The following is a 115343-nucleotide window of genomic DNA, read 5'->3' on the forward strand; positions in this document are numbered from 1 at the left end:
ATGCGGATAATAGCTTCGGAAGAGTTCGAGGATTTCATTCACCTTTAGACCCGGCATGACACTCACGTCCTGAAGCATCGCGCCCATCTTTTCCCTCACCTGTTGATCATTGGGTACGCGGTTAAATAGTTTGATATCTCCCTCGCTTGGTTTCAGCAATCCTAATATCATAGAGATAACGGTCGTCTTCCCTGCCCCATTCGGCCCGAGAATGGCTGCAATTTCTCCTTTTTCAATGCTGAAGCTGATGTTGTTTACAGCTGTTTTTTGCTGAAAATGTTTCGTCACATTGCTTACTGATACTGCCTCATTCATCACATGAGCACCTCCTGATTACTTACATTGATTGTAAAATGACGGAGAAGATGGCGTTAGTATAGGGTGTCATGATATCAAAGTGACATATGTCATATTCTTTCTTACCGCCGTGTTCTAGACAATCCATCCTCTCTCCATCTTTCAATTCAGCTAGCTTGCCTATGCCGCCTTTTTCTTTTAAACTAACTTTTATTGAAAAACACACTATTACAACCTATGAGTGGTATGATATACATATTGAACTTTATTTTCCGGCTGAAAGGAGCCAATCATGAACAAAGCGATTTTGTCTCGAAATCATGTGAAGGTGAGTGGTAACGGCAAAGCATCTATCATTTTCGCACCTGGTTTTGGGTGTGATCAAAGTGTGTGGAATGCCGTGGCACCAGCCTTCGAAGAAGAGTATCGGGTTATTTTATTTGATTATGTCGGTTCAGGGAATTCGGATTTACGCGCATATGACCCGAATCGTTACAGGACACTCGATGGCTATGCCCAAGATGTTCTTGATGTTTGTGAAGCTTTAGATCTGGAAAAGGCAGTGTTTGTGGGGCACTCTGTTGGGGCTGTCATTGGCATGCTGGCTTCCATCCGCCGCCCGGAGCTGTTCTCACATATCGTGATGGTGGGACCTTCTCCTTGCTATTTAAATGATCCGCCTGAGTATTACGGAGGATTTGAGGAGGAGCAGCTTCTTGGTTTGCTGGAGATGATGGAGAAAAATTATATAGGCTGGGCTACTGTATTTGCAGCTACCATTCTGAATCAGCCAGATCGGCCTGAAATCAAGGAAGAGCTTGAAAGCCGTTTTTGTTCCACTGATCCTGTAATTGCCCGCCAATTCGCGAAAGCCGCATTTTTTTCAGATCATCGGGAGGATCTTTCGAAGGTAGCAGTTCCCTCTTTTATTCTTCAATGCGCAGATGATATCATTGCTCCTGCAACAGTAGGTGAGTATATGCATAAACATCTGCCTGATAGCAGTCTGAAACAAATGGAAGCTCGCGGACATTGCCCTCACATGAGCCATCCTGAAGAAACAATACAACTGATCCACGATTATTTGAAAGTACACGTGTGATATAGAGGAACGAAAGGGATAGAGGTGACCCTCTAAATGGACAAACAATTGAATAATGCACCATGTGGTTTTCTCACTTTGTCAGAAGAGGGTTCGATAGTAGCAGTCAACCGTACCCTGCTCAACATCTTGAACTATGAGCATGAACAGGTTATCGGCCAGCATATAGATACAATTTTGACCGTGTCCGCACAGCTTTTCTACCAGCTTTATTTTGTTCCGCTTTTAAAGCTGGAGCACAGCATCGAAGAAATGTACATGTCCTTGAATACAAGAGACGGGGAAGAAATCCCAGTTCTTGTCAATGCCGTTGTGCGAGCTGATCACGGAGCAACTATGACCGAGTGTGTTCTGATTCCGATGCGGAAGCGAAATGAATATGAAAATGAGCTGCTGATGGCCAAAAATGCAGCCCAGGAAGCTTTGCTTGCCAAGCAGAAAGCCAATGCGGAGTTAGAAATTGCCTTGGGAACGCTGAAGGCCAAACAAGAAGAACTTCTTGAGACCAACAAACAAAATCAGCAATTTAAATTAAATACCAAAAGAGAGCTTGAGCTCGCCAGAAAGATCCAAGAAAACTCGTTGACTGAATCGATTGTAAACGATCAAATTCAGATTGACGCTTATTACAAAGCATCCAGTGAGTTATCGGGGGATTTATACGGATTCTATCAAATCGATGCCACTCGCTACGGCATTATTATCCTTGACGTAATGGGCCATGGGATTTCATCTGCTATGATTACGATGTCTCTTCATCCTTTGTTCCAGCGCCAGATCACGCAAGGTCTCAGTCCCGTCAAAGTCATGAAGGAATTAGACCGCCACATCCACAGCTTGTTTCAAAATGATGAGGAAGCTAGACATTATTGCACGGCCATTTATCTTGAGATTGATACAGCCCGGCAAAAAATTGATTATGTCAACGCAGGACATCCGCCGGCATTATGGCAGGGCGCCAGCGGAACCCAAAATCCGCTATACGCTACCGCGCCTCCGATCGGGATGTTTGAAGACACGGTGTTTCATTCTAGCAGCCTTCCATACACTGAGGGGGGAAGGCTCCTTTTGTATACGGATGGCGTGATGGACCCTACGGCTTCATGTTATTTATTTGATTTATTAAAGGATCATCCCGATTTGCCTATTACTGACCTGAAAGAGAAAATCCTTACATCACTGAATCATCATAAAGAAGCCCATCATAAAAGTGATGACGAATGTTTTATACTAGTTGATGTAAAATAAAATGATCCATGAGATAGGTACATCTCATGGATTTTTATGTTTCAGCGCTTCTTCGGGGGTATGGCCTGACTCCGCATAATGAAACACCTGCAAGGAAGGCAGCGGGTGTCCGTTAACATCAAACAAAGCTTGGTTATCCACAGCACTTCCCCCATACCACTTCCCGGCATCTTCAGGATCATATTCAGCAGCAAAGCTGGAGGCCCAGCCTGACCCGTATGTTTCCCACAGCACTTTGTTTTTCTCTACTTGTGTTTTTGGCCCGACTGGAATCCACGCCGGCTCCCAATAGAAAACGCCAAGTCCTGCCATGCCTGTATTCGCTACGGCCTGCATCACATCTCGTAGTGCATTCGCCTGCCCTTGAACGGAAATTGGATATGGCAGTGTTTGCCCGCTTTTTGGCGCTGTATTTTCATGCCCATCGCCATCCTCAGCGGTATAGGTGTATGATGTCTCCGCCACCATGACTTTTTTGCCGTATGTATCGGCGACTGCCTTCAGCACAGAGGTCAAATTCTGTAATGTGCCGTGCCAGAAAGGATAATACGAACTGGCAAACACATCATAATCCACTTTGTTTTTGCTGAGTGTTTCTGCAATAAATGAATACCTTCCTGCCGTTTCAGGATTGGTAAAATGCAGTGCGATGAAAATGCCTGGGTCTTTCTCTCTGACCGCTCGGCTTCCTTCATTAAACAATTGGCTCATTTTCGCCCAATCGGTTTCACCTGCAAATGCCCCTGTCGTTTCATTTCCGACTTGAACCATGCCGATGTCGACACCTTCCTTGATCATCTTTTGCAGGCTTTGTTTCGTATACTCATAGAGCTTTGTTTTTTTAGCTTCAAAGCTGAGAGTCGCCCAAGCTTTGGGTACCTTCTGTTTTGCAGGATCGGCCCAAAAATCAGAATAATGAAAGTCTGCCAGCACCTTCATTCCATTTGCTGTGGCTCTTTTTCCGATTTCGATGGCTTTTTGAACATCATTGTTTCCCCACCATACCCATTGCCATTTGAATCATACGGGTCATTCCAGATGCGGACGCGAACATAGTTGATGCCAGCATGTTTTAAGGTTGTAAAAATGTCCTGGCGTTTTCCGCTTGTATTGTAAAAGGTGACCCCGCTGTTTTCTAGAGCAATAACACTGGACACATCTGCCCCTTTGATAAAGCCCTTGTTCATGCCCTCTACTTTTTTAACGAAAAGATCATTTGTCCGAGGCTCTGGCACATGTTTCTCCCCCTCAATGGCAGCGGCATATCCCGTTGAATTGAATGCATCCCACACGATGGCAACCGCAAAGAATAATTTCACTCTGCTCCTCATGATTCCACCCCCACTCTAAAGTAAGCGCTTTTCTAAATATGCTAGAAAAAGAATCCGCCCATATCGAGCGGAGCATCAGCCTAATGTGTGTGTACGACGATTCTCACTTCATACTTTTCCATCGTCAGGTCGCCTGATAATATTTCTCCTGTCATCATATCCTTCACGCTCTGACCGAATGTGACGAGCTGCTTCTTTTCGGTAAAATTCATGACAAAAATATAATCATTGTTTTTGTCCTGCCTCGCTTGTACGGAGACACCTTTTCCATGCTGAACCGGGAAAACAGGAGAAAGGGACAGGTCTGAGATGAGTCCTTCATAAAAATCCCGGTGAAATTGATCCTCCAAACGCGCACCGATAAAATACGCCTTGCCCTGTTGATATTGATGGCTTGTCACCGCTGGCGTACGCGCGTAAAAATCTTCTTGATACACCGCTTCAGCTGATGCGGTCTTTACATCGATCACGGTTGCATAGTCCTTCATTTCATATGTTTGGCTGCGATAGCTTACAGCATTTCGATCCTTCGGATACAGCGTGTCGGTTTCAAGAGGCTCAATTCCGAAAATAGCTTGCAAATCCGGATGCCAACCGCCTGTGTACGTTAAATCATGCTCATTTACAATCCCGCTGATATATGTCATGACTAAGGTGCCGCCGTTAGCCGTAAACGTTTTTAAACGGGAAATGGTGTCTTCGCTGATTAAATATAGCATCGGGACGATCAACAGTTTATATGGTGAAAAATCTTGTTCTTTTGTAATGACGTCAACAGGGATATCGTGTTCCCAGAACGTGCTGTAATGCTGCTGAAGCGTTTGCGCATAACGTTTTGTCGCTTTCGCAAACCCCTGAGCATCCTCGAGCGCCCAATGATTTTCCCAGTCATATAAAATAGCCGTTTCAGCCGGCCTCTTCGTCCCGACAACTTCTGATAGCCGTTCCAATGTTTCACCAACTTCGGCCACTTCTTGAAAGACCCGGTTCTTTGGGCTATTGTCATGATCCACGATTGCCCCGTGTAATTTTTCTGATGAGCCGCGCGATTTGCGGTATTGGAAATAGAGAACGCTGTCCGAGCCGTGGGCAATCATCTGCATGGACGACAGCAGATTCATGCCAGGGCGCTTCGCCTTGTTAACGTTATGCCAATTGACCGCGCTTGGCGTACACTCCATTAGTAAGAAAGGCTGCTGCTTCAAGCTTCGGTACAGGTCATTGATAAAGCCGACCTTCATCGCCAAATCAGCTGTGCTTTCCCAGTCATTGTGCCAGACCGGATAAGCGTCCCAGCTGATGACATCGACATGCTTCGCAAATTTGCTGTAATCGAGGCCTTGATACGGAATCAAATCCGGTGTGTCAGCCATAAAGTTCGTTGTGATAGGAATAGCAGGTGTCAGTTCTTTCAGGGGAACGATTTCATTTTCATAAAACGAAATCGTTTGATCGGTGACGAACCGTCGCCAGTCTAAGTTCAGGCCGTGCAAGCCATTTTCACCGATCGGCGAAGGGCTTTCAATTTGTGACCAGTCATTGAATGTATGGCTCCAAAAAGGAGTCCACCAGGCGTGATTCAATGCCTTGAGGCTGTTGTCATATTTCGATTGCAGCCACTCCCTGAAAGCATGCTGGCATTGTTCACAATGGCACTCTCCACCGTATTCATTTGAAATATGCCACATTAATAGCGCAGGATGATTGCCATATCGTTCTGCTAGTAACCGATTGATGTGTCGCGTTTTTTCACGGTAGACTTTAGATGTGAGGCAGTGGTTGTGCCTTCCGCCGTGCAGCTGTTTGACGCGGGAGGCATTGACACGCAAAACCTCAGGATACGTTTGCGACAGCCAGGCAGGACGCGCCCCGCTTGGTGTTGCTAATATGACCCTCCCGCCTATACTGTGAATCCGTTCAAAAATATCATCAAGCCATTCAAATTGATACACGCCCTCCTCGGGCTCAAGCGCGCTCCATGCAAAAATGCCGACAGAAAACGTATTCGTATGAGAAAGCTTCATCAGCTTGATATCATCAGCTAAAATATCAGGACGATCCAGCCACTGATCAGGATTGTAGTCTCCTCCATGGAGCATAAATTTCGCCCCTGTTACGTGCGTTTTTTCAAGCTTTGACATCACATTCTCCTCCTTATTTTCTTAACCTTTTGTTCCCCCTGCGGTTAATCCGGACACAAAATTTTTCTGCAGCATGATAAAGATGACGGCAACAGGTATGCTGATAATCAGGGCTCCGGCTGCAAAGGTCGTATAGCTGGCCCCCATGACATCATTCACTAAATTGAATAGACCTACGGGCAATGTATATGATTCAGGCGTTCTCAATATCGTTGAGGACAGCACAAAATCTCCGAGCGGGCCGGTAAAGCCGTTCATAGCGACCACTGCCGCCATCGGTTTTGATAATGGCAGAATGATCTGGAAGAAAATTCTTGTGCTGCTGGCCCCGTCAATCTTGGCGCTTTCGTCTACATCCATCGGAATGGAATCCATGTACCCTTTCATCAAATACGTATTCATCGGGATCAGGTCTCCGATACAAAGCAAGTTTAATAACCAGTGGCTATTGATCATTCCCAGCCGGACCGTCCATACGCAAATCTTCAAACTGCTGAGCATACGGTTTTTCAACCACTTTGACTTTCACATCATGCTCTGTTTCAAACGCGGCAACGGCGTCTTTCATGCCGATGCTCTTTTCTTTATCCTCCCACACGACAAGCTCCGACCTCTTTTGAACTAGATACGGCGCTGCTGCTTTCCTTTAGGCCGCAAGCCACCAAGGATAAACTGACAGCCGCGCAGAGCAAGAGTGAGAAATACTTTTTCGCCATTTACACTTACTGTCACCCTTTCGCTAGGTATGAAAGCGCTTCAAAAATAATATAGCACGACTGGAAAAATGAGCAAACAAACTATTTACCTCTATAAATAAAATTTTTTACCTAAAAAAGACTTAGTCTCCTAAGCCATTCTTAATTCATACTCTTTCTGACGATGAATTCCGCGGCCACATATTATGTTTTTACCACTCTTCTTTTGTCCTGCATTTGTTCAAGCAGCATTTCAACAGCATATTTGCATAATTCATGATATCAATATGAAGCGTCGTCAGAGTTGGCGAGACATACTTTGTGAAGCTGATGTTACCGATACTCTTATGCCCTTTCCCGCTCAGGATATTTACTGTCTTCCTTGTCATTTGAGCTAAATCGGGCTTGACCGAGTCAAATTGATCGGGATCAGGAGCTGAATCGAAAATCGCTACCTGTGCGATATCTTTAATTGTCGCCATGGCATCAGCCTCCATTATTCAGCTCACTTTCATTTCACTACAATATTTCACTTTGTTTTTCACAAATGTTAAGTGCTGCTACAAGTAAAAAGACTGAACCATTTGCGGCTCAGTCTCGGTTGTTCGTCTCATGCTGCACTTGCGGAATTGCCCGGGAAATGAGTTGGTTATTGCACATTTTCCTCGAAATATCCCGAAAGAACATCTTCCACATTCGTTAGATGCGCCAGCATGGCGGCTTCTGCCTGCACTCCATCCCGTGATGCCACGGCCTCATATATCCGCTCATGCTCCTCATACAGCCGCTGAACTGAGGTCTTCTTAGAAAACAGCCAGATTTTCCGTGTTTCTCTCATCGTTTCCAGCAGCAATGATGACACATGGTTCATCAAGTGTTTAAGAAGTTCATTTTGAGAAGCATCAGCTAACGCGAGATGAAATGCGAAGTCTGCTTTTTCGCCCAGCTCCCCGTCCGTTTCAATGCTGCCCATTTCCTTTAACGCAGCATGTATTCTTTCGAGATCAGCTTCCGTCCTTTTTTCAGCAGCTAATGACGCCACACCGATTTCAAGCAGTTTTCTGACCTCAAGCAGCTGCTTGACGTCCTCTTTTTTCATGAGAAGGGCGGCTGAGAGCGGCTGTGAAATCTGATTGAGCTCAAATTCCTTCAGGTATGTGCCTTCTCCCTGTTTCATTTCGACAAGTCCCATCGCTTTGAGCGCTGATAGTGCTTCGCGAACTGCTGAGCGGCTGACTTGAAAGCTTTCGGAAAGCGCCTGAACAGAGTCTAATTTATCTCCTGGCTTCAATTCGCCGTTTTTGATCATATCTAATAGTGCATCCGCTACTTCTTCATATATTTTCTTTGTTTTAATCTGTTTGTATTTCAATGCAATTCACCCCGTAACTTGTAGACCTGGCTGGTTACGATCTATTATACTCTGTTTTCGGGGCCGCCAAAAGATTTAGACAATTTTGTCAAAAAGTCTTGTACTTTGATTTTTTTCAAAATATAATGCTAGGTAACTGGTCTTATTACCCAGTCATCAGATGATCATATCATCTTTAGAAACCGCTTACACATAACGCCAGTTTATGTTTTAAGGAGGGGTTTGGGATGCAATGGACACAGGCATATACGCCTATAGGGGGACATTTGCTTTTATCAGCGCTTGCTGCACTTGTACCGATTATTTTCTTTTTTTGGGCGCTCGCGATCAAACGGATGAAGGGGTATACAGCGGGTTTATCCACATTGGGAATCGCGCTCATCATTGCTGTATTGGTTTATCGGATGCCGGCGGAAAAAGCGCTGATGTCCGCGACACAAGGAGCCGTATACGGGATTTTGCCGATCGGCTGGATCATTGTGACGTCTGTTTTCTTGTATAAGATCACCGTGAAAACGGGACAGTTTGATATCATTCGCAGTTCTGTTCTCTCGATTACGGATGACCGCCGGCTTCAGGCGCTCCTGATCGCTTTCTCATTCGGGGCTTTTTTAGAAGGAGCTGCCGGCTTTGGAGCGCCGGTCGCCATTTCTGCTGCACTGCTGGTCGGCCTCGGCTTCAACCCTCTTTATGCAGCAGGAATCTGTTTGATCGCCAATACGGCGCCGGTCGCCTTTGGCGCGATTGGGATTCCGATTACAGCCGTTGAAGGGCCGACGGGGATTCCGGCGATGGAGATTTCGCAAATGGTTGGGCGGCAGCTGCCGTTTTTATCCGTATTTATTCCTCTTTATTTAATCATCATCATGAGCGGGTTCAGGAAAGCCTTGGAGGTCTGGCCGGCGATTCTCGTTTCCGGTGTTTCCTTTGCTGTTGTTCAATATCTCAGTTCCAATTTCTTAGGGCCTGAGCTGCCGGATGTTTTGTCGGCTCTTGTTTCGATGGCTGCGCTTGCTTTGTTTTTGAAATGGTGGAAACCGAAAACAACATTCCGGTTTGCCGGTGAACAGGAATCTGCCGCCGCGATTGAAACGGCGAAATCGAATCCGGCAGCACCTGCGTACAGCGGCGGACAGATTTTTAAAGCCTGGTCACCATTTCTGCTGCTGACGGTGATGATTTCTGTGTGGGGCATTCCAACTGTCAAATCCGCGCTAACCGGACATTATGAAGGCGCTGCTGTTTTCTTGAAGTGGCTGAACGCAGTTGGCGAAAAACTGACTTTTGCCCCTGGTGTGCCTTTGTTGAACAATCAAATTGTCAATGCCGATGGTGCGCCGATTGAAGCAGTTTACAAGCTAGAGGTACTTGGTTCAGCCGGCACCGCGATATTGATTGCCGCTGTGCTGTCAAAATTCATCACCGCCATTTCGTGGAAAGACTGGGGAGCTGTTTTTAAAGAAACGATCCAAGAGTTGAAGTTTCCGATTTTGACCATCGCTTTTGTCGTCGGTTTTGCCTATGTCACCAACTCCTCGGGAATGAGTACGACACTCGGAATGACACTCGCGCTGACGGGTTCGATGTTTACCTTCTTTTCGCCTGTTCTCGGCTGGCTCGGTGTCTTCATTACCGGTTCGGATACGTCTGCCAACCTGCTGTTCGGCAACCTGCAAAAAGTCACCGCGTTATCGGTCGGCATGGACCCTGTTCTCTCTGTCGCCGCCAACTCTTCGGGCGGTGTCACAGGAAAAATGATTTCTCCGCAGTCAATTGCGGTGGCGTGCGCCGCGGTAGGACTCGCCGGAAAGGAGTCAGATCTTTTCCGCTTTACCATTAAGCACAGCCTGTTTTTGCTGCTGCTCATTTGTATCATCACTTTTTTGCAGCATCATGTGTTCAGCTGGATGATTCCAGGAGGATGATGCTGTCTGATCAGTCAAGTTAATCGAGAAAGAATAATAAGAACTGGCAGAGTGTCAAGTCCGCCAGTTCTTATTTACTAGTATTTTTTTGATAAGATTACCCACGATGAGAAGGTCGTAATGATGGTTAAGGATACTAAAATCCTCATAATTTCAACCGCCGATAACGCCACTGTGCTGAATTGCATACTGAACATGATTATTACGCAGTATATCAATACAAAGTAAAGCGCGTACTGCATTCCTTTTTGCTTAATCAAGGTTGCTCTTTCATCTTTTTCTTTGAAATGCGGATAAATATAGCCCGCAGCAAAACTTAAATAAGACAGAGCTCCCCACATTAATAATTCAGTAAAGGAAACAGAATGTGTCGCGATTTGAAAAAAGGTTTTTGTAAGTAAAATCATTGTGAATAAAACGCCAATTATGAAGTAAACCTTTTGTAACTTCATGAATTTCACCTCTCATTCTCTTCTTCATAAAACATGTTCTCGACAATTGTATGAAACGTTTTCGCGATTGCGAATGCTAGTGGCAAAGAAGGATTATATTTACCTTTTTCAATTGATATAATCGTTTGTCTGCTGACATTTAGCAGTTCAGCTAATCTATCTTGTGAATATCCATATTTCTTTCTGTATTCTACCAACCTATTTTTCAAAGGAGTTACCTCTTTTTCCATTAATTGTACAATGAAATCATTTTAACGTAAAGCATGCTTTATAATTTGTGAAGTTAGCACTACAATAAAAAACCTCCTTTCAAGGGAGGTTTTCATTTATACCGTCTTCTCGCTGCGGACGACGGAATGTTCATTTGGTCGCGGTATTTAGCGACTGTGCGTCTCGAAATTTGGATGCCGTGCTGTTCATAGAGCACATCGGCAAGCTTTTGATCTGAGAGCGGTTTTGTTTTGTCCTCTTGATTGATCAGGTCTTCCAGATACGTTTTGACTGCATAGTTAGACGCATCTCCATCTCCTGAAGCCTCAGCTTTTGCTGAGAAAAAGAGCTTCATCTCAAACAGCCCGTACGGCGTTTGTATCGTTTTCCCTTTAATTGCCCGGCTCACAGTTGACTCATGGAGGCTTAGGCAGTCGGCTACCTCTCTGAGAGTCAGCGGCTTCATTGCGCTTCGCCCTTTCAAAAAGAATTCCTTTTGCCGTGTGATCAGCTCATTGACAATCCTCGTAATCGTCTGTTTTCGCTGTCGCAGCGCGCGGCTCAGCCAGCGCCATTCCTGGTATTTCTCAGATAAATAAGAGGCGGTATCCTGACAGGAGCCGGAAGATAAAAGCGGTCTGTACTGCGGATGCAGGTCGATCTCTGGAAATGAACGGGTATTCAGCTCCGCTGCGATATGCCCGTTTTTCACGGTAATAAAAATGTCAGGCTCGATATACACATCTTGCTCCGGCTGGGCAAACAGAAGGCCCGGTCTTGGATGGAGAGCTGCGATGTCATCAGAGATATCTTGAATGGTATGAAGCGGAATACCTGTTTCCTTTGAAAGCGCTTTCCAGTTCTTTTGCGCAAAAGCATCAAAATGAGCTGAAACAAGCATTTCCGCTTGTTCATTTCTGTTCGGCAGCCGCTGTAATTGGAGAAGAATACATTCCTGCAGAGATCTTGCGCCAACTCCAGCTGGCTCTAACGACTGAAGCTTTGCCAAAACTGCTTCCGCTTCCTTGGTCGAAACAGATAGTCGCCGTGCTGCCTCCTCCATATCATCTTCCAAGTACCCGTTTGAATCCAGCGAATGAATCAGATAATTGAAAATCTTTTTTTCAGAGTTTGTCAGATTCATATCGAGTGACTGCTGTTTTAACACATCCTGCAATGTTTTTTGCGGTTCACTTAATTGAAGGCCTGCTTCCTGTGGATTCATCCTGTTTTTATTTGTTTTATGGTAAGATAGTGGCGGTGTGTCTGTTTCCTTTCGTTCAATAAGAGGGTTTTCCAGCGAGAGCTCATCAATGTATTCGGCGAGTTCTGCCGAATGATAGCCAAGAAGCGTGATAGCCTGCCTGAGCTCCTGTGTCAGTTGAGGCTTTAATACTTGTACTTGCTGAAGTTTCATATCCATCTTGCTCACTCCCCTTTCTTCATTGTACATGATTGAGATCACACCGTATACATTTATGAAAAAGGAGCTGCCAAAGAAATGTCTGAACTTTTTTCCGTCCCTTATTTTATTGAGAATTTAAAACAGCATATTGAAATGAATCAGTCTGAGGATAAAATTCACGCGATGAACAGCTACTACCGTTCCGTCGTCTCAACGCTTGTGCAGGACCAGCTGACGAAGAACGCAGTCGTCTTGAAACGGATTCAGCATTTAGATGAAGCATACAACAAAGTCAAACGGGGAGAAACAAAATAAACCTTCCGCTCACATGTGAGCAGGAAGGTTTTCCTTCTTTGAGGCGTCGTGGATGAGTCGGGTCCTTGGCACTCCTTCCATCCAGGTTTGATAGTAATTGGCGTTTTTCCCGTAGGAATTATCAATAACCGTGTTTTCTTTTTGAAGAAGAGAGGACAGGATGTGGCCGTGCAGCCTCGATGTTTCCACCGATTCGTAACAGCTGAAAAACCGAATTGCTTTTTTGACGATATAATCCGAGTATTTTTCCCATATATACGCGATGGGCAGAGGATTGCCCGCTTTTTTATTCAGGACATTCAGCGTTTGCAGAAAAGCGATCGTCCGGCGGTCTGAAGCTGACAGCACTGTGCGCCAGTCGTGGCTTTCCGCTTTTGTGTGTTCCTGAAGCGCTTTGTTTGCTTCATGGTCTGTTCTGATAAATCTCAGCTTTTGATTGAACGGCTGCTGCATTGGAGCGACTGGAAACAGCTGATGGGCCATATCAGGCAGAAGCTTAATCTGATTGCTTGTAAAATAAGCCTGAGCCGTTGCGTAGGAGGTTTTTTCCCTTGTGATGATATGGAGATTCGCATGCTTAGAAAATATCTCCGCCGTCCGTTTGAGATTATCTTCGTTTTGGAAATAAATCGATTGCGGGAGGATCACGATTTTGTGGTTCGGATAGGTTTGGACGATTTTCTCTCTAAAGCCTTGATAATACGGATACAAATCCCCGAAGTTGCCGCCTCCCTGGCAGACGATGATGAGATTCGGATCCAGCTTTCGCCCAAGCGGAAAGTTGTCAGGATTCCAGCGTTTTCTGACCCGGATCCCATGTTCTTTGAAGAAGGCCTCTGTTCCCTTCATAATAAATAAATCCCCTACATTTCCATATAGAGGATAGTCGGCATATATGATTTCGGATTGTTTCGGAATGACGTCGAGCAGCCCGGACAGTTTCTGTTTCAGGCTGATCATCGAATGCTTGCTGTCCATTTCTTCACCTCGCCAGTTTGGAATAAGTGTGCTAGCACATCAATGACTCGGTCTTGCTCTTCTTCCGTCAGATTTGATCCTGAGGGGAGACAGATGCCTCGTTTGAAAAGGTCTTCGCATATGCTTCCTGTATTGTCATGAGGATAGAATAAAGACGGCTCAAACAGCGGCTGGGTATGGAGCGGCTTCCAAAGCGGCCGTGCTTCAATGTTTTCTTTCGCAAGGCGTTGAACCACGGCATATGGGCTCAGTCCGTTTTCTAGTGTGAGCGTGGTCAGCCAGCGATTGGATACACCTGCTGCATGCTCCGGCATAAAGCGGACACCGCTTATATGACCAAGCGCGTTTTTGTATCTTGTGAAAATGGCCCTCCTTTTCTCCACCCGCTCATCCAGCACCTCAAGCTGGGCAATACCTACGCCGGCGAGGATATTGCTCAGTCTGTAATTGTGTCCGACTTCGCTGTGCTGATAATGAACAGCCGGTTCTCGTGCCTGCGAAGCGAGAAATCGTGCTTTTTCAATGGCGGCTTCATCATCTGAAACGAGCATCCCGCCGCCTGATGTGGTGATAATTTTGTTTCCGTTAAATGAAAAGATCCCGAAGCGCCCGAATGTCCCGCTTTGCTTTCCTTTATAAACTGTGCCGAGAGATTCGGCTGCGTCCTCAATGACAGGAACTCCATATGCATCACACAGGCTTATGATGTCATCCATTTTCGCGCTCTGCCCATATAGATTGACGGCTATAACTGCTTTTGGCAGGGTTCCGTTTCTTTTCGCATCCTCCAGTGCTCTTTCAAGGGCTTTCGGCGACATATTCCACGTATCAGGCTCAGAATCAATAAAGACGGGCACCGCTTTTTCATACAAAATCGGGTTAGCGGTTGCTACAAATGTGAAGGACTGGCAAAACACAGTGTCTCCTTCTTTTACTTCAAGCAAACGCAGCGCCAGGTGAATCGCTGCCGTTCCAGAGCTGACCGCCGCTGCTGATTTTACGCCGACGCGTTCAGCCAGCTGTTCTTCAAATGAATTCACGAGCGGCCCAAGCGGCGCAATCCAGTTAGAGCGAAAGGCTTCTGAAATATAATGCTGCTCTCTTCCGCTCATATGAGGGGGAGATAAATAAATTCTTTTTTGCATATAATCATCCTTTGTTTGATGTTTGAATGGAAGAAATAATGCGCGCCGGGGCACCGGCAGCCGTTACCCTGTCCGGTATAGAACGGATCACCGCAGAACCGGCGCCGACAATGCTCCAAGATCCGATTGTAAGCTGCGGGATGACGGCCGCGCCGGTTCCCACGTGAGCGCCTTCCTGAACGGCAACCGCTCCTGACAGCGTGACACGCGGAGAGAGATGAACATAATCACTGATTTGATTGTCGTGCTCTGCCACTGCGCCCGTATTGATAATGCAGTGAGCACCGATACGCGCATCCGCCTGAATGATCGCGCCAGCCATAATTACGGTCCCTTCCCCGATGACAGCCGACTCGCTGACGATGGCTGACGGGTGAATCAATGTAATGAAATCTTCTTTTTTCAGTCCCAGCCGCTCCGCCAGCTGTTTTCTGACACTGTTGTTTCCGATAGCGATCAGAAACAACACATCGGGAAAAAGCCTGCGCAATTCAGCAACGGCTTCCGGCGGGCCTGTGTACCACTCTTTTCCGGCTTCAAATGTTCGGAATTTATCATCAAGCACCGCGGTTAAGCGTGTGTCTGACCGGGCGTTTATCAGCTCTCTGATCACCTTTCCATGTCCGCCGTCACCCACAATGGCCACTTTTCTCATGAGGACACATCTCCGCTTCCTGTAAACCGTTCCGCGGTCACGTGATTGGTTTGATGAACCCCTTCTGAAACAAGTACTTTTCGCACCGTCAAACATAAAATTTTCATATCGAGAAAAAATGATCGGTTGTAAACGTACCAAACATCTAATTCAAATTTTTTTTCCCAGGAAATCGTGTTTCTGCCGTTGATTTGTGCCCATCCTGTGATACCCGGCTTCACCTCATGACGCCGTGCCTGGTTTTCTGTATAAAGGGGCAGATAGTCCATCAAAAGCGGCCGCGGGCCGACTAGACTGAGATCTCCTTTTAGGACGTTCAGCAGCTGCGGAAGCTCATCGATGCTCAGCTTTCTGATCAACCTGCCCGTTTTCGTCAGCCGGACTTCATCAGGCAGCAGATTCCCTTCACTGTCCCGTTCATCCGTCATCGTTCGGAATTTATAAAGGGTGAACGGCTTGCCGTGCAGGCCCGGCCTTACTTGCTTAAAGAAGACAGGTGACCCTATTTTCAGCCTGACAACGGCTATGGTGAATAGAATAATGACACTCGTACAGCACAATAAAAAAATGGCGGCCGTCAGATCAAAAAGTCGTTTCAGGATCAAAGATTCACAGCTCCTTTCGTTTTTCGTAACTGTTTTAGTACCAGCTGTCTTTCCTCTTTCGTACAAACGAGCATAAAGGCGAAAACCGCGTAGCAGCAGCTGACTGTCATTCCCGCCGCTAGCAGTGATGTCCAGCCGTCAATCTTCACAGCGAACTGGATTGCCTCACAGACCGCCCAGGCAAACACAGCCGCTGAAAGAGGCCCGATTATGCCTTTAAAGAATACGTGCTTTTTGTAGCCGGTAATACGGGATACATAAAGCGGCGTAAAGATGGCATTTTTCAAAATAAGCGAAACTGCCCCGGCTAATGTAATGCCGTACAGACCGAGATGAGCCGGCCCGCTCAGCGTGACAGCCAGCACCACATTCACCGCGCCTAACAGCAGGGTCACGATCGCCGGTGTTTTTTGTTTATTAAAGGCGGTCCATATATAAAACAGCGGCATAAAGGCGAGGCTGACCACCAAGTATCCGGCATGAATATATAAAAGCGGTGCTATAGACGAAAAGGACGGTCCAAGCCAGATCGTCAGAAAAGGCCCCGCCAATCCGCCCAATAAGGCAGCAGGAAGCGCAAGCAAAAGACCGTTCAGCCTCACTGCCTTGTTGGCGTAATTCACCAATCCGTCCAGATCGCCCTTTGAATAATACGAAGTAATCAAAGGCGCAAACAGGGATGCGACCGTTCCAGCCAAGCTGCGCAGCAGCAGCGGAAACTGGATAATCGCCGCGTATTTCCCAGCTGCAGACGCCCCCAGCACCAAGTTGGCAGTTAATAAATCAATCTGCAAAAAAAGCAGGACGCCAATTTGATTGACGGAGCTCCATGCGCCCGCCTGAAACAGCTCCCTGCTTATGCGGAATGAAAGATCCTTCATCCGAAACGAAAACCACGGAATCAGTTTTTTGAAGAAATAGAAAGACAGCACAGACGCGATGACAGCACCAGTTAAAGCGGCAAGCTGGATCTGCCAGATTTTTGGCGCAAAACATGAAAACAAGAGCAGCACAGACAGCACGCGCACAAGCATTTGTACCGCCTGAATTGAACTGGTGATGTAAAGGCGGTTGGCATAAAATGGTGCAGCGCCGAAACCCGCCATCAGAAACGTTAAAATGAAGAGCAGACTGCCGATTAAAATTGACAGACGCACATCAGCCAAAAGCGCTGGCGGCACATTCATGACACGGTCAATAAAGAAAGCCGAACCCGCTAGAGGCAGCAAAAGAAGCAATGAAATCAGAACAGACGCTGCTAAATAATTGCTGATATACGCATTTGCTTTATCACGCTCTCCCCTGTGGGCGGCGACAGAAAAGAACCGCACGACAACCGAACTGAGCGCCACGGTGATAATCGAAAAATAGTTAATCACATTTTGTGTCAAATGAACAAAGCCGAACGCTTCCACACCAAGTGTTTTGACAATAAAAGGCGTCATCCAGACCGACAGGAAAACGGACAAGAGAAAAGCTGTGAGATTTGCGCTGAAGTTTATCGTGAATTTCATGCCTGCTTTGCACTGCCTTTCGTCGTTGCCCGCTGCTCAAAAAACAGCTTGATGAGAAATATGAGCCGTAATTTGCACAGCCCTAATACCAAGCGCTCGCCTCTTAATAATTTCTGATGCTGAACCGGTGTATGCCTGACAGCCTGCTGCACCATATCATAGGATAAAATGTGCCTAATCTGTTTTTTGATGTCTTTCGCCGGATTCGGAGAAGCACAGGCGTTTGCGAGAAGCATTGGAAGCTGGTGCTTGCAAATGTATACATTCAAATCTTCTTTGCATGCACCTGCTAAACCGTAATGCTGATAGAATGCAATTTTCGCCTGATATTGCTTTTGAATCTGTTCATCCATCGCCGGCTTATAAGGAATTTCTGTCAGGCTGTTCGGATTTTCACGATAGATGTACAAGCCTTCATCCAGCATTTTCACCCGCTCCGCTTCGCAAAAAGCAGACAAATTGAAGGGAGAATCTTCAGCAAAACGGATGTCTTCATCGAACATCAGATTGGCTCTCTCCAAAAGCTCACGGCGATAAACATAACGCCATACATACCAGATAAATCTCGTTTCATGTGCATGCTTGAGCCTTTCAGCCATTTCCGATTTTGTCATCACGCGGTTTATGTCAAGCTGCGGCGGCACATACACCCGCCTGTCCGCTAACTGCTTATAAAAACCGCACCCAGCGATGTCGAGCCGATTTTGCTCTGCTTCTTCAATCAGCCTCTGGAACATGGCGGAAGATACATAATCGTCTCCGTCAACAAATCCGATGTAAGTCCCCCGCGCGGCCTTTATTCCCGCATTTCGTGCTGAGCTCAGCCCGCCGTTTGCCTGATGAATAACCCGGATTCTCGAATCCCGTTTTGCATAGTCCTCTGCAATCTCGCCTGAACGATCCGGGCTCCCATCATTCACGAGAATGATTTCAATATCAGAAAGCGTTTGACGGCGCAGAGAGTCAATGCACTCTTTTATAAATGGCTCAACGTTGTACATCGGGACAATAATACTGACGAGCGGGATCATTGCGCTTCACCGCTGATTTTGTCTCGCAGCCCTTTAAAATACACGTCTCTCGGAAAGCCGGCACGGGGTGTCTCCCTTGTTAACAGCTCTTTTACTGCGGCTGTCACACGCTCCGGGTCTGGATATTCAATCAGCTTCATGGAAGGGATGTCTTTGATCCATTGATAGCCCTCCAACACCTTGTGGTCAAAGGAGCGGATGACGACACACGGCGTTCCTGTCAGCGCGCAAAAAATCATGCCATGAAGCCTGTCAGTAACAACAGCTTCTGCGCTTTGCAGCTTAGACCACAGCGCTTCAAGTTCTTGTTCCCGTGTATCGCGGCTGACCCGGCGCCCGATCGTTGTCGTAAAGGATTTTATGTCGCCGAATTCTTCAAATAGCGCAGCCTTTACCCGGTTTCTCTCATCCTCCTGAAGCACGCTTTCCTGATCCTCGCGCAAACACATATAAACCCCTTCACGTTCTGCGGGGGTCTTGCTTCTATCTAAATACAGCACCATGTCCGGCTGCTTCAAAATCGTTTTTTCTTGAAAATGCAGTTTCATAAACTGATACGTTGTTTCATCCCGAGCCATCAGCAATAAACCGGGATGCGCGTTATAAATTTTCTGTGCCCGTTTCAGCTCTTTGCGCCCTTTTTTCGTGTCAGAAAAATGAGCCGTGGCCGGCAGCTGGACCACTCGATAGTCGTGAAATGTTTTAATGATGAAGCGGCGCGTCCACTCCTCATAACGGTATAAATCACCCATATTTCCTCCGCCGATGATAAAGACCATATCCTCCGGATGGCGCGAGCGGAGCAGCGCTTTTGCTGATTTGTAAATGTCCTTCATATCAATCTCGATGATGTCAAAATCCGGGTATTCCTCTTCAAGAAATACCTTGCTGGCATAAGCGATCGCGTGATCTCCCAAATTGTCATGGGACGGCAGCAGGGTCAGTATGATTTTTTTCTGATGTGCTGCGGTCTTTACCGGCTGATTGGCCGTACCCAGCCAATATTGGGACGGGTATTTGACCTTAAGCAGCAGCCATTCTGCAAGATTGATTTTCAACGATTGTAACGACATGTCCTCACCCTCTGTTTCTCATTTTGTACTCGATCGCCCGCTGATACACGGCCGAGGCCATAGCGACGAACGGAATCATTCTGTATTTCGCCATCAGAAGCAGGCATGATCGTTTTGCGTCAAAGGACGCAGTACCCGTTTTTGAGAGGCTTTCCCGAAACACTGGGTCCGCGCAAATCACGCCGACATTTCTAAGCTTTTCGAGCAGCCTGCGGCTGCCGCTTGTTTTCCATTCATTCAGCATACAAATGCTGCTGTGAAGCACCATAAAAGTATCAAGCTCCTTTTGGTACTGCTCCAGTGTGTTGTTCTCCTGTAAAAACGCCGTATTTGCCTCATACAGTGCGAGCCCTGATTCAAACAGTTTTTTCTGATAGCTTTGCACAATGGAGGAAAGGTGAATGCGGTAATGATAGAGCGGCGCTTTCACATAGGATACCGAGCGGGCGAAAAAATGAGTCCGGAAACTGAAAAACTGATCCTCGACATGCTCCAGCTCGCCGCGGAGCGGGAACGATAGCCGTTGTGCTTCAACCATGCTTCTTCTGTACAGTTTGTTCCATGAAAACCCTCTGACCTTTCCTTCAAATAACGCCTTGATATACTGCTCCTTCGGCTGATTTTGGTAAGTTTCAGCAATGTCAGAGATCATGGTTTTTCCCGTGTCCTCAAACTCCGCGGCGTAATTGCAAATGACCAGATCCGTTTTATCGTCTGCTGTCTGGAGCATTCGCTCGCAATAATCAGGTTCGATCCAATCGTCTGAATCTATAAACGCGATAAACTCGCCGCGTGCCGCCTCGATACCTTTATTCCGAACCGCGCCGAGACCCTGGTTCTCCTGATGAATCACCCTGAATCTGTGATCCTTTTTGGCGTATTCCTCCGCGATATCCGGGCTGGCATCTGCTGAACCGTCATTGACGATGATGATTTCAATGTTGTCCACAGTCTGGTTCCGCAGTGATTCGAGACACGTTCTGATATATGTTTCTGTGTTATAAACAGCGACTAACAGACTAACCGCAGGTGTTTCCATTATGACCGGCTCCTCTTGCATAAATTACCGGGAAAAAATCGTTCTGTAAGGCAGAACGGACGAATCAACCGGCATAAGCAAATAACTATAAAGAAAATAACAAACAACAATAGCAATATAGATCAGGGCATTCGATTTTTCATCAAATATCCTGACGAAATAAGGGACTAGGATCATTTGATAAAGGCCGAAATAAATATTGAATCTGGCAAAGATCACGTCCTGTGTGGCCAAAAGCCCGAACAAAAAACCGAGCAGGCACAAATTAACGACGATATCAATTTGCGGCCACAGCTTCCGCAGACGCGCTCTGTAGCAAAAGGCGAGAAGCAGCGGCAGAACCAAGACAGCGATTTTGATCACATTCATTCCATTTGTGTTTGTCATGAGCCATTTTTCATAATGGCTGTATGAGCTGTTTTCAAGCACAACGACAAACACAGAAACAAATTTTTGATATAAAAACGTCATGCCGAGAAATAAAGCAGATAAGCCGAATATCGCCGGTGACCAGGCTTTTCTCCTAACAATAAAGTACACTGGAATCATAATCAGCGCCGAGGAATGAAAGAGCGAGCTGATGAGCACGATTAGAAAATATCGCTTCCAGTTCCCGCTGATCATATAGCGGATCGCCCAAAACAAAACGGCTGCCACCATGTATTGCCTGATGCCATTGAAAGACGCGTAATAATGAAAGGTTCCCAAAAATAAAAAGACACTCAGCTCAAACGGCCTTCCGTAGTCGGCAAGTGTCTTCATGATAAAGCTGTAGGTCACGGCCGCAACTGTTATATACATGATTTGCGGATCCTTCGTGATGAAATTCATAAGCCAAAGCAGTGCGGTAAAACCCGGATCTGTCGCCGTTTTCGCAGTACCGAAACCGAATATCTGCCATAGGTTTTGGTAATCGCCCGCCAATTCGTACAGCAGCGTGTACGTCTGAAAATCCGTACCGACTTTGTAGCGAAGACCCGACACCAGCACTAGTGACGTGAGCGGAATCCAGATCAGAAGCTTATTCGGCCGATACCCCGTGGCGAGTGAATCGTCACGGCCGCCGCACATTTTGGCAAACCAGGACCAAATATATACAATTCCCAAATTGACGGTATATACAATCATCGTTTATTGTCCTTTTCCGCTAGTCATGTTATATATATTCAGCAGCGCTCCTACGTTCTGCTGTGCATCGTAGCCACGTTTTGCGAGTGTACCTTTGATGATCTCCTGCTTCGGCCTGCCTGCGGCGGCCGCTCTTGCAATGGTTTCAGCCCAGATGCCGATTGGCTCAGAAAGACTTAATCTCGTCACAAGCCCAAGCCCGGCGTCGACTTTATCTGTAATGTTGTCTGAAATGATGCATGGGAGCCCCGACGCCTGCGCTTCCACAAGCACAACCGGCAAGCCCTCGTACAGAGACGGCATGACAAACACGTCAAATGTGCGCATCAGCTCATGAATGCGTTCTTCAGTGCCTAAAAATAGGACTTCTGAAAGCAGATTCTGCCGCCGCGCCTCCTCTTCCATTTTTTCGCGCAGCGGCCCGTCTCCTGCGAGAACGAGCTGAAAGCGAACCCCTCGTTCTTTGAGATGCGCGGCAAGCTTCAGCAGAAACGCGTGGTTTTTCACTTCATGAAACCGGGCCACGTGGCCAATGATGAGACGGTCAGCTGCAATGCCGCGTGCTCTTTTTTCTTCATCAGCCCTTTGCCCATTTGGAGCAAACAAATCAATATCAATTCCGTTCGGAAAGAGATGAACACGCTCCCTCTCCATGTTGGACTGCCCGAATAAAAACCTGCCCGCATCCTCTCCGCAGGCACACAGTGCTGTCGCATTCGCCAAAATAAGCTGCCTAAACACCATCAGCTGCAGGCGATCCTTCCAATTAAATTCAGTCTTCCACGACGTATTGTGGGAATGGCACACCCTGACCGGCACTCCGGCAAGCCTTGCCGCAAGGGCGATAAAGCCCGTTTGAAAATCTGTGTGTGCATGAACGGCGCTGAACGGCCCGTTTTCTTTTATTATATTTCTTACATTCCTCACAAATGAGAGGGGATTGCTTTGCCCAATGCTCGGGACATAAAAAAGCCGCCCGCCTAAAGATAAAATCTCGTCATCGTAAGCGCACGGATCATTTCGATACGTTAAAAAATCAAATTGTACTTTGCTTCTGTCCATTTTCCGATATAAATTCATTACCATGGTTTCCGCGCCGCCCCTGTTCATGCCGCTGAGAACATGAAGCACGCGTCTTTGGCTGCTACTCATGCTTGACAAGCCCTTCCTTTTGGTTCATTACTCTTTTTTTGTGGTACCGATTCATCACGGCTGGAGGCATAAAAGCGCGGATTAACGGTTTGGCAATATATATGTAATCAGATATAGGAAGCTTCAAGCGTCTGCATGCCTGATAGACAAGGATGGCATTGTCTACGGAATACGTAAATGACCTCCGCTTGAATGCATCGCTGTCTTCCCTTACTTTATACAAGGCTTCTTGGAGATTGTAGCCCCTGAAGCCCTCTTCAAAAAAGCGAAGCCACAAATCAATATCCTCCATCCGTCTCGTCCGCCGCACCGAACGATAGCCTTTCAGCGTACGGTAGGCACTGGCTCTCATCATAATTGTCCCATGGCAAAACGGCGTCCCTTTAGCCATAATGGCCGGCTCCGGAACAGACGGCAGGATGCGTGTGCCTCTTACGCCACATTCATCAAACACGAGCATGCCGGTGCCAACCACCTGATAGTGGCGGTGCTTTTCTAAAAACGCGACCTGCTTTTCCAGACGCTGCGGGAATGAAAGGTCGTCTCCATCCTGACGTGCGATATACTCGCCTGTCACATGCGAAAGACAATGATTTAATGAAGCGGCAAGCCGCTTGTTTGTTTTGTTTTGAATCAGCTTAATGCGGTCGCTGTAATGAGCGGCATACTGCTTCGCGATACGGAGCGTGCCGTCTGTTGACGCATCATCGCACATAATCAGCTCCCAATTTTTATAGGATTGGCTGAGTATGGATTCAATGCTTTCCGCCAAAGTGCGTTCACAATTATAAATGCCCATAATGACAGAAACTTTCGGTCCTGAGTTCATACGCTTTTCTCCTTTGTATCCATATCCATGTATGCGGAATAAATATCTGCCATTTCTTCCACCGTTCGCAACTCCGAAAAGCGCAAGGCTGTTTTTCGGCCTTCCTGTCCCAGCTTTCTGCAGAGTTCCGGCTTATGGTAAAGCTGTTCAATCCGGCAGGCAAAAGCGGCACTGTCACCGATTTTGATCAGAAAACCGTTTTCTCCGTCCCGGATGATTTCCCGATGTCCGCGGTTATCCGTGGCAATCGCCGGTTTTTCCGCTGCCATCCCCTCAAGCACATTCATGCCGAGGCCCTCTCTGATGCTTGATGCGACAGATACATCTGCAAGCTGAATCAGCTCATGAATGTCGCGGCAAAAGCCGTAAAAGCGGACATTGCCGGAAGCACCAAGCTTTTCAGCCAACGTTCGATACGCTTGTTCCATCGCCCCTTCTCCGGCAAAAACAAGGCGGAGCGACGGAATGTTTTCTTTCAGCAGGGCTGCGGCTTCAATTAAGAGCTTCTGATTTTTGTTGAGATTAAGCTCAGCCGGATAAACCAATATAAAATCGTCTTCACGGAATCCATGTTTTTCTCTGAGGCTTCGCTTCTCTTGCAAGCTGACAGGCCGAAACCGCTCTGTATTCACCCCGATGCCGTGAATTTTCTTCGTCATGCCGCCCGGTCGCTGCAGTCCTTTCGCCCGTATGTAATCCTCTTCATTGATCGTAATCAGGCAGTCTGTATAGGCCGAGAGCCATTTCTCAACCGGATAGTAAAGAAGCCAATTTTTTATTGGCGCTCCGCTGCAAAAGTGAAATCCGTGCGCGGTGTACAGCACCTTTGTTCCCTGCCGCCTCGCCTGCCTCGCTGCTAGCCTGGCAAGAACGCCGCCGACCGGCGTATGGCAATGGACAATGTCGTATTGATTGGTGTCGATCACTTCCTTGAGCTGTCTGTAAACGGCTAGATTCTGAGGATGAAAGGGTGACCTGCGAATCGGAATGGAGAGTTTTTCATCCACATACGGCAGTTTGGTTTGTCCGCTCGCCGCGACATGAACCTCCCACCCCATTCGTTTAAACCATTTAAAGTAGGGAAGATGAAAGGCCTTAAAATGATAATCAACAGTCGCACAAAACAAGATCTTTTTCGTCATCTTCACTCCCCCTAATGAACACTGGCAGCCGTCATTTTGTTTGATGTATTGATTGCCGCAAACAGCCTCGCTCTCAGGTCGGCTTCCGGCAGATCATGAAAATCCTCAATAAAACGCATCAGCACCTGCCAATCGCCGTCCACTGCTTTGCCGATATGAATTTTCGGAAAGATTTGTTCAGCGTGTATTTCATTTTGATTCAGCAATTCCTCATACATTTTTTCGCCGGGACGAATGCCTGTGAATTCGATTGGAATTTGCTCTGTTGTATAGCCGGACAGATGAATGAGATTTTTCGCAAGGTCCACAATCTTTACGGGTTCTCCCATATCGAGAACGAAAATCTGGCGCCCTTTCGCAAGTGCCCCTGCCTGGATGACAAGCCTTGAGGCCTCGGGTATCGTCATGAAATAACGGGTCATGGCTGGATGTGTTACCGTCACAGGTCCGCCTTTTTCAATCTGTTTTTTAAAAATCGGAATGACGCTCCCGCGGCTCCCGAGCACATTGCCGAAGCGGACAGCGACAAATTTGGTTCTGCTGATTTTTCCAAGATTCATAATAATCATCTCGGCAAATCGTTTTGTTGCCCCCATTACATTGGTCGGGTTCACCGCTTTGTCTGATGAAATCAGCACAAACGTCTCTGTCCCTGACATATCGGCAGCTTCCGCGACGTTTTTTGTTCCGATGATATTGTTTTTAACAGCCTCCTCAGGATTATGCTCCATTAAAGGCACATGCTTATGGGCAGCTGCATGGTAGACAACGTGCGGCTCGTACTTTTTCATCAAGTTAAACATTTTATCGCGGTCTTGCACATCCGCAATTTCTGTGTGGAACACAATGTGTTTGCCGAATCGTCCGTTCAGCTCTGTATAAATCGAATGAATGCTGTTTTCCCCATGGCCGAGCAGTATGATTTCCTTAGGCTGAAACGCGCTGATTTGCCGGCAGATTTCGGAGCCGATTGATCCGCCCGCTCCCGTGACGAGAACTGTTTTTCCTTTGATGCGGTTCGAAATTTCGCTTGTATCGAGGGTTACCGGCTTTCTGCCGAGCAAATCCTCAGCCTTTACATCTCTGATTTGTCCGGCAGTTCGTGTGCCGAGTAGCATCTCATCAAAATGAGGCATAATTTTAATGTTGACTCCAGTTTGCACACATTCTTTATATAACACCTGAAGCTCGTGCGTGCGAAGTGAAGGAATGGCAATGATAATATAGTTAATTTTGAGCTTTTGCACCGCAGGCATGATACTTTCTTTTCCGCCGATCACGGGCAGCCCCATAATTTCTAATTTATGCTTCGTTTGGTCGTCATCAATAAAAGCGACAGGTATGATGTCAGGATTATCTTTTGAAAGCAGCTGCCTGACCATCAAAGTCCCGCCTGAACCCGCCCCGATAATCAGCGCGCGAGATGAGGCGCTGCGGTTTTTTCTGATGCTTTCTTTTAACACTCTGGATAAAACACGGGTTCCTCCGATAGACAAAAACTGAAGCACCCAGCATGCGGTTAACAGACGGAAGAACATCGTATGATACACAGCATACTGAATGGCGCCTGTCACAGCGGCTGAAAGCGTAATGCCCTTAAGCAGGACAATCAGCTCGCCGAGACCGGTATATGTCCACACCTGTTTATACTGACGGAACAGGAAAGCACATACATGATAGCTGAGGAGCAAGCTGACAGCGGTAAGCAATAATGCTCCGGAGTCATAAAATTGATAGGAATCTTTTGTGAATTGATATCCTGCAATAACTGAATTTAAAACGAGATAAGTATCCAGCGCAATAATCATTGACAGTCTTCTCCGGTAACTCAACCTCTTCCCCCCTAATTCTTTTATCGGTTTAGCTGCGGCGGTTTTCGTCCACAAAACATCGGCAGCAGCTAAACCGACAATACATCCTATGTATATATCAAATAAGTGGGCATTTAACCCGTCCTCACGCCCCGCCACCGACGACCAGCATCTAAGGCAGCAACTTCAACTGCCCACAGCAGAGCCGAGTGCCTCCATTGATACAGGTCAGGAGACATCACCTTTACTATCTACTTAGTAGGAATAGTGTTCCGATTTTTTCAATTTCTTTTTGTTTAAAAGAGCGCCTAACAGCTTCGCATTGGATTGTTCCAGTGCATCCTTTGCTTTCAAGATGGTATCGGTTTTTGTTTTTCCGCTTCTAACAACGAGCACGCTGCCATCTGTCTGATTTGCTAGAATTTGAGCATCCGCAACAGCCAAAAGCGGAGGAGAATCAAAGATGACGAGGCTGAATTGTTCATAGATGTCAGATATTAAATCTCCCATCGCTTTTGAAGACAGCAGTTCAGCCGGATTCGGCGGGGTCGGTCCGCTTGTCAGCACATACAAGTTATTGATCGGGGTCTTTTGCACCGATTCTTTGAGTGAAGCATTCCCGACCAGCACATTTGTCAGCCCGGTTACATTCTCAACCTGAAACGTCTGATTGATGGTCGGCTTTCTTAAATCAGCATCCACCAGCAGCACTTTCTTTTCCTGCTGCTGCGCAAAGACAGCCGCAAGATTTGCTGCACTGAACGATTTACCTTCACCAGGCACAGAGGAGGTGACGAGGATAGACCGCAAGTTGGTCTGGACGGATGAAAACTCAATATTCGTCCGAATGGTGCGATATTGTTCCGCCACAATTGATTTATTGTGTAAAACAGATATTTGAGCCAAACCTCGCCTTGCTTTCTTTTTTCTAAAGACCACTCGCTTCACTCCCCGAAATGTTTTATCCCGCGTTTCCGCCCTTTTTGGACATCAGGAACGGAGCCTAAGCATGGCAATCCGGTTCTCTCACTGAGCTGCCGTGCGGTTTTGCACGTATCATCGAGAAAATGCAGAAAAAATGCCAGTGTAATGCCCGCCATGACAGCAGCGGCAAAAGCCATAACCATATTTCGCAGCCTGGCCGGCTTGATCATTGGGCTTTCAGAAGCCTTCGCCTCTGATAAAATATGCACGCCTTGTACATTCATTCTTTCATCTACTTCTTTTTCAAACTTGTTCACTAATGTGTTCGCAATCTCAGCCGCTTTCGCCGGATCGTGATCCTGGACGGCAACGGTGATAATTTCTGATTCATTTTCACTGCTGGTAATTACTTTTCCTTTCAGCGAGGAAGCCGATTCAGAAAGATGCAATTCCGCCTTGACCTCTTCCATCAAGACAGTGCTTTTCATAATCGATTGGAACGTGCTGCTGTACTGAAGATTTCGCTGGATGTCACTGAGATTCGAGTTTTCTTCACCGTCTGATTCATGAACCAGCACTTGCGTCGATGCTTGATAGGTCGGTGAAATGACCTTAAATTGCACAAAGCCCGTAATAAGGGTGACACCGATAGTGAGGAGCAGAATCAGCACGAATCTGTGTCTGACAATCGCATATAGTTCTTTAAAACTCATATTCTCATTCATGTATTCAAAGCCTTCAGCCTCCCCGCGGCTGGCTTCCTGCGCCCCTTTCTGTTAATGATTGGATTATAAAAGAAAACTTTATTATTTAAAAATTGCAAAATAAGCCAATAGGTTCTCTTTAGAGAACAAAATCATGATTTTCCTCTAATTTACTGCACTTCCCTTATTATTTTAAATTTTATAAAGAACGAATAATTCCTTATAATGAACAAAAATAACGACAGGAATAGAGGAGAATCTCATATCATGATTGGAAGAATTATCCGTTTGTACCGCAAAAGAAAAGGCTATTCTATTAATCAAGTGGCTGTCGAGTCGGGTGTATCTAAATCCTATTTAAGCAAGATTGAAAGAGGCGTTCATACAAATCCGTCCGTTCAATTTTTAAAGAAAATTTCCACTACACTAGAAGTCGAATTAACAGAATTATTCGACGCAGAAACAATGATGTATGAAAAAATCAGCGGCGATGAAGAAGAATGGCGCGTGCATCTTGTGCAAGCCGTCCAAGCCGGAATGGAAAAGGAAGAGTTGTTCACTTTTACGAACATACTGAAGAAAAAGCATCCTGAAACCGCTTTCTTTCGCAACCGTAAACTGACAGAATCCAATGTAGAAGAATGGAAAGCGCTGATGGCAGAAGCAAGAGAAATCGGTTTAACCGTTCAGGAAGTCAAATCCTTTTTCAAAACAGCAGAAAGATGAAAATCGGCTAAGGGCTAATGTTCGCATCTTCAGGACAAATCTGTTTATAATGGGGGAAAAAGGGAGAGAATGCAATGACTCATAAAACAGTAACAACTCAATACGGCAAAGTAAGAGGCATAATAGAACATGGCGTACATAAGTGGAAAGGCATCCCCTATGCCAAACCGCCTGTCGGATCAATGCGTTTTAAAGCACCGGAACCTCCGGAAGCGTGGGAGAACGAACTGGACGCAACAGCGTACGGCCCGATTTGCCCGCAGCCGTCTGATTTGGTGTCATTTTCGTATAATGAGCTGCCCCGCCAGTCTGAGGATTGCCTGTATCTCAATGTATTTGCGCCTGATACTCCAAGTCAAAACCTTCCTGTCATGGTGTGGATTCACGGCGGCGCTTTTTATCTCGGTGCAGGAAGTGAGCCATTATATGATGGATCAAGCCTTGCAGCACAGGGAGAAGTCATTGTTGTTACACTGAACTACCGCCTGGGTCCGTTTGGATTTTTACATTTGTCTTCGTTTGATGAAGCGTATTCCGATAACCTCGGCTTGCTGGACCAAGCCGCCGCACTGAAATGGGTGCGAGACAATATCTCCGCATTTGGCGGTAATCCGGATAACGTAACGGTATTTGGAGAATCCGCAGGCGGCATGAGCATTGCCTCGCTGCTCGCAATGCCTGCGGCAAAAGGCCTGTTCCAGAAAGCAATCATGGAAAGCGGCGCTTCTAGAACAATGACAAAAGAAAAAGCGGCTAGCACTGCCGCAGCCTTTTTAAAGGTCCTTGGGATAAACGAGAGCCAATTGGACAGATTGCACACTGTATCTGCGGAAGATTTGCTTAAAGCGGCCGATCAGCTTCGGAAAGCAGAAAATGAAAATATCTTTCAGTTGTTCTTCCAGCCAGCCCTTGATCCGAAAACGTTGCCTGCTGAACCAGAACAAGCAATCGCAGAAGGTGCTGCTGCCGGCATCCCCCTGTTAATCGGAACAAACCGCGATGAAGGATATTTATTTTTCACCCCGGACTCAGACGTTTATAATCAAGAAACGTTTAATGCCGCGCTTGAGTATTTATTAGGGCAGCCGCTGGCAAAGAAAGCCGCCGATCTTTATCCGCGCTCGCTGGAAAGCCAAATTCATATGATGACTGATTTAATATTTTGGCGCCCGGCCGTCGCCTATGCCTCCGCTCAGTCTCATTACGCGCCTGTATGGATGTACCGCTTCGACTGGCACTCTGATAAGCCGCCGTACAATAAAGCGTTTCACGCATTAGAGCTTCCTTTTGTTTTCGGAAATCTGGACGGGTTAAAACGAATGGCAAAAGCAGAGGTTACGGATGAGGTGAAACAGCTTTCTCACACCATACAATCAGCATGGATCACATTCGCCAAAACAGGAAACCCAAGCACCGAAGATGTAAAATGGCCGGCGTATACTGAAGAAACAAGACAGACGCTGATTTTAGATTCAGAGATTACGATCGAAAACGATCCTGAATCTGAAAAAAGGCAGAAACTATTCCCGTCACAAGGAGAATAAACATGGGGAAAATAGGATACATTGGTGCTGTCATCGTCGTGGCAGCTTGTATCATTATTTTGTCGGCCGTGTTATGTTTACGGGACACAGCCTATTACCAGCTGATGCGCTGGACTGGCATCGTACTGTTTTTCGCGGGAATTACGATGGTTCCCGCATACTCAGCCAAAAGAAAACCCGGGAAAGAGAAGTGATTCTCTTTTCCGGGTTTTTATGTTGTTTATGATAATTTTCCTGCGCGAATATCATCTGTCATTCCTTCATAAGGAGCTTTTGAAATCACTTCTTCATTGTCGACTCCCTCATTTTTCAGAAAGGTAATATCTGCAAATTCAGGCACAACGTATTTTGGATACGTTTCATATTTTTCGCGGGATTCTTTCATCAGATCAATGTGGTCATTTTGGTAGCAAACCGTAATTTCAGGATGTTCATGCACCCATTTCGGGAAGAAAATAATACCGTGCATGCGTTTTTCATTCGGCATAAAGTTTAATGAAACATCTGTGCCTGTCGGCTCTGTCCAAGACACTTTATATACGCCTTCAGTCAGTTTGACTATATTCACTTCCTGATCCCGAACCCAGCGTCCGGCAACCATTCCGCTATGAATTCTATAATCGATTGTATGGTCGTTTTTAATATAGATCTCGTATTCCCATCCATTTTCATAAGTATAAATCATGTGGCTTCCGATAAAGTTTTCCATCTTTCACACTCTCCTTAGTCTTTACTGTACTTGATAAATGTCTAGTCGAACGTAATCAGGGGTTCTTTCTGCGGAACCGATAAACAAGCGGTCATGCAGCCATTGATAGGCTTCACTGCCTGTTTCAAATGTCGGCACCGTACGGAAATAAACATGCTCCGGATTAATGATTTCCCCGGCCGCAGCTTGTTTTCGAAAAGGATCGCTGACTTGCCGTATTCCATTGTTTTCAATGTAAATCAGTTCATGATCTGCTGTTTCAATCACATACCTGGCAGATAAATCTGTTCTGCCGTCAGCGCGAATGATTTGTGAATCAGCGCCGCCCGGCAAAATACGCCCCTTTATTTCCCCGGTTATTGTTCCCGAACGAATCGGAATGAATCGTCTCAGTCCCAAGCCTGTCTCACCAATGGTAATAGGCGGATCAACCTTGATTTCTAAAGAGGCGAATGGTTTTAAAACCGGCTTCTTCATGAGCACCACCTCACCTTCAAGAAAAAATCATGTAACTATTTACATGTTTACTTTAATACCATTGCAAACAGCTGTCAAACAATAGGAGCAAAAAAACAAGGACTGTTTGAAGACAGTCCTTGTCTGGAAACTAGCTTTGATAGGCAAGATATGTGCTGACAGTGCTTTTTGCAAGACAGTCAGAGGAATCAATAATCGGAATCTCACTTTGAATATGGTCTAACACCACATTTAAATCCGTGCAGGCTGAAATAATGATGTCTGCATGCTGACTGATTTCTTCATATAATTTCTGCCACAATGCTTGTGTATGCTGTATATGATTCGGGTGTTTAATTGCGGCGATAAGCTGATTTACAGCCTGCTGCCAATGATCCTTATGAACAATTTCTTGTCCGTTTGCCTTCAGCCCTTTTTGATAGATGGCAGATTGGATGGTTGAATCTGTTCCCAAAACCGCCGCTTTTTTTGCAGGATGCGGAATCTCCTTTATCGTTTCCTCAATGATATGCAACAAAGGAACCGACAATGCCTGCTGAATCTCTTCATAGTACACATGCGCCGTATTACAGGGCAGAGCAATGAAATCAACGCCTGTTTTCTCGAGCTTTACCGCCCCGGCGATAATCGCTCTTTTCATCTCATCATGGTCAATGGGACGATCTGCATAGAAGGGTGTCGGGCATGAATAAATCATCATGTGCGGATAGTCAGCATCGTTTGAAGCCCCATATAGCTTCTGACAGTAATCAATCACTTTATCAATAAACGGCGAGGTCGATTTCGGCCCCATCCCGGCTAATATTCCGATCATACCTTTCATTCCTTTCTAATTCGTGCGGACCACTTCTTCTTCTGAACCATCCTCATAGAGGATAAAGCTTTTCGCAGCATTCTCCCCTAACATAAATTCGACTTCAACAGACAATGATCGCAGGAAGAAACGGGTTTCCGAGGAAGGAAATAATTCCAGTCTCAGCTGCCCAGTGATCTCCAAATAAAGACGTTCATTCTCGGCTGTCACCCGTGCAGCCGTCCCATCTTGAAACGAGTAGCTGCCAACATAGCGGCTGTATATCGCTGTATCAATTGCTTTTTTCTTTTTGTCAGCGGGGCGTTCCGGAATCTCATATGGCTGGCCAAATAGAATATGTTCCGCCGCCTTCAGAATTGCTCGTTCATATTCAGACTCCTCTTCCTTATTGCTCAAATAGATCAGCGTTTTACGATGATCGATATATCGGATCATCGTCGTTGAATAGCCGGGCCATCCTCCGGTGTGGCTGACAACCCGCCCTTTTTCAGGACTGTTTTGAAGCACCCAGCCAAAGCCGTAATCAAACATTTCCCCATTGTTAAGGCTTACAGGTGAAAATGCGGCTTCCTTCGATGCCCTGCTGATCAATTCATCCTGATATAACGCCTGATCAAATCGAAACAAATCGCTTGTGACAGAGTTCACCGTTCCGTCTCCCTGTATGCCATCTAGGTAAACGACATAGCTTGTTTCCTCCAGATCATCAGGAAGGACGTACGTTTCGGAATGTACATCATACACATATCCATATGCATAGTGATCAATCCGCTCAGGCCGAAGCCGCCTGTTATACACTCTCGTTTCATTCATGCCGACCGGTGAAAAAATACTGGTATTCATAAAATCCGCATAGCTCATGCCAGATGCTTTTTCAATAATAACCGCCAGCAGCACATAACCCGTATTGCTGTACAGCCAGCCTTCATTCGGTTCAAAATAAACAGGCAGCCCCTCATTCATTAGCATATCGACAATATCCTGATTCTGCGCAATCTTGTTTTGATCCCAATTGCTAACAAACCAGCCCATATAATCAGGAAGTCCTGACGTATGGTTCAATAAATGCCGTATCGTTATGCCCTGATACGGAAAACCCGGCAGCCACCGCTCCACTTTGTCTTCATATCCAAGAATCCCTTTCTCCTAGACGCTAACTCAAACAAAGAGTTGGTCTGCAAGGGGCGCTTTTCCGTCCATTCTGCATAACCGGAAGAGTGATGATATAAGATTTCGCCATCCTCCGCAGCCAGAATCGTCCCGTTGAATTGATAGTTTTCGCCTAAAGTCTCAAATAACGTCTTAAGATGCTTCCTTTTCTTCTGCTTCATTCCTCCACCTCCCTTTTCTCTGTACGTTACTAAACGATTAACGTTTCAATTATATTGAATACTAAAAAATCTAGTCATCCTAAACACAGGAAAAAAATCAACTTTAATATAGAGCGCTCTGCATGAATCAAATATTCTTTTTTACAAAGTTAGAGAAGCTGCTTTACTTTCAAGCCATGGTACACCAAGGTTTCAGCTCTTATAAGTAAATATATGATATGAATAAAAAAGACCTCATCCTTTATACCGATCAACATTCTTACTGCATGCCATACAGCCATTCACTAACGTTTAATGAAATGAGATATTGTGAATCATATCTAAATAATCATTTTTTGAATCATAATGAAATAAGTAACTTTATGCCCATACATCAGGCGTTATAAAAAATACAGAGAATGAAAAGAAACAGGCAAGTATGTTAGTTCTTTAGACCCGTAATCTTTACATCCTTTTATGAATTTCTATCAAACAAAAGAGGAAAATAGACCAGTTGCAATCCAATCGAGAGTCTAATAGAATGATGTCGAAAAGTAAATCACGCAGGTTTGTTACTGATAAAGCAGGCAAGACCTAAAATGTGTAAAGGGCAAAGTGTATTCTTTGGCGTCACCCCTTACATATTTTAGGTCTTTTTTTATTGTGCGTAACTGACTTGCCATCTTCAAACAGGAGGGCTGGAAGAAGCAGACCGCTAACATAGTACATAAAAAAGGAGACATGAACGATGAACATCAAAAAGTTTGCAAAACAAGCAACCGTATTAACCTTTACTACTGCACTGCTGGCAGGAGGCGCAACCCAAGCGTTTGCGAAAGAAACGAACCAAAATCCGTATAATGAAACGTACGGCATTACCCATATTACACGCCATGATATGCTGCAAATCCCAGAACAGCAAAAAAACGAAAAATATCAGGTGCCAGAATTCGATCCATCCACCATTAAAAATATCTCTTCTGCAAAAGGCCTGGACGTTTGGGACAGCTGGCCATTACAAAACGCTGACGGCACAGTCGCAAATTATCACGGCTACCACATCGTCTTTGCATTAGCCGGAGATCCTAAAAATGCGGATGATACATCAATTTACATGTTCTATCAAAAAGTCGGCGAAACTTCTATTGACAGCTGGAAAAACGCTGGCCGCGTCTTTAAAGACAGCGACAAATTCGATGCAAATGATCCAATCCTGAAAGACCAAACACAAGAATGGTCTGGTTCAGCCACATTTACATCTGATGGAAAAATTCGTTTGTTCTACACTGACTTCTCCGGCAAACATTACGGTAAACAAACATTGACAACTGCACAGGTTAATGTAACAACGTCTGAAAACTCTCTGAACATTGACGGTGTAGAGGATCATAAATCAATCTTTGACGGTGACGGCAAAACGTATCAGCATGTACAGCAGTTCATCGATGAAGGCAACTACAGCTCAGGTGATAACCACACACTGAGAGATCCTCACTACGTTGAAGATAACGGCCGTAAATACTTAGTATTTGAAGCAAACACTGGAACTGAAAATGGCTACCAAGGCGAAGAATCTTTATTTAACAAAGCGTACTATGGAAAAAGCACATCATTCTTCCGTCAAGAAAGTCAAAAACTTCTGCAAAGCGATAAAAAACGCACGGCAGAACTAGCAAACGGCGCACTCGGCATCATTGAGTTAAATGATGACTACACAATGAAAAAAGTGATGAAACCGCTGATTGCATCTAACACAGTTACAGATGAAATTGAACGCCCGAATGTATTTAAAATGAATGGAAAATGGTACCTGTTCACTGACTCTCGCGGTTCAAAAATGACAATCGACGGTATCACATCTAATGACATTTACATGCTTGGTTATGTTTCAGATTCCTTAACTGGCCCATACAAACCGCTGAACGAAACAGGCCTTGTGTTAAAAATGGATCTTGATCCTAACGATGTGACCTTTACTTATTCACACTTTGCTGTGCCTCAAGCTGAAGGAAACAATGTCGTGATTACAAGCTACATGACAAACAGAGGCTTCTATGCAGACAAACAATCAACGTTTGCGCCAAGCTTCCTGTTAAACATCAAAGGCAAGAAAACGTCTGTTGTAAAAGACAGCATCCTTGAACAAGGACAATTAACAGTCAACAAATAACAACGAAAAAGAAAATGCCGATATCCAATTGGCATTTTCTTTTATTTCTGATCAACATCATAAAGGTGAATCCCATATGAACTATAAAAAAACAGGCAAATGGCTAACCGTATTCCTCACCTTCGCAGGAATACTGCTGTTTATCGATTTATTGCCAAACGAAGAACCTGTCAAAAAAACAAAATCAAATCATAAGACTGACTATCGGGCGGCATATCACTTTACGACGCCGGATAAATGGAAAAACGATCCCCAAAAACCGATTTATTTAGATGGACAATACCATTATTTCTATCTGTATAACCGTGATTACCCAAAAGGTAACGGCACAGAATGGCGCCATGCCGTATCAGAGGATTTGGTGCATTGGACTGATGAAGGCGTGGCCATTCCGAAATACACAAACCCAGCCGGCGACATTTGGACCGGTTCTGTCGTGATTGATAAAGAAAACACAGCCGGATTCGGTAAAAACGTGCTTGTCGCGATTGTGACACAGCCTTCAGCCAAAGACAAAAAGCAAGAGCAACATTTGTGGTACAGCACAGACAAAGGAAAATCATTCAAGCCCTACAGTGATAACCCTATTATGCCCAATCCGGGCACAGACGATTTCAGAGACCCGAAAGTCATATGGGATGACCAGGACAACAAATGGGTAATGGTCATGGCTGAAGGAACAAAAATCGGCTTTTATGAATCCGATAATCTAAAGGACTGGCGTTACACAAGCGGATTCTTCGCAGAGCAGGCGGGAATTGTGGAATGCCCTGACCTCTACATGATGCGGGCAAGCGATGGAACGACTAAGTGGGTTCTCGGCGTCAGCGCGAACGGCAAACCGTGGGGCAAACCAAATACGTACGCCTACTGGACCGGAAGCTTCGACGGAAAAGAATTTACAGCGGATCAAACCGTACCGCAATGGCTTGACTACGGCTTTGACTGGTACGGCGGCGTGACGTTCGAAGACGGTAAAAGCACAGATCCATTAGAAAAGCGTTATGCGCTTGCCTGGATGAATAATTGGGATTATGCCAACAACACACCGACAATGGAAAACGGTTTTAACGGCACAGATTCTGTCATACGCGAACTCCGGCTGCAAGAGCAAGATGGCACATACAGCCTCGTCTCACAGCCAACCGAAGCTTTGGAGCAGCTGACCGTTTCAACTGACAAAGTAGAGGATCAACATGTGAACGGATCAAAAACTCTGTCGATCACAGGTGATACGTACCAGCTTGATATGGATCTTTCTTGGTCAGAGCTGAAGAATGCAGGCGTCAAACTGAGAGAGTCAGAAGACCAAAAACGCCATATTGATGTCGGCATTTTTGCAGAAGGCGGTTATGCATATGTCAACAGAGCGGCCACAAATCAGCCTGACAAAAGCAATACTTATGTTGAAAGCCAGGCTCCTTACGATGTAAGCAAACAGAAGGCGCATTTGAAAATTCTCGTTGATAAAACAACGATTGAAGTATTTGTCGATGACGGGAAAACCGTTTTTTCAAATGAAGTGTTCCCAAAGCCTGAAGATAAAGGCATTACTCTTTATTCTGAAGGCGGCACAGCCTCATTCAAAAATATAACGGTGAAACATTTTGATACGGTTCATGAATAAAAAAACAGGTGCAGCCATTGCTGCACCTGTTTTTTTATTAGAGCGGTATTCTCTGTTACATATTGGGCATTTTAAAATATAAGGCTGGTTTCTAAGGAGGAAGCGGATGTCTAAACAAGGAAATTTTCAAAAATCAATGTCGCTGTTTGATCTGATTTTGATTGGGATGGGTGCCATTTTTGGATCAGCATGGCTGTTCGCTGTCAGTAATGTCGCTTCAAAAGCAGGACCCTCGGGCGCTTTTTCCTGGATCATCGGCGGAGCCATCATTCTGTTAATCGGGCTCGTGTACGCGGAGCTTGGAGCCGCTCTGCCCCGTACCGGAGGCATCATTCGATACCCCGTTTATTCACATGGCCACCTTGTCGGCTACCTAATATCTTTTGTCACAATTGTCGCTTACACAAGCCTGATTTCAATCGAAGTGACGGCTGTTCGTCAGTATGTGGCCTATTGGTTTCCCGGCCTGACCATAAAAGGATCTGATTCGCCGACCATTGCAGGCTGGATTTTGCAGTTTGCCTTGCTATGTTTGTTTTTCCTGCTGAATTATTGGAGCGTCAAAACCTTCGCTAAGGCAAATTTCATTATATCGATTTTTAAATATATTGTACCGATTACCATCATTATCGTGCTGATCTTTCATTTTAAATCGCAAAACTTATCTGTTGAAGGATTTGCACCGTTCGGTTTTACAGGTATTCAAGCTGCAATTTCGACTGGCGGCGTAATGTTTGCATATCTCGGCCTGCATCCGATTGTCGCTGTTGCAGGAGAAGTGCGCAATCCAAAACGCAACATCCCGATCGCTTTAATCATTTGCATTATCGTTTCAACCATCATTTACACTGTTTTGCAGGTCACCTTTATTGGTGCAATCCCGACAGAAACACTTAAAAATGGGTGGCCGGCAATCGCGCGGGAGTTCTCATTGCCGTTTAAAGATATTGCGGTCATGCTTGGATTAGGCTGGCTTGCAACGCTTGTCATTTTAGACGCCATTTTGTCTCCCGGGGGAAACGGGAATATTTTTATGAATACAACGTCTCGCCTCGTTTACGCCTGGGCGCGTAACGGCACATTATTTAGCATATTCTCAAAAGTGAATAAAGAAACGGGAACGCCCCGTGCTTCACTCTGGCTTTCGTTTGCCATGTCCATTTTCTGGACGCTCCCCTTCCCTTCGTGGAATGCGCTTGTCAATGTCTGTTCTGTCGCGCTCATCCTTTCTTATGCGATTGCACCAATTTGTTCGGCAGCGCTGAGGGTGAATGCGAAGGACTTAAACAGGCCGTTTTATTTAAAAGGAATGAGCATTATCGGGCCGCTTTCCTTTATCTTCACGGCGTTTATTGTCTACTGGTCAGGATGGAAAACCGTTTCCTGGCTGCTCGGTTCACAGCTCGTGATGTTTTTCATCTATCTCTGCTTTAGAAAATATGCGCCTCAAGACGATGTCAGCTTTGCCCAGCAGCTGAAATCAGCGTGGTGGCTTGTCGGGTTTTATATCATGATGCTGATCTTTTCCTACATCGGTTCTTTCGGACACGGTTTAGGCATCATCAGCAATCCCGTTGACCTCATTCTGGTCGCCATCGGCTCACTTGCAATTTACTACTGGGCGAAGCATACCGGGCTCCCGAAAGCCGCTATTGATTATGATAAATAAAGAAGCAAGAATTTTTCTTGCTTCTTTATTCTTTACAAACATTCATACCCGCGATAAGATGAATGATAGTCAGTCATTAAAGGAGGTGCTCCTCATGCCAAAACAAACATCGGACAAATATGAAAAAATTCTTCAAGCTGCCATTGAAGTTATTTCTGAAAAAGGTCTCGACAAGGCCTCTATTTCTGATATTGTCAAAAAGGCCGGCACCGCCCAAGGAACGTTCTACTTGTATTTCTCATCTAAAAATGCCCTCATACCGGCAATTGCAGAAAATCTACTCACACATACGCTGGACAAAATCAAAGGAAGACTGAATGGAGACGAGGATTTTTGGACCGTTTTAGATATATTAATTGATGAGACATTTCTCATTACAGAACGCCATAAGGATATTATCGTCCTCTGTTACTCTGGGCTTGCGATCGACCACTCCATGGAAAAATGGGAAACGATCTATCAGCCTTATTATTCTTGGCTTGAAAAAATCATCAATAAGGCCATTGAAAACCTTGAGGTAACGAAAGGAATCAATGCGAAGTGGACAGCAAGAACGATTATTAACTTGGTCGAGAACACTGCAGAACGATTCTATATCGGGTTCGAACAAGATGAAAATGTCGGAGTGTATAAAAAAGAAATCTTTACTTTCTTAAAACGAAGCTTAGATACCGCTTAAAAAATGACTGGATAACACCGCTCATTTTTTAATGGTTAAAAAATGACTGACGTTCATTCATAAACGAAAGAGGTGTTTCATTTGAATTGGGTGCTTGTTTTAATTGCAGGGCTTTTGGAAGTTGTTTGGGCCTCTTCCCTCAAACATGCCGATTCGCTATTGGATTGGACCGTCGTTTTTTTATTAATAGCGATAAGCTTTATCCTATTAATCCACTCTTATCGAAAAATCCCTATGGCCGCGGCGTATACCGTATTTGTCGGAATTGGGACGGTCGGAACCTATATGACCGGGATATACTTAGGCGAACCCTTCTCAGCAGCGCAAATCTTCTTCTTGATGCTGCTGCTAGCCGGTATTTTAGGAATGAAGCTCTTTACAAAAGAAAGCAATTCACAGCCGGGAGGTGAAAAATAATGGCTTGGTTTTTATTAGTAATTGCCGGCATAGAAGAAATTATAGCTGCCGTTGCAATGAAATATATAGACGGAACAAGAAAAAAATGGCCGATCATTGTGATGACTGTTGGATTTGGCTTATCCTTTTACTGCCTATCACAAGCGATGCGGTTCCTGCCTGCCGGAGTCGCTTATGCCGTTTGGACCGGCATTGGCAGTATTGGTGTTTCGGCGGTCGGGTTCCTCTGGTTTAAGGAGCGTTTTCAGCTTTCACAGGTGATTTCTCTTTGCCTAATCTTCACGGGCGTCATCGGCCTGCGTCTTACGGCTTAAACATAAGAAAAGGGCATATACAGCTGTATATGCCCTTGCCATTAATCGTCTTGATGTTGTTGTAGATGAAGCGGCGGCGGGATGAGCCAGCCTTTGTTTTTTAGCAATCTTAAGTATTTTGCGCCGGTTGCGGCTTTCGATACATGGAATTGCCCAAACATCATGGCAATATCCTCACGAATTGACTGTCCCATAATTTTGCTGCATGTCACAAGGCCCGCAGCATTTTGCGCTGCAGCAGAGGCCGCGACATCCGGATCAAGAAACCGCGCACCCGGCGGAATATCTTTAAGATCTGCAGCCGGCGGTTCAGGAGAAGCCGGAGGGAGCGCCACCCCGTTTTCTTTCAGGATCGCACTGATCTGTTTCACTTCATCTTGGCACTTCTCAATGGATTCACGAAGCAGCTTCTTCAAGTCGTCATCACCGACATGATGCAATAACATCTGGTAATTGCCGACCATTTTATTGCCCGCCATCACATAACTCCACAAGCTGTATACCTCACCGTAATGCATCGGTTCATCCTGCGGATTTCCGCTTAAAATACCCATATTCATCCTCCTCGCAAATTCAATATCACACATTTTAACGTGCCCGAGTGGAGGAAAATTTATGTTCCGTTGAGAAAGATTTTTCAAACAAAACAAAAAAGACAAGAGCGGCAAAATGCCAAACCCTTGTCTTTCCTGTTGTTCTATTGGACGCGCTCGGAGGGATTCGAACCCCCGACAGACGTGGTACCGGAAACCACCGCTCTATCCAACTGAGCTACGAGCGCATATAGACTGCGTTATGAGAACGTCAGCACAACTAATTATACGATAATTCCATCGAAATAACAACCCTCTATTTCAAGAGGGCGCTTTTCAGATCAGACATATCATCTTATTTGGCAATCTGACATACATTGGTTTGAACCCCTTTATTTTTGGGGAAAATGGGGAAAAGAGAAGAGTTTGCTTGTCAAGCCAGCTTTTTGTTTGACCTTTATTGACCAAAAATGTATCATGTAACTACATACTTACCTAAAAGGTGAAGGAGGAGCATTATGAATTTAATACCTACAGTCATTGAACAAACGAACCGCGGGGAAAGAGCGTATGACATTTATTCTCGTCTATTAAAGGATCGTATCATCATGCTTGGATCTGCGATTGATGACAACGTTGCGAACTCCATCGTGTCACAGCTTTTATTCTTAGAAGCGGAAGACCCTGAAAAAGATATTTCTATTTACATCAACAGCCCGGGCGGCTCTATCACAGCCGGTATGGCGATCTATGACACCATGCAGTTTATCAAGCCGAAGGTATCTACCATTTGTATCGGTATGGCTGCATCAATGGGCGCATTCTTGCTTGCTGCCGGAGAAAAAGGCAAACGCTATGCGCTTCCAAACAGTGAAGTTATGATTCACCAGCCTCTTGGCGGAGCTCAAGGTCAAGCGACAGAAATTGAAATTGCCGCGAAACGTATTCTCTTGCTTCGCGACAAATTAAACAAAGTGCTTGCTGAACGTACTGGCCAGCCGCTTGAAGTAATCGAACGGGACACAGACCGTGATAACTTTAAGTCTGCTGAAGAAGCGCTTGAATACGGCCTGATTGACAAAATTCTGACTCGCAACACAGAAGAACAAAAGTAATACGAGAAGAGCCTTCCCTGAAGAAGGCTCTTTTTTAGATTTCTGTCCACTTTTTCTCTAAAATCGGATAAGAGTAGTTCTGCATTTGTTCAATTAACTCATCCGGCCGCGACGAGCTGTGGATCAGTTTTAGATGAGAGTCGTTAGAAAATCCTTCTTGAATGCTGTATTTGACCATTTTCATCATTGGTTCAAAATATCCGTTGACATTGTACAGACCGATTGGCTTTTGGTGAATGCCGATCTGCGCCCAACAAAGCACTTCAAATAATTCTTCATATGTACCGAAGCCGCCCGGCATGGAGATAAAGCCGTCAGCAAGCTCGCTCATTTTGGCTTTTCGTTCATGCATCCCGTTTACTTCAATCAGCTCAGTCAGGTTCTGATGGACAACCTCCCCGCTGAACAAACCGCTCGGCATGACCCCGATTGCAGTTCCGCCGTTTTCCATAATCGCGTCAGCAATCGCGCCCATCAAGCCTACGCGGGAACCCCCATAGACAAGGCCGATTCCCTGCTCAGCCATATACGCGCCAAGCTCTGCCGCTTTTCGTTTATACGCTTCATTTCCCCCCGGGTTTGAGCCCGCAAATACACAAATGGTTTTCATCTTTGTCATCTCCGCATCTATATATCGTATTAAACATACAAAAACACACTATATATTGTCCCACCTTCATGTGATAATATCAATTGAAATACATAAAGAATGCAGGAGTGATGATGGTGCAGCTGGCTGATGCAGAAAAATGGATGAAAGAGTTTTACGAAAAAAGAGGCTGGACAGAATACGGGCCGTTTATTCGGGTCGGCTTTTTAATGGAGGAAGCCGGAGAACTGGCCCGGGCTGTCAGGGCGTATGAAATCGGCAGAGACCGGCCTGATGAGAAAGAATCGACACGAGCTGAGCAAAAACAAGAATTGATTGAAGAAATGGGAGATGTCATCGGAAATATCGCTATTCTTGCTGATATGTACGGAGTCTCTTTAGAAGACGTGATGAAAGCCCATCAAGATAAACTGACCAAACGTTTTGAGCATGCATAAAAAAGCGGCCGCAATGGCCGCTTTTTCTAACCTGTGATTTCATCATGGTGATCAAAGAAATGCTGCTTCCCTATTTTGTGAAAAAGGCCTGTTTTATGCAGCAGCTCCTTCGGCTGCGATTGCAGTCCTACAATCATCAGCTTTCCGTTGTGGCGTTTAATCCGGTTCATAATGTTCCCGAGCACTGCTTCAGCCGACGTATCCATGTAGTGCACCTTATTCATGAGCAGAATAAGGGTCTTCGGCTTTTTCTGTACATGCTCCAGCAGTGAAGATTCAAGCGAATCAATTGATCCGAAAAACAGTGGCCCTTCTATGGAATACATACTCACGGATGGGTCTTCTCTCTTTGCCGTCTTCTCCAAAACAGGATGCGATTCCTGAGTGTGGATGCGGGTCGCTTCGCTCATTCTTCTGATAAAGAACACAAATGCGAGCAGCAAGCCTGTTGCCACACCGACGATTAAGTCAAACAGAACCGTTAGCGCAAAGGTCGCCGCCAAAATAAAGGAATCGGCATTTTTCAGTCTCAGCATGTTTGCGACTTCCTTGCGCTCACTCATATTCCATGCGACAACCATGAGAATCGGGGCCATACTGGCAAGCGGCACATGGGATGCATAAGGCGCAAATACGAGCAAGACAAGAAGAACGACTACACCGTGAACGACACCGGAAACAGGAGAAACCGCTCCGTTCTTAATATTGGTCGCCGTCCTCGCGATTGCTCCCGTAGCCGGAATTCCGCCAAACAGCGGCGCAGCCATATTCGCAATTCCCTGGCCGACAAGTTCCTTATTGCTGTCATGCTTTGAGCCCTTCATGTTATCAGCGACCATTGCGGACAAAATGGACTCTAGGCCGCCAAGAAGCGCGATGACAAGCGCTGCCGGAAACAACATAACCATTTTATCCAATGTGAGCTCAGGGAACTGAAATTCCGGCAAATGGCGAGGAATTTCTCCATAAGTTGATCCGATCGTTGCCATACGGTCAGGGAAAAACACAACCGCGACCAGTGTGGAAATCAGAAGCGCCAATAAAGCGCCCGGTATTTTAGGCATCACTCTGGCGGATACAAGCAAAATGACAAGCCCGATCACTGCTGTCAAAATGGCATACACGTTAAATGTGCCGAGCTTCTGTGCGATTTCAAACATGTTGTGATGAAAGTTCTCATGTTTTTCAACATTTCTTAAACCGAGAAAATTAGCAATTTGCTCAGTAAAGATCAGCACGGCAATTCCGGCTGTAAAACCGACGATAACAGGTTTCGGAACGAATTTCATTATTTTTCCGAGCTTAAATAGCCCGAACAGCACCAGCATCACCCCTGCCATAAACCCTGCAATCAGGAGGTTCTCCAAGCCGTACTGCATTACAATGCCAAATAGAATTGGGACAAAGGCGCCTGTCGGACCGCCGATTTGATATTTGGAGCCCCCAAACAAAGAAATACAAATCCCCGCCACAACAACAGTGTACAGCCCGTATTCAGGCTGAACTCCCGAGGCAATGGCAAACGCCATCCCTAAAGGAATTGCCACAACACCTACTACGATACCTGCGATCAGGTCTTTCTGAAATTTCTGCAAATTATATTCCTTGAATCTCCCTGAGAACCGCATATTTTGCTATACCCTCCTTTATAATTGAGTGTTTATGAGCTCAGTTTCATAACCGTTAATGATCACATCAAGTTTTCCTGTTTCAGGGTGAATGACAAGTCCGTGAACCGGAACGTTTTTCGGCAGCAACGGATGGTTCTTGATCAAATTCACACTGTGGGAAACGCTTTCTTCTACGCTGTGAAAACCGGTCAGCCATGTTTTCAAATCAAGTCCGGCGCTCGTCAGCAAATTCAAGCAGCTTTCTTCCACTCCGCGTTCCTTTGCTTTCTCGAGAATCGAGGGCGCATTCAGTCCAGACATCCCGCATTCATGGTGGCCGACAATACATACCTCTTCAGCCTGCAATTCATAAATCGCGACCAGTATGCTGCGCGTCACGCTTCCAAATGGGTGAGAAACGATGGCTCCCGCGTTTTTTACAATTTTAGCATCGCCGTTTTTCAGTCCCATTGCTTGCGGAAGAAGTTCGGTGAGCCGTGTATCCATACAGGTGACAATGACGAGCTTTTTTGAAGGGAATTTTGTCGTTTTGTACGGTTCATACTTCCTCTCTCTGACAAACCGCTGATTGTGGTCCAAAATTGATGTTAAAGAAACCATTTGATTCATCTCCCATCCATATGATTTTGCAAGCCTTCTTGCCCAGCTTACAATAAGGAATTATAGCATAGGAAGACACCGCGAAAAGGCTTTCAAAAAAAGACACTATAAATGGACTGTAGAATAAAAACTTAAAAATTTATATCTTTCAAAGATAATAAAATTTATATTTATTGAATCCTATAACCTGGCTTTAACTCGTATATCAATGATTTGTCTGACATAAAATATAGGCGAATTCAGATAATTAAAAAACTTTTTAAAGCAGATTTAGCTGTTCAACCCATTTCAATATCCATTTTAAGTTCAAAAGAACCAGAAATTTAATTGAACGCAGCTATATTTTTAACATCTATTTATTTCCGATATAATAATATAGACAACAGCCATAAAGGGGGAGCCTTGTTGAAACCATTTGTATTTATCACAAAACCGATTCCTCAAGAGATTGAATCATTCATCGGTGAACATTGCCGTTATGAAATATGGCAGGAGGACACGCTTCCGAATGACGTACTATTTGAGAAATTAAAAGAGGCAGAAGGGCTTTTAACTTCAGGAACGTCCGGACCGTCAATCAATCGTGAATTGCTGGAACACGCGCCTAAGCTCAAAGTGGTCAGTAACCAATCTGTAGGCTATGACAACTTCGATATAGAAGCCATGAGAGAAAGAGGTATCGTCGGCACTCATACACCCTACACACTGGATGACACGGTCGCGGATCTGGCCTTTTCCCTGATTCTATCTTCCGCCAGACGTGTTGCTGAACTGGACCGTTTCGTCAGAGCGGGAAAATGGGGAACAGTTGCAGAAGAAGCGCTTTTCGGCGTTGACGTTCATCATCAGACGTTAGGCATTATCGGCATGGGCAGAATCGGCGAACAAGCAGCGAGACGCGCAAAATTTGGCTTCGATATGGAAGTGCTTTATCATAACCGTCATCGGAAACAAGAAACGGAAGAAAGCATCGGCGTCAAGTATGCTGAGCTTGATACATTGCTCGAACAATCTGATTTTATTCTGCTCATTACGCCGCTGACTGATGAAACGTATCACATGATAGGAGAACGCGAATTTAAAAAGATGAAGGATTCAGCAATTTTCGTCAATATTTCCCGGGGAAAGACAGTTGATGAAAAGGCCCTCATCCATGCCCTTCAAGAAGGATGGATTCGTGGTGCCGGCTTGGACGTGTACGAAGAAGAACCTGTCGCAAAAAACAATCCGCTCTTGCAGCTCGAAAATGTTACTTTACTGCCGCATATCGGCTCAGCAACAGCTAAAGTGCGCTTTAATATGTGTAAACAGGCTGCCGAAAACATGATGGCAGCCATTCAAGGACAAACACCGAAAAATCTTACAAGAGAATTTCAATAAATAGAAATCCGGTCTGATCCAGACCCGGATTTCTTATTACATATGCTGGAGAACAGCACGCTTATACATATGGCGAGTGACGATATAATAAACAGCCTGGAACACAAAATAAATGAAGATGACAATCACGGCCTCAAGAAATAAGTTAGAATTCAGCATGTTGCTTAACGCCGCATACGCAAAGCCGGCGTGAATTGTACCCGCGATAAATGGGATGAAGAACAAAAATCCAATTTGTCTACCAAGGATGGAATGAATCTCTTTGTCCGTAATCCCCATTCTCTTTAATGCTAAAACTTGCACTCTCGTATCTTCTATTTCAGTAAACATCCGCAAGTACAGCATGCTTCCTTGAACGACAAAAAACAGCACGCTGACAAACAGACCGATAAACAGCATGAATGCGACTCCCTGCTTCACAATTTGATAGCTAGGAGCACGCGTTTGAAAATCAGATATATGTTCCTTCGGCACCATATTTCCAAGCTTTTCAGAGACATCTACCGTCTCCTGCCAATGCTCAAGCTCATACCCTACTACTCTCATCTGATCCTTCAGCGGCACTTCCTGAGTGAGGCTGTCAAAGCTTTTTTTGCTGACGACCAATAAACTGCTGACTCCTTCGACTGACATCAATATCCCTTTGTTTTGCTGCTTTTTCATGATATAGAACAGTGTTTGTCCTGACTTCATATGAAATGCCGCTTTTTCCCCTTCGCCAAATGTATCTTTTACCATCATTTGAAACGGAACATTAATAAACGCTTCATTCTCCTGTAAATGAATAACAGGAAAACCTTTTTCCTTTGCAACTTGATTATAGGTTTTCTCTGAAATCAGCAAGGCTATCTCTTTCCTGTTCCCATACGGCGAGTCTGATTGAAAAGTGACAGGAATTCCTGTGGCATTTACCTTATACTTGATGTCAGCATCAGCTTTTTTCAATGTATTCTCAGCCGTCTCAGGTTTCATAACCTGAAAGCTGGAAGCGTCTTTTTCTACCCAGGAAACAGATTGAGGAATGCTTTGCTCCTCCTGTTTTTCTAAATCAGCATAAAACATATAAATAACACCTGTAGCGGTTAAAATGACTGCTGTAATGACAGAGGTTAAAAACAGCATGCGCGCGTGATCCTTCAGCCTGAATATCATGTTGGAACGGACAATGATATTCGTGCCTTTATAAAAGCTGTGTTTCTTTCTGTACAGCATGCGGAAAAACGCCACACTGCTTTGTGTAAAAAAGAAATACGTCCCGATTAACACGAAAATCAAAATCGGAAAGACACGAAATACCATATCAATCGCATTCGCTGTGGCAGACAGATAATAACCGCCAGCCAGACACAGTAAAGACAGCACAGTGAGCCATTTTGAATAGGCCGGCAAACTTTTCGGCTTTTGGGCTGCTTTAATCAGCTCAATGATTTCCATCTTGCGAATCCGTGCCAGCGATAAAACGAGCAGCGTCTGAAACAGGATGAGAAAGCCCGCAGCTGTCATCACAAACGCTTTCGGCACAATGACAAATGAGATCGGCACCTTCACGCTGAGCATCCAAGTCATGTTCATAAAAAACAGTTTTGAAAATAACAGTCCTGCACCAATGCCGGCAGCAATCGCCGCTAGAGAAATGAGTGACTGCTCATAATAAATCATCTTGCGGAGCTGCTGCTTTGATGTTCCGAATAGCGTCAGCAGCCCAAACTCTTTCTTTCTCGCCTGCAAAAATGCCGAATTCGAATAGGAAATAAAAAATATACAAAAGACAATGATGACGACAAGGGCTGCGCTCAAGCACGTTTTAACAAGCCTTCCTCCATATACATTATCTTCATGGACATCCGGATGAAAAATAAAAGATATGAAGACAAAAAACACCGAAACGGCAAACACACAGCTTAAAAAGTAGGCGACATAACGTTGCAGATTCCCAAGAATGTTTTTACGGGCGATGGTTCTCAAATTCATGAAAATCGCCTCCCAACACACTCAAGGTATCTAATATACTTTGATAAAACACCTGCTGGTTTGACCCTCTGTGAATCTCTGAAAAGAAACGTCCGTCTTTAATAAACACAATCCGTTTACAGAAGCTTGCCGCTGTCGCATCATGTGTGACCAATAGAATCGTCGCGTCCTTTTCTTCATTCAGCTGAGCCAGCGTGTTCATCACTTGCTTAGCCGATTTTGAATCAAGGTTTCCCGTCGGTTCATCGGCAAGAATGAGCGCCGGATTGTGAATAATGGCTCTGGCACAAGCTGCGCGCTGCTGCTGCCCGCCCGACACCTCGTATGTCCGGTGGTCAAGAATATGCTTGATTTGCAATGCATCGGCCAATTCATCCAGACGGGCTTCCATTTCTCTCAGCTTTACCTTATCCAGTGCGAGCGGCAGCAGAATATTTTCCCGAATCGTCAGCGTATCAAGCAAATTAAAATCCTGAAAGACGAAGCCGAGTTCTCTTCTGCGAAAAAGAGCCAGCTCTTGATCCTTTAACGTTTTTGGCTGGATGCCGTTGATCATCATCTCACCCTGGGTCGGCATATCAATGGTAGCCAGCAAATTCAGGAGCGTGGTTTTTCCGCTTCCCGACGGGCCCATAATTCCGACAAATTCTCCTTTCGCCACACTAAGGTCAAAGTCGCTGAGCGCTTGATATGATAACGTTCCTTTATTTGAATAGTACGTTTTCGACAGGTTTGTTGTTTGTAGCACAATCATGTTCTGCTCCTCCTTTTTCTTTATTATAAAAAGGAAGTCTGCAGCCTCCCATCGAACTTTCTTGCAATTCCGCTCTCCAACCTTACAAAGCTGTCACATTCACTAGGGTGTCACTTGAAAACACGATGGTCATCACAGTGCCAGCCCCTTCTTTTGATTCCGCATACAGCTGATGGCCCAGCCGGGTGCACACCTGTTTTGCTAAATAAAGACCCATTCCCGTTGCCTCTGTCATGCTTCGCCCGTTTTCCCCGGTAAAAAACGCATCAAAAATCCGCGGCAGATCCTGCGGCGGTATGCCCATGCCTTCATCAGCAATCGACAAGCGCGTTTCATGTCCCTCTGCTACAATCCGAATGGTAATATGGTCTCCCTCACCTTGCTTTGAGTATTTTAAGGCATTGAAAAGGATTTGCTCGACAACAAAGGAAAGCCATTTTTGATCACTTGAAACCTGAACGGCGTTTGGCGGCACATGTAGTGTTGGGAAAATACGCCGTTTGATAAACTGCCGTTTTTCCTGATTGATAAGTGAACGGACAAGCTCGGTTAAATCAAGAGTTTGCGGTCTTACATCAAACGCAAATTCCTCCAGCCGGGCCGTTTGCAGCATCATATCAAGACCATGGCGAAACCTCTCATTTTCATCCTCCAGCTCCTCTAAAAACGTTGGAAAAGAAGAAGAAGTTCCGTTTTTTCCTTCTTGAATCATTAAGGAAATGACAGATACCGGTGTTTTCATATGGTGGACCCATTGATTGGTGAAGATATAATGCTGTTTTTGCTGATTGATATATTGTAAGAGCCTGCCTTCGTATTGCTGCTCGAGCATGTTGACCATTTTCGTCCAAAGCACCTGCTCTCGTGTTCTTGGCTTTCGGGCTTTCAAAGATTGGCCAATGTCATTCGAAAAAGGCGCTTGTTCCGCAAGTTTTTTGATATAAGTCAGAAAGGAAGATTGCCGAACGTAATCAGCAGCAAAACCGGCAGCTAAAAGAGCACCGGGCAAAATCCATATGTACATCATATTTTCTGCGGGAGGCTCTGCGCCGCTCTCTATGATGCTTAAATACGCAATCAGCATGGCGGTTCCTATCCCTACTAATGAAAATAAAATAATGGCAAAGCGGTCGATGAGATAAGTCTTTAACACTCTGGTTCATCCTTCCGATTGACTTGAAATTGATAGCCTTGTCCTCTTATCGTTGAAATGCAATCTTTTAGTCCGGCATTCTCCAGTTTTCTCCGCAGGCGATTGACATTGACCGTTAGCGTATTATCATCGACAAAATCGACGTCATCCCATAACGCCTCCAATAATTCATCACGGGAAACGATTTTTTTATGCTCCCTCACGAAAATCGATAGAAGCTGAAACTCTTTTTGTGAAAACAAGATGCGGGTGCTGTTCCACTCGGCCTCATTCTGATCAGGATAAATCGTCAACCCGCCAACCTCCACTATTCTTGATTCCTGTGACAAAGAGGGAGAGTATTCACCATATGTGCGGCGCAGGACGCTTTTGATTTTGGCCATCACTACCTCTAAATGGAACGGCTTGGTGATATAATCATCGCCGCCATTTTCAATCGCCATCACCTGATTCAGCTCATCGGTCCGTGCCGATATAAAGATAATCGGCGCATTAGAAATGGTACGGATTTGCCTGCACCAATAAAACCCGTCAAAAAAAGGCAGGTTGATATCAAGCAGCACCAGATCCGGCTTCATTTCCGCAAATTCCAATTTAATATCATGGAGCTGTTCAGCCATTTTCACTTCATATCCGTATTTTTGAAGATGGCCGCCCAGCAAAGAAGCAATCCGCTCATCATCTTCCACAAGCAAAATCCGATACACGCTTATCCCCCTTATATGTACATCATGATGATTTTTTCTAGAAGATTCCAAAATTATTATAGCATGTGCGGAATAGTAAATCGGTCTTTTTCTTTTCGTTATGATAGAATGATAAAGGTAAAAATTTCATAATAGGCAGGTGTCGTGATGAAGAAAGTCATGCTGCTTCTCGCAATAACGTCAATTCTTTCAGCATGTCAGCCCAACTATACCGGGAAATACATAGAAATAGGGGATTCACTAACTGAATACACAAAAGAGTGCTTTAAAGAGCATCAAATCCCTTATCAATATAAAAAGGGAAAACTGTATGTTCCAGATGATGCATTTGATGTAGTAATCAATACTTGTTCATAAGAAAAAGCTTGCAGACATGCTGCAAGCTTTTCACGTTACAAAAAATGAGTATTTAATTTCTTTTCAAACTCTGTAGGACCGATGTCACTTTTTTGCCCTTCTCCGCCGTTTTCATGAATCGTGAAATGGCGGTCTGACATAACCATCCGTCCGTTCGGCGTCAGCTTTGAGGCGAGCAGTGATTTGTTAAAAGGAGATTTTTCATGAGAGTGAATCATGTCCTTCATGTCATCTAAATCACCGGCATCGCTTTCTTCAAGGGTAAAGGCGTAACCGATTTGCCAGCCTTCTCCTTTGTCCATCAACAGAACGTGGCTGCCCTTTTCTGTCTCTTCTTCTTTGATTCGGAATGACCCGACAGGTGATTGTACCGTTTCTCCGGAAAGCGGTATTGGCTGGAGCGCCAGATTGATGCCGAAGCCGATATCAACGATGTAATCACCTTTTTCCGCAGACAGCATTACAGCAGCATGCGTTCCGTCTAAAGCCCACTCTTCTTCTTTTCCTGCATAAACCGTTCCCCGAACGAGCTTCACATGAAACCCGTCCTCACGCAGGACAAAATAAAGGAGACCATTTAAATCGTAGCACAGGCCGCCGTGCTGTTCTTTGACCAGGCGGCGCCATAAATTTTCTTTTGTTACCTTATAACTCTCTTTTGCGAGCACGGCACGGTTTTCAAATGGAAAACGGTATGCCATTGCTTTAAGAAAAAGGGGGAGATCACCGAAGCTGACATGGTCTTTCTCCCAGCCGATTTTCTGAAAGCAGTCTTTTAAAAAATCACTCATCTTATCACCTAAACTTCTTCTTGAACATAAGCAGCCAACTTTTCCAGCGCCTCTTGTTCGTCTTCTCCCTGGGCAATCAAGGTAACCTCAGTGCCTGTGCTTACCGCAAGACTCATCAGCCCCATGATGCTTTTTGCATTTACTTTTTTCCCATCCTTCTCAAGAAACACATCTGACGTAAACCGGTTTGCCTCTTGTACAAACAAAGCAGCAGGACGCGCCTGCAGTCCTGTCTTTAATCGAACTTCCACTTTCTGTTGAACCATAAGATCTCCCCTTTTCTTTACGGTTATTTTAAAGTGACGGTTTGCCCTGTCCGCAGCTGTTCTGCGATTTCGTCAAGTTTTCTCAGCCTGTGATTGATCCCTGATTTGCTGATTTTCCCGCTTGCTACCATTTCCCCCAGCTCTTTCAGCGTCACTTCCTGATAATCAATCCGCAGCTGCGCAATTTCCCGAAGTTTTTCAGGAAGCGCATCCAAGCCGATTCTTTCATCGATGTATTTAATATTCTCCACCTGTCTGAGCGAAGCGCCGATCGTTTTGTTTAAATTGGCTGTTTCACAATTGACGAGGCGGTTGACCGAATTTCTCATATCCCTTACGATTCTGACATCCTCAAATCGCAGAAGCGAATTGTGGGCGCCGATCACGTTCAGAAACTCAGTAATTTTTTCCGCCTCTTTTAGATAGGTGATATAGCCTTTTTTCCGTTCGAGCGTTTTACTGTTTAACTGAAACTCATTTAACAGATCACATAATGAATCGTTATGTTCCTTATAAAGAGAGAAGATTTCTAAATGATACGAGGAGGTTTCCGGGTTATTGACCGAACCACCTGCCAAAAATGCCCCTCTCATATAAGAACGCTTGCAGCATCTCTTTTTGACCAGCTCTTTCGAAATACTTCGTTCAAACACAAAATTCTCCCCGAGTATTTTTAGATCCTCTAAAATCGCTTTTGCATTTTCTGAAAAACGCACAATATAGACGTTATTCTTTTTCAGCCGCATTTTCTTTCTGACCAGCAGCTCGACCGACACATCATATTGTTTTTTCAGTAATGTATAAATGCGGCGGGCAATCGCCGCATTTTCGGTTTGAACATCAAGCACGAGATGGCGGTTTGTAAATGATAATGCTCCATTCATCCGGATAAGCGCAGACAGCTCTGCGTTAATGCAGCAGTCTTTCACTTCCAGATTCGTTAATTCTTTTTTTGTTTCAGATGCAAATGACATATAGCCACCTCATTTCTGGCTTCATTCTTTTAGTAAATCGACAAGAAGAGAGGCCACTTTATGTGTATCGTGACGAATTACGTCATTTTTATACGTTACGATTTGATCTCTGATGACTTCAAGCCCCATTGCTTTCAGCTCTTCGATATCAAAATCAACAGGACGCGCCGATTCCATTTCGTACTTACGTTTTATTTCGTCGGGAATGTCTTCGCTGTTCACTAATATCGTATCAATAAAACCGCAGCCCATATGCTGATTGAGCGCTTTCACATGATCAGCTGCGGTGTAATGTAGTGTTTCGCCAGGCTGAGTCATCACGTTGCAAATGTATACTTTTTTCGCCGGCGCCTTCACTACTTCTTCCCCAATTTTCGGGACGAGCAAATTGGGAAGAATGCTTGTATAGAGGCTTCCCGGACCGATAATAATCAAATCCGCTTCCCTGATTACGTCTATCGTTTCCGGCAGCGGATCAATATGTTCAGGCGTAAGAAAAACACGCTTAATGCGCTGTCCGTACTCCGGAATAGTGGACTCGCCTGAGACCACGCGGCCGTCCTCCATTTCGGCATGCAGAACAACACTGGCATTGGCTGCCGGCAAAACCTTTCCTCTTACATTCAGCACCTTGCTCATTTCTGTGACAGCGTGAAAAAAATCACCGGTTATATTTGTCATCGCTGCCAAAATCAAATTCCCTAAAGAATGGCCTGTTAAGTCATTCCCCTTATTGAAGCGATGCTGAAAGAGATCTTCAACAAGCGGCTCCACATCAGATAAAGCGGCAAGCACATTTCTGATGTCTCCGGGAGGCGGGATTTTCAGCTCATTCCGCAGACGGCCAGAGCTTCCTCCGTCGTCGGCAACTGTCACAATGGCCGTAATGTCAACAGGTTTATGCTTTAAGCCCCGAAGCAATACAGAAAGACCCGTACCGCCGCCAAAGATTGCAATTTTCGGCTTTTGTCCCATCTTATTTCCGGCTTCTCTTTTCAATGTCCCGGTGAGTGACATGAGTATAGTAATCCTTTTTGAAATAATTAGCTAAATTCTCGGCAAGTGTCACAGAGCGGTGCTGGCCCCCTGTGCAGCCGATCGCAATGACGAGCTGGCTCTTTCCTTCTCTTTTGTAGGACGGCAGCATGAAGCTGAGTAAATCGATTAATTTTTCATTGAACTTTTGTGTTTCATTCCACTTCATGACGTAAGAGGATACCTCTTCATCTTTTCCGGTCAGCGGCCGCATGCTTTCGATATAATATGGGTTCGGCAAAAATCTGACATCAAAGACGAGATCGGCATCAATCGGAATACCGTATTTAAAACCAAATGACATGACATTTACCGTAAATGTCTCTCCTTGGTTTGTCGCAAAATGCTTTACGATTTTCTCGCGCAGATCGCGCGGCTTCATGTCTGATGTATCATAAATCATTTGAGAGCGGCCTTTTAATTCCTCAAGCAACTCACGTTCCAGTGCGATGCCCTCAAGCGGCAGGCCCGTCGCTGCCAGAGGATGCGAACGTCTCGTTTCTTTATATCTCGTGACGAGAATGGAATCTTTCGCGTCCAAGAATAAAATTCGCGGTGTAATCCACGGATGTTCCGCCATTTTATCCAGTGCTTCGATCAGCCGATCAAAAAATTCACGGCCGCGCAAGTCCATTACGAGCGCAACCTTGCTCATTTTCGAATTTGATTCCTTCATCAGCTCTAAAAATTTCGGAAGCAATGAAGGCGGAAGATTATCGACGCAGAAATATCCGAGATCTTCAAAGCTTTGAATAGCGACAGTTTTCCCCGCTCCCGACATTCCGGTTATAATGACAAGCTGAATATCATGTGATTCACTAACACTCATCTTTCTCCCCCCTGACTTGTCTTTCTATTTGACATGCTGCGGGTCTAACCGATAACTGAGCAGCTCAAAATTCGGTGTATACGTAAATGTGCCGTGCAGCAGTCCTTTTCCCTTCATCATAAAGTCTAGGATGTGGCCGTCTCCCGGGGCCATAGACAGGTTTTGAATGTCATTGACATCGTGCCACTGCAGCTTGCCTTCCTCTGATTCAGCTACATTTTTTCCAGTATAAGAGTCAGCGACAAACGTAAACATCATCCACTCAGAGACAACCTGGTCACCATCTTTAATAATAAAGGTAAAAACACCTTTTAACTGAGGATTTATGATATAGATACCCGTCTCTTCTCTGTACTCTCTGATGACGGAGTCTCTGACTGATTCTCCGCTCTCCATCTTGCCTCCCGGCGCTACCCACCAGCCGCGTCTCGGCTTTTGAAGCAGAAGGACTTTGTCATCCGTCTGAAGCACACAATTTGTCACTCTTTGCAAGTACGTTCACCTAACCTTCTCGTCCTGTCATCGTCTCTTTATTATACCGCTTCAAGATGTCTCCCACAATGAAGAGACATTGACAATCTTTTCTTCTATTTTACAGCATATTCGTATCTGAGTTCAGGTAATTTGCTGTAATAGGCATCCGTCTTTTATTTTTGGACAAAAAAAGGACACGGATAACTGGAGAATCCGTGCCTAAAAAGTGTATTCATTATAAAAAGGGGGTCAATTACTTTATTAATCATAACCGAAATGCATTACACAACTGTTACAGCGGAATTAAAACCCAGTAACGTTATGTGAAGCTCGTATGACAGCCTTTTTATTTTAATGTTTTCAGCGTTTCTTGGAGCTCTTCGACATAATGCTGAACGCTTTGTGCCGCAATACTTCCGTCTCCTGTAGCCGTTACGATTTGGCGCAGTGATTTTTCGCGAATGTCTCCGGCAGCGAAAATCCCTTCAACCTTAGTTTCCATGCGGTCGTTTGTTTCGATATAGCCTTCTTCATTCGTAATGCCCAGATTTTCAAATGGTTTAGACAGAGGAAGCATACCGATGTAAATGAATACGCCGTCTGTTTTGAATTCACTTTCTTCACCGGTTACCGTATCGACAAGCGTTACGTTACCGACTTTGCCGTTTTCCTCATGAATTTCCTTCACGGTTTTGTTCCATAAGAAATCAACTTTTTCATTATCAAATGCTCTCGCTTGAAGAATGCTTTGCGCACGGAGTTTGTCACGTCTGTGAACGATCGTTACTTTTGAAGCAAAACGAGTGAGGTACACGCCTTCTTCAACTGCGGAATCACCGCCGCCGACAACGACAAGCTCTTTGCCTTTAAAGAAAGCACCGTCACATACCGCACAATAAGATACACCGCGGCCGCCCAATTCTTTTTCGCCAGGCACGCCGATTTTCTTATACTCCGCACCTGCGGCAATGATGACTGCACGTGCTTTATATTCTTTTGAACCAGCTTTGACCACTTTGTACTCTTTGCCGTCAACAACTTCTTTAATATCGCCATAAGCATATTCAGCACCGAATTTTTTCGCGTGTTCGAACATTTTATTGGAAAGCTCAGGCCCAAGAATGCTTTCGAATCCAGGATAGTTTTCTACATCTTCCGTATTGGCCATTTGCCCGCCTGGAATACCTCTTTCAATCATTAATGTCGATAAATTTGCTCTTGATGTGTATACAGCGGCCGTCATCCCAGCAGGGCCCGCGCCGATAATAATCACGTCATATACTTTTTCTTCTGACACACTATTCACTCCTTAAACCATCTTTTCAAGTTTGGGCTCTTTCTTATATGATAAGAATCCCCATCATACGTATTCCTTACCCATATCCTATAAAATCTCAGGGTGATACGCTATTTTTTTGCTCATTTTTTTCTGATCGTGATTAAATGTTTTTTTAAAGGGTATATGTATTAATAAAGAAAGAGCCTTCTGTTCAAGAAGGCCCTTGTCTTATTTATTATTGAACAACACGTCTTACATTGCCATTGAAATATTTTTTCCAGTAAGGGTTACTCATAGAATCAATTGAAACACCATGTGAAGAATTGTCGTTAAGGAATGTTCCATTTCCTAAATAAATTCCAACGTGACCGTTTGTTTTGTATGTGTCAAAGAAAACTAAGTCTCCTCGCTTCATTTCAGACGCGCTGACAGCTCTTCCTTTATTGATCAAAGTGTCAGTTGTTGTTCCGCCGACAGGTCCAAGGTTCACACCTGCAGAAGCGTATGCCCAGCGTACGAATGATGAGCAGTCAAAAATACGGTTGTTGATATCAGACTGAGTGCGTCCGCCGCCAAATTTGTACGGAGATTGTCCTACAATGCTCGAACCAACGCTGATCGCGCCTTCAATTCCGCCTGAGTTGCTGATAACAGTGCCGCCTGAATTGCTGTTTGAGCTGCTGCTCTTCTTAGAAGATGAACTCTTAGAAGAATTGTTTGAAGAATCATCATGAGATGAGATTGCTGTTTCTGTTGTAGCTGTTTGTGTCTCATCAGATGCTTTTTGCGCTTCTTTCTGCTTTTTGATCAAAGCAGCCGCAGCTTCTTGTTCCTTTTTAATACGTGCTTGTTCTGCTTCGGTATCTGCTTTTTGGTTTGCAAGCTCGGACGCTTCTGATTTTAATTCAGAAATCGCGTCAGCCGTTTTCTTCTGGCTTGCTTTTGCTTCTTCGAATAGCTTGTCTTTATCATCAAGCTGTTTATCAAGCTCTTTTTGCATGGTTTCTAATTTAGCCAATGCAGCTTGAACTTCTTTCAGCTTGTTATTCAAATCCGCTTCAGAATCTTCAAGATTCGCTTTATCCTGCTCTTGCTGCTTAATTAAATCTTTGTCCGCATCCACAATAGATGAAACTGCAGTCGCGCGAGAGATAAAGTCACCAAAGCTCGTTGATCCTAAAAGGACATCTATGTACCCTTGAGATCCGCCGCTTTCCTGTAAAGAACGAACGCGTTTTTTCAGGATTTCATTGCGTTTTTCAATGCGTGCTTCTGTCTCTTTAATCTCTTTTTTCAGCTTTTTGATTTCTTCTTTTGTTTTATCGTTTTCTTCTTTTTTATCTTCGATCTTTAAGCTTGTATCAAGCGCCTTATCGTTAATGTCTTTTAGTTCTTTTTCAATCTTTGATTGATTTTCCTGAAGCGCAGTTAATTCTTTTTCCTTCGCTTCGATGCTGGAAGCAACCTCAGATTGCTTGCTTTCGATTTTTTGTTTCTTTTCATCTAATGTTTCCGCCGATGCAGTTTTACTTGTAAATGGGATCAAAAAACTGCTTGTCCCGATGACGGAAGCCAAACCAAGTGTCAATAAACTCTTTCTCACTTTTTATATCCTCCCTTTTACTGTGAACCTGTTCTCATTTGTGGAATTGTATTTTGAACATCAAGTTTCGTTCCTCATACTCTACGAGGAATGATGGTCGTTTATGGTTAATTATTCTGCGCATCTCTTATTCTGGTTGTATAGCGTTTATTTCACATCATATGTAAAAAACACTAATTCCTTATGTACGAGAATCATTATACCATCAAGTTTCGACAAATTAGCGATAAATTTTATTACATTTGTGTTTCAAACAGATGTCAAGTCGCACATCATTTGTCATTTTTCTTAAACGAGTAAAAAAACTGTCGATATTATTTTCTTAATATAATCTATCAAACAAAAAAGAGTCGATTTGTATAATCGACTCTTCAAAATATTCTATTCTAGAATATCATCAATATATTTCACATATTTCGTCAAAGTTGCCGGAGAGATGCCAAATCGGGCCGCTGTGTCTTTTTTCGTGTCATGCTTGCCGTGGGCTTCTTTCCAAATATAACAGATCGCCGCTGCCAAGCCTCTCTCATTCTTCAAAGGAGCGGCTGCACGGATTTGCTGGATGACATGGAACACCCAGCAGCTCATGACTTCTGTTTTCATCTCTTCTTGTTCAGCTTGCTCCAGTAATTTGACGGTTTGATAGGCGAAACGTGCATCCTCTGAAACGTCAGCCGCCGCGGAATCTCCATTCAAAAGCAGCTTAACAAAATGATTTTCGAATGGAGCGGTAATTCTCTTCGAACGTATCACCGCTTCAAGATGCTCCGTTTCTCCCTTTGTGCTGCTGATATAATAGGCAGCGAGACGCTGTTCCACTGATGAAGGAAGAGCTTCCCTCCGCTCAATCCATGGAGCAGGGCGGTCTTCACCGGGATATTGCGACTCGACTTTTCTCCAGATCGTCTCGGCAAATTCAGTATGTCCCGTAAAATAAGCGGAGCACGAGAGCCAGTAAAAGAATGTATCGTCACCTTCAAAGCCGGTTTTATATAATGATTTGAGCCATTTATATCCGATCTCGTAACGGCCGACAAGCGCCAAAGTGGCTCCCAGTTTATAGCGCTGTTCCAATAGCATCGGATAAACATTAGAAAGCTGGTCACTCAATTCCGCCACTTTTTCGTCTTCTCTTTCATAATAGTAGAAAACGAGAAGATTGCATAAAGCGTGAAGGTTTCCTTCATTATGACGGAGCACTTGATAAGCAGTTTGCTTCGCTTTTACAATGTTGCCTGAATAGAAGTAGGCAAGCGCCAGATTGTTGTATGCTGACCAAAGCTCTGGATATTCTGCTGTGATTTCCTCAAGCGCCGCAACCGCTTCAGCAAGCTGGCCGCTTTCCAGCAATGACTTTGCCCGATCCTGTTTCATCAGCAGTTCATCCTGATCATACAACGAATCCTCAAAGCCGCCGTCTCCTAAATCGAGCAATTCAAGCAGACTATCGTTTTCCTCGGCGAATTCACCGTCCGGATCCGCATCTAAATAAGCGGCCGCTTCTTTATAAGCTTCTTGAAAGAGTCCCAGATGGGCAAAGTTATTCGCTTTAAAGTAATGGCACTCCGGCATTTCGTCCTCCAGATTTGCCATGATATAATCAAGAAGATCGTTCGACTCTTGATACTGGCCCATTTCTGAATAAATGACCGCAAGCTGCGATAGCATCTCTGAATCATCCGGCTCCAAATGAACCGCGCGCTGAATCAGTTTGCTTGCCCGCTTCAAATTGCGCTCTTTATACGCTTTCAAGCCTTTATGAAAAAAATATTGTCCATCTTGAAGCAGCTGGACAATTTGTGCGTGATTTTTATGTTCAGAAGTGTGTTTTCCCACAACTACCCTCCGTTTTATACAATATTACCGTCAGTAGTATACCATAAATCATAAGCCCCTCAATAGTTCAAAAGGAAGGATTGGGAAAATCCCTCCGCTTTTTACTGGCTGATTCGACCAAGATTTACCCGGCTTTGTTTTCTAAATCCGCGTTCATTTTCAGCTGTTGTTCAGCAAAATCCCTATAAAGATCATGGGAAGCCATTAATTCGTGATGTGTACCACGTCCGGTAATTTCTCCTTTTTCAACAAACAAAAGCTGGTCCGCGTCTACAACAGTAGATAAGCGGTGGGCGATGACAATCGTTGTGCGGCCCTCCATCAGCATCTCCAGCGCCTGCTGAACTGATCTTTCAGATTGGCTGTCGAGGCTTGAGGTGGCTTCATCGAGCATAAGAATGCTCGGATCTCGAAGAAGCGCTCTCGCAATCGCGATTCTCTGTCTTTGTCCTCCTGACAGCATAATGCCGCGTTCGCCCACCTCTGTATCAAGCTGTTTCGGCAGTTCCTTTATAAAATTGAGCGCATATGCCATCTCCGCGGCTTTTTCGATCTCGGCATCCGTAACATCACGTTCTAACCCGTAGCAAATATTTTCTCTGATTGTTCCTGCCATTAACGGGCTTTCCTGCGATACATACCCAATGTGCTCCCGCCACGATTCAAGCGAGTAAGTATCAACTGGATCGTCCCCCAGCCGGATGGTCCCTGCAGTCGGAGTATAGAAACGCTCCAGCAGCTTAAACAGTGTCGTTTTCCCACCGCCGCTCGGGCCGACAATCGCTGTTACTTTCCCTGCTTCAATGACGGCGCTGATCTCTTTCAAGATCAGCTGATCAGGCTTATATCCAAAAGACACACGATCAAGCTGAATAGGCAAATGCGCGTTTTCGATTTGTTTTCCTGTAACTGTATCTTCCTCTTCCTCAGCTAAAATCTCAATCATTCGTTCTGTTGCACCGATTGATTTTTGGAGTTGTGTGAAGAACGTGGTAATCTGGCCCATCGGCATAATAATTTGAAACAAATATAAAATAAAAGCCACGAGCGCTCCGGCGGTAAGCTCACCTGATGACACCTGCATGCCGCCGTATCCGATAACTGCCACAAGCGCCGCCATTAACACGAGTGAGATGAGCGGGCCGACAAGCGACTGAACCTTTGCTTCACGCACGCCAAGTTTAAATAATGAAGAAATCCCCATCTTCCCGCGCCCATATTCGACATCCTCCGCATTTGAAGCCTTGACGAGTCTGATTTCCGGAAGAATTTGGTTCAGCAGTCCAGTGAAACGGGCTGTTTCATCTTGCGTTTCCCGGGAAATGGAGAACATCTTCCGGCCAATCGGTATTAAAATAAGAGCTGCCAGCGGAACGACAACTAACACTAGCAGTGTCAGCTTCCAATTCATAATAAACAAGATTGTCAGTGATCCAATAACAGAAATGATCCCTGTAATAAATCCACTGATATGGGTTGTAATCAGTTCTTTGACCACCATCGTATCATTCGTTACACGACTGACTGTTTCTCCGGAAGCATTTGTGTCGAAATAAGGGACAGGGAGCTTAATTAATTTCTTCCATAATAAATCCCGCAGTCCGGAGATAATTTTTTGCCCATTATAGTTAAGTGCATAGGTGGCATAAGCGCTTAAACCGGCCTGAACGAAAAAAACTAACGCGATTAGCCCGATTTGCATGCCTGACAGATTTGACATGGAAAATCCGTCGACAAGCTGCTTTGTTAATAATGGAATCAGCAGGCTGACCAGTGTGGTCACAATACTGAGGGCCAGCGCAAAGGCAAGCTTTCCATAAGAAGGATTGGTCTTCTTTACTAATGCAAAAAAGGGTTTCAATTTACTTTTAGATTTTTGTTGCTTGGTTGGCATATATGTTCCTCCTGTTTCAGTGTTCAGAAAGGTGAAATGGCATAGCAAAAGGATGATTTTTACTCTTTCTCAATCATATCAATGGAGAGAGACTTTTTCAGTATATTTTTGCCGTGATGAAAATAAAAATCTCCTACTCATTGTTTGAAATAGGAGATTTTTATTTTAGATATCTTTCATAGGCTTCTTTTTTCTGTAAGTCAATGTCACATCCTGCTTTCGCAGGTCTTCAATCATCATTTTATATCGGTCAACTTTCGCAGTATGCTCTTCTTTTATCATTTGAAGTGCAGCCTTGCGTTTTTCGCTTTTTGATTCAAGCTCTTCTTTTATTTTTTTGACAATCAACCCTTTTTGCCCTTTGATTTCCTCTTTTAGCGAAGACTCAAATTTCTTTGTCAGGCTGAGAATGTCGTTGATCGGTTTATTGAGGGTGCCTGCTTTCCCCTTCATTTCGTCTTGGGTAAGAAACATATAGGTGGTTGATACAATTTCTGTTTCACTTTCTGAAAATAAGGAAGTCACTCTTCATATTCCTCCTAAGGCTGAAAATCAAATAACCGGGAAATCAATTCTTCTTTTTCAAACAGCTTTTCAATACTCTCGCGGATGTTTTTGATGAAATCTCTTTTTTCTGTTGCCTGTTTTTTTAATTCAGCAACAATTCCTTCATTAGCAGGGAGCGCACCTGTGTGGAGCGATTCATGAACTGAGATTTTCTCCAATTTATCGTATGTGTGATTGTAGCCAGCTGTAAGCCGGAATTGAAGATCGAAGGCATAATGCGAAGGATTTTCTTCCATATGATGAATAGCCGTGATGATCGCCTGTTTTTTGTCTGCGAAGTCTTCATCAATTTCCTGACTGTAAACCTTCTGGTACTTAGAAATCACATCTTCCATATCTTCAACGATCTTCATACCGTTTTGATAGATTCTGACAGCTGATGAGAGATTGACTTGAATCGTTTCTCCCGATCCGCTCTTTCCTGAAAAGTAAATATCGGAGCCTTTATAGCTAAAGCCTTTTTCCTTTGATAAAGCGTTCAGCATTTGAACGATGCTGTGGCCATCGACGATGAGCTTTAAAGCGTCTTTTGTTTCTGTGTCGAGTGTTTTCAACGAGGACAAAATGGATTTAACATAGTCCACTATTTCACCAACGTCTTTTAAAGCTTGCATAAATTGACCATGCTTTAGATGGTCAATGAAATGTTCGTACCGTGATTCTATGCCTCGCATACTCGCATTAATATTCGTTACTTCTTTTTTAATCACTATCTTTTGGGTTTCATCAATATACCCATTTTCGGCTAACTGATCTACGACCGGTCCGCTGTTTCTCAACAAGGTATGAAGAAAACCTAAAAACGATGGGAGTTCCTCTTTTATTCGGCCATACATTTGCTTGACATCATCAAAATTCTCATATAGGACACTTACTTTCTTTAAAGCGCCGTCTGTATTTTTCACTTCTTCAATCAGCTCTATGTCAATCCCGCTTGCAGCCTTTACAAAACCGTTCAAGCCATCTTTTTCATAGTCATCCTTATATTTTTGAAGGAATTCTTGAATTGCTCTCACGTCTTCATCAGGGATCCCATCCATAATGTTTCGGATGCCTTCTACACTTGTGTTTGTATCTGCCATCTTCACTTCACCGAATGTAATAAAATCTGCCTTGCCGCTCGCTCCGTACAGCGGGTCATCCTTTGAGATTCGCTGAGTGATGTTTGTTGTGACACCTTTGTCTTTGTAGTATTGGGTGATGGCTTTTTTAAGGTCATCTTTTGAAATTGAATTTAACTCTTTAAATGTATTCACTTTGAACTTCTTAATCATTGTGTACCTTAAATGATCATCTGCTTTTAATAAGTGATCTGCACTTATTTGAGCTCCGTTCACTCCATAAACCTCATCATATTCCCCATCTATTAATTGCACCATTACTTGATTATTATTGGCAAGTGAATGCCCCATACTATACATTTTTAAACTTTCATCCTTGCCAGCTTTCTTTTTGGCTTCTCTAGTAAACTCTTTTGTCGCATTATATTGGCTGTCATCCATTCCAAGAAACAATCCAAAAAAATTATAAGTCCAGTCTTTATTATCTGCGCTACCTTCAGAAATCATTTGCAACTGATTCACTTCGTGCTTTTTATCTACAATATGAATAGCAGTACCGTCATAACCAGATTCATCATCCTGGTGTACAAGCTCTTTAGATGTATAAATTTCAATATTTTGTGTGAGTTCTTGATGAGTTTCTTCCTTATAAATTCTTCGAATGTCTTCTTCAAAGTCTTTCTTAGCTTCTTGTATTACTTTGGGATCGGAAGAAGCGAATTTCTGTTTATAACTGTATTCTAAATTTATAAGACGCAGTTTTATATTTTCATTTTCAAAAATATTTTTATTTCCCATCTTCCCTCTCCTCTAAATGGAAAGTAACAGAGTTTAATATTTTTTTAACCTTTTCTTCATAGCCTTTTGGATTTTGCTTACATGTCTGTGCATTTGCTGAGCAGCTAAACATAAAAGAATATTCCATCCCTAAATAATCTTGTTTCTTTGATTTTATATAACCAAGATAGATATAAGATGGTTTCTCTTTGTTGTCAAAGTTTTCTTGTTTTGAAGCAAAATAAATATCCTTATCCTTTGCTTCTACTTTTTCAAATTTACCTTTGTAATCATTTTTACCGCTAACAATATCCAACATGGTCTCCGGATTGTTTATAAATGATTCATTTTGATAGAACTTTACTGAAGCATTCATTACTATATTCGTTTTATTATTAATACTGTCGAAAAACAGTGACTCGTTTGTCTTTGAAGTTTCAGAGTCGGAATACTCCCCATCCTCTGGAAACAACATCCTAAACCCCTTCAGCTTAGACTCAAGCAAATAGTACCCAGGCTCCTCTTCTTTCGTTGACACCATGTACTCTCTCATTTTCTCATCCTGAAACGCCGGAACCTGCGGCAGGTCTTTTGGATCCAAGTCTTTTGGTTTTACGGCTTCTGTTTTATTGTCATTTGTGCTGTTTTTATCATTGTCGTTCATACTGCATCCTCCTGTCAGGGCCAGTAATAAGCTGAAGCATATAAAGATGATCTTTTTCATTACGAACCTCCATGGGTTTTGTGAGAATAGTATTCTATTTTCATCCTGAAAATAATTCTATCGGCCTGGTTAGCGAGTGATTCATTTATCCTTTTCCATGTTACAACGTGGCGGAATTTGGATAAATAGGAAATCCGACTTGGTTTTGATCTCCTTTTATGAACTAATCATGCAAAACACCTCATGCACATCTAAATACCTATTACTTTTTTCACAAAACAAAAGAGCCGTTATCATTCGGCTCTTTACTCTTACTATTCAAAATGGCGTTTTTTCAATACGTCAAGCACATCATCCAGCGGCAGCGCTTGTTCTCTGAGCAGGACAAGCAGGTGATACAGCAGGTCCGCCGCTTCCCATTTGAGTTCCTCGTGGTCTCGGTTTTTCGCGGCGATGATGACTTCGGATGCTTCTTCACCGACTTTTTTCAAAATCTTATCGACGCCTTCTCGGAAAAGGTAAGTGGTGTAAGCTCCTTCAGGCATTTCCGCTTGGCGTTCCGCGATCACGCCCTCCAGCTCGTTAATGATGTCAAATCGGCCGGCTGCCTGTTCTTCTGTTTGTTCCTTTGTAAAACAGCTGTAGCTGCCAGTATGGCATGCCGGACCGGACGGTTCTACGAGCACGATCAAAGCGTCTTGGTCGCAGTCATACCGGATGCCCTTAACGGCTTGCGTGTTCCCTGAGGTTTCTCCTTTATGCCATAACGCTTGGCGCGAGCGGCTGTAAAACCATGTTTCTTTCGTTTCCAGTGTTTTTTCATACGATTCCTTGTTCATATAGGCAAGAGTCAGCACTTCTTTGCTTGCCGCATCCTGCACGATAGCGGGAATTAACCCATCCTCGTTAAAACGCAGTTCATCTGCCTGTTTCATCTCACATTCACCCCGTGCTCTTTCAAGTATGATTTCACTTCTTTAATTGATGTTTCTTTATAATGAAAAATAGAGGCGGCCAGCGCGGCGTCGGCTTCTCCTTTTGTAAAAGCCTCAAGCATATGCTGCGCGTTTCCCGCTCCTCCCGATGCGATAACAGGTACGGGGACAGTTTCAGAAACAAGCTTTGTCAGCCTGTGATCAAAGCCTTTTTTTTCTCCGTCAGAATCCATGCTTGTCAGCAATATTTCTCCTGCGCCACGTTTGACGCCTTCTTTTGCCCATGCGGTGACTTCCCAATCTGTTTTCTTTCTGCCGCCGTGCGTGTAGACCTTATATGTGCCAGATTCCTGGTCATACTTGGCATCGATGGCAAGCACGATGCATTGAGAACCGAAAAACTCGGCTCCTTCTGTAATCAGCTTAGGGCGGAGAACAGCTGCCGTGTTCACCGACACTTTGTCCGCTCCGGCACGCAGAATCGTTTTCATATCACTGAGCTGATTAATGCCGCCGCCGACTGTAAACGGGATCGCAAGCTTCGCGGCAACCTGCTCTACCACGTCAACCATCGTTTTGCGTCCTTCATGCGAGGCTGAAATATCAAGAAAAATGAGTTCATCCGCGCCTTCCTGATCGTACACTTCTGCGAGCTCAACTGGGTCACCGGCATCCTTTAATTCAAGAAATTGAATTCCTTTGACAACACGTCCTTCTTTGACATCAAGGCATGGAATAATCCGTTTTGTGATCATCTGCGCTTCACCCTTTCAAGCGCCTCGCTCAGCGTAAACTGATTGGTATACAGCGCTTTTCCGATGATCGCTCCAGAAACGCCGTCCGCCTGATAGCGGGCGAGGGCTTCGAGATCCTCGACAGAGCTGACGCCGCCGGAAGCAATCACAGATTTTCCCGTTTCCTTTGCAAGCTCGACCGTGCTTTCAATATTGGGGCCTGACAGCATTCCGTCTGTCGCGATGTCAGTAAATATAAAGACTTCCGCTCCTTCATTGGTAAGCTCTTTACCGAGTTCAGCTGCCTTAAGACTTGATGTTTCCAGCCATCCCTCTGTTGAAACAAATCCGTTCCTCGCATCCAATCCGATTGCAATGTTCTCGCCATATTGTTTCAGCATTTTTTTGACAAACGGAGGGTTAGAAACAGCTGAGCTTCCGAGGATCACACGATCGACTCCTGCTGATAAGTATTCATAGACGTCACTTTCGGAACGGATCCCGCCCCCGATCTCGACTTTCAGGTCCAGCTTTTGGGCAATCTCGATCACATGGCGGTCATTTACTCTTTTTCCTTCTTTGGCCCCGTCGAGATCAACAAGATGGATCCATTCGGCACCCTCTCTTGCAAATAACGAAGCCATGTCGTACGGTGAATCGCCGTATATCGTTTCCTTATTATAATCTCCTTGGACAAGACGGACACATTTGCCGTTTCTCATGTCAATTGCCGGATATAATGTAAAAGCACTCATTTTTTCACCTTCTGTTCTGCTGCCATTTTTGTAAACTGGGTTAAGATGGACATTCCGACCGAGCTGCTCTTTTCCGGATGAAATTGGGCACCGAAGACGTTCCCTTTTCCGACTACTGCAGGCACCCGCACTCCATAATCAGCGCTTGCCAGAAGCGCGTCCTCCTCTATCCCGTCAATGTAATAAGAATGCACGAAATAAGCGTAGCCTTCCTCTGTTTCAGCCAGCAACGGAGATTCGTTATGAAAGGAAAGGCGATTCCAGCCCATATGCGGAACCTTCAACTTGTTTCCTTTTTCATCTTCTGCTTTCAGCCTGACTGCTTTCCCTTTTAACAGCCCGAGGCCTGACGCGATCCCGTTTTCTCCGCTTTCATCAAATAAAAGCTGCATGCCGAGGCAGATCCCGAGAAGCAGTCTTCCCTCTGAAACCATTTCGTGAATCAATTGATCGAGCCTCGCGTTGCGCAAATTGTCCATCGCGTCTCCAAATGAACCGACTCCCGGCAGAATGAAGGCTTCAGCTTCTTTCAGCTCCTCCGGCTTTTCAGAAACAAAATACGGCACGCCGACACGCTCAAGCGCCTTTGAGACGCTGTATAAATTGCCCATTCCGTAATCTATCACGCCGATCATTTACAGCATCCCTTTCGTTGATGGTATCCCTTTAACACGCGGATCAATCGTAGTCGCTTCATCAAGCGCACGCCCCAGCGCTTTAAAAACAGCTTCAATGATGTGGTGGGTGTTTGTTCCGTAATGAACGATAACGTGCAGATTCATCCGTGCTTCAAGCGCCAGCTTCCACAAAAATTCATGTACAAGCTCCGTATCGAATGTGCCGACTTTAGCCGCAGGGAAGTCCGCGCGCATTTCCAAGTGCGGCCGATTGCTTAAATCTATGACGACTTGAGCAAGCGCCTCATCCATCGGTACAAACGCCGATCCGTAGCGTTTGATTCCCTTTTTATCACCCAAGGCTTCGAGCAGCGCCTGCCCTAAGCAGATGCCGATGTCTTCGGTCGTGTGGTGATCATCTATATCAACATCGCCCTTTGCGTTAATCGAAAGATCGAATTGCCCGTGTTTCGTGAATAAATCCAGCATGTGCGTCATAAACGGTACGTCTGTTTTGATATCCGCTTGTCCCTCGCCGTCTATTGTAAATGCCAGCTCTATATCTGTTTCGTTTGTTTTTCTGGCGCGTTCCGCTTTTCTCATCTTGAACTCCTCCGTTCTCTCGCTTCGATTGATCTGGCATGGGCTTCTAATCCTTCAAGTCTGGCAAAAGCCGCGATGCTATCGGCATGTTCTTCAAAGGCTGATTGGCTGTAAGAAATAATGCTCGATTTCTTTTGAAAATCCGTTACGTTTAATGGACTTGAAAATCTCGCTGTCCCATTTGTCGGAAGCACGTGATTCGGTCCGGCAAAATAATCTCCAACAGGCTCAGGACTGTATCTGCCTAAGAAAATGGCACCCGCATGTTTGATTCTTCCAAGTAAAGCTTCGGGAGACTGTGTGATGATTTCTAAATGCTCCGGCGCAAGCGTATTGACAGTATCAATCGCTTCATCCATTGTTTCCGCCACATAGATACAACCGTAATCACTCACTGAAGCTTCCGCTATTTCTCTTCGCGGCAAGGTTTTCAGCTGTTCGTTCACCTCTGTTGAAACCGCCTTGGCCAGCACCATGGAATTTGTGACAAGCACACACGAGCTGAGCTTATCGTGTTCCGCCTGTGACAGCAGGTCGGCTGCAATTTCTCTCGGAATCGCTGTTTCATCAGCCAGTACGACAATTTCACTCGGTCCGGCAATCATATCAATATCGACATCGCCGAACACCTCTCGTTTAGCAAGCGCAACATACACGTTTCCCGGACCTGTGATTTTATCTACCGGCTCAATGGTCTCGGTTCCGTACGCCAGCGCCGCAATCGCCTGAGCGCCGCCCATTTTGTAAATATCTTTTATGCCGAGCTCAGCAGCAGCGACTAAAACCCCTGGAGACAGCTGTCCGTCTCTTCCCGGAGGCGTCACAAGAACGATTCTATCCACACCCGCTGTCAGCGCCGGAATGACATTCATCAAAACAGATGAAGGATATGCAGCCGTTCCCCCTGGCACATATACGCCGGCGGAATCAAGCGCTGTCACTTTCTGCCCCAGCATTGTGCCGTCCTTTCTGTGATAAAACCATGAGGATTGCAGCTGTCTTTCATGATATTCTCTAATATTTTCGATGGCCTGCCTAATCACCTGAAGCAGCTGTGAATCCAGTAAGGTGTATGCTTCCTCAATTTCTTCTTTTGTGACGAGCGGGCTGTCTATTTCGATGCCGTCAAATCTCGCCGTATAGGTGCGAACCGCCTGATCACCGTTTGCTTTGACATCTTCAATAATGGATCGGACTGTTTTTCTTTGCTCTTCCGTGCCAGCATCTATAGACCTCTTCAGAGAAAGCCGTTCAGCGCCGCTGATGGTTTTGATCTTCATTTTGCCGTTTCTCCTTCCACAACGAGAGATAAACGGGATGCCATTTCGTCAATCACATCGTCTTTCATGCGATAGCTTACCGGGTTGACGATAAATCGGGAAGTAATGTCGCAAATGTGCTCTGTTTCAACAAGCCCGTTTTCTTTCAGCGTCTGTCCAGTGGAAACGATGTCCACAATCCGGTCTGCAAGCCCAATAAGCGGTGCCAGCTCAATTGAACCGTTGAGCTTAATGATTTCGACTTGTTCTCCCTGTTCTCTAAAATAACTGGAAGCCACATTCGGATACTTTGTCGCAATCCTTGGCGCCACGCCGCTCCAGTCTGTATTCGGAAGCCCGGCTACTGCCAAGTGGCATTTGCTGATTTTCAAATCCAGTACTTCATATACATCGCGTTCCTCCTCCAGCATGACATCCTTGCCAGCAATTCCGACGTCTGCCACGCCATGCTCCACATATGTGGTCACGTCCATCGGCTTAGCTAATATAAAACGCAGATTTTCCTCCGGCACATCGATGATCAGTTTTCTCGAATCTTCAAACTCCTCAGGGAGCTTGTAGCCAGCCTGCCGCAGCAGCCCTGCCGCCTCTTCAAATATCCGGCCCTTTGGCATCGCCATTGTGAGTAACTTACCCATTTTGCTCTTCCTTTCTGGCACCGATGAAATAGGTGACATTTGCAAAAGATTTTGTCATCTGATCGATATTGTCAATACCTGATAAATCTTGAAGAACCACTTTGTTCCCTTTCATACGTTCTTCATTCGCATAAGCGATGGCTTGCGCCCGTTGCTCTTTGCTGAAAATAACAGCGTCAATTTTACAAGGTTTATCCTTCATATGAAGCGCTTCAATCAGCCGGTCGACCCGAAGCCCGAAGCCAGTCGCAGGCGCGGGTGAATTAAAATGTCCCAGAAGCTTGTTATAACGGCCGCCGCTTCCAATGACAAAGCCGACATCCTGGGCGTACACCTCAAATAAAATCCCTGTGTAATAGCTCATGTGGCTGACCATATTCAGATCAAGACGCACATTTTCCGTACATCCGTAATCCTCAAGAATGTCCCACAGCGCCTTCAGCTCATCAACCACGCTTTTTCCTTGTGCAGAATCGACGATTTCCTCAGCACGTCCGCAAACTTCTATGCCGCCCCGCAGTTCTAGAAGCTCAAGCAGCCTGCTTTTATCAATGGAAGAAAGCGGGAGAGACTTGACATGTTCTCTGTAGCCGACGTAGTTCTTCTCGAATAAAAACCTCCGCAGCACATCAGCGCGTTCAACGTTTCCGAGTACCTCAACAAACAGGGCATCCGCAATGCCGGCGTGTCCGATAGCAATTTTAAAGGAAGCAAGTCCGGCGCTTTTTAACGCGCCTATTACTAATGCAATAACCTCCGCATCCGCGCTCGTCGTGCCGTCACCAATTAATTCCACTCCGACCTGCTCGAATTCGGCGGGACGTCCGCCTTCGCGTTCCTGAGCCCTGAATACATTTGCCGCATAGCCGACCCTGAGAGGATGATCGTGTTTCAGAAGTTTTGATGCCGCCACCCTTGCAATCGGTCCTGTCATATCCGGGCGAAGCACCAACGTATTGCCGTCCTGATCAAGAAGCTTAAACAGCTGCTGCTCTTCAATCGCTGACTGTACGCCAACGGTATCGTAAAACTCCAATGTCGGTGTTTCCATAAATCGGTATCCCCATTTATCTATCAAATCGGTTAACGATTGCCTCACCTTTTTTTTCGTTTCATATAAACCGGGCAGTGTATCTCTCATGCCGTGCGGTTTCTCAAACATAAACATTAACCCGAGCACCTCCATTGCATTGTTTGAAGGAAAATTCCGAATCCTTTAGTTCGCTAATATGATAATATGTTAGCAGATGAAAGAGCGAAAATCAATGCTTAACTTCAGTCAGGATATTTTTAGTTCAGATGTCCTCCTCCAAATTATGAAAAAATCATGAATAAATGATTAAAGGTACGTCATATCTCAAATTCTTTATGTTTGGCGTGCTATAATACAAATCAAATAGAGAACAAGGAGATAAAGATGAAAACACTGCGAACTCTATGTGTACTGATCATTCTTTCAGGCGTCATTTATTTCGGGCTTAAAATATATGCAAAAGATATAGATATTACTTTTTTCAATCAAGATAAAAAAGAGGCTGAGAACGAATCAGAAACAGCTGTGAACAGCAAAAAAGAGCTGAAAGGAAACGCAGAACCACTGGATGTCGTCCTTTACAATCAGATGGACGCGCCTCGGCTCTATAACGGCTGTGAAGTAACAAGCCTTGCGATGGTGCTGAATTACGCTGGATACGACGTAACAAAAAACACATTGGCAAACCAGATTGCCACAGTGCCTTTGACATACAGCAGCGGATTAAAGGGTGATCCGAATGACGGATTTGTCGGGGATATGGCAAATGGCCCGGGTCTCGGTGTCTATCACGGGCCGATCTATCAGCTGGCGAAAACCTACGCCGGCAACAAAGTGTCTGACTTGACTGGAAAAAGCATTTCCGCTGTTTATGCACAGCTTGAGAAAGGCAATCCTGTTTGGGTGATTACAACCGCCAACTTTACGCCAGTGGACAACATGCAGACATGGAAAACGCCAAACGGAACAATAGATATCACGTACAGTGAACACAGCGTTGCCGTTACGGGATATGACGAAAAGTATGTATATCTCAATGATCCGTATGGCTACAAAAACAGAAAAACCGACAGAACGAGCTTTGAAAAAGCGTGGGAACAAATGGGCAGCCAAGCCATCGTTATTCAAAAGTAAACGGCTGAAAACCGTTCGCTTTTGCAGTGCCCTATGCTCTTCCCTGAGCATTTTTGTTTCAATCGGTAATATCGATTCATTTTCCAGTTATCATCCAAAATTATCTTTGCTTTCAAGCTGTCTGTTTTTATGATTGAAGCAGATTCAGCCTTGCCCCGGTCTATGTGAGAGAAGCCGGTGCAGGACGCTGAAGCTTCTCTTGAAAAATTTAAAGCGATCCAGGGCGGATTTATCATTGAAAAAAATCGTGTCTATCCTATTTATGTTCAGTTTGGTTATGGGTTTCAGCCAGTTTCAGTCATCAACTGCTTTTGCAGCTGACAATGTGGTGCACGAAACAATTATCGTACCAAAAAACACAACATATGACGGGAAGGGACAGCGGTTTGTAGCAGGGCAAGAACTAGGTGACGGAAGCCAGTCCGAGAACCAGAAACCTGTTTTCCGTGTGGAGGATGGAGCAACACTAAAAAATGTGGTGCTCGGCACACCTGCTGCTGATGGCGTGCACACTTATGGTAACGTTAACATTCAGAATGTGAAGTGGGAAGATGTTGGCGAGGATGCGTTAACGGTGAAGAAGGAAGGAAAAGTGACCATTGACGGCGGCTCAGCCCAAAAAGCGTCAGATAAAATTTTCCAAATCAATAAAGCCAGCACATTCACAGTGAACAACTTCACGGCGGACAATGGCGGAAAGCTCATTAGACAGCTTGGCGGTTCAACCTTCCACGTCGATGTGATCATTGACAAGTGCACCATCACGAATATGAAAGAAGCGATATTCCGGACAGACAGCAAAACAAGCACGGTTCGAATGACAAATACACGCTACTCAAATGTCGGCCAAAAATGGGTTGGCGTTCAGCATATTTACGAATTTTAACAATAAAAAAGCCCGCTGATATTTATTCAGCGGGCTTTTTCAATCTTTTTTGCATTTCTTCCTTCGTATAGATGACCCTCATCGGATTTCCGCCGACAAAAGCCCCGGCAGGCACATCTTTATGGACAAGTGTTCCGGCGGACACAACTGCACCATCCCCTATTTCCACACCGGGCAGAATGGTCGTGTTGGCACCGATCATCACTTCGTCTCCGATCAGGACTTTGCCGATCCGATATTCGTGAATCAAATACTCATGGGCCAAAATGGTCGTATTGTACCCGATGATTGTATTTGTTCCGACTGAGATCTTTTCCGGAAACATTATATCCGGCATCACCATGAGGGCAAAGGAAGTCTGCTTTCCAACCTTCATCCGCAGAAATGTACGGTACAGCCAGTTTTTCATCCCTATAAACGGTGTATATCTCGCCATTTGAATGACAATGAAATTTTTGACAACCTTTGAAAAAGGCACCGTTTGATAGACATGCCATAGTGAGTTAGCCCCCGAGACCGGATGACGATCTGTTTTTCTCACAGATTACTTCACTCCAACGATTTGTAGTAGATCACTCATTTTCTCCAGCATATAATCTGGCTCATGTTTCGCCAGTGTTTCCGGCCCTTTAATCGTCCATGCGACCCCGGCCGTTTTTGTTCCGGCGTTTTTCCCTGCCAGCACATCATGGTAATTATCTCCGACCATAATGGCTTCCGCCGGCTCGCTTCCTAGCTGTTTCAGCGCTAATAGCACAGGCTCGGGATCAGGCTTTGCCATCGTCACATCATCAAGGGTAACGACCGTTTCAAAAAATTCGCCGATTCCAGTCAGCTTGAGGCCCATATTGACAGTATCTCTTACTTTCGTTGTCACAATCCCTAATTTAAAGCCGGCTTTTTTTAATGCATCCAGGGTTTCATACACCGTTTCATATTCAGTCACAAGTGTGTCATGCATGTCATGATTGTACGCTCTGTACATGGCGATCATATCATCGCATTTATCAGCGTCCATGGAGGAGAATGTGTCAAAAAGGGACGGCCCGATAAACGCTAGAACGTCTTCTCGTTTATACTTGCTCGGATAATAATGCTCCAGTGTATGCAAAAAGGACGCGATAATTAATTCATTCGTATTAATAAGAGTTCCGTCTAAATCAAACAGAATCGTCGTTACTTGTTTGTCACTCATATTGCTTCCTTTCCAACCGCTGAGGGTTTCCTTTTTTTCCATGTATGCGCAATAGCCATTGTCAGCAGCACTGCGGTGGTGACACGTATGAGAAGAAGAGGCCAGACCGGTATACCGAGCGGAATAAAGACAAGTGTATCTTCTACGACCGCGTGGCAGGCAACGAGAAAAATAAATGCCAATGTCATATCCCGTCTGCTCACGCCGTCATCCTCGACAGCTTTGATCATGACACCCGCTCCATAGGCCAGACCGATCGTCAGTCCCGCCACCATTGTCATGGATGTATTCTTATTCATGCCGAGCAGCTGCGTAAACGGGGACAGCCATCTCGAAAACCGATGCAGCCAGCCTAAATCTCTTAAATACTGAATGATGATCATTAGCGGGATCACTATTGCCGCCAGCTGCAAAACACCAAGTCCAGCTTTCGTTAAAGCTTCGGCCAGCATTGCCAGCCAGCCGTCAGGCGCCGCACTCTTCGCGGTGATAAAACCGTACTGTGCCGTTTCCTGTCCGCCGTGCCAGATGAGGTTGATGACAATCGCTGACACAGCAGTCAAACCGATACGCACCGCCAAAATAACGCCAATTTTGATGCCGACCTTCGCGGCAACTGTCGATTCGACAATCAAGTTATGACAGAATGAAAGCATGACAGCTAAAATAAAGACTTCCTTCACAGATAAATCCAATGTCAAAATTCCGGCAATTCCGGCATACAGATTCAGCATATTTCCCAATACAAGTGGAATAGCTGCTTCACCTGAAAGCCCGAAAAAGCCCATAACCGGTGTGATGAGACGTATCAGCCAATCCATGACAGGCGTATGCTGAAGCAAAGTGACCAATAGTGTTACCGGGAAAATGACTTTACCGAGTGTCCATGTTGTTTGAAGACCCGCCGAAAGACCGGCCAGAAAGATCTTCTTCATCCCTCATCCCCCTTTGTTGACGTCTACTCCGCGTATCGCTCCTTCGAGTATCCCTTAACGCGTCTGAAGATGATGGCAGCCACAGCCAAAACAATCAATACGATTGAAATCACCTGAGCGATGCGAAGAGCATCTGTCAGCATAAGGCTGTCAGTCCGCATTCCTTCAATAAAGTATCGTCCAATTGAATACCAAATGATATAGATCAAGAACATCTCGCCTCTACGCAAATTTGCTTTACGCAAAATTAGTAAAACGATGACGCCGACAAGGCTCCACAGTGATTCATATAAAAAAGTAGGGTGATAATATTGTCCATCAATGTACATTTGATTGATGATAAATTCAGGCAGGTGCAGGCTTTCTAAAAAGGCTCTGCTGACTGCCTCACCGTGAGCTTCCTGATTCATGAAGTTTCCCCAGCGGCCGATCGCCTGGCCGAGTAAAATGCTTGGCGCGGCAATATCCGCAAGTTTCCAGAACGAAAGGTTTTTCACTCTTGAGAATACATAGCCTGTTAAAATGGCGCCGATCAATCCGCCGTGAATGGCAATGCCGCCCTTCCAAATCTTAATGATTTCTCCGGGATGTGCCGCATAATAATCCCATTCAAATACAACGTAATAAATTCGTGCGCAAATAATCGCAATCGGAATGGCAAACAGGACAAGATCGATAAACGTATCTTTCTGCAGCCCCCGTTTCTCACTTTCCCTCATCGCAATCCAAAGCCCAAGCAAAGCGCCGAGACCGATAATAATTCCGTACCAATGGACAGCCATCGGCCCTAGCTGAAACGCTATCGGATTGAGTGGTTCTATCGCTTCATTCATTTAACGCCAACTCCTATTCGTCTTGTTCACTGTCTTCAATGACATCCGCCAGCTTATGGGTAAATTGCTCAGCGGCGTTCAGCCCCATCCGCTTCAATCTGAAGTTCATTGCTGCCACTTCGATGATGACTGCGAGATTTCGGCCCGGACGGACGGGAATCGTCAGTTTTGTAATTTCAGTATCAATGATTTTCATGGTTTCTTCCTCAAGCCCGAGACGGTCGTATTGCTTGCCCTGCTCCCAAAGTTCAAGATTCATGACAATCGTAATTCGTTTATTGCTTCTGACCGCGCCGGCACCAAACAGTGTCATTACGTTGATAATGCCAAGCCCTCTGATTTCAAGGAGATGCTCAATTAATTCAGGAGCGTTTCCGACAAGGGTATCCTGATCCTCCTGCCGAATTTCAACGCAATCATCGGCAACAAGACGGTGCCCCCTTTTCACAAGCTCCAGCGCAGTTTCACTTTTTCCGACGCCGCTCTTTCCTGTGATCAGTACGCCGACGCCGTATATATCCACAAGCACACCGTGAATGGCTGTGGTTGGCGCAAGCCTGCTCTCAAGGAAGTTGGTCAGCCGGCTTGACAGCCTTGTCGTTTTCAGCGGCGATCTGAGGACAGGCACGCCGTTTTTCTCAGAAGCGTCAATCAACTCCTGCGGGATAGGCATATCTCTAGAAAGAATAATAGCTGGTGTTACATCCGTGCACAGAGAATCCATTCGCTGCTTTTTATCCTCTTCCGGCAGCTGTTCAAAGAAAGAAAGCTCTGTTTTTCCGAGAAGCTGCACGCGCTCTCTCGGGTAATATGTAAAATAACCGGCAATTTCAATGCCTGGCCTAGATAAGTCACTCATTGTAATCGGGCGGTTAACTCCTTCTTCTCCGCTGATTAATTCCAAATTGAACTGTTCCATTACGTCTTTTGTGCGAACCTTTGCCACGATATGTTCCTCCTGTTCCGGGCTTCCCCGAGCTTGCTCACAATAATTTCATTTTATCACTTTCGCGCTTGAACCTAAAACAGATTTTATAAAAGACTGGAAAACGGCTTAGCTGGTCTAGATCACTAGTCTGAAAAGGAGTAAAATAAATGTATTCATATTCCAGAAAGGCGGATCATGTATGGCAGAAAGTCTTCTTATTAAAGGCATCGCGGTCGTGACAGAAAATGAAGTAAACCAAAATGGTTATGTCGGAATCAACGAAGGAAAAATCAGCACAGTCTCAACAGAACGGCCTAAAGAGCCTTATTCAAAAGAGATTCAAGCACCGGCAGATTCCGTTTTGCTTCCCGGGATGATTGACATTCATATTCACGGCGGCTATGGCGCAGATACAATGGATTCAAGCTTTTCAGCCCTTGACACCATGTCGTCAAGGCTGCCCGAAGAAGGCACGACGAGCTTTTTAGCAACAACGATTACTCAGGAACATGGGCACATTTCTCAAGCTTTGGTGAATGCAAGAGATTGGAAAGCAGCTGAGGAATCCTCTTTAGGCGCGGAACTGCTCGGCATCCATTTAGAGGGCCCCTTTGTTTCACCTAAAAGAGCCGGGGCGCAGCCAAAGGAATGGATCAGGCCTTCGGATGTTGCGCTTTTCAAAAAGTGGCAGAAGGAGGCGGGCGGACTGATCAAAATTGTCACACTCGCGCCGGAAGAGGACAAGCATTTTAAACTGATCCGCTATTTGAAAGACGAATCGATTATTGCGTCGATGGGGCATACAGATGCTGACTCCGCATTACTATCGGAGGCCACGAAAGCAGGCGCGAGCCATATGACCCATCTTTACAACGCGATGAGCCCGTTTCATCACCGAGAGCCCGGGGTAATCGGAACAGCGCTGGCCCATGATGGGTTTGTGACAGAGCTTATCGCCGACGGCATCCACTCCCACCCTTTAGCGGCAAAGCTAGCTTTTCTGGCAAAAGGCAGCAGCAGACTCATTTTAATTACCGATTCCATGAGGGCAAAAGGCCTGAAAGACGGCGTATATGAGTTCGGCGGCCAAAGTGTGACGGTAAGAGGAAAAACAGCTCTTCTTTCAGACGGAACACTTGCCGGTTCGATCCTCAAAATGAACGAAGGTGCACGGCATATGCGTGAGTTTACAAACTGTTCTTGGACGGATATAGCTAATATAACTTCTGCAAACGCGGCCAAACAGCTGGGCATCTTTGACCGAAAAGGCAGTGTGACAGAAGGAAAAGATGCGGACCTTGTCATTGTCAGCAGTGATTGCGAGGTGATTCTCACCATTTGCCGCGGAAACATTGCATTTATATCCAAGGAGGCTGACCAGATATGAAAGTAATGGAATGTCGAACATATGAAGAGCTAAGCAAACAAGCAGCCAGAATAGTGGCAGACACAATCAAGGAAAAACCTGACGCTGTTCTCGGTTTAGCGACAGGCGGCACACCGGAAGGCACGTATCGCGAGCTGATCCGCCTGCACCAAACTGAGAATCTCTCATTTCAAAACGTCACCACGGTTAATTTGGATGAATACGCCGGACTTTCAAGCAATGACCCGAACAGCTATCACTTCTATATGAATCATCGTTTTTTTCAGCATATCGATAGCCAGCCAAGCCGGCATTTTATCCCGAATGGGAATGCAGACAACCTGGACGCCGAATGCAGACGGTATGAACAAGTAATCGAATCCCTCGGCGGCACTGACATTCAGCTTCTTGGCATCGGCCGAAATGGACATATCGGCTTTAACGAACCGAAAACGCCTTTCAAGTCGCGAACACACGTTGTGACCTTAAATGAACAAACCCGGCAGGCGAATGCCAGATATTTTCCTTCAATAGACAGTGTGCCTAAACAAGCGCTCACAATGGGAATCCAGTCGATTCTCTCAAGCAAGCGCATTCTGCTGCTTATCTCCGGAAGAAGCAAGGCAGAAGCTGTGAAAAAGCTGTTAGAAGGAGACATAAGTGAAGATTTCCCTGCATCTGCTTTGCACCTGCATTCCGATGTAACGGTTTTGATTGATCGTGAAGCAGCGACATTAAGACCTTGAAAGGAACATGATGACTTATGAAGATCGATAAACAATCACCTATTCCGATTTATTATCAGATTATGGAACAATTAAAAGCCCAAATGAAGAGCGGAGAGCTGCTGCCGGATATGCCTCTTCCCTCTGAGCGTGAATATGCCGAACAATTTGGGATTAGCCGGATGACGGTTCGCCAGGCTCTTTCTAATTTAGTCAATGAAGGCTTTCTCTATCGCTTAAAAGGGAGGGGCACCTTTGTCAGCAAGCCAAGAATGGAACAAGCACTCCAAGGGCTGACAAGCTTTACCGAGGATATGAAAAGCCGCGGGATGACACCGGGCAGCAGGCTCATTGATTACCAGCTTATTGATTCAACGGAGGAGCTTGCCGCTATATTAGGTTGCGGGCACCCCTCCCCAATCCATAAAATCACTCGGGTGAGACTGGCAAATGATATTCCGATGGCGATCGAATCATCGCACATTCCGTTTGAGCTTGCAGGTGAATTAAACGAATCGCATTTTCAGTCTTCGATTTACGAGCATATTGAAAGGTATAACAGCATACCGATTTCCAGTGCAAAACAGGAGCTTGAACCAAGCGTTGCGACATCTGAAGAAGCAAGTATTCTCGGCATTCAAAAGGAGGCGCCTGTCCTATTAATCAAACGAACAACATATTTACAGAACGGAACTGCTTTTGAACACGCCAAATCTGTATACAGAGGCGATCGTTATACATTTGTCCATTATATGGATCGGCTTTCATAAAAAAATCTCCAACCTTTTTTAAGGATTGGAGACATGGCGAAAATCTAACTGGTCTGGCGCAGGACGATATGTTTCTTTTCTCGTCTTGAACTTCCAGATCGGTGATTTCGTTTTGCCGTTAAAACTGTCTTCTACAAAGATATACCAATAATAAACCGAATGCGGCTCAAGATGATCCCAGCGGAATTCAGCAGTATCCCCGCTCTTCACTTGCTCCCGTTTTCCAAGCTCTTCATTGGTATATACATTACACTCAAAATAATCGGTTTCCACCTTTTTAATCCTCGGCTTCAAATCAAGCGAAAGGGTAAACTCATCCTTGTTGCCATAGGTATCAGTATCATAATAGTTTTTATCTTGTAAATGTGGAGAGTACGTCGACACATGCACCATATCATTCGCCTGGTCAAATTGCAGCAAACGCAAATACCCTTGCCCGCCTTCTGGCCCCCCCTGATAATCGGCCAGCATTTGATGCACGAGGCGATCCGGTTTTCCATCACCATCATCATCAAGCTCATCAGTTTTTCTCATCGCACTATGATAATGTCCGCTTAACACCATCACGACATTTGGATTCGGCTTCACAATTTTTTTAAATATTTTCTCTCCAATCGGGCTTCTATTTCCGCTAACCAGCAAATACTCATGAAAAGCTAAAACAGCCATCCGGTCAGGGTGCTTCTTCAGTACCTGATTCATCCACGCGATGTCTTCATTGGTAATGCCCCACCCCGTGTACAGCATGATATAATCATTGCCATTGCTTGAAATCAGGTCGTAATGTCCGCGGTTATTTTTATAGGAACCGCCAAAATGCAATTTTTTATCAAAACGATCACTGCCAAAGTATTTGCCAAACGCCCTGTAGGATCCGTCCTTATGCCCGACATCGTGGTTACCGGCCAGCACCCCGTAAGGAATCCCTCTTTTATCCAAAACGGACATTGACCGATTCGCGTTTTTCCACTGTCTGATATCAGCAGAATCATCTACAATATCACCCGTGTGAAACACATATTTGATATTGAGATGCTTTTGACGATCCTTTATCCATTCAGTTTGTTTATCAAAAATATGCGGATAGCTTTCGGCGTAATACTGTGTATCAGACATCCAGACAAATGTGTACTTATCCTTCGCTGGAGGAATTTCATCCTGTACGATCACATTCAGCTTCGACTGCCGCACAAAATCTGAGGCGATCACAGACGCCTTCAGCGCAAACGGTTTGTCACTCTTGGCAACAAAGCTGTCAACCGTCTGCCACTCGTTTGTCCGATAATTCCAAACATACATTGTCACCTTTCTCCCCGGCAAAGAACTTCCCTTCCAGACTGCTTCTGCCAAGTCATTCTCATCAATTGACGGATCAACCGTCACTTCAAAGCGATGATAAGGGAAAAGCTCCTTCTTTTCTGTTGAAACTGTTTTTCCGTCAGCAGCAGAAACCCTTTCCAATTCGCTATTCGTAAACGGAGTCTCACTTTCCAGCACCAAGCTTTTCGGCGGTTCAGTCAGTGACGCATGCTTAAATATTTTCACATTGTTTCGCGCTGTATATTGAAACCCTCTATAAAAAGCGACATCCATGGCATCATTCGTCGGATCCTTCACCCGCACAGAGAGCTTAGCGCTATGCGTGCCGGCTTCGCTGTCTATGACCTCCGGCTGATCTGGATGCTCTCGTTCTGTTTTAAACGTCCGCTCAACAACTGTTTTATTGCCCGCTAGATCCGTCGCTGTCACTTTTAGCGAATGTTTTCCCGGCGAAAGTTCAGAAGATGACGTATGGTATGGGAGTGTAATGCTTTCACCATCTAAAGAGGCCTCCGCTTCCTCAATTTTGCTCCATTTATCATACATATCCGCCTGCAGGATGAGGTTTCCTTTGTACGTTTGTCCCTCAGTGATATTTGGCTCAATGTGAGGCCCTGAATTATCCACCCGCACAACCAAGCTTACATTTTCCTTGCCGTCACTTGCTTGAATATGGTGAACGCCTTCAGAAATTTTTGATGTATCCCATTCCAGCAGCTGTGACGTAAACAATCCGTCAGGCAGATTGAATTGAAATTGCCAGCTTTTATGCGATCGCTGATTATCTCCAATAAAGAGTTCCTTCTCAGGAGAAACCCTCTGATCCCTGATTACCGTACCATCTGATAATACCAAGCGGGCGTTTTTGACTAAGAAATCATCACGGTTTTCAGCCGTATCAAACGGCGATACCTTTGAGCCTGACCGTATCGTAATATGCTGCAGCTGCTTCCCTTTACGAAGCAGCGTCTCCGGCAATGGAACGGAATAGGTGCGGTATTTATTTGTCGTATCATCGAACACCTTTAACACTTTGCCTTCCATCGTTACCGCATTTTTAAAGTAAAGATTTGTTTTTCTCGTATCGAACGCAAAATACACTTCTTTTTCCATAGCGGGCTCTGTCACTTGTTTTTTTCCGTCAATCCACAGCTTCATGCTGCCAATGCGCCCGTCTGTTGTCGCTTTTAGAAACTGAGTTCCCGACAGCGTGTCTCTGTTTTCAATATTCATCCGCAAACCGTGCGACTTGCTTGTTTGCTTAATATCAATCATTTTGACCGGGGTTCTTGCTTCATTGATCCCGTCTCCTGCAGTCACGTAATACTCAAGCTGATCCTTCCCGATCAGTTCAGGCGAATACACAATATAATGATAGAGATTGTCGTTGCGGTCTTTTTCAGCGAGAATGCGCTTAAACGGTTTATTTTCATCTGTCCGATAGTAGAAAGCCGCCGTTTTCACAAGACTGTGATCTCGTATGTCAGCACGCAGCTCAATGCTTTCAGCAGGACGGACAGGCTTGCGGTCAGTCAAATCCTCAATGACTGGTTTTTCTTTATCAAGCTTGATTTTTCGTTTCTGCTTAGGCACCTGCGCCTGTAATACGGTTCCGGGGGACGGATTCTTTTCTCCGATTGAAATATTGAGAAGTTCTGCGGTACCGTCCAGCGGATACTTGTAAAGCACAGACGACAGCTGGCGCAGCGCAGGTTTGCGATAATGCGCAACCGAAATATCTTTTCCTGTATTCGTCGATATCACGACTGCCCGCGGTCTGGTATTGGCCATGCCCTCTGTCTCTTCAATCACCGCAAGATTTTTCCCTTCCGTTAATTGTGTCTGATAATACCGATTGAAATCCTCCGTCGTCAACTCTGGATGTCCGGCAGGCTTCAGCCAAACCACACACGTTTCACCGGATGGAATCGTGATCTTTTTTTCCGGTCTCCAAATCAGATCGGAGTCAGGCCCTTCTTTCGGGTAGCGGTAACGGATGTGATAATCTTTAAAATCAATCGTTCTGTCAGTCGTATTATACATCTCCATAAATTCATAACCGTCTGCACGTCCAATGTTCTTTGTATCAACCGCTAGCTCTGTGATCAGAAGCTCCGGAATATGGGCAAGATCAGCCTGATATCCTTCGAGCTTTAGTTTTCTCATCTCTGACTCGACCCGCTGTTTCCCATTGGATACCACAATGTAATACTCAAGCTCGCTGTTCCAAATCAATCGTTTCGGAATTTGTGCGAAAAACTTGCGGACCGCTCCGGGTGTCGGATCCATCGGCACCATTTTGTAGCCCAGCTCATTACTTTGTTTATAAAACAAAAAGGCAGAAAATGCTTGATACTCATTGTCACGCACTTGAGTCTCAATCATCAGATTGCTTTTCATTTCAGCTTTCACATCGATTTGAGGAGGATTTTCAAGCAAGGGTATGTAATGAGGCGTTTGGAATGGTTCCTGTTTTATAACAGGAACAGCTTTCGGTTCATGATGGCCGCCAGACAAAACAGAAAGAAAAGACATGAATATAGAAGCGATAACAGTGTATTTCCTCATCAAAGCACCTCCCTTTTCATGTATTTTGCGTCTCAACAGGGAAGGTTATGAGTTCATTTTTGTGCATAAAGGACAAAAAAGCGTCTGCCTCTTGAGCATTCCACTATTACCCACTAAACCAAGGATAGTTAACCAGTTAACAACTAAATCAGAGAGGCAAATTGATGGACACCAGCATTCATGATGAATTATTTCAAGCGATACAACAATTCGCATTAAAAAGGGATAAACGTTTCATGCAAAAGGTGCAGATACCGTCCCGCGACATGTCCTCAGAGCATCTCTAACACCTTAGAAAAGAATGGGCATTGACCCAGCTTCACTTTGTTTCCGGTATACATACCAGCCAAAATACGCCTCAAAAATGAGTTGGAACAACTGGCACAACTGAACAAGGCGAATGGCAGGCAGCACTTAAAGTTTCTAAGCGAATTATGTTAAGAGTCAAACTTCTATTTTCATTTTTCAAAATGCACAACATAATTAATGTTTACTAGTAAACATTAATTATTATAACCCGCACCAATTTTTTGAAAGTAGATGTAAATATCACATTTCACATACACTTTTCACACCCATATTCAGCATGACACAATACCAAACAAAGCTTAAACACCAGTAATTGACAACGAAAACATGAAAAGGTAAAATGAAATTGTTTATCAGTAAACGATATCACTTATGGTTTCATCGTAAACTATTTCCCTAAGAAAGAAGGTTGCCTATGTCTGATTTGACAAAGCAGATGATATACGACATATACGTGAGACTGCTGCACCTTAATGAACAAAAAGCGAACACTTCACTTCAGCAGTTTTTTAAGGAAGCCGCAGAAAAGGATGTGATGGATGTTCCTAAAAACATGACAAGCATTCATGTCATTGACTGTATCGGCCAGCATGAACCCATTAACAACGCAGGAATTGCCAGAAAAATGACCTTATCGAAGGCGAATGTAACAAAAATCAGCACAAAACTGATCAAGGAAGAATTCATTAACAGCTATCAGCTAACAGATAACAAGAAAGAAGTGTATTTCAAATTAACCCGTAAAGGCAGACGGATTTTTGACTTGCATGAGAAACTGCATAAAAAAAAGGAGCTGGCTTTTTACCAATTCCTCGACTCATTCTCACAAGATGAGCAACATGCTGTATTGAAATTTTTAGAGAAGCTGACGTCTTCACTTGAAGCAGAACAAACCAACGAGACTCCGGACAAACCTGTAAAGTAAACAAAAAGGCGGTGTACACAATGGCTCAAACGAAGTCAAAGGCAGTATTGATCTTATATATTGTTTGCTTCAGCGCATTTTTTGCGTCTTTAAGCCAAAACATTTATTCACCTATTATACCGATTATTAAAGAATCGTTCCATGTTTCCACAGCAATGGTAAACCTGTCAGTCTCAGTTTTTATGATTGTGACAGCGATTATGCAAATTATATTAGGGACCATCATCGATTTTAAAGGCGCGCGTTTTGTCTTGATTGCCGGAATTATGGCAACGGCAGCTGCCAGCATCGGCTGTGCGGTGACCACTGACTTTACTTTGTTTCTAGTATTCAGAATGATACAGGCTGCCGGATCTGCAGCACTGCCTCTTATAGCTGCCACAACGATCGGACAGCTGTTTACAGGCAGTGACCGCGGGAATGCAATTGGAACGTATAGACTTTGTCTTAGACACACTTGATCAGTTTGCCAACACTGCCTGAGAACTGCATGTTACATAGTGACCAAGGTTCTGTGTATACATCCTACGAGTATCAAAAAGCTGTTAACACAAAAGGCATTACCATGAGCATGCCCCGCAAAGGGACGCCCGCTGATAATGCCTCCATCAAATCGTTTCATTCCTCACTAAAGTCTGAAACGTTCTATCTTAACAGCATTGATCGAACCACGACCACCATCGTAGAACGCACTGTCACAGAATACATTCATTATTATTATAACAATATTCGTATTCAAACGAAACTAAACAACCAATCACCGATAAACTATCGGCAATTGGCTGTTTAAAAGGTGTTTTGATCCCTGTCTCAAAAACGGGGGTCAGTCCCCCTGTACGGCAGCTTTTTTTATTTCCTTCGCAGCGGCTCTAAAATGCCTTTTTGAATCAGCAAATGGAACACTGACAGGACAACAGATGCCCATATCGCTGTGCCGAATCCGTCAATTTGAAAACTGTCACCCATAATGGACGCGGTCATCATCAGGGTGATGGCGTTAATCACAAACAAGAAGAGGCCAAGCGTCACCATCGTGACCGGCAGTGTAAAAATAATCAAAAGCGGTTTAATCAGCACGTTTAAGATCGATAAAATGAGGCTGGCGATAATCGCTGCCCCGATGCTGCTGACATGGATGGAGTCAATGTATCCATCAATGACGATTAATAACAATGCATTTACCAAAATGCTGACTGCCCATTTTACCATGTCATTTCATATCCCTTTCTGACGGGACGATAAAAATCCAAATAATATAAATGAGCAAAACAGGGAAAACACTTGTCATAACAGCTAAGATGACAGTGATAACTCTAAGGAGTGATGCATCCCAATTGAAATATTCCGCGAGACCTCCGACTACACCGGCCATTTTCTTGTTTTTCTCTGAACGATAAAGCCTATTCATTTGATCACCTCTGTGAGTACTTTAGTTTGATGGCGCCTGTTAATGATTCTGAGAAGACGGTGATGCTTTGATCATGTACCTGATTTGAAGTGAACAACATTTCTTTTTGAATGGTATCATTTTTTTCTTTCAGCATCTCAACATCCATTAATTCATGGGACAGTGAACCAAGATTGCTTTTTAGCTCTGCCTTCACTGCAAGATCGTCCGGAATTGCAAGCTCCACATTTCCAGTCGTTGTTTTGGTATAAATGGAGCGGCAGTCCGATTCTGTTACGTGAATCGCTATATTTCCGTTAAAGCTTTGAACGTCAATGGATTCGCTTCTTCCACGGAGATCGATTAATCCGTTAATGGTTTCCGCCTCTAGCGTGCCGCAACTGTGGCTGGCAAGCTTAATTTGCCCGTTGGCCGTTTCAGCTGTGGCTTTTTCGGCTGTTAAATGCGAGAACGACAGCACGCCGTTTGTCGTTTTCGCAGAGAACTCTTTTACATGTAAATGTTCCCCTCTGACCGGACCATTAAACAGCTTCACCCGAATCTTATCATACTCCTTTTGAGGAATATATAAAGTCACATTGGTTTTCATTGTTTTCTTCTCAGTCCGGATAAAAAACTTATTTCCTTTGATTTCACATTCAATATGCTGAAGAAATGCATGTCTTGCCGCATCCTGGCTGTCAGCGCGATATACCTTCGCCTGGCATTCCGCTCTGATATCCTCGTCTTCCCAAGGGACGATATTCACGCTGCCGTTGGCAATTTGAATTTCAACACTGAAGAAGTCAGTATCTTTAAATTGAAAAATGTGCTGAACATCATACGCATGGCCAAAGTTCAAATCAAGGTCAACTTCCTTGACCTTTTTCACAGCCGAATCAATCCAGTCAAACAGCTTGGCTCCTAAAGACGGCTTGCTGCTTTCTTTTTTTTCTGCTGTAAACGGCTCTTCCTCGTCATGTACATGAACTGAGAGCGCTGAGATTTTATCTTCTTTTTCCTTGTAGTCGCTGTCAAGCTTTTCAATCAGTGTCAACGCCTCTTGTGCTGTAAGCTTTCCTTCCTCAACAAGCTTAAGGATACGTTCCTTTTCTTGTTTCATTACGATCTCCTCCCCATTGTCTACTTATGCTGCACGAAGCACCTTAATGCCCTGAATCACATTCCAAATCATTATGCCAATAACAACTAAGAAATAAATAACCGCTCCCCCAATGATCACAAATACAGGCAGCAGGCTGTCACCATCAATGGCAATGGCTCCACCCAGAATAGCAATAAAAAGGACCAGCCAGCCGGCAAAAGGAACAATGTGAGAAATAAGAGAACGGATCGCATGGCGTTTTGTTTCTTTCTCATCTACAACAAAATAAGCGACAATCGGCACAATGATTGGCGCAATGAACACACTAAAATAACAAAGTGATGCAATAATAGCTTGATTACGGTTCAATTCATTCCACACTCCTATTGTGAATTGTCCATGACAAAAGATCAGGGACGTTTTACTTATTCATACGTTTAAAACCTCTTCAGGGTTTCAAATTCATTCTTTAGACATGCTTCGATTTACGGAAATTGGATTTTAAAAAGTTTTAGAAGTAGAATCTTCCGACTGTACCGATTACAATATGTAAAAAGCTTACGGCAATCAAGGAGGCTGGACAAGCAATGGAGAAAGATCCCAGTGACTATACAGTAACACAAGAGTCGGTTTTAAAGCTGATTCGTGAACAAAAAAGAATGAACCGTGAAATGATCGCTGAGCTTGAACAAATCCACGGACCTTTTCCAATCTCTCACGATATTCAATATATAAAAGTACTGCTCGACAGCAGCAACACGCATATCGTTCAAGATTTAATGAGCGTAAGCAAGCAGCTGTACAAGAAGACTTTTTAACTGCGGAGAAAGTTGCATTCATTATAACTGAAACCAAGCTAAAGGTTAGATGACAATATCCTGCCTTTTTCATTTTAAAGAAACAAATGATTTTCCGCTGTCACATAATGATTGTAACAAAAAAAGCCTGCCGGCATATCCAACTAATGGACTCTGTCGGCAAGCTGTGACTACCAGAAAGAAAGATAGCCATTCAGAAATTAACGTAACAATTGAAGTACGTTTTGTGGCTGTTGGTTCGCTTGTGCTAGCATCGCTTGAGAAGCTTGAGAAAGAATGTTGTTCTTTGTGAACTCGCTCATCTCTTTCGCCATGTCAACGTCACGGATGCGAGACTCAGCTGCTGTAAGGTTTTCACCAGAAGCGCTTAAGTTATTGATTGTGTGCTCTAGGCGGTTTTGTACCGCACCAAGTTTAGCACGTTGGGCAGATACTTGATTCGTTGCTGCATCGATAGCTGCAAGTTGATCGTCAAATGAATTAGTTGTGAAATCTGTTACTTTAATATCTTTGATTTTAATAGCGTCTGAACCTAAGTCTTCAGCTTTCATGCTCTCAATGTTTACACTTAACTGCTGTCCGCCATTCGCTCCAATTTGGAATGTAAGCTTTTTACCGCTTGCTTCTGAAAAAGAACCGTCTAACAGGTTTTTACCGTTAAATTGCGTACGGTCCGCAATACCTTTACTTCCATCTTGCCCACCGATCTCCTCAATTAAAGAGTCCATTTCGTCTTGGATGGCTGATAAATCAGTAGTGTCTTGAGTTCCTGTGTTTCCTGCTTGAACAGTAAGTTCACGCATACGTTGAAGGATCGCATGAGTTTCAGTTAATGCACCCTCAGCTGTTTGGATAAGAGAGATTCCATCTTGAGAGTTTTTAGAAGCCATTTCAAGACCTCTGATTTGTCCTCTCATTTTTTCAGAGATCGCAAGACCCGCTGCGTCATCTCCCGCACGGTTAATACGAAGACCTGAAGAAAGCTTCTCCATGTTTTTTGAGCCTGCATTGTTGTTTGAAGACAAACGGTTCAGTGTGTTAAGTGCTGCGATATTGTGGTTAATTCTCATGTGTAAAATACCTCCATGTGTATATGTTTGAAATCAAAGACTTCCTTTTCTTCGATTTCTGGCGCACCGTAATTCCAGTAAAGCTTCTAGCTGTTATGTAGATTCTTAATATAAAGCTTTTTTTTGCTTAATATGGAATACATTGTGCACCCTTCAACCCATATATCGGCAGTACTTTGTAAACATTTAGGTGTTTTCCCAAAGAAATTGCCCCATATGAAAAAATGCTTTAAATGATCGCAAATTTATTTCTTATCTCGTTAACCTATAAAGAAAGCTTGCCTGCTAAGCCCAACTACGGACTCGCTGACAAGCTTCGACTGAAAAACTTTATTATTAAGATGGTGCCGTTTCTTTCGCTTCCAAGAGCGATGTCATTCGTTTTTTGTCACGCTCCATAACAGGCTTCAAATAACGGCCTGTATACGATTCTTCCACTTCAGTGATTTCCTCAGGCGTTCCTGACGCGACAATGGTTCCGCCTCCGGCTCCGCCTTCTGGACCCAGATCCACAATGTAATCCGCCGTCTTAATGATATCAAGATTGTGCTCAATGACGAGTACTGTATCTCCATTGTCAACCAAACGCTGAAGCACGACAAGGAGTCTGGCGATGTCGTCGACGTGCAAACCTGTCGTTGGTTCGTCTAAAATGTAGAGCGTACGTCCAGTTGAGCGTTTGTGCAGCTCTGATGCAAGCTTCACACGCTGTGCTTCTCCGCCCGACAAGGTTGTCGCCGGCTGGCCAAGCGTAATATAACCTAAGCCAACGTCAAAAAGGGTTTGGAGCTTACGCTTGATTTTCGGGATATTTTCAAAGAAAGAAAGAGCATCTTCAACCGTCATATCAAGCACATCAGAGATATTTTTTCCTTTGTACGTCACTTCAAGCGTTTCACGGTTGTAACGTTTGCCGTGACACACCTCGCACGGAACATATACATCAGGAAGGAAGTGCATTTCAATTTTAATAATCCCGTCTCCACGGCAGGCTTCACATCGCCCGCCCTTCACGTTAAAGCTGAAACGGCCTTTTTTATAGCCTCGGACCTTCGCTTCATTGGTCTGCGCGAATACGTCACGAATGTCATCAAACACACCAGTGTATGTCGCTGGATTGGATCTCGGCGTTCTTCCGATTGGCGCCTGATCAATATCAATGACTTTGTCTAGGTGGTCCAAGCCTTTAATCTCTTTATGGCTGCCGGGCTTCGCTTTCGCTTTATGAAGCTTTTGCGCCAGCGCCTTATGCAGAATTTCATTGACGAGGGTACTCTTTCCAGAGCCTGAAACCCCTGTAACCGCTGTGAACGTTCCAAGCGGGAACTTGGCATTCGCGTTTTTCAGATTGTTTTCTGAGGCGCCTTTAATTTCAATGTATCGGCCGTCCGGCTTTCTTCTTTCAGGAGGCAATGGGATGAACTTTTTCCCTGATAAATAGTTGCCCGTTAATGAGTTTGGATCTTCCATCACTTCTTCCGGCGTACCCGCAGACGTCACCTGTCCGCCGTGAATGCCGGCCCCTGGTCCAATATCTATTAAATAATCGGCTGCCATCATCGTATCCTCGTCGTGTTCGACAACAATCAGCGTGTTCCCGAGGTCTCTCATATTTTTCAGTGCGCTGATTAAGCGGTCGTTATCACGCTGATGCAGGCCGATAGACGGTTCATCTAAAATATAAAGGACACCGGATAAGCGCGAGCCGATTTGCGTTGCCAGTCTGATGCGCTGCGCCTCTCCCCCAGACAATGTTCCCGCTGCCCTGCTCAATGTCAGGTAATCAAGGCCGACTTTGTCCAGAAAGCTTAAACGCTCCACAATTTCACGCAAGATCAAATTGGCAATCTGCATATCCTTCTCAGAAAGGGTAAGGCTTTTGAAGAAAGCAAGTGCGTCAGCTACAGACAGCTCGGTAATTTTGCCGATGTGGCGGCCGTCAATTAATACGGCAAGCGCCTCTTTCTTTAACCGATAGCCTTTGCATGTCGGACAAGCCTTCTGAGACATATACTGCTCCATTTGCTCACGGATGAAATCAGAGCTTGTCTCCTTATAGCGTCTTTCAATGTTCCGCAATACGCCTTCAAATTGAATTTCACCTTCACGTATTTGCCCAAAATCATTTTCATAACGGAAATAAATCAGGTCGTCTCCACTGCCGTACAGCACTTTATCCAGCTGATGCTTCGGCAGATCTTTTACCGGCACTTCCATATCAATTCCGTAGTGGGTGCAGACCGCATTAAGCAGCTGAGGATAATATTGTGAGCTGATCGGTGTCCAAGGGGCGACTGCATTCTCCTTCAATGATAATTCTTGGTTGGGGATGACGAGATCGGCATCCACTTCAAGCTTCATTCCGAGACCGTCACACGTTGGACACGCTCCGAACGGGCTGTTGAACGAAAACAGCCGCGGCTCAAGCTCGCCGATTGAAAATCCGCAGTGCGGGCAGGCATGATGCTCACTAAACATCAGCTCTTCCTCACCGATGACATCAATCATAACCCGTCCTTCACCTAAACGGAGCGCCGTTTCCAATGAATCTGACAGACGGGCCGCTACGCCTTCTTTCACCACAATTCGGTCAATGACAACCTCAATCGAATGTTTTTTATTCTTTTCTAATTCAATATCATCAGAAAGCTCAGCCATTTCGCCGTCAATCCTGACTCTGACATAACCTTGTTTTCTGATCTGTTCGAGCACTTTGACATGAGCGCCTTTTCGGCCTGAGACAATCGGGGCCAGAACCTGAAGCTTCGTCCGTTCCGGGTATTCCAGAATTCTGTCCACCATTTGTTCGATGGTCTGCGATGTAATCTCAATCCCGTGCTCTGGACAATGAGGCTTCCCTACTCTCGCATACAAAAGACGCAGGTAATCATAAATCTCAGTAACCGTACCGACAGTTGACCTCGGATTGCGGCTCGTTGTTTTCTGATCGATGCTGATGGCAGGAGAAAGCCCCTCAATCGCATCGACATCCGGCTTATCCATTTGCCCTAAAAACTGGCGGGCATATGCAGACAGCGACTCGACATACCGTCTCTGCCCTTCTGCATATATGGTGTCAAAGGCAAGGGAGGATTTGCCTGATCCGGACAAACCCGTAATAACGACAAGCTGATCTCTTGGAATTGTTACATCGATATTTTTCAGGTTATGTGCCCTGGCTCCCTTCACCTCTATCCGATCCATAGCCATTTGTTCATCATCCTTCCGCTTTTAGCTCTAAAAGTAAATCGCGAAGCTCCGCGGCTCTTTCAAAGTCAAGCGCCTTGGCGGCTTCCTTCATTTCGTGCTCCATCTGTTCGACGACTTTCTGGCGTTCTTTCTTCGTCATTTTCGACAGCTTCGGCGCGGCTTTTGTTTTGTATTCCGCTTTATCTTCAGCTGCTACTGTGGCACGAATGACATCGCGAATTTCTTTATTGATCGTTTTCGGCGTAATGCCGTGCTCTTCGTTAAACCGCTCCTGCTGCTCGCGGCGGCGTTTTGTCTCATTAATCGCAATTTCCATAGATTTCGTCATTTTATCTGCGTACATAATGACGCGTCCTTCAGAGTTCCTTGCTGCCCGTCCGATGGTCTGAATCAGAGAACGCTCAGACCGTAGGAAGCCTTCCTTATCCGCATCCAAAATCGCAACGAGAGATACTTCGGGAATGTCGAGCCCTTCCCTCAGCAGGTTGATGCCGACAAGTACATCATGCTTGCCAAGGCGCAGATCGCGGATGATTTCAATCCGTTCAAGCGTCTTAATCTCTGAATGCAGATAGTTTACTTTAATGCCGATTTCTTTTAAATAATCGGTCAGATCCTCTGACATTTTCTTCGTCAAGGTTGTCACGAGGACCCGTTCATCCCGCTCGATTCTTGCTTGAATTTCGCCGATCAAATCGTCAATCTGGCCTTCGATCGGGCGCACGTCAATAAGCGGGTCAAGAAGGCCTGTCGGACGGATGATCTGCTCGATCATTTCATCCGTATGCTCAATCTCATACTGGCCTGGTGTTGCTGATACATACACGATATTGTGCATATGCTTTTCAAATTCTTCAAACCGGAGCGGACGGTTATCAAGCGCTGACGGAAGCCGGAAACCGTGATCCACCAGCACCTGTTTCCGCGCCTGATCTCCATTAAACATGCCGCGCACCTGAGGAATCGTCACATGCGACTCATCTACCACGATCATAAAATCGTCAGGGAAATAATCAAGAAGCGTATACGGTGTTGAACCCGGAGGCCGAAGTGTCAAATGTCTTGAGTAGTTTTCAATGCCGGAGCAGAAACCCATTTCCCGCATCATTTCAAGATCATATCTAGTCCGCTGTTCTAAACGCTGCGCTTCAAGCAGCTTGCCGTTTTCATGCATGACCTTCAGCTGCTCCTCAAGCTCTTCCTCGATATTTTGAATCGCTTTCTCCATTTTCTCTGCCCGCGTTACGAAGTGGGATGCAGGGAAAATCGCGACATGATCACGGTCGCCGAGAATTTCTCCTGTCAGGGCGTCCACTTCCCGAATCCGTTCGATTTCATCACCGAAAAACTCAACTCTGATACAGTGTTCATCACGGGATGCCGGGAAGATTTCCACTACATCTCCGCGCACACGAAATGTACCACGCTGAAAGTCGATATCGTTGCGGGCATATTGGATGTCTACTAGTTTTCTGAGCAGCTCGTTGCGCTCAATTTCCATTTCAGGTCGCAGTGACACAACCATTTCCCGGTATTCTTCAGGCGAACCGAGGCCATATATACAAGACACACTCGCAATAATAATGACATCTCTCCGCTCAAACAGAGATGATGTTGCGGAGTGTCTTAATTTATCTATTTCATCATTAATACTTGCGTCTTTCTCTATAAACGTATCCGTTTGAGGCACATACGCCTCCGGCTGATAATAATCGTAGTAGCTGACAAAATACTCGACAGCGTTGTTCGGGAAAAATTCCTTGAACTCACTGTAAAGCTGTCCGGCGAGGGTTTTGTTATGGGCAATTACGAGCGTCGGCTTATTGACTTCTTTAATCAAATTGGACACCGTAAATGTTTTGCCCGTTCCTGTCGCTCCCAGCAGAGTCTGGTGCTTCTTGCCCTCCTGAATTCCTTTTACAAGTTTTTCAATGGCTTTCGGCTGATCTCCCTGGGGCTGATATTTCGAGACTAACTCAAAGCGATCTTTCACAAAATAAGCCTCCGTTTCTTTAACGAAATCTTCCTATAGATATAGTAACACAATGGAATGCAAAATCACTAAAAACACGAACTAAAGTTCGGTGGTTTTTTATTTCCAGCTGTTTTCGTGTATAAAAAACCTGCTTTTAAAACGTAAAAGCAGGAATTCAGTCTTTATATTCATTATGTCCGATTTATTCTTCTTTTTTCTCAGCAGCTTTTTTGGCCATATACAGTCCGCCAGCCACAAGAGACACAACATCCAATCCTACAATAAAATACGTTTCTGTATAGCCTTTTAAATAAGAAGCAAACAGCAATGCAGCAGTTAGAGCAATCGCTACATAATGATTAAAGGTGACTCTTGTAAAAAGAACAACAAGCATAAAAGGGAAAAACATTGCAAAAACGGCTTTTGTAATCAACAAAAACCCTCCTCAGGGATTCTTCATCTGATCTGATTATAGTAAAAAATGAAGAATCGGACAATCGTGCAATCGTTCCCTCTTTCTACAACATACCCTTTTTCAGCCAAAATCAATCACCGTATTGCATTTTGGTGCCGATAACAGCACAACAAGCACCTCTTTCATTTTGCCACTGTTCCAATCAGCGGCATTTTTTTATGAAGTCATAAACCTCAGCTGCATATTCATGCCCGCTGCCAAATTCCGAGAATAAAAGAAAAATAGGCACACTGCACCAGTACGGCCGTATTTTTCATGATAATCTAACTAACTTAACTATTCATTTTAATTAGGACTTTCTGCGTTTGACAGCATTTTCCTAAATACCTACAATTGAATGATAGTGTTCACTATCATTTTTTTGAACACAGGCTCCGTCATAAAAGACTAGAGAGAAAAACAATATGAAGGAAAGAGGGGTTTCAAATATGTATTCTGTATTATTTCGCCAAGCAGAAGAGTCCAGCCAGCTTGCAGGAGCAAAAGGCATGAACTTGATTAAATTGGCCAAACACGGTCTTCCTGTTCCGAACGGGTTTATTATTCAGACGAATGCACTTGCCCGTTTTATGGAGGATAACCAGCTCCATGAAACTAGCGAAAACATCGAAAGCGGGATCATCGCCGGAACATTTTCTGAAGAACTGAAACATGAACTGACAAGTTCCTTTTACAAGCTGAGAGAATCATACCGATCCGTTGCCGTGCGTTCTTCATCTGCCTCGGAAGATTTAGAAGGCGCTTCATTCGCGGGTCAATATGAAACCTATTTAAATATTAAAACAGAGGAAGAGTTTCTAACTAAAGTGAAAGAGTGCTGGGCCTCATTTTTCTCCGGCCGAGTCAGCAGCTATAAGAAAAAAATGAATAACCACATCGCAGAGCCGTTAATGGGAGTTGTCGTTCAGGGCCTGATCCATTCAGAGGTATCAGGTGTTATTTTTAGCCGTAATCCTGTTACCCATGATGATAGGGAGCTGTTAATCAGCGCCAGCTATGGTTTGGGGGAGGCTGTCGTGTCAGGAAGTGTCACCCCAGACACATTTATAGTCAATAAATCTTCGTTTGAGATTCAGAAAGAAATAGGTGCAAAGGAAATCTATATGGAGGCTGCAGCAGCAGGAATCACCGAAAAAGAAACGAGCGAAGATATGCGCAGCCGTTTTTGCCTTGCAGATGATCAAGTAATTGAACTGGCTGAAATCACGAAAAAAACCGAAGACCTGTACGGATATCCAGTCGATATAGAATTCGGAATCGCTGATCATCACGTATACCTTCTGCAGGCCCGCCCGATTACAACCATTGAACAGGACGAAAAAGCGGCAGAAGAAGAACGCAGCTTCATGATTACAGATGCTGATATGAATGATTTCTGGCTCAACATGGAGTCACATATTGAAGGCCCGGTGAGCCCGTTATTTTCATCCTTGATCGTACCTGCGTTGGAGTATGGCTTGAAGAGGAGCATGCAAAAGTTCCCGATTGGTGTAGTTGTTGAAGAAGTAAAACTTTATCGCGGACATATTTATTCCAAAAGCCAGGGCGGACAGCAGCTGCCTTCTGAAAACTGCGGCAAAGAGCTTTTCCCAATATTATCGGAGCGTATGTATGACATCATCAATCACACATATCTCCCATTTTATAAAACGCTTGACCAGCTCTCACAAACTGAGCATACCGCAGAAAGTGCACTGGATGCTTTTCAAAAACTGAAGGCCTTTTATCTTACGGCTTATGAGGAGCACTTCAATATCGTTTTTCCGCAAATTCTTCTAACAAACAAATTGCAAGCGATGTACCAGCTAATTCAAGGAGAATCCGAAAACGCTCATTTCTACGAAATGCTGACAGGCAAAATGAACAAATCACTTGAAACAGACCGCCGCTTATGGCTATTTTCTGTTGAAGTTCAGGATAAGCCGAATCTGCTGTCCATTTTTGAAAACACCAAGCCGGAACATCTGCAGGAAAAAATGGAACAAACAGATGAGGGCAGACACTTCCTGAAGAACCTCCATGAATTTTTACAGGAATACGGATGGCGATCTGTAAAGAGCCATGATCTGATTCAAGAGACCTGGGCAGAAAACCCATATTATGCCCTTGCCAATATTCAAAACTATGTCCGCAATGGCTATCATTTTGACAATGAATTTCAGAAAACGAAAGAAAAACGCGAGAAATTATACAATGACTTTATGGATAACATAGAAGACCCCGATTTGCGTAAAGAATTTGACCGTTATTATCAATGGACGCTGAACTCTGCAAATATAAAGGATGATCACCACTTTTATATTGATGCCATGCTGGATGCCAAGGCGAGAGTCTTTTTGCTAAAGATAGGTGAATGGCTGGCGGAAAACGGTGTCATTCAAAATCGTGAAGACCTTTGGTTCTTATATGATGATGAAGTGGAAAACGCGCTTCTTCACCCTGTATCCCTGCAAGAAAAGGCTGAAAAACGCAGACAGACCTTTCACGAGTATGAGCTTGCTCAAGCCCCTGCCTATCTCGGCACTCCAACAAAAGAACAGCTCAAAGCTGCAGAAGATATTGTCGGCACTGTGATAGAGGATGAAAAAAACACGGAGCATCATATTTTTGGTATTGCGGCATCAAGCGGCATTGCAACAGGTCCGGTAAAAATCATTCGGGACGCCAGTGAATTTTCTCAATTCAATCCTGGGGATGTCCTCGTTTGCAAAATGACAACACCGCTATGGACCAGCCTGTTTCAAGACGCAAAAGCAATTATTACTGACACAGGCGGCATTTTGTCACACGCTGCGATTATTGCCCGCGAGTACGGCATTCCCGCCGTTCTCGGCACACGTACAGCAACGGAAAGACTTCGGGACGGAGACATCATCACTGTTGATGGAAGCAATGGCAAAATTACGGTTGTCAGCCGTGCCTGATGCGTCCTCCCTCTTTCTTATACAAGCGGAGCAGGTGTATTCTTGTCCTGCCAGTATATTCGTGAGGTGAAACGTATTGAGACCTACAAATAAGAGAATTCTTGATGCTGCCATGCAGCTGCTCGTCAAAAAAGGATATCGCGCTACGACTACAAAAGAAATTGCAGAAAAAGCAAATGTAAGTGAAGCGACGATTTTCAGGAATTTTAAAAACAAACAGGGACTAGTCGAGGCTTTGCTTTCTCAGCATTCTCCAAACAGAAGCAGCATTCTGGAACAAACTAATGGCGATTTGTACAAAGACCTGCTTCATATCGGAACCTGTCTCTTGGAGGAGCTGGAACATAGAAAAGATATCATTAAAATCAGCTTTCGTGAGCCGGCCATGTTTCAAGATGTCATCAACCACGTAACAGAATATCCACAATCTATGAAACAGCTATTGGTTGATTATCTTAAAACAATGGGCGAAAAAGGGATTGTTCAGACAGGAGATGAAGAGGAGCATGCCGACGTGTTTATGTCGATCATTTTCGGTTATTTTATTCACCGTCTCCATTTAGGAGACCGGGTAATTTCAATGCCCCAGGAAAAAATGCTGGAGCATAGCACAGCTCTATTTGTCAAAGGAATTTCGTGATGAACTCCTTGGCATAACAAAAAGGAGGATCACAATGAGTACAAGAAAAGAATGGGCGCTGATCGTCTCGCTATTATTAGGGGCCATCCTGGTTCCCATTAACTCCACGATGATCGCGGTCGCGCTCTCATCTATATCCCATACGTATAACGAGTCTATCGCCAGCATCACTTGGGTGGTTACCGTTTATTTAATCGTGATGGCAGTCACACAGCCGATTGCCGGAAAACTCGGTGACATGTACGGCAATAAAACAATGTACTTATGGGGCGTCGGCCTTTTTCTAGTCGCTTCCTTAGGCTGCGCGCTCTCACCGAGCCTGCTGCTGTTGATTGTCTTTCGGGCATTGCAGGCTGTCGGCGGCGCACTGCTTACGCCAAACAGCATTGCCATTATCCGTCACGTTATTTCTGAAAAACGCCTTCCGAAGGTGTTTGGATTTTTTGGACTTGGGGCAGGACTTGGGGCAGCACTCGGGCCTTTTATTGGCTCTATACTGATTGACAGCTTCAGCTGGCATTCGATTTTTTGGGTCAACATCCCATTTCTCGCCATTGCTTTATTTACGGCATTAACCATGTTCCCTCAATATAAAGAAAATAAATCTGATGCGCCGCTGGATATTATCGGCTCTCTTTTGCTTGCAGGCAGCATCGTTTCGATTATCCTGCTGACGAAAAATGAGGCTTCATGGGGCTATGCGCTATACAGTGTATTGATCCTTCTTTTTGTCCCGCTTTTTTTCAGAAGAGAAAAACGTACACAGCATCCAATCATTGATTTTACACTGTTTAAAAGCTCAACCTTTACAAATGCCAATCTATCAGTCTTATTAAGCAATCTGATGATGTATGCCGTCTTATTGATCATGCCGTTATTCATGACGAGTCAATTTGGGCTTAATACGTCTAACAGCGGCATGGCGCTCTCTGTATTTTCGATATTCATGTCGGCCAGCAACTGGGTCGGCGCCCAGCTCCATCACAAATGGGGAGCAAAAAAAATCATTTTTCTTTCATTTGCCATGATGGCTGGAGCGAATCTATTATTTTTGCTGTTGAGCAGCTCACATTCTGTCTTGTTCCTCATGCTCTCTCTTATCCTGGGCGGGCTTGCGTCCGGAGTCGGCCTGACCAGCATGCAGGTGTCTTCCCTCGCCACAGTAGACCCTGGGATGTCAGGAGTGGCGTCCGGGATTTTCTCGACCTTCCGTTATTTCGGAAGCATCATTTCATCAGCCTTAATCGGCCTGATTTCGGGTTATCACACCCTATTTATGATTCTCTTTGCTGTATCCATTATTGGCGTTTTTGTTTCATTAGGAATCAAATCTGATGAATCGGCACGGATGGAAAAAAACTCAGCATAACAAAAACAGCCCGGCACCACATCTTCTCGCGGTGCCGGGCTGTCTTTTATGATCCGGACAAAGCGGCTGCTTCGTCTTCACGGTCATCCTTTACGAACAGGATACCCAATTCATGATGTTCTCCCTCATAAGAAGCTCGCTGATCAAACCGAATTTCTCCGTTCAAACCGATAATTTCAAGCTTCACATAGGCACGGTTATGCTGGAGCGCTTCATAAAAATCAGAAACATTCTTAACGGAGATGCCATTAACTTTCGTAATGATTTCCCCGATTTTCAATTCCATATCCTCAGCCGGTGTGTTTGGTATAATCCCAAGCACCATTAAGCCCTGATCACGTTTCGAGAAATAAAAAGGAGCCGCGTTATCATTCACCCTTTGCTTAATGGACAGAAAAATACGTCCGAAAACAGCCACACAAACGGCTGCACCCGCAAGCGGCGTCCACAGTAAGCTCGCTGCACCGAGAACTGTAACGGCAAGGCCGAGAATACAAACGCGTTTCGCTGTGATCCTTATGCTCGTTTCAGGCAGCGACCCCTGCACCCTTTGCCCGAATCCGACAAAGTAAGGAATCCATAGAAAATGGAATGACCCACCGGGTACAGTAAACACAGGCCACCAGCTGAGGTGCGATTCTAATCCGTTACCGGGTACGAGAAGGAACAGCGGCAAAAGCCATATCCGGTTTGCCAGCTGCTGTCCGATCGGCAAACCGCGGCTGCTTACGACAAGTGCCGGTGATGTTCTCACATGTGCTGAACGATAAGCAACCGCTCCTTCAATAATAATCAGTAAGCCTAAAAACACACCCATAGCCGGCCAAACGACTGCAAATCCTTGCGGGAATCTCTCCAGAAAAGGCTCCGCCTGATACACTTGCAGTCCAAAACCTATCAGCATACTTACACTGACGATATATGCAGCAGACATCCAGTTTGCGCGAAGAGTGAGTGCTGCCGCAGCAGTGATAACGGCCATAATCGCAAGTAAACCGAGAGGAATTGAGATTCCGAGTACACCTAAAACAACTGACAAAAGGAGACCCGGGATCAGTCCCTTAGTATACGTAAATTTAAGATCATCATAAATATCTGCTATTCTTGTATGAAAGGTTTTCCGTTCCCGTTTGATTCTTACATAGCCGAAAGCCAGGCTTATGATGATAAAGAACCAGAAAAGCGGGTGCAAGAAGAACAGGCCCGCACTTTTTAACAGTTCAATTCCCCATTGAACAGACACTATCTTTCACCGCCTCAAGCCAAACATGTTACTCATATTCTATCAAATATTAAGTGGCTTGGATATCCTCAGGAGGGTTTATCTCTCTTGGGTCATCCACAGCGTGACATTCGATAGTGAAAAATCCTTTAAATAATGGTTTACATCCACATCCAATAACCCGCTGATCAGATGCATCGACCTTTTTATATCCGTCAGATTGATTCCTAATCGCTTATGGTTTTTCATTAAGTAATTAAAATAATGTTTGGCACATTCTTCGTTGATATCATTTACTGATTCAACATTCGTGTAATTGACCAAATACCTGCTGAACAGCATAAGAAGACTTAGTGCTTTTGTAGCCGAAAATGTTACGTCTTGTGTTCGGTCTTTTAATTGTTCAACTAATTCATAATATTTTTTTTCACGCACAATACTTGCCCTCTTCAATTGTGAACCCCCATTTTCTTTATACAGATAAGCACGGGCCAGTATAAGCAGCAGTACTGGAGTGCCAACAAGCATTCTCGCTAACGTTACTCTTTAATTCCTGTCGTTCAGCTGCCATAAACCTGATTATTGTTCTTTTTAGAACCTTCCTATATTGTATGAAGTAAACAAAGACTAGGCAACTTGCAAAAGTTTCATTTTAAATACATATTATCTCGTTAGAAAGTCTCTCTCATATATTGATATCGGGTAAGCACAGTCCTTTATAAATGTTTATTTGTGAAAGTTTTTTAAATTTCTTGTCAAAATCTCATTTTTTATGTGACTTATGGTTCATTTTTTCATTAAGCAAAAAGAAACAGGAGATGGAACACCATCTCCTTTAATTGACAAGTAATGATTTAAGCGCTGTTTGGAGCTGCAAGTCATTTTTCTCATCGGATTTTTTCTTTTCTATCAGCTGATTTAATGCATCTGCAGTGCGAGTGTCGATTACACCCGTTTTATCCAGCTTGTTTTGATTCTGAAAAGCCATCACTGCTTCTTTCATGTCTTTGCTAAAATAGCCATCGTCACGTCCCGGGTCAAAGCTGAGACCTTTTAATAATACCTGTGCATGCTTGACGTCTTCATTGTTCATATCCACTTTAAGCGGCTCTTTCAGCTGCAATGGCCCGGCGGAAAAATAATCAGGCTGCTTAATCGCAATGGTCGGCTCAATTCCTTTCTTATGAATCCAATTCCCATTTGGCGTGAGCCACTTGTATAGCGTCAATTTGATGTTGCTGCCGTCTCCCATCGGAACAGCCTGTTGAACCGTTCCCTTACCAAAAGACGTATCACCCACAACATCATAATGCCCTGCCTCTTTTAATGCGCCGGCAAGAATTTCTGATGCGGAGGCACTCCCTTTATCCGTGATCACATTGACAGGATACGCTTTTTTATGGGCCAATGTTGAAAAATAACGCTTTTTATCTCCATTGCGTTCAGCAATTTGAATATAAGGCTGGTCCTTTGTGACGAAGTGCTTAAGAATTTCTTCCACACTTTGAAGATATCCGCCCGGGTTGCCGCGTACATCAATAACGAGGCCTTCTATTCCCTTTTTCTCAAGATTCCCCAGCGCTTTTGCAAAATCCTCCGCGGTATGCTCAGAAAAAGTAGAGATGGCGATATATCCGACAGAATGCCCCTGCACTTTTTTCTCTGAAGCAAAAACCGTTTCGAGCGGAATCTCAGCTCTTTTGATCCGGAATGACAGCTGCTTCTTCGTCCCAGGCCGCTGAATCTTCATGGAAACACTGGATCCTTTCTTTCCTCTTATTTTTAACACAGCGTGGTTTAAATCCTTGCCGGCCATCGATTCTCCATTGATGCTTATGATTTCATCATTAGGCTTGAGTCCGGCTTTCTCCGCTGGCGATTTCTTAAATGGGGAAACAATAATAATTTTTCCGTCTTCCATTCCAACCTCGGCCCCGATGCCTTCAAATGAGGAATCAAGAGAATCAGAAAATTGCTTAGCCGTCTGCTTGTCCATGTAGACAGAATAAGGATCATTTAGTGTAGACAGCATTCCCTGGATGGCTCCCTCGAGCAGCTTTTCTCTATCGACTTTTTCTACGTACTCATTCGAAATTAACTCATACGCTTTTTCGATTTTGTCCATAGCCTTATCCCGTTCAGAGTCAGCTTGTGCCGTCGCAGGGACTGCTGCAGTCTGGGGCTTATCCATCTCAAGCAGGCTCATTCCCGCATATACTCCGGCGCCTCCGAACAGCATGCTACCCGCTGCGATCACAGCCATCATTTTTTGCTTCATCCTTTACTCCTCCTGTATGCCAGACTGTCTTTATCAAAACCTAGAGATAGTATATGTAAAGGATGGAGATTTCATGTAATCATAGAAGAAAAAGAAGGCAAAAGAAAAGCCGTCCCGGGAGCAGGACGGCTTCAGCGTGTCGACAAACCCTCGTATTCATTGTCAAACCTGAGCAACATACGCTCTGCTCCAATGCTTGTTTGCTCCTAGACTTCGGGGTTTTAATCTTGCTAAAAAATGACAAAATCCTAAAACGTTAAACCGTTTTAGGATTCTGTCAACACCTTGGAACCGCCCCGAAAACGGGACGTTCTTTCCTCTTTATACTCGCAAAAACTTCCGGATGGAAGTCAGACTTCCCCATACTCCAATTACGGCGCCGATTGCAACAAGCACTAACGAAATTTGGAATACAAATGGATTATAAGGAAGAAGAGAAACAAATGATCCTTGAACCTTCGGAACGACCCACCCGATGACGTATTGATAAGTGCTCAGCACCAGTGCAATCGGAATCACAGAACCGAATACGCCAAGCAGTAATCCTTCAAGGAAAAATGGCCAGCGGATAAACCAGTTCGTCGCGCCGACAAGCTTCATGATTTCAATTTCTTTTCTTCTTGCGAAAATCGTAATTTTAATGGTGTTGGAAATTAAGAACATCGCCGTAAATACCAAGCCGATAATTAACGCAATTCCGATGTTGCGGGAAACGCCGACCACTTTAAACAAACGGCTGACCTCTTCTTTTCCGTAAGTGACTTTATACACATGATCCATTTTTTCAATCTTTTTGGCCACATTCGGCGTATCATGCGGATCTGTCGTTTTGACGACAAACGCATCATTAAGCGGGTTTTCCTGATCCTGCATCGTCAGGGATTTTCCGCTGTCACCAAAACTGTCAACCAGCTGGTCAAGCTCTTTTTCTTTTGATGAAAAAGTGACACTCTGAATGCCTTTCAGTTCCTTAATATCGTTCTGCAGCTTATCCTGTGCCTTCTGATCTGCAGTCAGATCAATCAACACTTTGATTTCGACTTGTTTTTCAGCATTCGAAGCCATGTTATTCAAATTCAGCATAATCACTAAAAACACGCCGACTAAAATCAGCGTAACGGTTACAGCACTAATGGATGCAAACGTCATCCATGTGTTTCTCCCGAGAGATTTAAAACTCTCACGCAAGTGGCGCCCGAGAATTTTAATCATAAGAACCATACTCCCCTCTTGACTCATCACGCACAATGATACCATCTTCGATTGCAATGACACGTTTCTTAATGGTGTTTACGATTTCTTTGTTATGTGTCGCCATCACGACTGTTGTCCCGCGGTTATTGATTTCTTCCAGCGTCTTCATCACTTCCCAGGACGTATCCGGGTCAAGGTTTCCTGTAGGCTCATCAGCAATGACAACATCAGGGTTGTTCACAATTGATCTGGCAATAGATACCCGCTGCTGTTCCCCACCTGAAAGCGTATCAGGAAATTGTCTTGCTTTATGCTTCAGCTGCACGAGATCAAGCACTTCAAGTACCCGTTTCTTAATGACAGATGGCTGTTCTCCAATCACTTCAAGGGCAAAAGCCACATTTTCAAAAACAGTAAGTTTCGGCAGAAGCTTAAAATCTTGGAAGACAACCCCTATTTTACGGCGCACGAAAGGAATCTCTTTTTCTTTAATTGTGGCGAGATCTTTATGATTAATTAAAATTTGTCCTTTTGTCGGTTTTTCTTCTCTGTATATCATTTTAATAAAAGTAGATTTACCCGCTCCGCTCGGACCGACAACATAAACAAACTCACCGGGATGAATGGTAACAGAAATCCCATTGAGCGCTTTTACTCCGTTCGGATAGGCTTTATATACTTCCTTTATCTCTATCATGAAATCACCTAATCTTTATATCATTTTATCTATCACACGGTCATACTTTTCGAATGCATTCGAAAAATTAAGACCCATTCATTTGTAAAAAGATGAAAAGTCTGAAAGTTTTATTTCTCAATACACTTCATTATACGTCAAAATTAGACATAATACTATTACAGTTTCTTTTCATTCATATTCTCATGGCATAAAAAAATCCTTGCCTGCACTGCGGCAAAGATTTTCTCACCTTACTTTTTTTCTGACAGCCATTTGGCAATAACGGAGGCTTCCTTATCATCTACAAGCCCCTTCGGCATATTGCCGCGGCCGTTTTTAATAATACTTTCAATTTTGTCTTCGTCGTATTTGCCCCCAACCTCTTGGAGATTAGGCCCTGACATACCTTCTAAATCCTTGCCGTGACAGCCTACGCAGCTTTGCTGATATAATTCTTCCCCTTCAGATGCCGAGGCTTCAGTCTTGCTGCCGGTGTCTGTCTTCTCCTCTTTTGCATTGTTTGAACCGCAGGCAGCCAATAGAGCAGAAAGCGCAAATACAAGCATTAGTATCGATAGCTTTGATTTCATGTTGAGAAGCACAACTCCTTTACGATCTCTTCCATATTATAACCTCGTTTAAGCACGTTTGAAACCCTCGCCCAGCACCTCGCTCGCGTCTGCTACAATCACAAACGCAGACTCATCAATCTGTTTAACGATTTGTTTCAATTTGATGAATTCCGCTTGCCCAACCACGCACATTAAAATCGGGCGATCATCGTCAGTATATCCGCCGACCGCAGAAATTTTCGTCACGCCTCTGTCAATCTTCTGTAGAACGGCTTCCTTGACAGCCTGCTCCTGCTTTGTAATAATGAGCGCCATTTTTGAACGATTGAAGCCGACTTGAACGACGTCAATGGTTTTGCTGGAGACAAAGACTCCTAGCATGGCATATAAGCCTTGCTCAATATTAAATACAATCATAGCCGAAACGACAATCAATCCATCAATGAGGGCGAGACACGTCCCCAATGACAGACCGGAGTACTTATGAATGATCTGTGCAGCCAAGGCCGTTCCACCCGTTGAGCCTTTCCCTAAGTACACAATGCCAATTCCGACACCGATGCCTACGCCGCCAAAAATCGCCGCCAGGAGCTCATGATGAGTGGCTGGCTGAATATCTCTTGTTAAATAGACAACAAGTGGCAAAAAAACAGACCCCGCAAGCGTCTTAAGTCCAAATTTTCCTCCGAGTAAAATGACACCGGCAATAAATAAAGGAATATTAATAATCCACTGTACATACGCCGCTTCAAAACCATATGACTGCAAAATTGTGCTAATTCCGCTGACACCACCGGCAGCAATCTTGTTTGGAAGCAAAAATACATTAAAGGACACACCTGTAATCGCTGCTCCTATCAGTATGTATGCATAATCCCTTATCATTTGATATGTTTTATTTCGTACATCCATCATATATCCTCCGTTTCTTCCAAAGCTCTCCGATAGCATTTTAATCCTTCCCTGATTAGATGTAAATAACACCCAAATACAGTGGTAATATGCTAAAGCAGCAGTGGAATCAAGGATATGCAGAAATTAAAAAAACACACCTGTATCCATCAGGTGTGTTCTTCTGCTTATGATAGCTTAGAACGCAGGTAGGCATCAATAAATGTATCAATGTCTCCATCCATTACCGCTTGAACGTTCCCCATTTCTGTATTGGTCCGATGGTCTTTCACCATGGAGTACGGATGGAATACGTAAGACCGGATTTGGCTGCCCCAGCCGATTTCTTTTTGTTCACCGCGAATTTCATCCAGCTCTGCCTGCTGTTCTTCAATTCTGCGCTGATATAGCTTGGCCTTTAGCATTTTCATAGCTCTTTCACGGTTTTTAATTTGTGAGCGTTCCGTTTGGCACGTCACAACCACATTCGTTGGCAAGTGAGTAATCCGAACGGCTGAATCCGTCGTATTGACGTGCTGTCCGCCCGCTCCGCTTGCACGATACGTATCAACCTTAATATCTTCCGTACGGATATCGATATCGATCTCATCGTTAAATTCAGGCATGACTTCACATGAAACGAAAGACGTGTGGCGGCGGCCTGACGAATCAAACGGTGAAATCCGCACGAGACGATGGACACCTTTTTCTGCTTTGAGATAACCGTAGGCGTTGTGCCCTTTGATCAGCAATGTGACTGACTTAATTCCCGCCTCATCACCTGGAAGGTAATCGAGCGTTTCCACCTTAAAGCCGCGGCGTTCTCCCCATCTGGTATACATTCTAAGAAGCATAGAGCCCCAGTCCTGTGACTCTGTACCGCCAGCACCAGGGTGCAGTTCTAAAATCGCATTATTTTTATCATACGGCTCACTGAGAAGAAGCTGAAGCTCAAACTCATTGAATTCTTTTGTTAATGATTTTAGTTCTTTTTCAAGCTCAAGCTGGAGGTCAGAGTCCGGCTCTTCCTTCAAAAGATCATGAGTCATTTGCAGTTCTTCGTGGGAGTCATTCAATTTTTTATACGAATTGACATAATCCTTTATACCGTTTGCTTCATTTATAACCGTTTGAGCTTTTTGCTGATCATTCCAGAATTCCGGATCAGACATTTGTTCATCTAGCTCAGCAATGCGGGCCTCCTTTGATTCGAGGTCAAAGAGACCCCCTAAAGTCCGCTAAACGAGAAGCCATATTTTCGAGCTCTACTCTGATTTCTGATAATTCCATTCCATTCACCTCATTAAAAGATCCGCGGGCGCCTACAGGCGCCGCGGTCAGTAAACTTGTCCGAGCGAACTATTCAGTCCGGCCGCAGCAATTTTTATATTTTTTCCCGCTTCCGCAATGGCATGGGGCATTTCGGCCAATATCAACCACTTTGCGAACCGGTGCTTTCTTTGCTTTTTTGTTATCATCGCCTTCTTGCTGCTGAAGAGCCGTTGTCTGGCCCTGTACTACCTCTTCGCGCTCCAGATTGTTTTCAATCTCAGCTTTCATCACAAATTTTGCAACCTCGTCTTCGATTGATTCAATCATATTCTCAAACATCGCAAAGCCTTCCATTTGATACTCTCGAAGCGGATTCGTCTGTGCGTAAGCTCGAAGGTGAATCCCTTGGCGGAGCTGATCCATTGCATCGATGTGATCCATCCATTTTGAATCAACGGCTCGAAGGACGATGACTTTTTCAAATTCGCGCATTTGCTCTTCGCCGAATTTCTCTTCTTTTTCATTATATTTCGTCATGATGCGATCCATAATGAGTTCATGCATTTCATCCGGCTCTTTACCGAAGATATCGCTCTTCTCAAGCACACCTTCATCAAGATAAGTCGTGTTGACAAGCTCAACAAGACCATCAAGCTTCCACTCCTCAGGAAGCTCTTCTCTTGGCGTATAGGCTGCAATTGCCCGTTCGAGAGAAGACTTGATCATATTTTCAACGATTTCACGCAGGTTTTCAGAATCAATGACTTCAAAGCGCTGCTTATAAATGACCTCACGCTGCTGGCGGAGAACGTCATCATATTGGAGAAGCTGTTTACGTGAATCGAAGTTATTGCCTTCAACGCGTTTTTGGGACGATTCAACCGCGCGGGATACCATTTTGCTTTGAATTGGAGTAGAGTCGTCCATTCCGAAACGGTCAAGCATCGCCATTGTCCGCTCTGCCCCGAATCTGCGCATCAATTCATCTTCCATAGAAAGATAAAATTGGGTGATCCCCGGGTCTCCCTGACGTCCTGAACGTCCTCGGAGCTGATTGTCAATCCGGCGTGATTCATGGCGTTCCGTTCCGACAACAGCGAGTCCGCCAAGCTCTTTTACACCTTCGCCAAGCTTAATGTCCGTTCCGCGCCCCGCCATGTTTGTCGCAATCGTAACTGCGCCTTTTTGGCCGGCCTCTTCAATGATTTGCGCTTCACGTTCATGGTTTTTGGCGTTTAACACTTGATGGGGGATCCCTTTATTTTTAAGCAGCTTAGAAATCAATTCAGATGTTTCGACCGCAACCGTACCGACAAGAACAGGCTGTCCGGTCATGTAACGCTGTGCGACATCCTCCGCAACCGCCTTAAACTTTCCTTCCATCGTGCGGTAAATTAAATCCGGACGGTCGTCACGGACCACAGGCTTGTTAGTAGGAATCGTGACAACCTGCATGTTGTAGATGTTGCGGAATTCTTCTTCCTCTGTCTTAGCCGTACCAGTCATACCGGCAAGTTTTTCGTACATCCGGAAGTAGTTCTGGAAAGTAATGGTCGCCAAGGTCATGCTTTCGTTTTGTATTTCAAGCCCTTCCTTCGCTTCAATCGCTTGGTGAAGCCCTTCGCTGTAGCGACGCCCTTTCATCAGACGTCCCGTGAAGGAATCAACGATGACTACCTGGCCGTCCTCCACTACGTAGTCAACGTCCTTCTGCATCGCAGCATGCGCTTTTAAGGACTGGTTGATATGATGGTTGAGCGCGACATGTTTCACATCAAACAGGTTATCAATGCCGAACGCTTTTTCCGCCTTCGTCATTCCTTCCTCAGTCAGCTGTACACCTTTTGTTTTAATATCATACGTATAATCCTTCTCTGCTTTTAACGTACGGACAAAAGCATTTGCCTGTACGTACAGCTTAGTGGATTTCGCAGCTTGTCCAGAAATGATAAGCGGTGTTCTCGCTTCATCAATTAAAATAGAGTCAACTTCATCTATTACCGCAAAATGAAGCGGGCGCTGAACCATCTGCTCTTTATAAAGAACCATATTGTCACGCAAATAGTCGAAACCAAGCTCGTTGTTTGTAGAGTAAGTAATGTCAGCGGCATAAGCTTCTCGTTTTTCGTCTTTTGACATTGAGTTTAAATTTAGACCGACAGTCATACCGAGAAACTCGAAAATTTTCCCCATCTGCTCAGCATCACGGCTTGCCAAGTATTCGTTGACAGTCACGATATGTACGCCTTTACCTGTTAACGCATTTAAATAAACAGGCAGAGTAGACGTTAACGTTTTCCCTTCCCCTGTTTTCATTTCAGCGATATTTCCGTCATGGAGCGCTACGCCCCCCATGAGCTGGACTTTGAACGGAAACATGCCGGTTACGCGGCGTGAAGCTTCCCGAACAACAGCGAAAGCTTCAACAAGAAGGTCATCAGTTGTCGCCCCTTTTTCAAGGCGCTCTTTAAATTCAATCGTTTTATGTTTCAGCGCGTCGTCAGAGAGTTTTTCATAGTCTCCGCGAACCGCATCAATATCGTTAGCTATTTTTTCGTATCTATTCAGCGTACGTTTTGTTGGATCAAACATTTTATTTAATATTCCAAGCATTTATAACGCTCCTCTATCATCACATGCCTGTGTGACATGCATGTATAAATAATTTACTAGTCCATGTATACCTCTCATTATCATATCATACCTTCTCTTATTTCCAAAGAATTTGCAAATAAGAAAAAACAAAAACCTTCCGCGAAAATCACGGAAGGTTGCTCTTCATTATTCAGTCGGTTCAATCAGGCCATATTTCCCGTCATTTCTGCGGTACACGACGTTTGTAAGGTTAGTTTCCGCATTTGTGAAAACAAAGAAGTTATGGCCAAGCAAATTCATTTGTAAGATCGCTTCTTCATTATCCATCGGCTTTAAATTAAAGCGCTTCTGACGGACGATTTCTAAGCTTTCATCTTCTTCTATGTCGTCTTGAACCGCAATATCTGTATCCGACCCGAGACCGTTTGCCAATGAAGATTTCGGAAGACCCTGCTCACGGAATTTGCGGTTTACTTTTGTTTTATGCTTACGGATTTGACGTTCCAGCTTGTTTGTGGCGAGATCAATTGCGTTGTACATATCCTCGTTATGCACCTCGGACCGAAGCGCAAGATCTGTCATCGGAATTGTAACCTCAACTTTAGACTCCTTGTCATTGTAAAACTTCAAGTTGACGTTCACATCGGCATTCACGCTATGGTCAAAATACCGCTCCAGCTTGCCGATCTTCTTCTCGACATGATCCTTTAACGCGGATGTCACTTCAATATTTTCTCCTCTGATGTTATAGTTCATCAAAGAACGCCTCCCTTTTATTAAGGATATGTATCTATTTCTCTTTTACCCTTTACAATACCTGCTGAAACGTAAATCTTTTGTGAAAGCTCAGTGAACTTTGTCGAATTATGTTTGTCTTTCCTGGTGTATTGGCGGTTCGGAGGTATATGTATATGCTGGATGTAAGAAACAAATACCTCACCCTGGCCTAATTGATTACAAAGGGCGCCATACATTGATGAATGGACAGCATCCATTTTCTATAATGAATCAGAAAATGTTCTTTTAAAAACTCACAGAACTCATGAGAGGGAAAAGAGAAAGATACCAATTGATCAAACTCCGCAAAAATTTCGTCAAATGCTTTAATACATACTTCAGCACACCGCGTGTTCATCACAAACAGGAGTGTTGAATGAGTGGAATCCAAATAAAAAAAGGCTTGGATCAGATCCTGGTAGATCCGATCCCCTTCTGTTTTTGATAAATTCTGTTCAGCTTCTATCAAATAACACAGCCCTTCCTCGATGGTAAAAAGAAGATGATAATAAGCTGATAAAAGCGTATAATCTTCAATGCTCTTCAAGGCACTCACCTATTTACGCTTGTCATAATATGTGCCGTCAATCGTAAGGTTGTTATAAGGATTTAGATACGTCGTGTGCATCACTCGTTTCTTTTTTACCTGCTGAAGTTCTGCTGCGATTGACTGCTTCAGTCTTTCCATTTCCTTCACAATAAGCTGATCCCTTGTCAGCAAAAGCTTTATCTGCTTTCGCTCTTCTTCAGAAAGCGGCAGAGATATCTCCTGAATAAGGTCAGACCGTTTGGCCACAAAGTCTTCAATTTGCCTTAAAAGTTCATCGCTTTCCGGTGTATTTTGAATGTGTGACAGCATACTCTCCGTCTCAGTGTATAATTGATCTATGTTTGTCATACGATCCCGCCTGATCCGTGCCGGTCCTTCCGTTCACTTTGAATGGCCTGTTTCCAAGCATCGCGAAAATCTATTACATAGCCTTCAACCTCAGCCAGCATACTCGTATCATTTTTAATATTTGCCTGTACCAATCTTCGATACATATAATCGTACATCGCACCCATGGAAGCGGAAAGCTCTATATTACGGTTAAGCGTAAAATTTAATTCCTGAATGATATTTTGCGCCTTAATCAGATTTTCATTTTTACGTTCCATCTCATCATTCTCGATGGCCTGAGAGGCAAGTCTTATAAATTTCAAACAGCCATTATACAGCATAAGCGTCAGTTCACCGGGTGTAGCGGTATTCACTGAATTTTGCTGATAGGCTGTATAAGGATTTTGGATCGCCATGTGTCATCCTCCAAATTACATTTATTGTACAAGTAGCTGTGATAAATAGGACGCTTGTTCGTTCATTTTTTGTATCGCAGAATCCATTGCACTGAATTTTGTATAATAGCGGTTTTCTATGGTATTCAATCGGTCCTGCATTTTCGTGATATCCGTGCTGATCGTATTTAGATTTTTGCCGATTGAGTAGTCATTGGTTCCCATTGTCGAGTTGCCGGCTTTTGCTTCAATGCTTTTCACTGTACTTTTCAGTGTGTCACCGATGCGTTTCATAATCCCTTTATCACTATAATCGCTGCTGTTCGTTCCGCTTGTAAATAAAGCGGCAACACTTTGCGGATCTTCTTGTATTTTTGCTTTCAGTTTATCTTCATTAATCTCTAAATGTCCCCGCAACTGGTAAGCACTTGATGTTGTAATGCCGAATTCAGTTAATTGATAGGTTTTGCCATCCGCATTTACTTGAGAATAAAAATCAGTCCTCATTTGGTTTATACCTGTGCTTATGCTGGTATCATTTCTCAGCAATCCGCTTTTTGCCTTCTCTTCCCAGAGTTCTACCTCTTTATCGGACATTGCTTCTTTTTGCTCACTCGTCAACGGAGTATAGTCTCGGTATTTTTCTTCCTTAAGCTTTTCATTCAGGCTGTCTACCAATTCATTGTATTTATCTACAAACTCTTTAATTTGGTTATAAATCCCGTCAACATCAGTTGAAACAGTTGTCGTAACAGGGCCTGTTGCTGCAGTTGTATTTTTAATCGAGTAGGTAACACCATTAACCGTAAAGTTGTTTGTCAGCTTCTCCATTTCAAAGCCATTAATTGTGACTTTTGCATTTGTTCCTTCTTTGTAAGCCGTGAGCTTATTATCAGCGTCTAAAGAAAAACCGAGCTGGCCGGACATAAAGTCGGCTGTAGCAGAGTCTACTGCCTGTATGCTGCCTCCTGCACCTGTTGCCTTAGAAGAAAACGCAATCGTTTCTACATACTCTGAACCGTTCCAAATTTTATCTTTAAATGCTGATACGCCCAGATCTGAGCTATTAATTTTAGAAATCACATTATCAATTGTATCGGCGCTGGTGACACTGATGTTTACTGTTTTTGCTGTTGTCTCGCCAGGCGC

General features: G+C 44.6%; 107 protein-coding genes, 1 tRNA gene and 9 pseudogenes (2 of these 117 cut by a window edge). 30 read left to right on the plus strand and 87 right to left on the minus strand.

Features of this window, described 5'->3' with window-relative positions; translation table 11 throughout:
* Nucleotides 1–318 carry the beginning of an ABC transporter ATP-binding protein gene (locus Q3W56_RS02425; protein WP_302894362.1) on the minus strand. Its footprint begins 588 nt before the window's first position, so only the first 318 of its 906 coding nucleotides appear in the window; it begins with the start codon at nt 316–318; the stop codon falls past the left edge of the window.
* 271 nt (nt 319–589) lie between these two features.
* On the opposite strand from Q3W56_RS02425, the gene Q3W56_RS02430 reads away from it, so the two are divergent.
* Nucleotides 590–1399 (plus strand): alpha/beta fold hydrolase, encoded by an 810-nt coding sequence (locus tag Q3W56_RS02430; protein ID WP_302894363.1) that lies wholly within the window; start codon nt 590–592, stop codon nt 1397–1399.
* A 36-nt stretch (nt 1400–1435) separates the two neighbouring features.
* Nucleotides 1436–2647, plus strand: a complete 1212-nt coding sequence (rsbP, locus tag Q3W56_RS02435) for a phosphoserine phosphatase RsbP (RefSeq protein WP_302894364.1) — start codon at nt 1436–1438, stop codon at nt 2645–2647.
* Between the two features lie 24 nt (nt 2648–2671).
* Here the strand turns inward: rsbP and ganB are convergent.
* The 6 genes and pseudogenes from ganB to lutR all read right to left on the minus strand — a co-directional run bounded on the left by ganB (nt 2672) and on the right by lutR (nt 8186).
* Nucleotides 2672–3978 (minus strand): annotated as a pseudogene (gene ganB, locus Q3W56_RS02440) (arabinogalactan endo-beta-1,4-galactanase).
* A gap of 80 nt (nt 3979–4058) precedes the next feature.
* Entirely contained in the window at nt 4059–6122 is a 2064-nt protein-coding gene (gene ganA, locus Q3W56_RS02445) for a beta-galactosidase GanA (protein WP_302894365.1), read from the minus strand.
* A gap of 18 nt (nt 6123–6140) precedes the next feature.
* A pseudogene (ganQ, locus tag Q3W56_RS02450) lies at nt 6141–6581 on the minus strand (galactooligosaccharide ABC transporter permease GanQ); the annotation flags it as partial.
* Nucleotides 6577–6835: pseudogene (locus Q3W56_RS02455) on the minus strand (cyclodextrin-binding protein); the annotation flags it as partial. The pseudogenes Q3W56_RS02455 and ganQ, both read right to left, overlap by 5 nt.
* A gap of 183 nt (nt 6836–7018) precedes the next feature.
* Nucleotides 7019–7302, minus strand: a pseudogene (locus tag Q3W56_RS02460) (substrate-binding domain-containing protein); the annotation flags it as partial.
* A gap of 161 nt (nt 7303–7463) precedes the next feature.
* Nucleotides 7464–8186: an L-lactate utilization/bacilysin biosynthesis transcriptional regulator LutR gene (gene lutR, locus Q3W56_RS02465; protein WP_019715781.1), complete on the minus strand. Its 723-nt coding sequence runs from the start codon at nt 8184–8186 to the stop codon at nt 7464–7466.
* Between the two features lie 227 nt (nt 8187–8413).
* On the opposite strand from lutR, the gene lutP reads away from it, so the two are divergent.
* Nucleotides 8414–10111, plus strand: coding sequence for an L-lactate permease LutP (lutP, locus tag Q3W56_RS02470; RefSeq protein ID WP_302894366.1), 1698 nt, complete (start codon nt 8414–8416; stop codon nt 10109–10111).
* A gap of 77 nt (nt 10112–10188) precedes the next feature.
* Here lutP and Q3W56_RS02475 read toward each other — a convergent pair whose 3' ends face one another.
* The 3 genes from Q3W56_RS02475 to rpoN form a co-directional block, all read right to left on the minus strand.
* Nucleotides 10189–10563 carry a hypothetical protein gene (locus Q3W56_RS02475; RefSeq protein ID WP_231559196.1) on the minus strand — a complete coding sequence of 125 codons (375 nt, stop codon included), beginning with the start codon at nt 10561–10563 and terminating at the stop codon, nt 10189–10191.
* 5 nt (nt 10564–10568) lie between these two features.
* Complete coding sequence (locus tag Q3W56_RS02480; RefSeq protein WP_302894367.1) at nt 10569–10772, minus strand: helix-turn-helix transcriptional regulator; 204 nt, start codon at nt 10770–10772, stop codon at nt 10569–10571.
* Between the two features lie 113 nt (nt 10773–10885).
* Nucleotides 10886–12196: an RNA polymerase factor sigma-54 gene (gene rpoN, locus Q3W56_RS02485; RefSeq protein WP_302894368.1), complete on the minus strand. Its 1311-nt coding sequence runs from the start codon at nt 12194–12196 to the stop codon at nt 10886–10888.
* A 78-nt stretch (nt 12197–12274) separates the two neighbouring features.
* Here rpoN and yvfG point away from each other — a divergent pair, with 78 nt between their 5' ends.
* The gene (gene yvfG, locus Q3W56_RS02490; protein ID WP_019715786.1) at nt 12275–12493 is read left to right on the plus strand and encodes a protein YvfG; all 219 of its coding nucleotides are present in this window, start codon (nt 12275–12277) and stop codon (nt 12491–12493) included.
* A 9-nt stretch (nt 12494–12502) separates the two neighbouring features.
* Here the strand turns inward: yvfG and Q3W56_RS02495 are convergent, their stop codons facing one another.
* From Q3W56_RS02495 to Q3W56_RS02565, 15 genes and pseudogenes are all read right to left on the minus strand, one after another.
* Nucleotides 12503–13471, minus strand: a complete 969-nt coding sequence (locus Q3W56_RS02495; protein WP_302894369.1) for a polysaccharide pyruvyl transferase family protein — start codon at nt 13469–13471, stop codon at nt 12503–12505.
* Complete coding sequence (locus tag Q3W56_RS02500) at nt 13450–14616, minus strand: DegT/DnrJ/EryC1/StrS family aminotransferase (RefSeq protein ID WP_302894370.1); 1167 nt, start codon at nt 14614–14616, stop codon at nt 13450–13452. The genes Q3W56_RS02495 and Q3W56_RS02500 overlap by 22 nt, the downstream gene beginning before the upstream one ends.
* A gap of 4 nt (nt 14617–14620) precedes the next feature.
* Nucleotides 14621–15271 carry an acetyltransferase gene (locus Q3W56_RS02505; protein WP_019715789.1) on the minus strand — a complete coding sequence of 217 codons (651 nt, stop codon included), beginning with the start codon at nt 15269–15271 and terminating at the stop codon, nt 14621–14623.
* A complete protein-coding gene (locus Q3W56_RS02510; RefSeq protein WP_302894371.1) occupies nt 15268–15876 on the minus strand; it encodes a sugar transferase in 609 nt (202 codons plus the stop codon). Before Q3W56_RS02510 ends, Q3W56_RS02505 begins: the two co-directional genes overlap by 4 nt.
* Nucleotides 15873–17390 (minus strand): MATE family efflux transporter, encoded by a 1518-nt coding sequence (locus Q3W56_RS02515; protein ID WP_302894372.1) that lies wholly within the window; start codon nt 17388–17390, stop codon nt 15873–15875. Before Q3W56_RS02515 ends, Q3W56_RS02510 begins: the two co-directional genes overlap by 4 nt.
* The gene (locus Q3W56_RS02520) at nt 17387–18421 is read right to left on the minus strand and encodes a glycosyltransferase (protein ID WP_302894373.1); all 1035 of its coding nucleotides are present in this window, start codon (nt 18419–18421) and stop codon (nt 17387–17389) included. The genes Q3W56_RS02515 and Q3W56_RS02520 overlap by 4 nt, the downstream gene beginning before the upstream one ends.
* Nucleotides 18418–19494, minus strand: a complete 1077-nt coding sequence (locus Q3W56_RS02525) for a polysaccharide pyruvyl transferase family protein (protein ID WP_302894374.1) — start codon at nt 19492–19494, stop codon at nt 18418–18420. The genes Q3W56_RS02520 and Q3W56_RS02525 overlap by 4 nt, the downstream gene beginning before the upstream one ends.
* Before the next feature lie 4 nt (nt 19495–19498).
* Nucleotides 19499–20533: a glycosyltransferase family 2 protein gene (locus Q3W56_RS02530; RefSeq protein WP_302894375.1), complete on the minus strand. Its 1035-nt coding sequence runs from the start codon at nt 20531–20533 to the stop codon at nt 19499–19501.
* A 24-nt stretch (nt 20534–20557) separates the two neighbouring features.
* Nucleotides 20558–21661: a biofilm exopolysaccharide biosynthesis protein EpsG gene (gene epsG / locus Q3W56_RS02535; RefSeq protein WP_302894376.1), complete on the minus strand. Its 1104-nt coding sequence runs from the start codon at nt 21659–21661 to the stop codon at nt 20558–20560.
* A pseudogene (locus Q3W56_RS02540) lies at nt 21658–22813 on the minus strand (glycosyltransferase family 1 protein). Before Q3W56_RS02540 ends, epsG begins: the two are co-directional and overlap by 4 nt.
* Nucleotides 22806–23642 (minus strand): glycosyltransferase EpsE, encoded by an 837-nt coding sequence (epsE, locus tag Q3W56_RS02545; RefSeq protein WP_019715797.1) that lies wholly within the window; start codon nt 23640–23642, stop codon nt 22806–22808. Before epsE ends, Q3W56_RS02540 begins: the two are co-directional and overlap by 8 nt.
* Complete coding sequence (locus Q3W56_RS02550; protein ID WP_302894378.1) at nt 23639–24784, minus strand: glycosyltransferase family 4 protein; 1146 nt, start codon at nt 24782–24784, stop codon at nt 23639–23641. Before Q3W56_RS02550 ends, epsE begins: the two co-directional genes overlap by 4 nt.
* Before the next feature lie 11 nt (nt 24785–24795).
* Nucleotides 24796–26616: a polysaccharide biosynthesis protein gene (locus tag Q3W56_RS02555; RefSeq protein ID WP_302894379.1), complete on the minus strand. Its 1821-nt coding sequence runs from the start codon at nt 26614–26616 to the stop codon at nt 24796–24798.
* A gap of 234 nt (nt 26617–26850) precedes the next feature.
* The gene (gene epsB, locus Q3W56_RS02560; protein ID WP_302894380.1) at nt 26851–27534 is read right to left on the minus strand and encodes a protein tyrosine kinase EpsB; all 684 of its coding nucleotides are present in this window, start codon (nt 27532–27534) and stop codon (nt 26851–26853) included.
* A 5-nt stretch (nt 27535–27539) separates the two neighbouring features.
* Entirely contained in the window at nt 27540–28244 is a 705-nt protein-coding gene (locus Q3W56_RS02565; protein ID WP_302894381.1) for a YveK family protein, read from the minus strand.
* 246 nt (nt 28245–28490) lie between these two features.
* Here Q3W56_RS02565 and slrR point away from each other — a divergent pair, with 246 nt between their 5' ends.
* The 3 genes from slrR (at nt 28491) to Q3W56_RS02580 (ending at nt 30687) form a co-directional block, all read left to right on the plus strand.
* Nucleotides 28491–28949, plus strand: coding sequence for an HTH-type transcriptional regulator SlrR (slrR, locus tag Q3W56_RS02570; protein ID WP_302894382.1), 459 nt, complete (start codon nt 28491–28493; stop codon nt 28947–28949).
* 74 nt (nt 28950–29023) lie between these two features.
* Nucleotides 29024–30493, plus strand: coding sequence for a para-nitrobenzyl esterase (gene pnbA / locus Q3W56_RS02575; RefSeq protein WP_302894383.1), 1470 nt, complete (start codon nt 29024–29026; stop codon nt 30491–30493).
* 2 nt (nt 30494–30495) lie between these two features.
* Nucleotides 30496–30687: a hypothetical protein gene (locus Q3W56_RS02580; RefSeq protein ID WP_302894384.1), complete on the plus strand. Its 192-nt coding sequence runs from the start codon at nt 30496–30498 to the stop codon at nt 30685–30687.
* A gap of 26 nt (nt 30688–30713) precedes the next feature.
* Here Q3W56_RS02580 and padC read toward each other — a convergent pair whose 3' ends face one another.
* The 4 genes and pseudogenes from padC to Q3W56_RS02600 all read right to left on the minus strand — a co-directional run bounded on the left by padC (nt 30714) and on the right by Q3W56_RS02600 (nt 33824).
* Nucleotides 30714–31202: a phenolic acid decarboxylase gene (padC, locus tag Q3W56_RS02585; RefSeq protein WP_268398927.1), complete on the minus strand. Its 489-nt coding sequence runs from the start codon at nt 31200–31202 to the stop codon at nt 30714–30716.
* A gap of 21 nt (nt 31203–31223) precedes the next feature.
* On the minus strand, nt 31224–31679 hold the full coding sequence (locus tag Q3W56_RS02590; protein ID WP_302894385.1) for a DUF3237 domain-containing protein: 456 nt from the start codon (nt 31677–31679) through the stop codon (nt 31224–31226).
* A gap of 130 nt (nt 31680–31809) precedes the next feature.
* On the minus strand, nt 31810–32493 hold the full coding sequence (locus Q3W56_RS02595) for an aspartate/glutamate racemase family protein (RefSeq protein ID WP_302894386.1): 684 nt from the start codon (nt 32491–32493) through the stop codon (nt 31810–31812).
* A gap of 15 nt (nt 32494–32508) precedes the next feature.
* Nucleotides 32509–33824 (minus strand): annotated as a pseudogene (locus tag Q3W56_RS02600) (serine hydrolase).
* A gap of 727 nt (nt 33825–34551) precedes the next feature.
* Here Q3W56_RS02600 and sacB point away from each other — a divergent pair.
* The 6 genes from sacB (at nt 34552) to Q3W56_RS02630 (ending at nt 40679) form a co-directional block, all read left to right on the plus strand.
* A complete protein-coding gene (gene sacB, locus Q3W56_RS02605) occupies nt 34552–35973 on the plus strand; it encodes a levansucrase (protein WP_302894387.1) in 1422 nt (473 codons plus the stop codon).
* Between the two features lie 76 nt (nt 35974–36049).
* Entirely contained in the window at nt 36050–37600 is a 1551-nt protein-coding gene (locus Q3W56_RS02610) for a glycoside hydrolase family 32 protein (RefSeq protein WP_302894388.1), read from the plus strand.
* A 106-nt stretch (nt 37601–37706) separates the two neighbouring features.
* A complete protein-coding gene (gene aspP, locus Q3W56_RS02615; protein ID WP_302894389.1) occupies nt 37707–39269 on the plus strand; it encodes an aspartate/proton symporter AspP in 1563 nt (520 codons plus the stop codon).
* A gap of 94 nt (nt 39270–39363) precedes the next feature.
* Entirely contained in the window at nt 39364–39948 is a 585-nt protein-coding gene (locus Q3W56_RS02620) for a TetR/AcrR family transcriptional regulator (protein ID WP_019715812.1), read from the plus strand.
* An 81-nt stretch (nt 39949–40029) separates the two neighbouring features.
* On the plus strand, nt 40030–40365 hold the full coding sequence (locus Q3W56_RS02625; protein ID WP_302894390.1) for a DMT family transporter: 336 nt from the start codon (nt 40030–40032) through the stop codon (nt 40363–40365).
* A complete protein-coding gene (locus Q3W56_RS02630; RefSeq protein WP_302894391.1) occupies nt 40365–40679 on the plus strand; it encodes a DMT family transporter in 315 nt (104 codons plus the stop codon). Before Q3W56_RS02625 ends, Q3W56_RS02630 begins: the two co-directional genes overlap by 1 nt.
* 41 nt (nt 40680–40720) lie before the next feature.
* On the opposite strand, the gene Q3W56_RS02635 is transcribed toward Q3W56_RS02630, so the two are convergent.
* Nucleotides 40721–41233, minus strand: coding sequence for a DUF3231 family protein (locus tag Q3W56_RS02635; protein WP_268398949.1), 513 nt, complete (start codon nt 41231–41233; stop codon nt 40721–40723).
* Nucleotides 41234–41384: 151 nt separating this feature from the next.
* A tRNA-Arg gene (locus Q3W56_RS02640) sits at nt 41385–41460 on the minus strand.
* Between the two features lie 270 nt (nt 41461–41730).
* Between Q3W56_RS02640 and clpP the strand changes: the two genes are divergently transcribed.
* On the plus strand, nt 41731–42327 hold the full coding sequence (clpP, locus tag Q3W56_RS02645) for an ATP-dependent Clp endopeptidase proteolytic subunit ClpP (RefSeq protein ID WP_003219849.1): 597 nt from the start codon (nt 41731–41733) through the stop codon (nt 42325–42327).
* Nucleotides 42328–42361: 34 nt separating this feature from the next.
* Here the strand turns inward: clpP and Q3W56_RS02650 are convergent, their stop codons facing one another.
* Nucleotides 42362–42937 (minus strand): LOG family protein, encoded by a 576-nt coding sequence (locus Q3W56_RS02650; protein WP_268398951.1) that lies wholly within the window; start codon nt 42935–42937, stop codon nt 42362–42364.
* A gap of 116 nt (nt 42938–43053) precedes the next feature.
* Between Q3W56_RS02650 and Q3W56_RS02655 the strand changes: the two genes are divergently transcribed.
* Nucleotides 43054–43374 (plus strand): MazG-like family protein, encoded by a 321-nt coding sequence (locus Q3W56_RS02655; RefSeq protein WP_268399176.1) that lies wholly within the window; start codon nt 43054–43056, stop codon nt 43372–43374.
* Nucleotides 43375–43400: 26 nt separating this feature from the next.
* Here Q3W56_RS02655 and Q3W56_RS02660 read toward each other — a convergent pair whose 3' ends face one another.
* Nucleotides 43401–45002 carry a SulP family inorganic anion transporter gene (locus Q3W56_RS02660; protein ID WP_019715818.1) on the minus strand — a complete coding sequence of 534 codons (1602 nt, stop codon included), beginning with the start codon at nt 45000–45002 and terminating at the stop codon, nt 43401–43403.
* A gap of 18 nt (nt 45003–45020) precedes the next feature.
* Nucleotides 45021–45614, minus strand: coding sequence for a beta-class carbonic anhydrase (locus Q3W56_RS02665; protein WP_268398952.1), 594 nt, complete (start codon nt 45612–45614; stop codon nt 45021–45023).
* A 393-nt stretch (nt 45615–46007) separates the two neighbouring features.
* Between Q3W56_RS02665 and Q3W56_RS02670 the strand changes: the two genes are divergently transcribed.
* Nucleotides 46008–46985: a 2-hydroxyacid dehydrogenase gene (locus Q3W56_RS02670; protein WP_302894392.1), complete on the plus strand. Its 978-nt coding sequence runs from the start codon at nt 46008–46010 to the stop codon at nt 46983–46985.
* Between the two features lie 36 nt (nt 46986–47021).
* On the opposite strand, the gene Q3W56_RS02675 is transcribed toward Q3W56_RS02670, so the two are convergent.
* The 4 genes from Q3W56_RS02675 to psdR all read right to left on the minus strand — a co-directional run bounded on the left by Q3W56_RS02675 (nt 47022) and on the right by psdR (nt 51570).
* Entirely contained in the window at nt 47022–48956 is a 1935-nt protein-coding gene (locus Q3W56_RS02675) for an ABC transporter permease (RefSeq protein ID WP_302894393.1), read from the minus strand.
* Complete coding sequence (gene psdA, locus Q3W56_RS02680) at nt 48931–49710, minus strand: lantibiotic ABC transporter ATP-binding protein PsdA (protein WP_302894394.1); 780 nt, start codon at nt 49708–49710, stop codon at nt 48931–48933. The genes Q3W56_RS02675 and psdA overlap by 26 nt, the downstream gene beginning before the upstream one ends.
* A gap of 82 nt (nt 49711–49792) precedes the next feature.
* The gene (locus Q3W56_RS02685; RefSeq protein WP_302894395.1) at nt 49793–50863 is read right to left on the minus strand and encodes a HAMP domain-containing histidine kinase; all 1071 of its coding nucleotides are present in this window, start codon (nt 50861–50863) and stop codon (nt 49793–49795) included.
* Nucleotides 50857–51570 carry a two-component system response regulator PsdR gene (gene psdR, locus Q3W56_RS02690; protein ID WP_302894396.1) on the minus strand — a complete coding sequence of 238 codons (714 nt, stop codon included), beginning with the start codon at nt 51568–51570 and terminating at the stop codon, nt 50857–50859. The genes Q3W56_RS02685 and psdR overlap by 7 nt, the downstream gene beginning before the upstream one ends.
* A gap of 147 nt (nt 51571–51717) precedes the next feature.
* Here psdR and Q3W56_RS02695 point away from each other — a divergent pair, with 147 nt between their 5' ends.
* On the plus strand, nt 51718–51927 hold the full coding sequence (locus Q3W56_RS02695) for a hypothetical protein (RefSeq protein ID WP_302894397.1): 210 nt from the start codon (nt 51718–51720) through the stop codon (nt 51925–51927).
* Between the two features lie 35 nt (nt 51928–51962).
* On the opposite strand, the gene Q3W56_RS02700 is transcribed toward Q3W56_RS02695, so the two are convergent.
* The 21 genes from Q3W56_RS02700 to Q3W56_RS02800 form a co-directional block, all read right to left on the minus strand.
* A complete protein-coding gene (locus Q3W56_RS02700; RefSeq protein WP_302894398.1) occupies nt 51963–52718 on the minus strand; it encodes an arylamine N-acetyltransferase family protein in 756 nt (251 codons plus the stop codon).
* An 8-nt stretch (nt 52719–52726) separates the two neighbouring features.
* On the minus strand, nt 52727–52984 hold the full coding sequence (locus Q3W56_RS02705; protein WP_003219835.1) for an HPr family phosphocarrier protein: 258 nt from the start codon (nt 52982–52984) through the stop codon (nt 52727–52729).
* A 23-nt stretch (nt 52985–53007) separates the two neighbouring features.
* On the minus strand, nt 53008–53958 hold the full coding sequence (gene whiA / locus Q3W56_RS02710; protein WP_003219831.1) for a DNA-binding protein WhiA: 951 nt from the start codon (nt 53956–53958) through the stop codon (nt 53008–53010).
* A 21-nt stretch (nt 53959–53979) separates the two neighbouring features.
* Nucleotides 53980–54933 (minus strand): gluconeogenesis morphogenetic factor, encoded by a 954-nt coding sequence (gene mgfK, locus Q3W56_RS02715; RefSeq protein ID WP_003219829.1) that lies wholly within the window; start codon nt 54931–54933, stop codon nt 53980–53982.
* 1 nt (nt 54934) lies between these two features.
* Nucleotides 54935–55822: an RNase adapter RapZ gene (gene rapZ / locus Q3W56_RS02720; RefSeq protein ID WP_302894399.1), complete on the minus strand. Its 888-nt coding sequence runs from the start codon at nt 55820–55822 to the stop codon at nt 54935–54937.
* 24 nt (nt 55823–55846) lie between these two features.
* Nucleotides 55847–56314: an 8-oxo-dGTP diphosphatase gene (locus Q3W56_RS02725; RefSeq protein ID WP_302894400.1), complete on the minus strand. Its 468-nt coding sequence runs from the start codon at nt 56312–56314 to the stop codon at nt 55847–55849.
* A 328-nt stretch (nt 56315–56642) separates the two neighbouring features.
* Nucleotides 56643–57593, minus strand: coding sequence for a thioredoxin-disulfide reductase (gene trxB / locus Q3W56_RS02730; protein ID WP_003219823.1), 951 nt, complete (start codon nt 57591–57593; stop codon nt 56643–56645).
* A 217-nt stretch (nt 57594–57810) separates the two neighbouring features.
* The gene (cwlO, locus tag Q3W56_RS02735) at nt 57811–59178 is read right to left on the minus strand and encodes a peptidoglycan DL-endopeptidase CwlO (protein ID WP_302894401.1); all 1368 of its coding nucleotides are present in this window, start codon (nt 59176–59178) and stop codon (nt 57811–57813) included.
* 381 nt (nt 59179–59559) lie between these two features.
* On the minus strand, nt 59560–61014 hold the full coding sequence (locus tag Q3W56_RS02740) for a tetratricopeptide repeat protein (protein WP_302894402.1): 1455 nt from the start codon (nt 61012–61014) through the stop codon (nt 59560–59562).
* 124 nt (nt 61015–61138) lie between these two features.
* Entirely contained in the window at nt 61139–62908 is a 1770-nt protein-coding gene (gene bmrA, locus Q3W56_RS02745; protein ID WP_302894403.1) for a multidrug resistance ABC transporter ATP-binding protein/permease BmrA, read from the minus strand.
* Nucleotides 62909–63073: 165 nt separating this feature from the next.
* Nucleotides 63074–63433 (minus strand): hypothetical protein, encoded by a 360-nt coding sequence (locus tag Q3W56_RS02750; protein ID WP_302894404.1) that lies wholly within the window; start codon nt 63431–63433, stop codon nt 63074–63076.
* 14 nt (nt 63434–63447) lie between these two features.
* Nucleotides 63448–65334 (minus strand): DUF6792 domain-containing protein, encoded by a 1887-nt coding sequence (locus tag Q3W56_RS02755; protein ID WP_302894405.1) that lies wholly within the window; start codon nt 65332–65334, stop codon nt 63448–63450.
* Nucleotides 65324–66037: a lipoprotein YvcA gene (locus tag Q3W56_RS02760; RefSeq protein WP_302894406.1), complete on the minus strand. Its 714-nt coding sequence runs from the start codon at nt 66035–66037 to the stop codon at nt 65324–65326. The genes Q3W56_RS02755 and Q3W56_RS02760 overlap by 11 nt, the downstream gene beginning before the upstream one ends.
* Before the next feature lie 254 nt (nt 66038–66291).
* On the minus strand, nt 66292–66912 hold the full coding sequence (hisIE, locus tag Q3W56_RS02765) for a bifunctional phosphoribosyl-AMP cyclohydrolase/phosphoribosyl-ATP diphosphatase HisIE (protein WP_302894407.1): 621 nt from the start codon (nt 66910–66912) through the stop codon (nt 66292–66294).
* Complete coding sequence (gene hisF, locus Q3W56_RS02770) at nt 66909–67667, minus strand: imidazole glycerol phosphate synthase subunit HisF (protein ID WP_302894408.1); 759 nt, start codon at nt 67665–67667, stop codon at nt 66909–66911. Before hisF ends, hisIE begins: the two co-directional genes overlap by 4 nt.
* Nucleotides 67664–68401, minus strand: coding sequence for a 1-(5-phosphoribosyl)-5-[(5-phosphoribosylamino)methylideneamino]imidazole-4-carboxamide isomerase (gene hisA, locus Q3W56_RS02775; protein ID WP_302894409.1), 738 nt, complete (start codon nt 68399–68401; stop codon nt 67664–67666). Before hisA ends, hisF begins: the two co-directional genes overlap by 4 nt.
* Nucleotides 68398–69036: an imidazole glycerol phosphate synthase subunit HisH gene (gene hisH / locus Q3W56_RS02780; RefSeq protein ID WP_302894410.1), complete on the minus strand. Its 639-nt coding sequence runs from the start codon at nt 69034–69036 to the stop codon at nt 68398–68400. The genes hisA and hisH overlap by 4 nt, the downstream gene beginning before the upstream one ends.
* Entirely contained in the window at nt 69037–69621 is a 585-nt protein-coding gene (gene hisB / locus Q3W56_RS02785; RefSeq protein ID WP_019715838.1) for an imidazoleglycerol-phosphate dehydratase HisB, read from the minus strand.
* The gene (gene hisD / locus Q3W56_RS02790; RefSeq protein WP_302894411.1) at nt 69618–70901 is read right to left on the minus strand and encodes a histidinol dehydrogenase; all 1284 of its coding nucleotides are present in this window, start codon (nt 70899–70901) and stop codon (nt 69618–69620) included. Before hisD ends, hisB begins: the two co-directional genes overlap by 4 nt.
* Nucleotides 70898–71539 carry an ATP phosphoribosyltransferase gene (hisG, locus tag Q3W56_RS02795; RefSeq protein ID WP_003219799.1) on the minus strand — a complete coding sequence of 214 codons (642 nt, stop codon included), beginning with the start codon at nt 71537–71539 and terminating at the stop codon, nt 70898–70900. Before hisG ends, hisD begins: the two co-directional genes overlap by 4 nt.
* Nucleotides 71532–72707, minus strand: coding sequence for an ATP phosphoribosyltransferase regulatory subunit (locus tag Q3W56_RS02800; protein ID WP_019715840.1), 1176 nt, complete (start codon nt 72705–72707; stop codon nt 71532–71534). Before Q3W56_RS02800 ends, hisG begins: the two co-directional genes overlap by 8 nt.
* 249 nt (nt 72708–72956) lie before the next feature.
* Between Q3W56_RS02800 and Q3W56_RS02805 the strand changes: the two genes are divergently transcribed.
* Together Q3W56_RS02805 and pelC are read left to right on the plus strand one after the other, a co-directional pair.
* Nucleotides 72957–73706 carry a C39 family peptidase gene (locus tag Q3W56_RS02805; protein ID WP_302894412.1) on the plus strand — a complete coding sequence of 250 codons (750 nt, stop codon included), beginning with the start codon at nt 72957–72959 and terminating at the stop codon, nt 73704–73706.
* Nucleotides 73707–73941: 235 nt separating this feature from the next.
* Entirely contained in the window at nt 73942–74592 is a 651-nt protein-coding gene (gene pelC / locus Q3W56_RS02810) for a pectate/pectin lyase PelC (protein WP_302894413.1), read from the plus strand.
* A gap of 22 nt (nt 74593–74614) precedes the next feature.
* Here the strand turns inward: pelC and hprF are convergent, their stop codons facing one another.
* From hprF to hprK, 5 genes are read right to left on the minus strand one after another with little or no spacing between them, the layout of a single operon-like run.
* Complete coding sequence (gene hprF / locus Q3W56_RS02815) at nt 74615–75133, minus strand: heptaprenylglyceryl phosphate O-acetyltransferase (protein ID WP_302894414.1); 519 nt, start codon at nt 75131–75133, stop codon at nt 74615–74617.
* Between the two features lie 3 nt (nt 75134–75136).
* Complete coding sequence (gene ppaX, locus Q3W56_RS02820) at nt 75137–75787, minus strand: pyrophosphatase PpaX (protein ID WP_302894415.1); 651 nt, start codon at nt 75785–75787, stop codon at nt 75137–75139.
* Entirely contained in the window at nt 75784–76722 is a 939-nt protein-coding gene (locus Q3W56_RS02825) for a nucleoside recognition domain-containing protein (RefSeq protein ID WP_302894416.1), read from the minus strand. The genes ppaX and Q3W56_RS02825 overlap by 4 nt, the downstream gene beginning before the upstream one ends.
* Before the next feature lie 23 nt (nt 76723–76745).
* Nucleotides 76746–77555: a prolipoprotein diacylglyceryl transferase gene (lgt, locus tag Q3W56_RS02830; protein ID WP_302894417.1), complete on the minus strand. Its 810-nt coding sequence runs from the start codon at nt 77553–77555 to the stop codon at nt 76746–76748.
* Nucleotides 77556–77568: 13 nt separating this feature from the next.
* Nucleotides 77569–78501, minus strand: a complete 933-nt coding sequence (gene hprK / locus Q3W56_RS02835; RefSeq protein ID WP_302894418.1) for an HPr(Ser) kinase/phosphatase — start codon at nt 78499–78501, stop codon at nt 77569–77571.
* Nucleotides 78502–78682: 181 nt separating this feature from the next.
* On the opposite strand from hprK, the gene nagA reads away from it, so the two are divergent.
* Genes nagA through Q3W56_RS02850 form a run of 3 tightly spaced genes read left to right on the plus strand, consistent with a single transcriptional unit; the run spans nt 78683 to nt 81344 of the window.
* Complete coding sequence (gene nagA, locus Q3W56_RS02840) at nt 78683–79870, plus strand: N-acetylglucosamine-6-phosphate deacetylase (RefSeq protein WP_302894419.1); 1188 nt, start codon at nt 78683–78685, stop codon at nt 79868–79870.
* Nucleotides 79867–80595 (plus strand): glucosamine-6-phosphate deaminase, encoded by a 729-nt coding sequence (nagB, locus tag Q3W56_RS02845; RefSeq protein WP_302894420.1) that lies wholly within the window; start codon nt 79867–79869, stop codon nt 80593–80595. Before nagA ends, nagB begins: the two co-directional genes overlap by 4 nt.
* 17 nt (nt 80596–80612) lie before the next feature.
* Nucleotides 80613–81344, plus strand: coding sequence for a GntR family transcriptional regulator (locus Q3W56_RS02850; RefSeq protein WP_268399019.1), 732 nt, complete (start codon nt 80613–80615; stop codon nt 81342–81344).
* 18 nt (nt 81345–81362) lie between these two features.
* Here the strand turns inward: Q3W56_RS02850 and Q3W56_RS02855 are convergent, their stop codons facing one another.
* The gene (locus Q3W56_RS02855) at nt 81363–85232 is read right to left on the minus strand and encodes a metallophosphoesterase (RefSeq protein WP_302894421.1); all 3870 of its coding nucleotides are present in this window, start codon (nt 85230–85232) and stop codon (nt 81363–81365) included.
* Between the two features lie 164 nt (nt 85233–85396).
* Between Q3W56_RS02855 and Q3W56_RS02860 the strand changes: the two are divergent.
* From Q3W56_RS02860 to Q3W56_RS02875, 4 genes and pseudogenes are all read left to right on the plus strand, one after another.
* Nucleotides 85397–85585: pseudogene (locus Q3W56_RS02860) on the plus strand (MarR family transcriptional regulator); the annotation flags it as partial.
* Nucleotides 85586–85956: 371 nt separating this feature from the next.
* Nucleotides 85957–86466, plus strand: coding sequence for a MarR family transcriptional regulator (locus Q3W56_RS02865; protein ID WP_268399023.1), 510 nt, complete (start codon nt 85957–85959; stop codon nt 86464–86466).
* Nucleotides 86467–86486: 20 nt separating this feature from the next.
* Nucleotides 86487–86915 (plus strand): annotated as a pseudogene (locus tag Q3W56_RS02870) (MFS transporter); the annotation flags it as partial.
* Nucleotides 86905–87256: pseudogene (locus tag Q3W56_RS02875) on the plus strand (IS3 family transposase); the annotation flags it as partial. The pseudogenes Q3W56_RS02870 and Q3W56_RS02875, both read left to right, overlap by 11 nt.
* A gap of 59 nt (nt 87257–87315) precedes the next feature.
* On the opposite strand, the gene Q3W56_RS02880 reads toward Q3W56_RS02875, so the two are convergent.
* From Q3W56_RS02880 to yvlA, 4 genes are read right to left on the minus strand one after another with little or no spacing between them, the layout of a single operon-like run.
* The gene (locus tag Q3W56_RS02880; protein ID WP_302894422.1) at nt 87316–87675 is read right to left on the minus strand and encodes a phage holin family protein; all 360 of its coding nucleotides are present in this window, start codon (nt 87673–87675) and stop codon (nt 87316–87318) included.
* A 1-nt stretch (nt 87676) separates the two neighbouring features.
* Nucleotides 87677–87874 carry a PspC domain-containing protein gene (locus tag Q3W56_RS02885; protein WP_302894423.1) on the minus strand — a complete coding sequence of 66 codons (198 nt, stop codon included), beginning with the start codon at nt 87872–87874 and terminating at the stop codon, nt 87677–87679.
* A 4-nt stretch (nt 87875–87878) separates the two neighbouring features.
* Nucleotides 87879–88976, minus strand: coding sequence for a DUF4097 family beta strand repeat-containing protein (locus Q3W56_RS02890; RefSeq protein WP_302894424.1), 1098 nt, complete (start codon nt 88974–88976; stop codon nt 87879–87881).
* 24 nt (nt 88977–89000) lie between these two features.
* Nucleotides 89001–89327: a protein YvlA gene (yvlA, locus tag Q3W56_RS02895; protein WP_019715855.1), complete on the minus strand. Its 327-nt coding sequence runs from the start codon at nt 89325–89327 to the stop codon at nt 89001–89003.
* A 218-nt stretch (nt 89328–89545) separates the two neighbouring features.
* Here yvlA and Q3W56_RS02900 point away from each other — a divergent pair, with 218 nt between their 5' ends.
* Nucleotides 89546–89776: a hypothetical protein gene (locus Q3W56_RS02900; RefSeq protein WP_302894425.1), complete on the plus strand. Its 231-nt coding sequence runs from the start codon at nt 89546–89548 to the stop codon at nt 89774–89776.
* 200 nt (nt 89777–89976) lie between these two features.
* Here Q3W56_RS02900 and hag read toward each other — a convergent pair whose 3' ends face one another.
* The 4 genes from hag to Q3W56_RS02920 all read right to left on the minus strand — a co-directional run bounded on the left by hag (nt 89977) and on the right by Q3W56_RS02920 (nt 96464).
* A complete protein-coding gene (gene hag / locus Q3W56_RS02905; protein WP_302894426.1) occupies nt 89977–90846 on the minus strand; it encodes a flagellin Hag in 870 nt (289 codons plus the stop codon).
* A 336-nt stretch (nt 90847–91182) separates the two neighbouring features.
* The gene (gene uvrA, locus Q3W56_RS02910) at nt 91183–94056 is read right to left on the minus strand and encodes an excinuclease ABC subunit UvrA (RefSeq protein ID WP_302894427.1); all 2874 of its coding nucleotides are present in this window, start codon (nt 94054–94056) and stop codon (nt 91183–91185) included.
* 7 nt (nt 94057–94063) lie between these two features.
* A complete protein-coding gene (uvrB, locus tag Q3W56_RS02915) occupies nt 94064–96049 on the minus strand; it encodes an excinuclease ABC subunit UvrB (RefSeq protein WP_019715859.1) in 1986 nt (661 codons plus the stop codon).
* Nucleotides 96050–96233: 184 nt separating this feature from the next.
* A complete protein-coding gene (locus Q3W56_RS02920; protein ID WP_019715860.1) occupies nt 96234–96464 on the minus strand; it encodes a DUF2198 family protein in 231 nt (76 codons plus the stop codon).
* 470 nt (nt 96465–96934) lie between these two features.
* Here Q3W56_RS02920 and Q3W56_RS02925 point away from each other — a divergent pair, with 470 nt between their 5' ends.
* From Q3W56_RS02925 to Q3W56_RS02935, 3 genes are all read left to right on the plus strand, one after another.
* Nucleotides 96935–99430 (plus strand): PEP/pyruvate-binding domain-containing protein, encoded by a 2496-nt coding sequence (locus tag Q3W56_RS02925; RefSeq protein ID WP_302894428.1) that lies wholly within the window; start codon nt 96935–96937, stop codon nt 99428–99430.
* 76 nt (nt 99431–99506) lie between these two features.
* Nucleotides 99507–100070 (plus strand): TetR/AcrR family transcriptional regulator, encoded by a 564-nt coding sequence (locus Q3W56_RS02930; protein ID WP_019715861.1) that lies wholly within the window; start codon nt 99507–99509, stop codon nt 100068–100070.
* 34 nt (nt 100071–100104) lie between these two features.
* Nucleotides 100105–101439, plus strand: coding sequence for an MFS transporter (locus Q3W56_RS02935; RefSeq protein ID WP_302894429.1), 1335 nt, complete (start codon nt 100105–100107; stop codon nt 101437–101439).
* A gap of 46 nt (nt 101440–101485) precedes the next feature.
* Here the strand turns inward: Q3W56_RS02935 and minJ are convergent, their stop codons facing one another.
* From minJ to Q3W56_RS03005, 14 genes are all read right to left on the minus strand, one after another.
* Nucleotides 101486–102682 carry a cell division topological determinant MinJ gene (gene minJ / locus Q3W56_RS02940; protein ID WP_302894430.1) on the minus strand — a complete coding sequence of 399 codons (1197 nt, stop codon included), beginning with the start codon at nt 102680–102682 and terminating at the stop codon, nt 101486–101488.
* 78 nt (nt 102683–102760) lie between these two features.
* Nucleotides 102761–103114 (minus strand): swarming motility protein SwrAA, encoded by a 354-nt coding sequence (swrA, locus tag Q3W56_RS02945; protein WP_015251121.1) that lies wholly within the window; start codon nt 103112–103114, stop codon nt 102761–102763.
* Between the two features lie 382 nt (nt 103115–103496).
* Nucleotides 103497–104939 carry a carboxy-terminal processing protease CtpB gene (gene ctpB / locus Q3W56_RS02950; protein ID WP_302894431.1) on the minus strand — a complete coding sequence of 481 codons (1443 nt, stop codon included), beginning with the start codon at nt 104937–104939 and terminating at the stop codon, nt 103497–103499.
* Nucleotides 104940–105260: 321 nt separating this feature from the next.
* On the minus strand, nt 105261–106151 hold the full coding sequence (gene ftsX, locus Q3W56_RS02955; RefSeq protein ID WP_029317129.1) for a permease-like cell division protein FtsX: 891 nt from the start codon (nt 106149–106151) through the stop codon (nt 105261–105263).
* Nucleotides 106144–106830: a cell division ATP-binding protein FtsE gene (gene ftsE / locus Q3W56_RS02960; protein WP_019715866.1), complete on the minus strand. Its 687-nt coding sequence runs from the start codon at nt 106828–106830 to the stop codon at nt 106144–106146. The genes ftsX and ftsE overlap by 8 nt, the downstream gene beginning before the upstream one ends.
* A 233-nt stretch (nt 106831–107063) precedes the next feature.
* Entirely contained in the window at nt 107064–107402 is a 339-nt protein-coding gene (gene cccB / locus Q3W56_RS02965) for a cytochrome c551 (protein ID WP_302894432.1), read from the minus strand.
* Nucleotides 107403–107450: 48 nt separating this feature from the next.
* Nucleotides 107451–108296 (minus strand): YitT family protein, encoded by an 846-nt coding sequence (locus tag Q3W56_RS02970; protein WP_302894433.1) that lies wholly within the window; start codon nt 108294–108296, stop codon nt 107451–107453.
* A gap of 167 nt (nt 108297–108463) precedes the next feature.
* Nucleotides 108464–109565 (minus strand): peptide chain release factor 2 gene (gene prfB, locus Q3W56_RS02975; protein ID WP_302894434.1). Its coding sequence is split into 2 segments (ribosomal slippage): nt 108464–109492 and nt 109494–109565, totalling 1101 coding nucleotides; the frame shifts between segments, so codons are not numbered across the junction.
* Between the two features lie 69 nt (nt 109566–109634).
* The gene (gene secA, locus Q3W56_RS02980) at nt 109635–112160 is read right to left on the minus strand and encodes a preprotein translocase subunit SecA (protein ID WP_302894435.1); all 2526 of its coding nucleotides are present in this window, start codon (nt 112158–112160) and stop codon (nt 109635–109637) included.
* A gap of 168 nt (nt 112161–112328) precedes the next feature.
* A complete protein-coding gene (hpf, locus tag Q3W56_RS02985; RefSeq protein ID WP_302894436.1) occupies nt 112329–112898 on the minus strand; it encodes a ribosome hibernation promotion factor in 570 nt (189 codons plus the stop codon).
* 190 nt (nt 112899–113088) lie between these two features.
* Nucleotides 113089–113466: a DUF8042 domain-containing protein gene (locus tag Q3W56_RS02990; protein ID WP_019715871.1), complete on the minus strand. Its 378-nt coding sequence runs from the start codon at nt 113464–113466 to the stop codon at nt 113089–113091.
* 9 nt (nt 113467–113475) lie between these two features.
* Nucleotides 113476–113817, minus strand: coding sequence for a flagellar protein FliT (gene fliT / locus Q3W56_RS02995; RefSeq protein WP_268399059.1), 342 nt, complete (start codon nt 113815–113817; stop codon nt 113476–113478).
* Nucleotides 113814–114215 (minus strand): flagellar export chaperone FliS, encoded by a 402-nt coding sequence (fliS, locus tag Q3W56_RS03000; RefSeq protein WP_268399061.1) that lies wholly within the window; start codon nt 114213–114215, stop codon nt 113814–113816. The genes fliT and fliS overlap by 4 nt, the downstream gene beginning before the upstream one ends.
* 21 nt (nt 114216–114236) lie before the next feature.
* A protein-coding gene (locus Q3W56_RS03005; protein WP_302894437.1) for a flagellar hook-associated protein 2 crosses the window boundary here: on the minus strand, nt 114237–115343 show its 3' portion. 390 nt of this gene lie beyond the right edge of the window; only the last 1107 of its 1497 coding nucleotides appear in the window; the start codon falls outside the window, past its right edge; it ends in the stop codon at nt 114237–114239.

It is taken from the genome of Bacillus sp. C28GYM-DRY-1 (assembly GCF_030519405.1).
Taxonomy (GTDB): domain Bacteria; phylum Bacillota; class Bacilli; order Bacillales; family Bacillaceae; genus Bacillus; species Bacillus spizizenii_A.

Bases quoted from the DNA above. Each gene is read 5' to 3' on its own strand.
- Q3W56_RS02430 (WP_302894363.1), top strand. From the start codon at position 590: ATGAACAAAGCGATTTTGTCTCGAAATCATGTGAAGGTGAGTGGTAAC.
- rsbP (WP_302894364.1), top strand. From the start codon at position 1,436: ATGGACAAACAATTGAATAATGCACCATGTGGTTTTCTCACTTTGTCA.
- lutP (WP_302894366.1), top strand. From the start codon at position 8,414: ATGCAATGGACACAGGCATATACGCCTATAGGGGGACATTTGCTTTTA.
- Q3W56_RS02475 (WP_231559196.1), bottom strand. From the start codon at position 10,563: ATGAAGTTACAAAAGGTTTACTTCATAATTGGCGTTTTATTCACAATG.
- rpoN (WP_302894368.1), bottom strand. From the start codon at position 12,196: ATGGATATGAAACTTCAGCAAGTACAAGTATTAAAGCCTCAACTGACA.
- yvfG (WP_019715786.1), top strand. From the start codon at position 12,275: ATGTCTGAACTTTTTTCCGTCCCTTATTTTATTGAGAATTTAAAACAG.
- Q3W56_RS02495 (WP_302894369.1), bottom strand. From the start codon at position 13,471: ATGGACAGCAAGCATTCGATGATCAGCCTGAAACAGAAACTGTCCGGG.
- Q3W56_RS02500 (WP_302894370.1), bottom strand. From the start codon at position 14,616: ATGCAAAAAAGAATTTATTTATCTCCCCCTCATATGAGCGGAAGAGAG.
- Q3W56_RS02505 (WP_019715789.1), bottom strand. From the start codon at position 15,271: ATGAGAAAAGTGGCCATTGTGGGTGACGGCGGACATGGAAAGGTGATC.
- Q3W56_RS02515 (WP_302894372.1), bottom strand. From the start codon at position 17,390: ATGAAATTCACGATAAACTTCAGCGCAAATCTCACAGCTTTTCTCTTG.
- Q3W56_RS02520 (WP_302894373.1), bottom strand. From the start codon at position 18,421: ATGATCCCGCTCGTCAGTATTATTGTCCCGATGTACAACGTTGAGCCA.
- Q3W56_RS02525 (WP_302894374.1), bottom strand. From the start codon at position 19,494: ATGTCGTTACAATCGTTGAAAATCAATCTTGCAGAATGGCTGCTGCTT.
- Q3W56_RS02530 (WP_302894375.1), bottom strand. From the start codon at position 20,533: ATGGAAACACCTGCGGTTAGTCTGTTAGTCGCTGTTTATAACACAGAA.
- epsG (WP_302894376.1), bottom strand. From the start codon at position 21,661: ATGATTGTATATACCGTCAATTTGGGAATTGTATATATTTGGTCCTGG.
- epsE (WP_019715797.1), bottom strand. From the start codon at position 23,642: ATGAACTCAGGACCGAAAGTTTCTGTCATTATGGGCATTTATAATTGT.
- Q3W56_RS02550 (WP_302894378.1), bottom strand. From the start codon at position 24,784: ATGACGAAAAAGATCTTGTTTTGTGCGACTGTTGATTATCATTTTAAG.
- Q3W56_RS02565 (WP_302894381.1), bottom strand. From the start codon at position 28,244: ATGAATGAGAATATGAGTTTTAAAGAACTATATGCGATTGTCAGACAC.
- slrR (WP_302894382.1), top strand. From the start codon at position 28,491: ATGATTGGAAGAATTATCCGTTTGTACCGCAAAAGAAAAGGCTATTCT.
- pnbA (WP_302894383.1), top strand. From the start codon at position 29,024: ATGACTCATAAAACAGTAACAACTCAATACGGCAAAGTAAGAGGCATA.
- Q3W56_RS02580 (WP_302894384.1), top strand. From the start codon at position 30,496: ATGGGGAAAATAGGATACATTGGTGCTGTCATCGTCGTGGCAGCTTGT.
- padC (WP_268398927.1), bottom strand. From the start codon at position 31,202: ATGGAAAACTTTATCGGAAGCCACATGATTTATACTTATGAAAATGGA.
- Q3W56_RS02590 (WP_302894385.1), bottom strand. From the start codon at position 31,679: ATGAAGAAGCCGGTTTTAAAACCATTCGCCTCTTTAGAAATCAAGGTT.
- Q3W56_RS02595 (WP_302894386.1), bottom strand. From the start codon at position 32,493: ATGATCGGAATATTAGCCGGGATGGGGCCGAAATCGACCTCGCCGTTT.
- sacB (WP_302894387.1), top strand. From the start codon at position 34,552: ATGAACATCAAAAAGTTTGCAAAACAAGCAACCGTATTAACCTTTACT.
- Q3W56_RS02610 (WP_302894388.1), top strand. From the start codon at position 36,050: ATGAACTATAAAAAAACAGGCAAATGGCTAACCGTATTCCTCACCTTC.
- aspP (WP_302894389.1), top strand. From the start codon at position 37,707: ATGTCTAAACAAGGAAATTTTCAAAAATCAATGTCGCTGTTTGATCTG.
- Q3W56_RS02620 (WP_019715812.1), top strand. From the start codon at position 39,364: ATGCCAAAACAAACATCGGACAAATATGAAAAAATTCTTCAAGCTGCC.
- Q3W56_RS02630 (WP_302894391.1), top strand. From the start codon at position 40,365: ATGGCTTGGTTTTTATTAGTAATTGCCGGCATAGAAGAAATTATAGCT.
- Q3W56_RS02635 (WP_268398949.1), bottom strand. From the start codon at position 41,233: ATGGGTATTTTAAGCGGAAATCCGCAGGATGAACCGATGCATTACGGT.
- clpP (WP_003219849.1), top strand. From the start codon at position 41,731: ATGAATTTAATACCTACAGTCATTGAACAAACGAACCGCGGGGAAAGA.
- Q3W56_RS02650 (WP_268398951.1), bottom strand. From the start codon at position 42,937: ATGAAAACCATTTGTGTATTTGCGGGCTCAAACCCGGGGGGAAATGAA.
- Q3W56_RS02660 (WP_019715818.1), bottom strand. From the start codon at position 45,002: ATGCGGTTCTCAGGGAGATTCAAGGAATATAATTTGCAGAAATTTCAG.
- Q3W56_RS02665 (WP_268398952.1), bottom strand. From the start codon at position 45,614: ATGAATCAAATGGTTTCTTTAACATCAATTTTGGACCACAATCAGCGG.
- Q3W56_RS02675 (WP_302894393.1), bottom strand. From the start codon at position 48,956: ATGAATTTGAGAACCATCGCCCGTAAAAACATTCTTGGGAATCTGCAA.
- psdA (WP_302894394.1), bottom strand. From the start codon at position 49,710: ATGATTGTGCTACAAACAACAAACCTGTCGAAAACGTACTATTCAAAT.
- Q3W56_RS02695 (WP_302894397.1), top strand. From the start codon at position 51,718: ATGAAGAAAGTCATGCTGCTTCTCGCAATAACGTCAATTCTTTCAGCA.
- Q3W56_RS02700 (WP_302894398.1), bottom strand. From the start codon at position 52,718: ATGAGTGATTTTTTAAAAGACTGCTTTCAGAAAATCGGCTGGGAGAAA.
- Q3W56_RS02705 (WP_003219835.1), bottom strand. From the start codon at position 52,984: ATGGTTCAACAGAAAGTGGAAGTTCGATTAAAGACAGGACTGCAGGCG.
- whiA (WP_003219831.1), bottom strand. From the start codon at position 53,958: ATGTCATTTGCATCTGAAACAAAAAAAGAATTAACGAATCTGGAAGTG.
- mgfK (WP_003219829.1), bottom strand. From the start codon at position 54,933: ATGGGACAAAAGCCGAAAATTGCAATCTTTGGCGGCGGTACGGGTCTT.
- rapZ (WP_302894399.1), bottom strand. From the start codon at position 55,822: ATGAGTGTTAGTGAATCACATGATATTCAGCTTGTCATTATAACCGGA.
- bmrA (WP_302894403.1), bottom strand. From the start codon at position 62,908: ATGCCAACCAAGCAACAAAAATCTAAAAGTAAATTGAAACCCTTTTTT.
- Q3W56_RS02755 (WP_302894405.1), bottom strand. From the start codon at position 65,334: ATGGGAAATAAAAATATTTTTGAAAATGAAAATATAAAACTGCGTCTT.
- Q3W56_RS02760 (WP_302894406.1), bottom strand. From the start codon at position 66,037: ATGAAAAAGATCATCTTTATATGCTTCAGCTTATTACTGGCCCTGACA.
- hisIE (WP_302894407.1), bottom strand. From the start codon at position 66,912: ATGAAACAGGCAGATGAACTGCGTTTTAACGAGGATGGGTTAATTCCC.
- hisF (WP_302894408.1), bottom strand. From the start codon at position 67,667: ATGATCACAAAACGGATTATTCCATGCCTTGATGTCAAAGAAGGACGT.
- hisA (WP_302894409.1), bottom strand. From the start codon at position 68,401: ATGAGTGCTTTTACATTATATCCGGCAATTGACATGAGAAACGGCAAA.
- hisH (WP_302894410.1), bottom strand. From the start codon at position 69,036: ATGATCGGCGTGATAGATTACGGAATGGGCAATTTATACAGCGTCTCA.
- hisB (WP_019715838.1), bottom strand. From the start codon at position 69,621: ATGAGAAAAGCGGAACGCGCCAGAAAAACAAACGAAACAGATATAGAG.
- hisD (WP_302894411.1), bottom strand. From the start codon at position 70,901: ATGAAGATCAAAACCATCAGCGGCGCTGAACGGCTTTCTCTGAAGAGG.
- hisG (WP_003219799.1), bottom strand. From the start codon at position 71,539: ATGGGTAAGTTACTCACAATGGCGATGCCAAAGGGCCGGATATTTGAA.
- Q3W56_RS02800 (WP_019715840.1), bottom strand. From the start codon at position 72,707: ATGTTTATGTTTGAGAAACCGCACGGCATGAGAGATACACTGCCCGGT.
- Q3W56_RS02805 (WP_302894412.1), top strand. From the start codon at position 72,957: ATGAAAACACTGCGAACTCTATGTGTACTGATCATTCTTTCAGGCGTC.
- ppaX (WP_302894415.1), bottom strand. From the start codon at position 75,787: ATGAGTGACAAACAAGTAACGACGATTCTGTTTGATTTAGACGGAACT.
- Q3W56_RS02825 (WP_302894416.1), bottom strand. From the start codon at position 76,722: ATGAAGAAGATCTTTCTGGCCGGTCTTTCGGCGGGTCTTCAAACAACA.
- lgt (WP_302894417.1), bottom strand. From the start codon at position 77,555: ATGAATGAAGCGATAGAACCACTCAATCCGATAGCGTTTCAGCTAGGG.
- nagA (WP_302894419.1), top strand. From the start codon at position 78,683: ATGGCAGAAAGTCTTCTTATTAAAGGCATCGCGGTCGTGACAGAAAAT.
- nagB (WP_302894420.1), top strand. From the start codon at position 79,867: ATGAAAGTAATGGAATGTCGAACATATGAAGAGCTAAGCAAACAAGCA.
- Q3W56_RS02850 (WP_268399019.1), top strand. From the start codon at position 80,613: ATGAAGATCGATAAACAATCACCTATTCCGATTTATTATCAGATTATG.
- Q3W56_RS02855 (WP_302894421.1), bottom strand. From the start codon at position 85,232: ATGAGGAAATACACTGTTATCGCTTCTATATTCATGTCTTTTCTTTCT.
- Q3W56_RS02865 (WP_268399023.1), top strand. From the start codon at position 85,957: ATGTCTGATTTGACAAAGCAGATGATATACGACATATACGTGAGACTG.
- Q3W56_RS02880 (WP_302894422.1), bottom strand. From the start codon at position 87,675: ATGGTAAAATGGGCAGTCAGCATTTTGGTAAATGCATTGTTATTAATC.
- Q3W56_RS02885 (WP_302894423.1), bottom strand. From the start codon at position 87,874: ATGAATAGGCTTTATCGTTCAGAGAAAAACAAGAAAATGGCCGGTGTA.
- Q3W56_RS02890 (WP_302894424.1), bottom strand. From the start codon at position 88,976: ATGAAACAAGAAAAGGAACGTATCCTTAAGCTTGTTGAGGAAGGAAAG.
- Q3W56_RS02900 (WP_302894425.1), top strand. From the start codon at position 89,546: ATGGAGAAAGATCCCAGTGACTATACAGTAACACAAGAGTCGGTTTTA.
- hag (WP_302894426.1), bottom strand. From the start codon at position 90,846: ATGAGAATTAACCACAATATCGCAGCACTTAACACACTGAACCGTTTG.
- uvrA (WP_302894427.1), bottom strand. From the start codon at position 94,056: ATGGCTATGGATCGGATAGAGGTGAAGGGAGCCAGGGCACATAACCTG.
- Q3W56_RS02925 (WP_302894428.1), top strand. From the start codon at position 96,935: ATGTATTCTGTATTATTTCGCCAAGCAGAAGAGTCCAGCCAGCTTGCA.
- Q3W56_RS02935 (WP_302894429.1), top strand. From the start codon at position 100,105: ATGAGTACAAGAAAAGAATGGGCGCTGATCGTCTCGCTATTATTAGGG.
- ctpB (WP_302894431.1), bottom strand. From the start codon at position 104,939: ATGAAGCAAAAAATGATGGCTGTGATCGCAGCGGGTAGCATGCTGTTC.
- ftsX (WP_029317129.1), bottom strand. From the start codon at position 106,151: ATGATTAAAATTCTCGGGCGCCACTTGCGTGAGAGTTTTAAATCTCTC.
- ftsE (WP_019715866.1), bottom strand. From the start codon at position 106,830: ATGATAGAGATAAAGGAAGTATATAAAGCCTATCCGAACGGAGTAAAA.
- cccB (WP_302894432.1), bottom strand. From the start codon at position 107,402: ATGAAATCAAAGCTATCGATACTAATGCTTGTATTTGCGCTTTCTGCT.
- Q3W56_RS02970 (WP_302894433.1), bottom strand. From the start codon at position 108,296: ATGGATGTACGAAATAAAACATATCAAATGATAAGGGATTATGCATAC.
- secA (WP_302894435.1), bottom strand. From the start codon at position 112,160: ATGCTTGGAATATTAAATAAAATGTTTGATCCAACAAAACGTACGCTG.
- hpf (WP_302894436.1), bottom strand. From the start codon at position 112,898: ATGAACTATAACATCAGAGGAGAAAATATTGAAGTGACATCCGCGTTA.
- fliT (WP_268399059.1), bottom strand. From the start codon at position 113,817: ATGACAAACATAGATCAATTATACACTGAGACGGAGAGTATGCTGTCA.
- fliS (WP_268399061.1), bottom strand. From the start codon at position 114,215: ATGGCGATCCAAAATCCTTATACAGCCTATCAGCAAAATTCAGTGAAT.